The sequence below is a fragment of the Nocardia sp. NPDC052316 genome (genome assembly GCF_044547795.1).
GTDB lineage: Bacteria > Actinomycetota > Actinomycetes > Mycobacteriales > Mycobacteriaceae > Nocardia.
Genome location: NZ_JBIUBB010000005.1, coordinates 226517 through 341086, shown reverse-complemented (window position 1 = coordinate 341086; position 114570 = coordinate 226517). Strand labels below are relative to the sequence as shown.

The 114570-nt window shown below is 67.4% G+C and carries 104 protein-coding genes and 1 pseudogene (2 of these 105 only partly in view); 39 read left to right on the top strand and 66 right to left on the bottom strand.

Annotated elements, in window-relative coordinates; translation table 11 throughout:
• On the top strand, positions 1 to 337 hold the 3' portion of the coding sequence (locus ACIHA7_RS25185; RefSeq protein WP_397293415.1) for a DNA polymerase IV. Its footprint begins 734 nt before the window's first position; 337 of the gene's 1071 nt are visible here — the last part of the coding sequence; the start codon falls outside the window, past its left edge; its stop codon occupies positions 335 to 337.
• Positions 338 to 405: 68 nt separating this feature from the next.
• A complete protein-coding gene (locus ACIHA7_RS25180) occupies positions 406 to 1401 on the top strand; it encodes an oxidoreductase (RefSeq protein WP_397293414.1) in 996 nt (331 codons plus the stop codon).
• Between the two features lie 67 nt (positions 1402 to 1468).
• On the opposite strand, the gene ACIHA7_RS25175 is transcribed toward ACIHA7_RS25180, so the two are convergent.
• The gene (locus ACIHA7_RS25175) at positions 1469 to 2980 is read right to left on the bottom strand and encodes an MFS transporter (RefSeq protein WP_397293413.1); all 1512 of its coding nucleotides are present in this window, start codon (positions 2978 to 2980) and stop codon (positions 1469 to 1471) included.
• A gap of 125 nt (positions 2981 to 3105) precedes the next feature.
• Between ACIHA7_RS25175 and ACIHA7_RS25170 the strand changes: the two genes are divergently transcribed.
• Complete coding sequence (locus ACIHA7_RS25170; RefSeq protein ID WP_397293412.1) at positions 3106 to 3822, top strand: TetR/AcrR family transcriptional regulator; 717 nt, start codon at positions 3106 to 3108, stop codon at positions 3820 to 3822.
• Positions 3823 to 3839: 17 nt separating this feature from the next.
• Here the strand turns inward: ACIHA7_RS25170 and ACIHA7_RS25165 are convergent, their stop codons facing one another.
• The gene (locus ACIHA7_RS25165; protein WP_397293411.1) at positions 3840 to 4787 is read right to left on the bottom strand and encodes a DNA-3-methyladenine glycosylase family protein; all 948 of its coding nucleotides are present in this window, start codon (positions 4785 to 4787) and stop codon (positions 3840 to 3842) included.
• 362 nt (positions 4788 to 5149) lie between these two features.
• A complete protein-coding gene (locus ACIHA7_RS25160) occupies positions 5150 to 7993 on the bottom strand; it encodes an FAD-binding and (Fe-S)-binding domain-containing protein (protein ID WP_397293410.1) in 2844 nt (947 codons plus the stop codon).
• A 218-nt stretch (positions 7994 to 8211) separates the two neighbouring features.
• On the opposite strand from ACIHA7_RS25160, the gene ACIHA7_RS25155 reads away from it, so the two are divergent.
• Positions 8212 to 10092 carry an ABC transporter ATP-binding protein gene (locus tag ACIHA7_RS25155; RefSeq protein WP_397293409.1) on the top strand — a complete coding sequence of 627 codons (1881 nt, stop codon included), beginning with the start codon at positions 8212 to 8214 and terminating at the stop codon, positions 10090 to 10092.
• 140 nt (positions 10093 to 10232) lie between these two features.
• Here ACIHA7_RS25155 and ACIHA7_RS25150 read toward each other — a convergent pair whose 3' ends face one another.
• The 3 genes from ACIHA7_RS25150 to ACIHA7_RS25140 form a co-directional block, all read right to left on the bottom strand.
• Positions 10233 to 11753, bottom strand: a complete 1521-nt coding sequence (locus ACIHA7_RS25150; RefSeq protein WP_397293408.1) for an alpha/beta hydrolase — start codon at positions 11751 to 11753, stop codon at positions 10233 to 10235.
• 86 nt (positions 11754 to 11839) lie between these two features.
• A complete protein-coding gene (locus ACIHA7_RS25145; RefSeq protein WP_107653436.1) occupies positions 11840 to 12046 on the bottom strand; it encodes a hypothetical protein in 207 nt (68 codons plus the stop codon).
• The gene (locus ACIHA7_RS25140) at positions 12046 to 12366 is read right to left on the bottom strand and encodes a hypothetical protein (RefSeq protein ID WP_135234103.1); all 321 of its coding nucleotides are present in this window, start codon (positions 12364 to 12366) and stop codon (positions 12046 to 12048) included. The genes ACIHA7_RS25145 and ACIHA7_RS25140 overlap by 1 nt, the downstream gene beginning before the upstream one ends.
• A 412-nt stretch (positions 12367 to 12778) precedes the next feature.
• On the opposite strand from ACIHA7_RS25140, the gene ACIHA7_RS25135 reads away from it, so the two are divergent.
• The 4 genes from ACIHA7_RS25135 to ACIHA7_RS25120 all read left to right on the top strand — a co-directional run bounded on the left by ACIHA7_RS25135 (position 12779) and on the right by ACIHA7_RS25120 (position 14484).
• Positions 12779 to 13624 (top strand): helix-turn-helix domain-containing protein, encoded by an 846-nt coding sequence (locus ACIHA7_RS25135; RefSeq protein ID WP_397293846.1) that lies wholly within the window; start codon positions 12779 to 12781, stop codon positions 13622 to 13624.
• Positions 13621 to 13824 (top strand): DUF397 domain-containing protein, encoded by a 204-nt coding sequence (locus tag ACIHA7_RS25130; RefSeq protein WP_107653434.1) that lies wholly within the window; start codon positions 13621 to 13623, stop codon positions 13822 to 13824. Before ACIHA7_RS25135 ends, ACIHA7_RS25130 begins: the two co-directional genes overlap by 4 nt.
• 98 nt (positions 13825 to 13922) lie before the next feature.
• On the top strand, positions 13923 to 14150 hold the full coding sequence (locus tag ACIHA7_RS25125) for a DUF397 domain-containing protein (protein WP_107653433.1): 228 nt from the start codon (positions 13923 to 13925) through the stop codon (positions 14148 to 14150).
• Between the two features lie 196 nt (positions 14151 to 14346).
• Entirely contained in the window at positions 14347 to 14484 is a 138-nt protein-coding gene (locus ACIHA7_RS25120) for a hypothetical protein (RefSeq protein WP_397293407.1), read from the top strand.
• A gap of 50 nt (positions 14485 to 14534) precedes the next feature.
• Here the strand turns inward: ACIHA7_RS25120 and ACIHA7_RS25115 are convergent, their stop codons facing one another.
• The 3 genes from ACIHA7_RS25115 to ACIHA7_RS25105 are packed head-to-tail and all read right to left on the bottom strand — an operon-like array spanning position 14535 to position 18085.
• Positions 14535 to 15281, bottom strand: a complete 747-nt coding sequence (locus ACIHA7_RS25115) for a succinate dehydrogenase/fumarate reductase iron-sulfur subunit (protein WP_107653432.1) — start codon at positions 15279 to 15281, stop codon at positions 14535 to 14537.
• Between the two features lie 2 nt (positions 15282 to 15283).
• Positions 15284 to 17224 (bottom strand): fumarate reductase/succinate dehydrogenase flavoprotein subunit, encoded by a 1941-nt coding sequence (locus ACIHA7_RS25110; protein WP_397293406.1) that lies wholly within the window; start codon positions 17222 to 17224, stop codon positions 15284 to 15286.
• Positions 17225 to 17254: 30 nt separating this feature from the next.
• Positions 17255 to 18085: a hypothetical protein gene (locus tag ACIHA7_RS25105; protein ID WP_397293405.1), complete on the bottom strand. Its 831-nt coding sequence runs from the start codon at positions 18083 to 18085 to the stop codon at positions 17255 to 17257.
• A 534-nt stretch (positions 18086 to 18619) separates the two neighbouring features.
• Here ACIHA7_RS25105 and ACIHA7_RS25100 point away from each other — a divergent pair.
• Entirely contained in the window at positions 18620 to 19843 is a 1224-nt protein-coding gene (locus ACIHA7_RS25100) for an acetyl-CoA C-acyltransferase (RefSeq protein WP_397293404.1), read from the top strand.
• Between the two features lie 41 nt (positions 19844 to 19884).
• On the opposite strand, the gene ACIHA7_RS25095 is transcribed toward ACIHA7_RS25100, so the two are convergent.
• From ACIHA7_RS25095 to ACIHA7_RS25080, 4 genes are all read right to left on the bottom strand, one after another.
• Positions 19885 to 20172, bottom strand: a complete 288-nt coding sequence (locus tag ACIHA7_RS25095; protein ID WP_107653429.1) for a hypothetical protein — start codon at positions 20170 to 20172, stop codon at positions 19885 to 19887.
• Positions 20173 to 20429: 257 nt separating this feature from the next.
• Positions 20430 to 21395: an alpha/beta fold hydrolase gene (locus ACIHA7_RS25090; protein WP_397293403.1), complete on the bottom strand. Its 966-nt coding sequence runs from the start codon at positions 21393 to 21395 to the stop codon at positions 20430 to 20432.
• 423 nt (positions 21396 to 21818) lie between these two features.
• On the bottom strand, positions 21819 to 23774 hold the full coding sequence (locus ACIHA7_RS25085) for an acyl-CoA dehydrogenase family protein (RefSeq protein ID WP_397293845.1): 1956 nt from the start codon (positions 23772 to 23774) through the stop codon (positions 21819 to 21821).
• A gap of 154 nt (positions 23775 to 23928) precedes the next feature.
• Positions 23929 to 25110 carry an AAA family ATPase gene (locus ACIHA7_RS25080; protein ID WP_397293402.1) on the bottom strand — a complete coding sequence of 394 codons (1182 nt, stop codon included), beginning with the start codon at positions 25108 to 25110 and terminating at the stop codon, positions 23929 to 23931.
• A 159-nt stretch (positions 25111 to 25269) separates the two neighbouring features.
• Here ACIHA7_RS25080 and ACIHA7_RS25075 point away from each other — a divergent pair, with 159 nt between their 5' ends.
• From ACIHA7_RS25075 to ACIHA7_RS25065, 3 genes are all read left to right on the top strand, one after another.
• Positions 25270 to 25548, top strand: coding sequence for a hypothetical protein (locus ACIHA7_RS25075; RefSeq protein WP_397293401.1), 279 nt, complete (start codon positions 25270 to 25272; stop codon positions 25546 to 25548).
• A 408-nt stretch (positions 25549 to 25956) separates the two neighbouring features.
• The gene (locus ACIHA7_RS25070) at positions 25957 to 26589 is read left to right on the top strand and encodes an NlpC/P60 family protein (RefSeq protein WP_308633330.1); all 633 of its coding nucleotides are present in this window, start codon (positions 25957 to 25959) and stop codon (positions 26587 to 26589) included.
• A gap of 2 nt (positions 26590 to 26591) precedes the next feature.
• Positions 26592 to 27011, top strand: a complete 420-nt coding sequence (locus ACIHA7_RS25065) for an RNA-binding S4 domain-containing protein (RefSeq protein WP_397293400.1) — start codon at positions 26592 to 26594, stop codon at positions 27009 to 27011.
• A 72-nt stretch (positions 27012 to 27083) separates the two neighbouring features.
• Here the strand turns inward: ACIHA7_RS25065 and ACIHA7_RS25060 are convergent, their stop codons facing one another.
• The 4 genes from ACIHA7_RS25060 to ACIHA7_RS25045 all read right to left on the bottom strand — a co-directional run bounded on the left by ACIHA7_RS25060 (position 27084) and on the right by ACIHA7_RS25045 (position 34064).
• Complete coding sequence (locus ACIHA7_RS25060) at positions 27084 to 27461, bottom strand: hypothetical protein (RefSeq protein WP_397293844.1); 378 nt, start codon at positions 27459 to 27461, stop codon at positions 27084 to 27086.
• Positions 27462 to 27535: 74 nt separating this feature from the next.
• Positions 27536 to 29251 carry a fatty acyl-AMP ligase gene (locus ACIHA7_RS25055; protein WP_397293399.1) on the bottom strand — a complete coding sequence of 572 codons (1716 nt, stop codon included), beginning with the start codon at positions 29249 to 29251 and terminating at the stop codon, positions 27536 to 27538.
• Positions 29248 to 33828, bottom strand: coding sequence for an SDR family NAD(P)-dependent oxidoreductase (locus ACIHA7_RS25050; protein ID WP_397293398.1), 4581 nt, complete (start codon positions 33826 to 33828; stop codon positions 29248 to 29250). The genes ACIHA7_RS25055 and ACIHA7_RS25050 overlap by 4 nt, the downstream gene beginning before the upstream one ends.
• Positions 33825 to 34064 (bottom strand): acyl carrier protein, encoded by a 240-nt coding sequence (locus ACIHA7_RS25045; protein WP_397293397.1) that lies wholly within the window; start codon positions 34062 to 34064, stop codon positions 33825 to 33827. Before ACIHA7_RS25045 ends, ACIHA7_RS25050 begins: the two co-directional genes overlap by 4 nt.
• A gap of 155 nt (positions 34065 to 34219) precedes the next feature.
• Here ACIHA7_RS25045 and ACIHA7_RS25040 point away from each other — a divergent pair, with 155 nt between their 5' ends.
• The gene (locus tag ACIHA7_RS25040) at positions 34220 to 35179 is read left to right on the top strand and encodes an MBL fold metallo-hydrolase (RefSeq protein WP_397293396.1); all 960 of its coding nucleotides are present in this window, start codon (positions 34220 to 34222) and stop codon (positions 35177 to 35179) included.
• A 68-nt stretch (positions 35180 to 35247) separates the two neighbouring features.
• Here ACIHA7_RS25040 and ACIHA7_RS25035 read toward each other — a convergent pair whose 3' ends face one another.
• The 3 genes from ACIHA7_RS25035 to fadD5 all read right to left on the bottom strand — a co-directional run bounded on the left by ACIHA7_RS25035 (position 35248) and on the right by fadD5 (position 37971).
• Complete coding sequence (locus tag ACIHA7_RS25035; RefSeq protein ID WP_397293395.1) at positions 35248 to 35652, bottom strand: hypothetical protein; 405 nt, start codon at positions 35650 to 35652, stop codon at positions 35248 to 35250.
• A gap of 114 nt (positions 35653 to 35766) precedes the next feature.
• Positions 35767 to 36372, bottom strand: coding sequence for a cysteine hydrolase (locus ACIHA7_RS25030; protein WP_397293394.1), 606 nt, complete (start codon positions 36370 to 36372; stop codon positions 35767 to 35769).
• Positions 36373 to 36399: 27 nt separating this feature from the next.
• Positions 36400 to 37971: a fatty-acid--CoA ligase FadD5 gene (gene fadD5 / locus ACIHA7_RS25025; protein WP_397293393.1), complete on the bottom strand. Its 1572-nt coding sequence runs from the start codon at positions 37969 to 37971 to the stop codon at positions 36400 to 36402.
• Between the two features lie 341 nt (positions 37972 to 38312).
• Here fadD5 and ACIHA7_RS25020 point away from each other — a divergent pair, with 341 nt between their 5' ends.
• Positions 38313 to 39284, top strand: a complete 972-nt coding sequence (locus ACIHA7_RS25020) for an NAD(P)H-dependent flavin oxidoreductase (RefSeq protein ID WP_397293392.1) — start codon at positions 38313 to 38315, stop codon at positions 39282 to 39284.
• 8 nt (positions 39285 to 39292) lie between these two features.
• Here the strand turns inward: ACIHA7_RS25020 and ACIHA7_RS25015 are convergent, their stop codons facing one another.
• Positions 39293 to 39877 carry a TetR/AcrR family transcriptional regulator gene (locus tag ACIHA7_RS25015; RefSeq protein ID WP_397293391.1) on the bottom strand — a complete coding sequence of 195 codons (585 nt, stop codon included), beginning with the start codon at positions 39875 to 39877 and terminating at the stop codon, positions 39293 to 39295.
• Positions 39878 to 39986: 109 nt separating this feature from the next.
• On the opposite strand from ACIHA7_RS25015, the gene ACIHA7_RS25010 reads away from it, so the two are divergent.
• Positions 39987 to 40694 carry a class I SAM-dependent methyltransferase gene (locus ACIHA7_RS25010; RefSeq protein ID WP_397293390.1) on the top strand — a complete coding sequence of 236 codons (708 nt, stop codon included), beginning with the start codon at positions 39987 to 39989 and terminating at the stop codon, positions 40692 to 40694.
• On the opposite strand, the gene ACIHA7_RS25005 is transcribed toward ACIHA7_RS25010, so the two are convergent.
• Complete coding sequence (locus ACIHA7_RS25005) at positions 40691 to 43063, bottom strand: lysylphosphatidylglycerol synthase domain-containing protein (protein ID WP_397293389.1); 2373 nt, start codon at positions 43061 to 43063, stop codon at positions 40691 to 40693. The genes ACIHA7_RS25010 and ACIHA7_RS25005 overlap by 4 nt on opposite strands.
• A 271-nt stretch (positions 43064 to 43334) precedes the next feature.
• Between ACIHA7_RS25005 and ACIHA7_RS25000 the strand changes: the two genes are divergently transcribed.
• Both ACIHA7_RS25000 and ACIHA7_RS24995 read left to right on the top strand, forming a co-directional pair.
• Positions 43335 to 44234, top strand: coding sequence for a polysaccharide deacetylase family protein (locus ACIHA7_RS25000; protein WP_397293388.1), 900 nt, complete (start codon positions 43335 to 43337; stop codon positions 44232 to 44234).
• Positions 44235 to 44311: 77 nt separating this feature from the next.
• Positions 44312 to 45157 carry an SDR family NAD(P)-dependent oxidoreductase gene (locus tag ACIHA7_RS24995; RefSeq protein ID WP_397293387.1) on the top strand — a complete coding sequence of 282 codons (846 nt, stop codon included), beginning with the start codon at positions 44312 to 44314 and terminating at the stop codon, positions 45155 to 45157.
• A 3-nt stretch (positions 45158 to 45160) separates the two neighbouring features.
• On the opposite strand, the gene ACIHA7_RS24990 is transcribed toward ACIHA7_RS24995, so the two are convergent.
• The 4 genes from ACIHA7_RS24990 to ACIHA7_RS24975 form a co-directional block, all read right to left on the bottom strand.
• Complete coding sequence (locus ACIHA7_RS24990; RefSeq protein WP_397293386.1) at positions 45161 to 45931, bottom strand: SDR family NAD(P)-dependent oxidoreductase; 771 nt, start codon at positions 45929 to 45931, stop codon at positions 45161 to 45163.
• A complete protein-coding gene (locus ACIHA7_RS24985; protein WP_397293385.1) occupies positions 45918 to 46709 on the bottom strand; it encodes a 2OG-Fe(II) oxygenase family protein in 792 nt (263 codons plus the stop codon). Before ACIHA7_RS24985 ends, ACIHA7_RS24990 begins: the two co-directional genes overlap by 14 nt.
• A 166-nt stretch (positions 46710 to 46875) precedes the next feature.
• Complete coding sequence (locus tag ACIHA7_RS24980; protein WP_397293384.1) at positions 46876 to 47262, bottom strand: hypothetical protein; 387 nt, start codon at positions 47260 to 47262, stop codon at positions 46876 to 46878.
• A gap of 183 nt (positions 47263 to 47445) precedes the next feature.
• Complete coding sequence (locus ACIHA7_RS24975) at positions 47446 to 48936, bottom strand: ABC1 kinase family protein (RefSeq protein ID WP_397293383.1); 1491 nt, start codon at positions 48934 to 48936, stop codon at positions 47446 to 47448.
• A gap of 106 nt (positions 48937 to 49042) precedes the next feature.
• Between ACIHA7_RS24975 and ACIHA7_RS24970 the strand changes: the two genes are divergently transcribed.
• Positions 49043 to 49819: a GntR family transcriptional regulator gene (locus ACIHA7_RS24970; RefSeq protein ID WP_397293382.1), complete on the top strand. Its 777-nt coding sequence runs from the start codon at positions 49043 to 49045 to the stop codon at positions 49817 to 49819.
• Between the two features lie 138 nt (positions 49820 to 49957).
• A complete protein-coding gene (locus ACIHA7_RS24965) occupies positions 49958 to 51295 on the top strand; it encodes an ABC1 kinase family protein (protein WP_397293381.1) in 1338 nt (445 codons plus the stop codon).
• 4 nt (positions 51296 to 51299) lie between these two features.
• On the opposite strand, the gene ACIHA7_RS24960 is transcribed toward ACIHA7_RS24965, so the two are convergent.
• Positions 51300 to 51893: an SRPBCC family protein gene (locus ACIHA7_RS24960; RefSeq protein WP_397293380.1), complete on the bottom strand. Its 594-nt coding sequence runs from the start codon at positions 51891 to 51893 to the stop codon at positions 51300 to 51302.
• A 327-nt stretch (positions 51894 to 52220) separates the two neighbouring features.
• Here ACIHA7_RS24960 and ACIHA7_RS24955 point away from each other — a divergent pair, with 327 nt between their 5' ends.
• Complete coding sequence (locus tag ACIHA7_RS24955; RefSeq protein WP_397293379.1) at positions 52221 to 53183, top strand: DUF5996 family protein; 963 nt, start codon at positions 52221 to 52223, stop codon at positions 53181 to 53183.
• Here ACIHA7_RS24955 and ACIHA7_RS24950 read toward each other — a convergent pair whose 3' ends face one another.
• The 7 genes from ACIHA7_RS24950 to ACIHA7_RS24920 form a co-directional block, all read right to left on the bottom strand.
• On the bottom strand, positions 53184 to 54308 hold the full coding sequence (locus ACIHA7_RS24950; RefSeq protein ID WP_397293378.1) for an NAD(P)H-dependent flavin oxidoreductase: 1125 nt from the start codon (positions 54306 to 54308) through the stop codon (positions 53184 to 53186).
• A gap of 229 nt (positions 54309 to 54537) precedes the next feature.
• The gene (locus ACIHA7_RS24945) at positions 54538 to 55893 is read right to left on the bottom strand and encodes a wax ester/triacylglycerol synthase family O-acyltransferase (RefSeq protein WP_397293377.1); all 1356 of its coding nucleotides are present in this window, start codon (positions 55891 to 55893) and stop codon (positions 54538 to 54540) included.
• 133 nt (positions 55894 to 56026) lie between these two features.
• Positions 56027 to 56680, bottom strand: coding sequence for a class I SAM-dependent DNA methyltransferase (locus ACIHA7_RS24940; RefSeq protein ID WP_397293376.1), 654 nt, complete (start codon positions 56678 to 56680; stop codon positions 56027 to 56029).
• Positions 56681 to 56709: 29 nt separating this feature from the next.
• Positions 56710 to 57150: a nuclear transport factor 2 family protein gene (locus ACIHA7_RS24935; protein ID WP_397293375.1), complete on the bottom strand. Its 441-nt coding sequence runs from the start codon at positions 57148 to 57150 to the stop codon at positions 56710 to 56712.
• A gap of 49 nt (positions 57151 to 57199) precedes the next feature.
• Positions 57200 to 58147: a DMT family transporter gene (locus tag ACIHA7_RS24930; RefSeq protein WP_397293374.1), complete on the bottom strand. Its 948-nt coding sequence runs from the start codon at positions 58145 to 58147 to the stop codon at positions 57200 to 57202.
• 174 nt (positions 58148 to 58321) lie between these two features.
• Positions 58322 to 59053, bottom strand: a complete 732-nt coding sequence (locus tag ACIHA7_RS24925; protein WP_397293373.1) for an arginase family protein — start codon at positions 59051 to 59053, stop codon at positions 58322 to 58324.
• Positions 59054 to 59228: 175 nt separating this feature from the next.
• Positions 59229 to 60878: a cutinase family protein gene (locus ACIHA7_RS24920; protein ID WP_397293372.1), complete on the bottom strand. Its 1650-nt coding sequence runs from the start codon at positions 60876 to 60878 to the stop codon at positions 59229 to 59231.
• A gap of 423 nt (positions 60879 to 61301) precedes the next feature.
• On the opposite strand from ACIHA7_RS24920, the gene ACIHA7_RS24915 reads away from it, so the two are divergent.
• Positions 61302 to 62324, top strand: a complete 1023-nt coding sequence (locus tag ACIHA7_RS24915; protein ID WP_397293371.1) for an isopenicillin N synthase family dioxygenase — start codon at positions 61302 to 61304, stop codon at positions 62322 to 62324.
• 62 nt (positions 62325 to 62386) lie between these two features.
• Here ACIHA7_RS24915 and ACIHA7_RS24910 read toward each other — a convergent pair whose 3' ends face one another.
• The 3 genes from ACIHA7_RS24910 to ACIHA7_RS24900 form a co-directional block, all read right to left on the bottom strand.
• Complete coding sequence (locus ACIHA7_RS24910; RefSeq protein ID WP_397293370.1) at positions 62387 to 63631, bottom strand: NAD(P)/FAD-dependent oxidoreductase; 1245 nt, start codon at positions 63629 to 63631, stop codon at positions 62387 to 62389.
• Between the two features lie 149 nt (positions 63632 to 63780).
• Complete coding sequence (locus ACIHA7_RS24905) at positions 63781 to 65124, bottom strand: family 1 glycosylhydrolase (RefSeq protein ID WP_397293369.1); 1344 nt, start codon at positions 65122 to 65124, stop codon at positions 63781 to 63783.
• 112 nt (positions 65125 to 65236) lie between these two features.
• A complete protein-coding gene (locus tag ACIHA7_RS24900; protein WP_397293368.1) occupies positions 65237 to 65632 on the bottom strand; it encodes a winged helix-turn-helix transcriptional regulator in 396 nt (131 codons plus the stop codon).
• Between the two features lie 80 nt (positions 65633 to 65712).
• Here ACIHA7_RS24900 and ACIHA7_RS24895 point away from each other — a divergent pair, with 80 nt between their 5' ends.
• Positions 65713 to 66123, top strand: a complete 411-nt coding sequence (locus tag ACIHA7_RS24895; RefSeq protein ID WP_397293367.1) for a RidA family protein — start codon at positions 65713 to 65715, stop codon at positions 66121 to 66123.
• Between the two features lie 31 nt (positions 66124 to 66154).
• On the opposite strand, the gene ACIHA7_RS24890 is transcribed toward ACIHA7_RS24895, so the two are convergent.
• Positions 66155 to 66727 (bottom strand): NUDIX hydrolase, encoded by a 573-nt coding sequence (locus ACIHA7_RS24890; RefSeq protein WP_397293366.1) that lies wholly within the window; start codon positions 66725 to 66727, stop codon positions 66155 to 66157.
• Between the two features lie 147 nt (positions 66728 to 66874).
• Between ACIHA7_RS24890 and ACIHA7_RS24885 the strand changes: the two genes are divergently transcribed.
• From ACIHA7_RS24885 to ACIHA7_RS24875, 3 genes are read left to right on the top strand one after another with little or no spacing between them, the layout of a single operon-like run.
• A complete protein-coding gene (locus ACIHA7_RS24885) occupies positions 66875 to 67270 on the top strand; it encodes a RidA family protein (protein WP_397293365.1) in 396 nt (131 codons plus the stop codon).
• 28 nt (positions 67271 to 67298) lie between these two features.
• Positions 67299 to 68387 (top strand): alkene reductase, encoded by a 1089-nt coding sequence (locus tag ACIHA7_RS24880; RefSeq protein WP_397293364.1) that lies wholly within the window; start codon positions 67299 to 67301, stop codon positions 68385 to 68387.
• A 29-nt stretch (positions 68388 to 68416) separates the two neighbouring features.
• Positions 68417 to 68662: a TetR family transcriptional regulator C-terminal domain-containing protein gene (locus ACIHA7_RS24875; RefSeq protein ID WP_397293363.1), complete on the top strand. Its 246-nt coding sequence runs from the start codon at positions 68417 to 68419 to the stop codon at positions 68660 to 68662.
• Between the two features lie 166 nt (positions 68663 to 68828).
• Here the strand turns inward: ACIHA7_RS24875 and ACIHA7_RS24870 are convergent, their stop codons facing one another.
• From ACIHA7_RS24870 to rpsF, 9 genes are all read right to left on the bottom strand, one after another.
• Complete coding sequence (locus ACIHA7_RS24870) at positions 68829 to 69380, bottom strand: hypothetical protein (RefSeq protein WP_397293362.1); 552 nt, start codon at positions 69378 to 69380, stop codon at positions 68829 to 68831.
• Positions 69361 to 69834 carry a hypothetical protein gene (locus ACIHA7_RS24865; protein ID WP_397293361.1) on the bottom strand — a complete coding sequence of 158 codons (474 nt, stop codon included), beginning with the start codon at positions 69832 to 69834 and terminating at the stop codon, positions 69361 to 69363. The genes ACIHA7_RS24870 and ACIHA7_RS24865 overlap by 20 nt, the downstream gene beginning before the upstream one ends.
• A gap of 20 nt (positions 69835 to 69854) precedes the next feature.
• Positions 69855 to 71117, bottom strand: coding sequence for a hypothetical protein (locus ACIHA7_RS24860; RefSeq protein WP_397293360.1), 1263 nt, complete (start codon positions 71115 to 71117; stop codon positions 69855 to 69857).
• Between the two features lie 117 nt (positions 71118 to 71234).
• The gene (locus ACIHA7_RS24855; RefSeq protein ID WP_397293843.1) at positions 71235 to 71813 is read right to left on the bottom strand and encodes a DUF3558 domain-containing protein; all 579 of its coding nucleotides are present in this window, start codon (positions 71811 to 71813) and stop codon (positions 71235 to 71237) included.
• A 256-nt stretch (positions 71814 to 72069) separates the two neighbouring features.
• Positions 72070 to 73452 carry a replicative DNA helicase gene (gene dnaB / locus ACIHA7_RS24850; protein ID WP_397293359.1) on the bottom strand — a complete coding sequence of 461 codons (1383 nt, stop codon included), beginning with the start codon at positions 73450 to 73452 and terminating at the stop codon, positions 72070 to 72072.
• Positions 73453 to 74098: 646 nt separating this feature from the next.
• Positions 74099 to 74551, bottom strand: a complete 453-nt coding sequence (gene rplI / locus ACIHA7_RS24845; RefSeq protein ID WP_397293358.1) for a 50S ribosomal protein L9 — start codon at positions 74549 to 74551, stop codon at positions 74099 to 74101.
• Positions 74552 to 74568: 17 nt separating this feature from the next.
• Positions 74569 to 74820: a 30S ribosomal protein S18 gene (gene rpsR / locus ACIHA7_RS24840; protein WP_014989074.1), complete on the bottom strand. Its 252-nt coding sequence runs from the start codon at positions 74818 to 74820 to the stop codon at positions 74569 to 74571.
• 58 nt (positions 74821 to 74878) lie between these two features.
• On the bottom strand, positions 74879 to 75421 hold the full coding sequence (locus tag ACIHA7_RS24835; RefSeq protein ID WP_397293357.1) for a single-stranded DNA-binding protein: 543 nt from the start codon (positions 75419 to 75421) through the stop codon (positions 74879 to 74881).
• A gap of 89 nt (positions 75422 to 75510) precedes the next feature.
• Complete coding sequence (rpsF, locus tag ACIHA7_RS24830) at positions 75511 to 75798, bottom strand: 30S ribosomal protein S6 (protein ID WP_014989072.1); 288 nt, start codon at positions 75796 to 75798, stop codon at positions 75511 to 75513.
• Between the two features lie 170 nt (positions 75799 to 75968).
• Here rpsF and ACIHA7_RS24825 point away from each other — a divergent pair, with 170 nt between their 5' ends.
• On the top strand, positions 75969 to 77354 hold the full coding sequence (locus tag ACIHA7_RS24825; RefSeq protein ID WP_397293356.1) for a glycosyltransferase family 87 protein: 1386 nt from the start codon (positions 75969 to 75971) through the stop codon (positions 77352 to 77354).
• 18 nt (positions 77355 to 77372) lie between these two features.
• Here ACIHA7_RS24825 and wrbA read toward each other — a convergent pair whose 3' ends face one another.
• Entirely contained in the window at positions 77373 to 77993 is a 621-nt protein-coding gene (gene wrbA / locus ACIHA7_RS24820; RefSeq protein ID WP_397293355.1) for an NAD(P)H:quinone oxidoreductase, read from the bottom strand.
• Between the two features lie 248 nt (positions 77994 to 78241).
• Here wrbA and ACIHA7_RS24815 point away from each other — a divergent pair.
• From ACIHA7_RS24815 to ACIHA7_RS24805, 3 genes and pseudogenes are all read left to right on the top strand, one after another.
• Positions 78242 to 78952: pseudogene (locus tag ACIHA7_RS24815) on the top strand (BTAD domain-containing putative transcriptional regulator); the annotation flags it as partial.
• A gap of 338 nt (positions 78953 to 79290) precedes the next feature.
• A complete protein-coding gene (locus tag ACIHA7_RS24810) occupies positions 79291 to 79764 on the top strand; it encodes a hypothetical protein (protein WP_397293885.1) in 474 nt (157 codons plus the stop codon).
• A gap of 325 nt (positions 79765 to 80089) precedes the next feature.
• Positions 80090 to 82564: an AAA family ATPase gene (locus tag ACIHA7_RS24805; protein WP_397293842.1), complete on the top strand. Its 2475-nt coding sequence runs from the start codon at positions 80090 to 80092 to the stop codon at positions 82562 to 82564.
• Between the two features lie 35 nt (positions 82565 to 82599).
• On the opposite strand, the gene ACIHA7_RS24800 is transcribed toward ACIHA7_RS24805, so the two are convergent.
• The 4 genes from ACIHA7_RS24800 to ACIHA7_RS24785 all read right to left on the bottom strand — a co-directional run bounded on the left by ACIHA7_RS24800 (position 82600) and on the right by ACIHA7_RS24785 (position 86058).
• A complete protein-coding gene (locus ACIHA7_RS24800) occupies positions 82600 to 83316 on the bottom strand; it encodes an alpha/beta fold hydrolase (protein ID WP_397293354.1) in 717 nt (238 codons plus the stop codon).
• 137 nt (positions 83317 to 83453) lie between these two features.
• On the bottom strand, positions 83454 to 84077 hold the full coding sequence (locus ACIHA7_RS24795; RefSeq protein ID WP_397293353.1) for a Tellurium resistance: 624 nt from the start codon (positions 84075 to 84077) through the stop codon (positions 83454 to 83456).
• 91 nt (positions 84078 to 84168) lie between these two features.
• Positions 84169 to 85272, bottom strand: coding sequence for a DUF475 domain-containing protein (locus ACIHA7_RS24790; RefSeq protein ID WP_397293352.1), 1104 nt, complete (start codon positions 85270 to 85272; stop codon positions 84169 to 84171).
• 210 nt (positions 85273 to 85482) lie between these two features.
• The gene (locus ACIHA7_RS24785) at positions 85483 to 86058 is read right to left on the bottom strand and encodes a TerD family protein (RefSeq protein ID WP_135234051.1); all 576 of its coding nucleotides are present in this window, start codon (positions 86056 to 86058) and stop codon (positions 85483 to 85485) included.
• 145 nt (positions 86059 to 86203) lie between these two features.
• On the opposite strand from ACIHA7_RS24785, the gene ACIHA7_RS24780 reads away from it, so the two are divergent.
• The 5 genes from ACIHA7_RS24780 to ACIHA7_RS24760 are packed head-to-tail and all read left to right on the top strand — an operon-like array spanning position 86204 to position 92950.
• Positions 86204 to 87421 (top strand): hypothetical protein, encoded by a 1218-nt coding sequence (locus ACIHA7_RS24780; protein ID WP_397293351.1) that lies wholly within the window; start codon positions 86204 to 86206, stop codon positions 87419 to 87421.
• A gap of 13 nt (positions 87422 to 87434) precedes the next feature.
• Positions 87435 to 88649 (top strand): HpcH/HpaI aldolase/citrate lyase family protein, encoded by a 1215-nt coding sequence (locus ACIHA7_RS24775; RefSeq protein ID WP_397293350.1) that lies wholly within the window; start codon positions 87435 to 87437, stop codon positions 88647 to 88649.
• Positions 88646 to 91147 (top strand): phosphoribosyltransferase, encoded by a 2502-nt coding sequence (locus ACIHA7_RS24770; protein ID WP_397293349.1) that lies wholly within the window; start codon positions 88646 to 88648, stop codon positions 91145 to 91147. The genes ACIHA7_RS24775 and ACIHA7_RS24770 overlap by 4 nt, the downstream gene beginning before the upstream one ends.
• A complete protein-coding gene (locus tag ACIHA7_RS24765; RefSeq protein ID WP_397293348.1) occupies positions 91147 to 91989 on the top strand; it encodes an HAD family hydrolase in 843 nt (280 codons plus the stop codon). Before ACIHA7_RS24770 ends, ACIHA7_RS24765 begins: the two co-directional genes overlap by 1 nt.
• Before the next feature lie 52 nt (positions 91990 to 92041).
• Entirely contained in the window at positions 92042 to 92950 is a 909-nt protein-coding gene (locus ACIHA7_RS24760) for an NAD-dependent epimerase/dehydratase family protein (RefSeq protein WP_397293347.1), read from the top strand.
• 11 nt (positions 92951 to 92961) lie between these two features.
• Here the strand turns inward: ACIHA7_RS24760 and ACIHA7_RS24755 are convergent, their stop codons facing one another.
• The 5 genes from ACIHA7_RS24755 to ACIHA7_RS24735 all read right to left on the bottom strand — a co-directional run bounded on the left by ACIHA7_RS24755 (position 92962) and on the right by ACIHA7_RS24735 (position 96767).
• Positions 92962 to 93546 (bottom strand): hypothetical protein, encoded by a 585-nt coding sequence (locus tag ACIHA7_RS24755; protein ID WP_397293346.1) that lies wholly within the window; start codon positions 93544 to 93546, stop codon positions 92962 to 92964.
• A 121-nt stretch (positions 93547 to 93667) separates the two neighbouring features.
• Positions 93668 to 94582 (bottom strand): SGNH/GDSL hydrolase family protein, encoded by a 915-nt coding sequence (locus ACIHA7_RS24750; RefSeq protein WP_397293345.1) that lies wholly within the window; start codon positions 94580 to 94582, stop codon positions 93668 to 93670.
• A gap of 82 nt (positions 94583 to 94664) precedes the next feature.
• Complete coding sequence (locus ACIHA7_RS24745; protein WP_397293344.1) at positions 94665 to 95429, bottom strand: AIM24 family protein; 765 nt, start codon at positions 95427 to 95429, stop codon at positions 94665 to 94667.
• A gap of 2 nt (positions 95430 to 95431) precedes the next feature.
• Entirely contained in the window at positions 95432 to 96133 is a 702-nt protein-coding gene (locus ACIHA7_RS24740) for an AIM24 family protein (RefSeq protein WP_397293343.1), read from the bottom strand.
• Positions 96134 to 96143: 10 nt separating this feature from the next.
• Entirely contained in the window at positions 96144 to 96767 is a 624-nt protein-coding gene (locus ACIHA7_RS24735) for an AIM24 family protein (protein WP_107653378.1), read from the bottom strand.
• A 184-nt stretch (positions 96768 to 96951) separates the two neighbouring features.
• Here ACIHA7_RS24735 and ACIHA7_RS24730 point away from each other — a divergent pair, with 184 nt between their 5' ends.
• Together ACIHA7_RS24730 and ACIHA7_RS24725 are read left to right on the top strand one after the other, a co-directional pair.
• Positions 96952 to 98337 (top strand): TerD family protein, encoded by a 1386-nt coding sequence (locus ACIHA7_RS24730; RefSeq protein ID WP_397293342.1) that lies wholly within the window; start codon positions 96952 to 96954, stop codon positions 98335 to 98337.
• 31 nt (positions 98338 to 98368) lie between these two features.
• Positions 98369 to 99997, top strand: a complete 1629-nt coding sequence (locus tag ACIHA7_RS24725; RefSeq protein WP_397293341.1) for a TerD family protein — start codon at positions 98369 to 98371, stop codon at positions 99995 to 99997.
• On the opposite strand, the gene ACIHA7_RS24720 is transcribed toward ACIHA7_RS24725, so the two are convergent.
• The 3 genes from ACIHA7_RS24720 to ACIHA7_RS24710 all read right to left on the bottom strand — a co-directional run bounded on the left by ACIHA7_RS24720 (position 99979) and on the right by ACIHA7_RS24710 (position 105137).
• On the bottom strand, positions 99979 to 101712 hold the full coding sequence (locus tag ACIHA7_RS24720; RefSeq protein ID WP_397293841.1) for a glycosyltransferase family 87 protein: 1734 nt from the start codon (positions 101710 to 101712) through the stop codon (positions 99979 to 99981). The two genes, ACIHA7_RS24725 and ACIHA7_RS24720, sit on opposite strands and share 19 nt — an antisense overlap.
• Before the next feature lie 175 nt (positions 101713 to 101887).
• A complete protein-coding gene (locus ACIHA7_RS24715; protein ID WP_397293340.1) occupies positions 101888 to 104629 on the bottom strand; it encodes a transglycosylase domain-containing protein in 2742 nt (913 codons plus the stop codon).
• A 97-nt stretch (positions 104630 to 104726) separates the two neighbouring features.
• Positions 104727 to 105137, bottom strand: a complete 411-nt coding sequence (locus tag ACIHA7_RS24710; protein WP_159080092.1) for a DUF5318 domain-containing protein — start codon at positions 105135 to 105137, stop codon at positions 104727 to 104729.
• 170 nt (positions 105138 to 105307) lie between these two features.
• Between ACIHA7_RS24710 and ACIHA7_RS24705 the strand changes: the two genes are divergently transcribed.
• Positions 105308 to 105865: a PadR family transcriptional regulator gene (locus ACIHA7_RS24705; protein ID WP_107653374.1), complete on the top strand. Its 558-nt coding sequence runs from the start codon at positions 105308 to 105310 to the stop codon at positions 105863 to 105865.
• Positions 105858 to 106955, top strand: coding sequence for an inositol-3-phosphate synthase (locus tag ACIHA7_RS24700; protein WP_397293339.1), 1098 nt, complete (start codon positions 105858 to 105860; stop codon positions 106953 to 106955). Before ACIHA7_RS24705 ends, ACIHA7_RS24700 begins: the two co-directional genes overlap by 8 nt.
• A 210-nt stretch (positions 106956 to 107165) precedes the next feature.
• Here the strand turns inward: ACIHA7_RS24700 and ACIHA7_RS24695 are convergent, their stop codons facing one another.
• From ACIHA7_RS24695 to ACIHA7_RS24670, 6 genes are all read right to left on the bottom strand, one after another.
• Positions 107166 to 107591, bottom strand: coding sequence for a GyrI-like domain-containing protein (locus ACIHA7_RS24695; RefSeq protein ID WP_135234039.1), 426 nt, complete (start codon positions 107589 to 107591; stop codon positions 107166 to 107168).
• Positions 107592 to 107601: 10 nt separating this feature from the next.
• On the bottom strand, positions 107602 to 108060 hold the full coding sequence (locus ACIHA7_RS24690) for a GyrI-like domain-containing protein (RefSeq protein ID WP_107653371.1): 459 nt from the start codon (positions 108058 to 108060) through the stop codon (positions 107602 to 107604).
• A 188-nt stretch (positions 108061 to 108248) separates the two neighbouring features.
• Entirely contained in the window at positions 108249 to 110489 is a 2241-nt protein-coding gene (locus ACIHA7_RS24685; protein ID WP_397293338.1) for a transglycosylase domain-containing protein, read from the bottom strand.
• A 303-nt stretch (positions 110490 to 110792) separates the two neighbouring features.
• Complete coding sequence (locus ACIHA7_RS24680) at positions 110793 to 111671, bottom strand: carbohydrate ABC transporter permease (protein ID WP_397293337.1); 879 nt, start codon at positions 111669 to 111671, stop codon at positions 110793 to 110795.
• The gene (locus ACIHA7_RS24675; protein WP_397293336.1) at positions 111671 to 112693 is read right to left on the bottom strand and encodes a carbohydrate ABC transporter permease; all 1023 of its coding nucleotides are present in this window, start codon (positions 112691 to 112693) and stop codon (positions 111671 to 111673) included. The genes ACIHA7_RS24680 and ACIHA7_RS24675 overlap by 1 nt, the downstream gene beginning before the upstream one ends.
• A 47-nt stretch (positions 112694 to 112740) precedes the next feature.
• Positions 112741 to 114042, bottom strand: a complete 1302-nt coding sequence (locus ACIHA7_RS24670; protein WP_397293335.1) for an ABC transporter substrate-binding protein — start codon at positions 114040 to 114042, stop codon at positions 112741 to 112743.
• A 121-nt stretch (positions 114043 to 114163) separates the two neighbouring features.
• Between ACIHA7_RS24670 and ACIHA7_RS24665 the strand changes: the two genes are divergently transcribed.
• Positions 114164 to 114570 carry the start of a DUF2786 domain-containing protein gene (locus ACIHA7_RS24665; protein WP_397293334.1) on the top strand. 460 nt of this gene lie beyond the right edge of the window, so the window shows 407 of its 867 coding nt (coding positions 1-407); its start codon is at positions 114164 to 114166; its stop codon lies off the right edge, out of view.

The following is a 114570-nucleotide window of genomic DNA, read 5'->3' as shown; positions in this document are numbered from 1 at the left end:
CACCGATGTCACCACCGAGCCAAGAGTCCCGGTGGGTCGCAGCAAATCCGAGACCTTCCCCCGCGACCTCACCGACCCCGCCGAGATCCGCGCCCAGGTAGCCCGCCTCGCCACCGAGGTGGCCGAGGAGATGGCCGAAGCGGGCCGCGTCGGCACCCGGGTCTCGGTCACCGTCCGCACCAACACCTTCTACACCCGCAGCAAGCAGGCGAAACTCCCCACGCCCACCATCGACCCCGCCGAGATCACCGACACCGCCCTGCGCATCATCGACCGCTTCCCGCTCGACCGCCCGATCCGCCTGCTCGGCGTCCGCCTCGAACTCGTGCCGGAGTAGCTCGTCGGCTCCCGGCGCGGACGCACGGGAGCCGCGCGGACGCGGGCCGACGCTCGTATGCTCGTCGCATGGAGTTCTGGGCGATGGTGGCGCATGAAGCGGACAGCGGGATCGTGCTGACCAAGCAGGAGGTCGGGGAGGATTTCCTCGGCCCCGGTGAGGTGACGATCAAGGTGCATTTCTCCAGCGCGAACTATAAGGACGGGCTGGCGATCACGCCCGGTGGCGGGGTGGTGCGCAAGTATCCGATCATCCCCGGCATCGACATCACCGGCGAGGTGGTGTCCTCCGAGGACGACGATTTCGCGCCGGGCGACCTGGTGGTGGCGCACGGTTACGACATCGGCGTCTCCCACAACGGCGGGTTCGCCGAGTACGCCAGGGTCCCCGCCGATTGGGTGGTGAAGCTCGACGGCCTGAGTCCGCGCGACGCCGCCGCGCTCGGCACCGCGGGCTTCACCGCCGGTCTGAGCGTGCAGGCGCTGCTCGATCACGGCATCACCCCGGAGACGGGCGCGGTGCTGGTCACCGGCGCGACCGGCGGCGTCGGTAGCGTGAGCATCGACATCCTGTCCGGCCTCGGCTACGAGATCATCGCCTCCACCGGCAAGACCGACGCGGGTGAACTGCTCGCCGAGATCGGCGCCAACGAGGTGATCGGCCGGCTGCCCGAGGACCCCGACGCGAAGCCGCGACCGCTGAACAAGGCCCGCTGGGCGGCCGCGATCGACAGCGTCGGCGGCAAGTCGCTCGCCTACGTGCTCAGCGCCACCGGTTACGGCGGCGCGGTCGCGGTCAGCGGGCTGACCGGCGGATCGGGTCTGCCCACCACGGTGCTGCCGTTCATCCTGCGCGGTGTCAGCCTGCTCGGCATCGACTCCGTCTTCCTGCCGATCGAGCAGCGCCGCGAGCTGTGGGGCCGTCTCGCGAACGAGCTGCGTCCGCAACACCTTTCGTCGCTCACCCACTTCGCCGCCATCACCGACGCCACCGAGGTGCTGCACGCCATTCAGCACGGCGGGCACAGCGGGCGAACCGTGTTCAACGTCCTCGGCGAATTCTGAACGGATAGAACGCAATTCATGCGAAAAGACCGGTTCGACGAGTAGTCGAGCCGGTCTTTTCGTTGTCCTACTCGACGAGTGCGGCCTCGTCCAACGCCTCCACCGTGGCGTTCTTCTTGTTGCGCATGACGACCAGCGCAATGACCGCGCCGGCCAGGATGCCCGCACCACCCGCCAGGAAGCTGACCGACATGGCGTCGCTGAACGCCTCCCGCGCGGTGCCGAACAAGGCGGTGTCGCCGGTGCGCGCGGCCAGCGCCAGCGCGTCACCGATCGAATGCCTGGCGGCCTCGGGTACCGAGTCCGGCATGGCGCTGGTGTAGGTGCTGGACAGGATGCTGCCGAGCACCGCGATGCCGAGCGCGGCACCCGCCTGCTGAATTGTGTCGTTCAGCGCGGACCCGACCCCGGCCTGCTCCTGCGGCACCGCGCCCATCAGTGCGGCGATGGCGGCGGGCTGCGCCAATCCCGCACCGGCGCCGAGGATCACGAGGGCCAGTGCGAGCATCCCGAAACCGCTGTCCGCCGACAGGCCGGCCAGCAGGCCGAGGCCGACCGCGGAGACGAGCATGCCGGTGACGGCGAGTGTCCGGTTGCCGACCTTGCTGCCGAGACTCGCGCCGAGTCCGTTGAACGCGATGGAGGCCACCATCATCGGAATGAAGGCCAGCCCGGCCTTGGTCGGCGAGTAGCCGAGCACGAACTGCAGGTACTGGGTGAGCACAAGCAGCAGACCACCGTTGGCGACCTGGACCAGGGTCAGCGACAGGCTGCCGCCGGTGAAGTCACGGTTGCGGAAGAGGTCGAGCGGGACCATCGGGTGCTCGACGCGCTTCTCCCACACGATGAATGCGGCCAGGCTGACGATCGCGATGGCCAGCGTGCTCAGCGTGGAGGCGTGATCGAAACCGCCCTTGGGGAATTCGATGATGGTCCATACCAGCGCGGTCATGCCGACCATGGACAGCACCGCACCGGGCACGTCGGGCGCGGTCCACGGCCCCTTGGACTCCGGCATCAGCACCACCGCGGCGATGATGGCCACGATCGCTACCGGAATGTTGATCAAAAACGCGGCGCCCCACCAGAAGTGCGCGATCAGCACGCCGCCGAGCACCGGCCCGCCGACCAGTCCGAGTACCGAGGCGGCGCTCCAGAAGCTCATCGCCTTGCGGCGCTCCGCATCGTCGAACACGGTGATCAGGATCGACAACGTGCTCGGAAGTACCAGTGCGCCACCGACACCCATGACGGTGCGGGCCACGATCATCTCGATCGGACTCGACGCCAGCGTCGCGCCGAGTGAGGCAAGTCCGAACAAGACAAGGCCGATGATCATCACCCGGCGCCTGCCGAACCGGTCGGCCAGGCTGCCCGAGGTGAGCAGCAGGCCGGCGAAGACCAGGATGTAGGAGTCCAGGATCCACTGGATGTCCTGTGCGCTCGCATTCAGGTCCTCGGCCAGCGGCGGCACCGCGACGGCCAGCACGAAATTGTCGATGACCAGGACCAGCGTGCTGAGGCACAGCACGACCAGAATCCACCAGCGCTTCGGATTGCGGGTCTCGATCGGATTCATCGGAAGCTCTCTTCTCACGGCGTTGCGTACAACGTTCTGCTGTTGCGAACAATGTACGCACAACGTTCTTGCGTTCGCAAGAGCGAACATCGTGCGCTAGGCTGGGGGCAACGGAAGGAGTCGACGTGGCCGTCGAGAAACAGCAGGTCGGATCGGTGTGGACCCGTCCACGCAAGGGCAGGGAGCAGCCGGCCCTGACCAGGGAACAGATCGTGGCCGAGGCGGTCGCCCTGCTGGACGCCGAGGGTATGGAGGCACTCACCATGCGTCAGCTCGGGGCGCGGTTGAACGCCGGTGCCACCTCGCTGTACCGGCACGTCGCCAATCGTGACGAGCTCATCGAACTGGTCGTCGACGAGGTCTACGGCGAGATCAGGGTCCCCGAGATCACCGACCCGACGGCATGGCGCGCGGCCACCGAGGAGGTGGCGCAAAGCCTGCGCGGAATGATCCTGCGGCATCCGTGGATGGCGTCGACGCTCGGCCAGGTGGGGCTGTCTTACCTCGGCCCGAATGTCATGCGGCTCAACGACGGCCTGGTCGGACTGTTCGAGGTGGGCGGGTTTCCGTCGGCGGAGACCGACGAGGCGCTCAGCGCGGTGACGAGCTACGTCGTCGGGATGGGCATCAGCGAGGCGGCCTGGCTGGCGCTACTCGTCCGTTCCGGGCAGACGGAGCAGGAGTTCGTCGCCGCGCTGCGACCCGCGGCCGAGGCGGCGGCCAGGAACTATCCCCGGACGCAGCAGGAGAATTGGGACGCGGACCCACGCGAGCGCCGCGATCGCAAGTTCCGCTACGGCTTGGACCGCCTGCTGGACGGGCTCGACGCCCGCCGCGGCTGAAAACGAGCGCGACTCGCTCAGTGCCAGGTGTGATCGGTGAGCGGCGTGCGCGGTCCGAACTTCGGCTTGTGCGCCTGGCCGCTGATCTCCAGCAGCCGGACCGCCCGATACCGGTGTGGCCGAAGCGGTTCCAGGTACTCGACCATCGTGTCGTCGTCGATCGGGTGGCCGAGCAGCGTCCAGCCGATGATGGCCGCGAGGTGGAAGTCGCCGACCGACAGCGCGTCCGCGTCACCGAACGCGCGCTGTGCGGTCTCGGCGGCGGTCCACGCACCGATCCCGCCGATCGTCCGGAGTCTGCGGGCGGCCTCGGCCGGGTCGACACCCGCCGCGCGCTCCAGTGAGCTCGCCACCCGCGCGGCCCGCACGATCGTCTGCGCCCGCTGCGGACCGACATTGGCCCGATGGAAAGCCCAGGACGGCACCCGCCGCCAGGTATCGGCATCGGGCGGCAGTCGCAGGCCCTCCGGCGCCGGCCCCGGCGCCGGATCGCCGAACTGCCGCACCAGCTTTCGCCACGAACCGCGCGCCGAGATGGTGTGCACCTTCTGCTCCAGCACCGCGGGAACCAGCGCCTCGAACACCAGGCCGGTGCGCAGCATCCGTAACCCGGGGAACCGGCGATGCGCCTCGACCAGCTTCGGATGGTCCGGGACGAAGCCGTCCAGGTCCTCGTCCAGGCACAGCATGTGGTCGAGCCCGTCGAGGAACTCCTCGGCACCGGGCCCCCAGGCGTTGCCCTGCACCGCGCACGGCCCCGCCTGGGTCAACCGGTAGGTGACCGGGCCGGACGACATGCGGGAGGCGTGCCAGTGCGCGCCGTCGCGGGTGGTCTGGTGGCACGGATCGCCCGCGCCGCGGCGCAGCGGCGCGATCGTGCACGCCAGGTCGATCGGGCGGTCGGACGTCACGGTTCTGGTCAGACCGGTCGGATCACCTACCGGCTCGACCATCGCGTTACGCATCGGCTCATTCTGCCCGATGGCATCGGGTGGAATGCGGGCCAGTCCACGGTCGGTCGAGAAGTTCCTCGCGGACAACGGAATTCACCGCTATTCGATACCGAATGCGCATGACCGCAGGTCCCCGGTATTTTGTAACACGAAGAATGGACGTGGCGATATTGGTTCCGATCGGCAAACAGCTGGCAGTCGCCACATGGAGGTATCGAATGATCACCAACTTGCTCAACTGGTTGCTCGCCGCCTGGGGCGGTGTCTCCGCAGGTAGTTCGGGTTATCAAATTCCACCTGGCACGCTGCCTTTCGGTAGCTGACCCGGCAGGCGCACTCGCCGGGACCGCGCGCCCGGCGAGTGCGCCAAAGTCTCACTGCTCCAATAGGAATTGGGCCAGATGGCGGCTCCGGCGACCTGCCAATTGCGCCGCTTGAGTGCGGCAGGAGAAGCCGTCCGCCAGAAAAACGGTGGTCTCCTCGGCGGCCCGCAGCGCGGGCAGCAGACCGTGCTCGGCCACCGCAACCGAAATGTCGTAATGGTCGAGCTGCATTCCGAAGTTTCCCGCGAGACCGCAACATCCGGTGACTTCAGTCACATTCATTCCTATTGTGGCTAACAACTGGCGATCGGCTGCAAAGCCGAGCGTCGCATGATGGTGACAATGCGGCTGAACTACCACCGATCGTCCGGCCAATTGCGGTGGCCGCCAGTCCGGTTGTTCGCTCAGGAACTCCGCAAGCGTGCGCACGGCCTGCGCCGTCGCCGCCGCACGCGGATCCTCCGGAAGCAGTTCGGGCAGATCAGACCGCAGCACCGCGGTGCAGGACGGCTCCAGTCCGACCACGATGCCGCCGGCGCGCACGTGCTCGGCCAGCGCGTCCAGCGTGCCGCGCAGCCGCGCACGGGCACCGTCGAGCTGACCGGTGCTGATCCAGGTGAGTCCGCAGCACACGCGGCGTGCGGGAATGCGCACCCGATAGCCGAGCGACTGCACCAATTGCGCTGCCGCCAGGGCTATCTCGGGGTCGAAGGCGTCGGTGAAGGTGTCGATCCACAGCATCACCTCGGGCCGGTCGGCTCCCGGACGCTGGGTCTCGGTCGTCTCAACGGTGCCCCTCGGTTGATGCGGCCGCACCTGCGGTGGAACTACGCCGCCGAGGTCTCGCCACATCCGGCGAAAGCTGCGGTCCGCGAGTCGCGGCACCTCGCGGCGCGGATCAATACCCGCCGCACGCAATCCGATTCGGCGTAACACCGAGACATCCGCCAGCGCGTTGGCCGCGCGCGGCAGCCGGGTCGCCACCGCCAGCCAGCGCGGCAACCAGCCGAGCGAGTAGTGATCGAGCGGTCGCGGACGGTGCCGGTATCGGCGATACAACGCCTCGGCCTTGTAGGTGGCGACATCGACGCCGGCCGGGCAGTCGGAACGACATGCCTTGCAGGACAGGCACAGCTCGAGCGACTCCGCGACGGCGGCCGACGACCACGGCAGCGCGCCACGAGCCACCTCCTGCAACACCCTGGCCCGGCCGCGGGTGCTGTCCTTCTCGTCCCTGGTGGCCAGATAGGACGGGCACATGAAACCACCGGCGGCGCTGGTATCGGCACGACACTTGCCGACGCCGACACAGCGGTGCACCGCCGTACTCAGATCACCGTTGTCGTGCGGAAAGGCGAAGCCGCCCGCCGCTGGTAGCAGCGGCAATCCGGCCAGCCGCAGGTCGGCGTCGATCGGTCGCGGTGCGACGAGCACCCCGGCGTTCAGCACCTCCTTCGGATCGAAAAGCGCCTTGTACCCGGCGAATACGTCCAGCACTGGCCGGGAGTACATGAGCGCGAGCAACTCCGAGCGAGCCCGCCCGTCCCCGTGCTCACCGGAGAGCGAACCACCGTGCCGCACAACCAGTTCCGCCGCATCGAACAGGAAGCGCCGAAACCGTTGCGGCGCATCGGCGATCGGCAGATCGAGCCGTACATGGATACAGCCGTCACCGATGTGGCCGTACAGCAAGCCGTCCACGCCGTGTGCGCGCGTCAGGTCGGCGAAGTCGCGCAGATAAGCGCCGAGCCGTTCCGGCGGCACCGCCGCGTCCTCCCAGCCCGGCCAGGCAGGCTGCCCGTCCGGCGTGCGCCCGGCCAGGCCTGCGCCGTCCGCGCGGATATGCCAGAGTGCCGCCGCGGCAGCGGGATCGGTGACAATGCGGGAGTCGAGCGCGTCGACCGACCGGCGCAGCTGTGCGGCGCCTGCCAGCGCCTCGGCGGGTGTGTCGCCGGTGGTCTCCACGAACAGCCAGCCACCGCCGCGCGGCAGTTCGGGCACGGTGCCGCGATGGGCACGGACCGCATCGACCAGTCGCGCGTCGATACCCTCGACCGCAGTGGGCTTGCATGCCATTACCGCGGCCACATCGTCGGCGGCGGTGGCGATGTCGGGGTAGCCGAGCACCGTCAATACGGCGGCCTTCGGGAGCGGAACCAGGTCGACGGTCGCGTCGAGCAGCAGACCGCAGGTGCCCTCGGACCCGACGAACGCCTTCGCCACCGACGAACCACGTTCGGGCAGCAGATGTTCCAGCCCGTAACCGGAGGCCTGGCGTTCGAAACGACCCAGGTCGGTGCGCAGCACCGCGAGATGCGCCCGGGTGAACTCGGCGAGCCCCGGCAACACCGACAGGTCGTGCGCGAGGGTCCGCTCGACACCCGTGCCGTCGAGAATCCGCAGTTCCCGCACCGTGTCCGAGGTGCGACCCCAGGCGACCGCGCGCGGGCCGCAGGCATTGTTGCCGATCATGCCGCCCAGGGTGCACCGGTTCTGCGTCGACGGATCCGGCCCGAACCGCAGCCCATGGGGCCGGGCCGCCTTCTGCAGTTCCGACAGCACGACACCGGGTTGCACCCGGGCCACCCTGGCCTGCGCATCCAGTTCCAGGATGGCGTTCATGTGCCTGCTGAAGTCCAGGACCAGTCCCGGCCCGATCGCATTGCCCGCGACCGACGTCCCGCCCCCGCGCGCGGTCACCGACAGTCCGTTGTTCTCGGCGAACTCCAGCGCGACGGCCACGTCCTGGTCGGTGCGCGGAAAAACGACGGCTCGTGGCGGCACCCGGTAGTTGGACGCGTCCGAGGAGTACTCCGCCCGCCGGCGTTCGGACGCGTCGACCTCACCGCTGAGCCTGCTCCCCAGCGCCGCTACCACTCGGTCCTTGGTCACCACGCCAGCCTAGGCGCGGCTCGATCCCCGACTGCTCCGGAATGACCGGGTACGCGGGTTGCGGTCCCGAATGCCGGTCGATGAAAGCATTCGAGATCAGCCGGAATTTCGCTGTGCGCGGAATCGGCATTCCACGGCATCGACTTGCTCTGAACCTTTGTTGAGGTCTTAGTGTCGGTGCCGACGGCTTTGATGGGTGGGGAGCGAGAGGACAAGCAAACGTGAGTATCGAATCGGTGGCCTGGAGCCAGATGTACCGGCAGGCGAACGCGCCCAAGGAGCAGCGGCCGTTCAGCATGGCCACCGCGCGGCGCATTCTCCGCTTCGCCGCGCCACACCGGCGCCGGATCGGTGTGTTCTTGCTGTTCAGCGTGGTATCCGCGCTGTTGGCGGTGGCGACGCCGGTGCTGGCCGGTCGGGTGGTCAACAACATCGTCGGCGGCGCGGCGCCACGGATCGTGGTCACCCTCGCGCTGATCATCGGCCTGCTCGCGGTCTTCGATGCCGCGCTCGGCGTGGTCATCCGCTGGTTGTCCTCGCGCATCGGTGAGGGCTTGATCCTGGATCTGCGCACCGCGGTCTTCGATCACGTGCAGAAGATGCCGATCGCGTTCTTCACAAGGACCAGGACCGGTGCGCTGGTCAGCCGGTTGAACAACGACGTGATCGGCGCGCAGCGCGCGTTCAGCGACACCCTGTCCGGCGTGGTCGCCAACCTGGTCACCCTCGCGCTCACCCTCGCCGTGATGCTCAGCATCTCCTGGCAGATCACCCTGCTCGCCCTGCTCCTGCTGCCGGTGTTCGTGCTGCCGGCCCGGCGCATGGGCAACCGGCTCGCGGACATGCAGCGCGAGGCCGCCAAACTCAACGCCGCCATGAGCACTCAGATGACCGAGCGATTCTCCGCGCCCGGCGCGACGCTGGTGAAGCTCTTCGGCCGTCCGCACCAGGAATCCGTCGAGTTCGAGCTGCGTGCCCGCCGGGTGCGCGACATCGGTGTGCGGACCTCGATGCTGCAGACCGTCTTCGTCACCTCGCTCACCCTGGTGTCGGCGCTGGCGATCGCGTTGGTCTACGGACTCGGCGGCTGGTATGCCCTGCGCGGACAGCTGGACGCGGGCGCGGTTGTCGCCCTGTCGCTGCTGCTGACCAGGCTCTACACCCCGTTGACCGCGCTGGCCAGTGCCCGGATGGAGATCATGGCCGCGCTGGTGAGCTTCGAGCGGGTCTTCGAGGTGCTCGACCTGAAGCCGCTGATCGAGGATGCCCCCGGCGCGGTGCCGGTGCCGGACGGGCCGGTCGCGGTCGAGCTGGACAACGTGACGTTCGGCTACCCGTCCGCCGACAAGGTGTCGCTGGCCTCGCTCGAGGACGTCGCGACCCTGGACACCCGCGGCGGTGTCGACGTGCTACACGAGGTGTCGCTGCGGGCCGAGCCCGGCCAGCTCATCGCGTTGGTCGGTTCGTCGGGGGCAGGCAAATCCACGGTGGCGCAGCTGGTTTCCCGGCTGTACGACGTGGACAGCGGCGCGGTGCGACTCAACGGCACCGACGTGCGCGAGCTGACCACCGAGTCGATCCGGGCGGCGGTCGGCCTGGTCACCCAGGACGGGCACCTGTTCCACGACACCATCCGCGCGAACCTGCTGCTCGCCCGGCCGGAGGCGCAGGAGTCGGAGCTCTGGGACGCGTTGCAGCGGGCCAGGTTACGCGACCTGGTCGAGTCGCTGTCGGACGGTCTGGACACCGTGGTCGGCGAACGCGGCTACCGCCTGTCCGGCGGTGAGCGTCAGCGCCTCACCATCGCACGCCTGCTGCTCAAGCAGCCGCGCGTGGTGATCCTGGACGAGGCGACGGCCTCGCTGGACTCGACCTCCGAAGCCGCGGTGCAGGAGGCACTGTCCGAAGCACTGGCCGGCCGGACCGCCCTGGTGATCGCCCACCGACTGTCCACGATCCGCGCGGCGGACCAGATCCTGGTGATGGAGGACGGCCGGATCGTGGAGCGCGGCACGCACACCCAACTGCTGACCGCCGACGGACGCTACGCGGAGCTGTACCGCACCCAGTTCGCCGACGACCCGGCGACGGTCGCCGCCTGATCGTCACGTGCCCCGGATGACGAGATCGGCACCGGCCGTCCGGCCTCGACCCGGGCGGCCTCAGCCGATCTCGGTGCACCGCACGGACGATCGCAACTGGCCCGATGCCGGCGGTCCGACTGGTGTGCGCTGATCGGCTGCTACTGGGGTGCCGCGTCGGCGTAGCAGGTCGCGTCCTCGGCGGGCAGCGTGCCTTCGCCGAAGTAGGTGTTGATCGCGTCGTTCACACAGGTACTCAGCTTCGGCCGAAAGGTCAGGTGAATGCGCACATCCTGCAGGGTGACCAACCGCGACCCGGCCATGTCCTGATGCAACTGGACGGCGTGGGAGTACGGAGTGCGCGGATCGCCGGTGGAGTTCACGATCAGTGCGGGCACCGCGTTGCGCACGACGGTCGCGGGCTCCACCGGCCCCGGCCAGAACGCGCACGGTTGGATATTGCTCGCCATCGCCCCGAACACCGGTTGACTGGCCCTGGTCTGTTCGATATTGCGCCAGTACCAGCCCGGATCCCGGGGCGCCCCGGCGTCACCGCAGGCGATCTGCGCCAACGTCGAGTTCTCGCCGTCCCGCAGCGCGGTCACAATCGCCTTCAGGCGAGGCGATTTCGCCGTTGTCGGCGGCCCGCCCGCGGCATCGGCGAGTTCTCGGAGAGTGTCCGCCAGCGGCGCGTTCAGCCGGAAGTTCATCAGCATCCCGTGCAGGACGAACGGCAGCCAGTGGTCGTCGACCGCGAAGCCGTCGACGACGATCGGTTGCCGCGCCACGGTCCGAACGAGCCCCTCGACCGTGCCGCGCACCTGCTGCGGCGTCGCGCCGAAGTGATAGGTGTCGTCCTCGGTCGCGGCCCAGGTCGCCCAGTCGTCGAGCGCGAGCTCGTCGGCCGGTCCCCAATCCTGCACCAGCCCTTCCCAATACCGGTCCGGATCGATCGCGCTGTCCAGCACGATCCGGCCGCTGCGCTCCGGGAACATCTGGGTGAACACCGCGCCGAGATAGGTGCCGTACGACAGTCCGAAGTAGTCGATCGTCTGCTCGCCCAGCACGCCGCGCACGATGTCGATATCCCGGGCGGTATTGCGGGTGGTGAACTGCCGCATCTTCTCCGGGTCATGGATCAGGCAGCCCGCGGCCATGCCCGCCGACTGCACCGTGTCGTGCGCGAAGCCGAGCGGATCCAGACCCGCCGATCGGATCATCTCGCCGACCGGCCAGCCGCAGCGCGGACTACGCCCCGACTCGCCGACCCCGCGCGGGTCCATCCCGATCAGGTCGCGCGTCGCGAGGACCTCCGGCGTCAGCACGTCGCCGAGCAGATCAATACTGTCCAGTCCCTCGCCGCCGGGCCCGCCCGGGTTGGCCAGCAGGATCCCTTGGCGGCGAGCCGGATCCGTGGCCGGGACCCGGGAGATCGCCACGGTCATGGTCCGGCCGTCCAGCCGTCCGTAGTCGAGCGGCACCAGTACGTCGGCGCACTGCCCGCCCGCCTTGTCCAAATTCGCCAGCTCGCACGGGTGCCATTGCAGCTGCTGGCGATAGAACCGGTCCAGGCCGACCGGCTGCGCGCCACCGCCGGGCTCGGCATTGCTGTTGACCGGCACGGCGGCGAGTACCGACACCGCCACCACCGCCACCGAACGCCGGAACAACCGCACCAACACCAGACTCGCCTCTCACACGATCACAAACCTCGTCGCGCAGAGAACGGTAACGGATCGGGCCCGACGCCGGTGGATGTGGCGTTTCCTCAGGACGGGAGCGCGCGCTCGTCGAGCACGCATTTACCCGCCTCGACCAGCGTCGTGCGCGCGCGCCGCCGCACCCGGCACCGGTCGACCGTGCAATCGAGGTGCAATTGCATTGCGGCATGGGCTTGTTCGACGGTCATGATCCCCGGGTCGGCACCGCAGGCCAGCAGGGCGGCCACATGCATGTTCAGGTTGGTCAACTGCATCAGGAGACACCCGCCCCGTGTGCGCCGGCGGTCCATCGATGTCGGGTGGGCGCGGGACGGTCCTCCGGCCAGGAGGATTGCCGCACGGCCATGCCCACCGCCTCCAGCGCGGTCAACCCGACCTCGTCGGCGAGTTCACCGACGAGATCGAGCAGGGTCGGCACCACCTCGGCAACCCGCAGCGCGGCGACGGCTTGCGCACACGTCAGGGTGCGGCCGGGCAGATAGGAAACCACCCAGCTCCCGTGTCCGACGCTGCGCGCGCGATGCGCGGTGAGATCGCTGGTCATCAAGGACGACGCAATGACATGTACAGCCATGACTCCTCGTTCCTGCGGGCGACTCCTGCTGAGTGCTCGGAGGTTTCGTGGCGGAGCGCCGAGGATGGCGTTCGATCCCTCCGGGCATACTTCCAGCACACCATTGACGGGGGCGCGAAACAACGCCCGCGATGGATATCCAAAGATTTCGCGCGAATTCCCAGCACGAAAACCAGGCGGGAGGGGAGGATTCTCCATAGTGGACGAAAGCGCCCGCTGCCCAAGCGAAGTGACGGGGGACCGAGCTTGCTGGTTGCCCCCGAAAAATCCCGGGTGAGCAGCCGAACACAGAACGGAGCGTGCTGTGTCAGCGAGTTCGGCAAGACTGTCAGCGAGTTCGGAGCGAGCGTCCGGGGGGTCCGACAGACCGACCGGTACCGAGGGTGTCTCCTCCACCCTACCGCGCAGGCAGCTGGGCAGGTATCTACGCGACTGGCGCACCCAGGCCGGCCTGACCATCGCGGAGGCCTCGCGGCTGATGGAGTGGGGCGCAAGCACTTTGCAACGCCTGGAAAAAGGCCAGGCCGATCGCATCCGCACCATCGACATTCAGGAACTGTGCCGCATCTACGGCATCCCCGACGAGCTCGCCGACGGCCTCAAGGGCCTGGCCCAGCAGGCCGCGGTCAAGAGCTGGTGGCACGCCTACGGTGACCTGATCCCGGAGAACTTCGACGTATATGTCGGTCTGGAAGCTTCGGCCCAGCAACTCAGTTCCTATCAGTCCGAATTGGTACTCGGGCTGCTGCAGACCGCGGACTACGCCAGGGCTCTGCATCGTCTCGGCTATCCGGACGATTCCGAGGCCGAGCTCGAACGGCGGGTCCAGCTCCGGTTGCAGCGGCAGGCCCTGATCACCAGGAAGGCCTCGCCCGCGACCGTTGCTGTGGTGTTGCACGAGTCGGTGCTGCGCCGGGTGGTGGGTGGCGCGAAAGTGATGGCGGCGCAGCTAAGACATCTTGCGGATTTGAGTACCAATGACAATGTCGCGGTGCGTATTCTGCCGTTCGCGGCCGGTATTCCGCTCGGGGATTCAACGGGACCGTTCACTGTTCTGGAGTTCGGTACCGATAGCAAAGGGCAACCGGTAGAACCACCGGTTGTGTATGTGGAAGGTTTCACCGGAGATCTCTACTTGGAAAGACCGGTCGATGTGCAGCGGTACCATCGGGCACACGAGTGCCTCCAGCGCGCCGCGCTGGATATCCAAACGAGTAGACATCTGCTTCGGCAGATAGCGAAGGAGTTTGCGGCATGAGTATCGATCTTATTGGGGCGCAGTGGTTTACCAGCGCCCGCAGCGGCAGCAAGGATTGTGTCGAAGTAGCCTTCCTCGGCGGCGGACATGTCGGTGTGCGCGACAGCAAGAATCCCGGCGGCCCTGCCCTGGTTTTCACTCCCACGGAATGGGACACGTTCACGGCCGGTGTGGCGGACGGCGAATTCGCGCGGGCGTGAACGCGGGTTCGGTAGGTGCGAAAGTTCGGCCGTGCGGGCACGAATCCATAGACAGCGGGCTGCTTTTCGACGCAGCCGTAGGGCAGTGAGGCGGAGTCATGAGTGTCAATAACGGCGCGAATGTCGATCTGGACGGCGCGACCTGGCGTAAGGCCGGCGCGGGCGCGGGCAACGACAGCGTCGAGGTAGCCATGCTGGCGGACGGTCACGTAGGCCTACGTGACGGCAAGAACCCGGACGGCCCCGTCCTGGTCTTCACCCCGAGCGAGTGGGCCGCGTTCACCGCGGGCGTGCACGACGGCGAGTTCGACCGACCCGGCGCGTAGCCAGCGGAGCCCGGCCGCGTCCGAACGCGCGCCGGGCTTCATTGCGGTACCGAGCTGGTCAGCAAGATCACGAAATGGCGCAAATCGGGCAACAAAACGGGTTTCCCGCCAGGATTTTTCGGGTAGTTAATTATTTGTGGATCGTGGGCTGAAAGGTTCCCACTCCCGGTACAAGAAATTGCGACCTGGGGACTGGGTGGAATGGTTGATCGTCGCGTTGCTGTTCGCGGTGACGTCGATCGGTCTGTTCATCCTCACCGGCTCACTGATGTCATCGCTGTTCATCGGCCTACTCGTGGGAGTTGTCGCCGTCGGTGTCGTAGCCATGCTGTGAGATAGGTGTGCCCGCCGACCGAGGATGATTCCGGCCGACGGGCACCTTCGTCAACGACGAAACAGCTTGTTGCCCAGCCACACCAGCGGATCGTATTTCTGATCCGCCACGCGTTCCTTCATCGGGATCAACGCATTGTCGGTGATCTTGATGTGCTCCGGGCAGACCTCGGTGCAGCACTTGGTGATATTGCAGAGCCCGAGGCCCTGCTCGTCCTGCGCCAGACCACGCCGATCGCCGACATCCAGCGGGTGCATCTCCAATTCCGCGATCCGCATCAGGAATCGCGGCCCGGCGAACGAGGTCTTGTTCTCCTCGTGGTCACGCACCACATGGCAGGTGTCCTGGCACAGGAAGCACTCGATGCACTTGCGGAACTCCTGCGAGCGCTCGACGTCGACCTGCTTCATCCGGTAGTCACCCGGCTTGAGATCCGCGGGCGGCGTGAACGACGGTATCTCCCTGGCCTTCTGGTAATTGAAGGACACGTCGGTGACCAGATCCTTGATCACCGGGAAGGTACGCATCGGGGTGACCGTGATGACCTCGGCCTCGGTGAAGGTGGACATCCGGGTCATGCAGAGCAGGCGCGGTCGGCCGTTGATCTCGGCGGAGCACGAACCACACTTGCCCGCCTTGCAGTTCCAGCGCACCGCCAGATCGGGCGCCTGCGTGGCCTGCAGCCGGTGGATGATGTCCAGCACCACCTCACCCTCGTTCACCGCCACGGTGAAATCGTGCAACTCACCACCGTCGAGGTCGCCGCGCCATACGCGGAATTTGGCGTCGTAACCCATCGCTACGCCTCTCGCTCTGTCGATTTTCCGGCCGCCGCCGGATGCCCGGCGATTTCGTCGGGGGTGTAGTACTTTTCGAGCTCGCCGAGTTCGAAAAGGGCGAGCAGTTCCGGTCGCATCGGGGTCTGCTCCTTGGGCGTCACAGTGACGTCCGGGATGGTCTCCCCCGCCGTGCTCGGATCCACGGCACACACCAGCAGCTTGTGCCGCCAGTCGGGATCCATCGACGGATGATCGTCGCGCGTGTGCCCGCCGCGACTCTCGGTGCGCAACAACGCCGCCTTCGCGACGCACTCGCTGACCAGCAGCATGTTCTCCAGGTCGAGCGCGAGGTGCCAGCCCGGGTTGAACTGCCGGTGCCCCTCGACGGTGACCTGCTTGAACCGGGCCCGCAGCTCTTCGAGTTTGGTGAGCGCCTCGCGCACCTCGTGTTCCTTGCGGATGATGCCGACCAGGTCGTTCATCGTCTGCTGCAGATCGGTGTGCAGGGTATACGGGTTCTCGCCCTTGCCATCGGAGGGCGGATCGAACGGCGCCAGCGCGACTTTCGCGGCGGCGGTGATGTCGGCGTCGGTGATCGAGGGCCGCTGCGCGAGCTGTTCGACATACGCGGCGGCGCCGAGCCCGGCCCGGCGGCCGAAGACCAGCAGGTCCGACAGCGAGTTGCCGCCGAGTCGGTTGGAGCCGTGCATGCCGCCGGAGCATTCACCCGCGGCGAACAATCCGGGCACCGTCGCCGCCCCGGTGTCGGGGTCGACCTCGATGCCGCCCATCACGTAGTGACAGGTCGGGCCCACCTCCATCGGCTCCGCCGTGATATCCACGTCGGCAAGCTCTTTGAACTGGTGGTGCATGGACGGCAGACGGCGCTTGATCTCCTCGGCAGGCATGCGTGAGGCGATATCGAGGTAGACCCCGCCGTGCGGGGTGCCGCGACCGGCCTTGACCTCCTCGTTGATCGCGCGCGCGACCTCGTCGCGAGGCAGCAGGTCAGGGGTTCGGCGCGCGGAATCGTTGTCGCGCAACCACTGATCGGCCTCCTCCTCGGTCTCGGCGTACTGCCCCTTGAAGACCGGCGGAATGTAGTCGAACATGAACCGCTTGCCCTCGGTGTTCTTCAGCACGCCACCGTCACCGCGCACACCCTCGGTGACCAGGATGCCCTTGACACTGGGCGGCCAGACCATGCCGGTCGGGTGGAACTGCAAGAACTCCATGTTGATCAGCGTCGCGCCGGCCCGCAGTGCGAGTGCGTGACCGTCACCGGTGTACTCCCACGAATTCGAGGTCACCTTGTACGACTTGCCGATGCCACCGGTCGCGAGAACCACTGCGGGAGTTTCGAAGAGCACGAAGCGGCCGGATTCACGCCAATAGCCGAACGCACCGGAAATCCGGTCGCCGTCCTTGAGCAACTCGGTAATGGTGCATTCGGAGAAAACCTTGATGCGCGCCTCGTAGTCGCCGGTCGCCGCGTAATCCTCCTGCTGCAGCGAGACGATCTTCTGCTGCATGGTGCGGATGATTTCCAGGCCGGTGCGGTCACCGACGTGCGCCAGGCGCGGGTAGGTGTGGCCACCGAAGTTGCGCTGGCTGATCCGGCCGTCCGCCGTCCGATCGAACAGCGCCCCATAGGTTTCCAGCTCCCACACCCGGTCGGGTGCCTCCTGGGCATGCAGTTCGGCCATGCGCCAGTTGTTGAGGAACTTGCCACCACGCATGGTGTCCTTGAAATGCGTTTGCCAGTTGTCCTTTTCGTTGGCATTGCCCATCGACGCGGCGCAGCCGCCTTCGGCCATCACGGTGTGTGCCTTGCCGAACAAGGATTTGCACACCACCGCGACGGAGTGGCCGTGCTCTCTGGCCTCGATCACCGCGCGCAATCCTGCGCCACCGGCCCCGATGACGACGACGTCGTACTTGTGCCGTTCCACTTCTGGCATGGCCGCGAATACTCCTGGGGTTGGGGCGGGTCAGTTGATGAACCGCAAGTCCGAAATCTTCTCGCTGGCAACCAACATGACGTAGAAGTCGGTCAGCACCAGGGTGCCGAGGGTGGTCCAGGCCAGTGCCATGTGCCGGGTGTTCAACTTCGAGACCTGGGTCCAGAACCAGTAGCGCACCGGATGGGCGGAGAAGTGTTTGAGTCGGCCGCCCGCGATATGCCGGCAGGAATGGCAGGACAGCGTGTATGCCCACAGCAGGATCACGTTGACCCACAGGACGATATTGCCGAGACCGAAGCCGAAGCCGCCGTCCGCACCGTGGAACGCCACGGCCGCGTCGTAGGTATTGATCACCGAAACCACCACGGCCACATAGAAGAAGTAGCGGTGCGCGTTCTGGATGATCAGCGGCAGCTTGGTCTCGCCGGTGTATTTGGCGTGCGGCTCGGCGACCGCGCAGGCGGGCGGGGAGAACCACACCGCGCGGTAATAGGCCTTGCGATAGTAGTAGCAGGTCAGCCGGAAGCCGAGCAGGAACGGCAGCACCACGAAGCCGAGCGGCAGGATCGCGGGCAGGTCGCCGAACGGTGTGCCGAAGTGGCTGGAACCCTCGACGCAGGCGGTGCTGAGGCACGGTGAGTAGAACGGCGTCAGATAGTGGTAGTCGGCGACCCAATAGTGTTCGCGCGCATAGGATCTGATCGTCGCGTAGATGACGAACGCGGCGAGGCCGAGCACCGTGATCGCCGGCGGAATCCACCAACGATCGGTCCGTAGCGTGCGTTCGGAGATTCGGGCCCTGGTCCTACTGAATACGCCGGTCCCCGTCTCCGAGGTGGTGGTCGGTGCGGTACTCACGACCGCGCCTCGCGGACGCTCGGCACCGTCGTGAATGCCGAGGGCGCGGTGTTTTCGGTTCGATCGCTGCGCTCACTCACTGGTGGATGCCTCGCTGATCTGCTGTGCGGGTGGTCATCGTTACCTCCGCAATCGAATGTGATGCCCAGCACCATACGACACCTCGGCTATCGCTCGAGCGGGGTCCCGGCATTCCAGACCCGCCGGGATGCCCGTGATTTGCGCCACATTCGATGTCGCTTCAACAGAGCGTGTCCGGCGGTGAACGGACCGCAAACTCTTCGAACTCGACTAAAACAGAACACGATTCGAGACACGTCCGCGTAAAGGAAACCTGGGGTCGAAATGCCGACGCGCCCAGCGTCATACGGCGGCAACATATCTGTGGTCCTCTTTTTCCGAGATGTGCCCGCTGACGTGCGCTGATGTCCGCGCGGTTCGCGTGGCGACCGGTATCGGCAGGCTGCTCGACCACCAGGGCCCGCGAGCGCCGCAGATCGGACATGGCGCCAGGCCGGGGGAAGGAAGACCATGATGCGAAGAGCCGCGATCGTCGCGCCGGTCCGTACGCCCAGTGGCGTCGAAGGGGGCGCGCTGTCGGGAATGCCACCGGAATGGCTGGCCTCGACGGTGCTTTCCGCGGTGATCGAGCGCTCCGGGGTCGACCCGACGCGCATCGAGGATGTCGCGATGGCCTGTGCCGACGGGGGTCTGGCCAACGGGCCGGAGTTGAGCAGGCTGGCCGCGCGCGGCGCCGGACTACCGTTCGCCGTTCCCGGCTTTCGCACCGATCGGCGCTGCGGCAGTGGCCTGCAAGCGGTGATCACCGCGGCCATGATGGTGCAGACCGGCGCCGCCGATGTGGTGGTGGCGGGCGGCGTCGAGTGTGCGGCGGATGCCACTGCCCGCCAAGGTGACTCGGCGCGGGTCGCCGATCTGCGCAATGCCGAGGAACTGGCCCGCCGCTACGGCATCAGCCGGGCCGAAGCCGACGAGTTCGCGGCGGCCAGCCACCGCAAGGCCGCCCGCGCCTGGCGGCAGGGCACCTTCGCCGCCGAGGTGATTCCGGTCGGCGTGGTCGGCGAGCCGGGCTGGTCCGATGCGGACGTCGAAGGCACCGGAGGGCATCGGATCTTGCGTGACGAAGGTGTGCGCGACGACGTCTCCACCTACACCTTGGCCGCGTTGCGCCCTTTGTTCTCCAACGGCGTGGTGACCTCGGGCAATATGACCGCGCACCGGCACGGCGCGTCGGCATGTCTCGTGGTCGCCGAGGAGCGACTGGACGAACTCGGCCTGACACCGATGGCGTATCTGGCCGGCTGGGCCGCGGCCGGATGTGCCTCGGCGACGGCGACTCTCGGTGCCGCACCGGCCGTGGCCAAGGTGCTCGGCCGCACCGGCATCGGGCTGGACGAGCTCGATCTGGTCGAGGTCAACGAGGGTTTCGCGGTGGAAGTGCTTGCGCTGGCGCGGGAGTGGGATCTCGATCCGCGGGATCGGCTGAACGTGAACGGCTCGGCCATCGCGCTCGGTCACCCGGTGGGCGCCACCGGCCTGCGGATCATGACCACGATGCTGCACGAACTCGCCCGCACCGGCGGCACCTACGGTCTGGAGGCGATCGCCCTCGGCCACGACCACGGCATCGCCGCGCTATTCGAATCGGCCACGGCCGCCCCGGTCAGCGAGACGCCGCGCGGTGCCCGATTCCACGGTGCCCGGCCGGCCCGGCGGTTCGGCCGCCATCGGGCCTGACCGCACCGGGGGTGGACGCGCGAAGTTGTTCGCCTCGTGCGCTACTCGGTCCGCGGGCGGGAGTGGAAACCGAGCCCTTCGTCCTGCGCGCCCATCCAGGCCGCCTCGTCGGACTTGCTGTCCGGGACGTAGATGGTGTCCTGCGGGCGGCGGCGGACCTCCGGCGGCGGCGACTGCTCGAGCTCGTCGGCGTCGATGACGAGCCGCTCGAGATCGTTCTCCAGCCGTCGCACCATGTTGGCGTCACCGTAGTGGGCCCGCAGTGCGCCGATGGATTGCCGGAGCTGGCCGACCGTGTAGCGGAGTTCCGCGATTTCGCTGCGTGTCATCGATACCTCCTGTGTTCCGGGCAGACATGCGAACTCGGTGGGTAACGGGTACTTCCGTGTCCTGCCTGGAAGCGCGCTGCACCAAGCCGTGTGACTCACCACACAACGTGATCTTTAACACAGTACAGAAAGATTCTGGATCTGGCTCGTCAGCTGCGAATCTTCGGCAGTTCGCCCAATTGTTGCTCAGCCGTCGGCATCGCGCTTTGTGTGAACCGACGGTGGGTCATTTTCGGCGATCCCGGCCCGCTCGGCACTCACCCGGCGACGGCGTACTCCGGCCCCTGCCCACGCATGCTCGCGACCACCCGATCGACCAGTCCGACGATCGACAGCGCGACCTCCTCGGCTCGCTCGAAGATCACGCTGTGCCCCGCCCCCTCCAGCGGAACCAGCTGCGAGCCCGCCAGCTGCGAGGCGAGCGCCACCGAATGCGCGAACGGCACCACGATGTCCGCCGTGCCTGCCAGCACCAGCGCCGGGATGGTGCCGAGGCGGTGCAGGGTCGCGGTTTCGTCGAAGGTGATCAGCGAGGCGAGGAAGCTGGACATGGTCAGCAGTGGCGTGTCGTTCAGCATGGCGGTGGCGACCGCGACCATCCGCGGGTTCACCTTCCTGGTGCCGGAGTTCGCCACCCGGATGATCGGCTCGAAGATCCGGCGGGACAGCCGCTTCGAGCCCTGCATGACGCGCGGCGCGCGAACCACGGCCACCTGCAGCGAGTTCACCGCGCGCCGCTTGAGGAACCGCCCGAGGCCGACCTCGGTGATGCCGTTGGCGGCGCCCGCGATCAGGCCGACGCCGACGACGCGGGTGCCGATCATCTCCGGGAACAGCCTGGCGTAGGCGAGCACGACCATCGCGCCCATCGAATGCCCGATCAGGATCACCGGCCCGGTCGGCGCGACCGTGCGCAGCACGGCGTCGAGATCGTGGCCGAGCTGGTCGATGGTGTAGGTCGACGGGTGCGCCTGCCCGGATTCGCCGTGACCGCGGTGGTCGTAGAACACCATCCTGGTCTCGGCCCCCCACTGCCGCAGCAGTTGGTCGCGCAGGAAGCGCCACGACTCGGTGCGTAAGCAGTGGCCGTGGGCGAACACCACGGTGACAGGTGCGGTGTCGGTGCCGAACACGCGGACCGACAGTGGAACGCCGTCTTCGGCCGACACCGTGACACGGTGACCGTCATAGTCGGCGGCGCAGCGGGCGATGATCATGGACATGACGTCCTCCTGGGGAGGGTGCATCCTCGCGGAGCGTTCTTGCCCGGTTGTCGATATACATTTCCGCCGCGTTAGCAGGTCATACCTGGCGTTATGGACAAGTTGTCCAACTGAGGCCGGGAATGTAGTTACCGCCCAATCCCCGCTGCCCTATCGGGCAATCTAGGAATCGCTAGGTCAAACGGTAGATTCCGGTAGAGAGTCATGATCATCCGTTGCTTGCCCGATATCGGCCTCTCGATCGAATTCCCTAGACTTCTCTAGATTTGGTTACGGAGCGGCCACCTCGCCATCGTCATGAAAATCTATGTCCGTCTAGCGATTTGCCCATATGGGCGGATATTCGCTGGATGAGGCACCCGCCGGACGTCACGTTCGTGGCACAGCGTTATCGAACGTGACGCCCGGTGAGCGGCCGACCGCTTACGGGGTGGCGGTGCTGCGGGTGGACGGGAGGAAGGGGCGCAGCAGGTTTTCCTCGGTCGATGGACCCACCTGCCAGTCGGCGATCCACGGACCGGTGCCTTCGCTGGGGTCGAACACACCCTCTTCGAGCCAGGTGTAGCGACCGGTGAGCACGCCGCGGGTCAGCGCGCGATCGTCGTCGTCGGTGTTGTCCCAGAGTTGGTCGAACAGGCTGCGCACCCGGACCCTGGCCTGCTTGCAGAAGGCATCGGCGAGCTCGGCGGCGGCGGTCGCCTCCGGTGCGACCGCGGCATGCAGCGCCTGCGCCCGCACGCAGGCCGCCGACATGGCGAACAACTCGGCGCCGATATCGACGATCCGGCCGAGGAAGTTCTGCTTATACTCCAGCTTCGCCTGCCAGCGCCCCATCGCGTACATCAGCGACCTGGCCTGTTTGCGCGAGCTGCGCTCGACGAAGCGCAGATGCTTTGCCAGGGAGCCGAATTCGGTATAGGTCGCGGGCACGGTGCCCGAACCGACCGCGAGTTGCGGGAACCACTTGGCATAGAAGCCGGTGGCGCCGACCGCCGCCTTGGCCTTGTCCTTCAACTCGGCGTTGCGGTCCACCAGCGCGCCGGCGGCCGCCATGTGCGCGTCGGCCATCTCCCTGGCGATCAGCAGTCGCATGATCTCGCTGGAGCCCTCGAAGATCCGGTTGATGCGCAGATCGCGGACCAGCTGTTCGGTGCCGACGGCGCGTTCACCGCGGGCCGCGAGCGAGGCCGCCGTCTCGTAGCCGCGGCCGCCGCGGATCTGCACGAGTTCGTCGGCGATGGTGCAGCTCATCTCGCTGGCCCACAGTTTGGCCAGCGCCGCCTCGATCCGGATGTCGTTGCGCGCCTCGTCGCACATGGCGGCCGACAGATCGAGCGCGGCCTCCAGCGCGTAGGTGGTCGCGGCGATGAAGGAGATCTTCTGGCCGACCGCCTCGTGCTCGCCGACCGGCCTGCCCCACTGGACCCGCTCGGTGCTCCACTCCCTGGCGATCTTCAGCGACCACTTCGCCGACGCGGTACACAGCGCCGGGATGGCAAGTCTGCCCGCGTTGAGGGTGGTGAGCGCGATCTTCAGCCCGTCGCCTTCGCGGCCGATGAGGTTGGCCCTCGGCACCCGCACGTTGTGCATCCTGGTGACGCCGTTCTCGATGCCGCGCAGGCCCATGAACGCGTTGCGCCGCTCGACCGTGATGCCCGGCGAATCGGCCTCGACCACGAACGCGGAGATGCCGCCGCGATGGCCCTCGCTCTTGGGCACCCTGGCCATCACCACCAGCAGCTCGGCCACCACACCGTTGGTGGTCCACAGCTTGACGCCGTTGAGCTCATAGGCCGTCCCGTCGTCGACCGGGGTGGCGGTGCTCGCCATCCTGGCCGGGTCGGAGCCGACGTCGGGCTCGGTGAGCAGGAAGGCACTCACCGCGCCCGCGGCGCACCGGGGCAGGAACTCCGCCTTCTGCTCCGCGGTGCCCGCCAGTTTCAACGGCTCGGGCACGCCGATGGACTGGTGCGCCGAGAGCAGCACGCCGAGGCTGGGGTGGGCGGAGCCGACCAGCATCAACGCCCGGTTGTAGCCGAACTGGGAGAGCCCCTGTCCGCCATAGGATTCCGGAATCTTCAGGCCGAAGCAGCCGAGCTCGGCGAGCCCCTTGACGTACTCGTCCGGGATCCGGCCCTCCGCCTCGATCACCCCGCCGTCGATGGACTCGCAGAACGGCCGCAGCCTGGCGAGGTATGCCTCGGTGCGGGCGGCGTCCTCCTGGCTCGGCTGTGGGTAGGGGTGGATCAGATCGAGCCGGAACCGCCCGAGGAACATCTCCTTCGCGAACGATGGTTTGGCCCAGCTGGTTTCGCGGGACTCCTCGACCAGTGCGCGGGCCTGTTCTTCGGTGGCGTCGACTTTCGCGGCTGTCGCCATGATGTCCTCCTCGGACGTGATCAGGATCACATTCGAGTGTAAGAACTTTAGTTACCGGCCGGTAGGGCTGCGGGTCGATTGATTTCTACCGATCTCTAATGATCTTGGTAGACGGGCTAATTCGAGGCTATCCGATCGTTCGCTCGGCGGAACGTCAGACGCTGCGCAGGTAGCGGCCGAAGTGCGGAACGGTGAATCCGATGGTGCCGCGCTCGGCCGAGTAGATCAGGCCCTTCTTGATGAGGCCGTCGCGCGCGGGCGAGAGCGAGGCGGGTTTGCGGCCGAGTTCGCTGGCCACCGCGGCGGTCGCCACCGGACCGTCGTCGCCGGCCAGATCCGCCATGGCGCGCATGTATTCGCGCTCGGCCGGTGTTGCCCGTTCGTAGCGGGAGCCGAAGAAGCCGACCGCCAGCTCCTCTTCCGCGGTCGGTGAGGCCACCTCGACGTCCTCGGCCGTGATCGGGCTCTCCGGCGCCTGGTCCCAGGCTGCCTTGCCGTAGGCCTGCACAAAGTACGGATAACCATCGGCCTTGTGGTACAGCGCATCCAGCGCCTCGTCGGTGAACTTCACCTCCTCGCGCTCGGCGGGCGCGATCAACGCGAGGTCCGCGGATTCCCGGTCGAGCCGATCGATCCGGTGATAACTGAACAGTCGCTCGGAGTAGCTCTTCGAGGCGGACAGCACGGCGGGCAGATGTGGCAGGCCTGCCCCGACCACGATGAGCGGCGCGGCGTCCTGGCTCAATTCGTGGCAGGCCCCGCAGATCGCGGAGACGTCGGCCGGGCCGAGGTCCTGCATCTCGTCGATGAAAATCGCGATGCCGACGCCGATCTCGCTGGCCAGCGCGGCTGCCTCGACCAGCAACTCGACCAGGTCGATCTCGATGTCGCCGGAGTCCGCGCGCCCGGTCACGGCGGGCACGTCGATGCCGGGCTGCCAGCGTTCCCGCATGCCCTTGTCCGCGGTGGCGCGCAGCGCGAAGGCCTTGAGGATGCCGAGGAAGTCGTCGACCCGCTCCGGATTGCGGTGTGCCATGGCGATCGCGCGGACGGCCATGTGCAGCGCCGAGGACAGCGGGCGGCGTAGCTCCTGGTCCGGCCTGGCCTCGATCTTGCCGGTGCCCCAGCCGCGGGAGATGGCGGCGGAGCGAAGTTGATTGAGCAGCACCGTCTTTCCGACGCCGCGCAGTCCGGTGAGCATGACGCTGCGTTCCGGGCGGCCGCGGGCGACGCGCTCCAGCACGATGTCGAAGGCGGTGAGTTGCTTGTCGCGCCCGGCTAATTCGGGTGGGCGCTGTCCGGCTCCGGGAGCATACGGATTCCGCACGGGGTCCATGCCCTAACACCGTAGCCCGTTCGGTCCGCAGAATCTGCCCGTATCTACGGCGTGTCCTAGATACGCTTAGCGGAAGGTATTGCACGATGGCACTCGCACTATTGCTATAGGCCCGGAACTCACTACGCTGGTGGCGTTTCCGGCGAGTATCGGAGGGCCATGTCCGACGAACCCACCCCCACCACGGCCGAGGTGGTCGAATCCTGGAACGTTCCAGCGGGTGCCACCGTGGCGCGGCGCATCCGCTCCAACATCCTGGTGGCGATAGAGCGCGGCTATGACGATCCGCAGCTGGTGGCGGACCTGGCGGTCGGGCCGTTGGTGATGGCGTTGGGTCAGCTGGAAGTCGGGCTCGCCGACGCGAAGCGCCGGATCGTCGAACTCGAACGAGCCATCGCCGAACGCGACGACGAGTCCGCCAACGGCCGCGAATCCTGAATTCCCAGCGGACGATTCGGACATTTGCCGCCGATCGGTAACGGGCACCGCGGCGCCGATATCGTGTCGTGACCTTGTGGGCGTGTCGTGATTCCGGGCGTTCGTCCAGCGGGTTTGGCGAGAGTGAAAAACTCGCAGGTCTGTGCGCTGGACAACACCGCGTCGGCATCGTAATCTCTTCGTGACTTAGTGGAGTCCTGTCGCTTCGAAAGAGAAGCGGCGCCACACAGTTACCGCCTTAGCGGCCGTCGGGGCCATCTTCCCGGCTGTCGTGCCGGGATCACCCACAGGGTTCATTCGGGTGATGCCTTGCGGCCATTTTCTGGTCAGCTAGCCCGGTCGGCGGGAAAGCACGAAGATCGGAGACGTAGCTCGGTGGGTAAACACAGCATGCAGCGGGATTCTCGCTTGCCGAATTCCGTCAAGGGTGCCCTCGTGATGGGCGCGGTGGCCGCGACAACCGGTGCCATGCCGGCGATTCCCGCGATGGCGGCGACCGTCAGCATTCCCGGCCTCGGCAACTTCGATGTTCCTGTTCCGCAGGAATACGAGGCGCCGGTCCAGCAACTGAACCAGCAGATCCAGCAGGCGGTCTCGGCCATGCCGAACGCGCAGCTGCCCGGCGCACCGCAGCAAGCGGCGCCCGGTGTCCCCAACTTCGCCCCGAACATGCCGGGCATGTTCAACCCCGCCCCCAGTGCCAGCGATATCGCGCTCGACGCCGCCAAGACCAAGGTCGGCGCGATGTACTCCTGGGGTGCCGCAGGCCCCTCCAACTTCGACTGCTCGGGTCTGGTCCAGTGGGCCTACCGGCAGGCCGGAGTCGAGCTCCCCCGCACCAGCTTCGAGCAGTCGCACGTCGGCGCTCCGGTGGCCTTCCAGAACCTGCAGCCCGGCGACATCGTCATCACCAACGGTGGTAACCACGTCGGCATCTACGCGGGCGACGGCAAGCTGCTCAACGCCGTCCAGTCCGGCTCGCCTGTCTCCTACACCCCGCTCCGCCCCGGCGACGTCGTCACCGCACGCCGTATCGTTTAAGAGTGACCCCCGCCGATAACGGCATCCGTGCGAACGGAAACAAGAGCACTGCGACGCAGGCCCGAGTCGATTCATGGACTTGGGCCGTGCGCCTGTTCAAAACAAGATCTGCGGCCGCTGCCGCTTGCCGGGGCGGTCACGTCCGCGTCAACGGCATCGCGGCCAAACCCGCCCAGCCGGTCAAACCCGGCGACGAGGTGCGTATCCGCGTCAGCGGCGTCGAGCGCATCGTGATCGTGGAACAGATCGTCACCAAGCGCGTCGGTGCCCCCATCGCCGCCCAATGCCTGATCGACCGCAGCCCGCCGCCCCCGCCGCGTGAACTCCTCGCCGCTTTACCGCGCCGCGACCGTGGCTCCGGTCGGCCCACCAAACGCGAGCGGCGCGAGACGGACCGGCTCCTCGGCCGCAGGGAAGACTGATCGTTGATCGAAGCCCGCGCGGCTGGGTGACTCCCCGAGACAGCAACGATGAACGCGCCGGCGCGGGCACTCTCACGGCATGGCGGCGAGTTTCGCCGGAATGGCGATGTTCTCGTCGGCCCAGTGGATCGCGCAGACCCGGTGATAACCGTCGGCGATCACCATCGGCGTGCCGGTGCGAAAGTCGCCGCGCACCAACAGGATCGGCGACAGTGCTTTGCCGTTGTGGATCTTGATCAGATCGCGGCGGACGTGCAGGTTCTCCGGCGGCAGCAGCTCGAGCCGCGCGGCACGAAGAATGTCCTTGGCCTTCTTGTGCACGATCGGCGCCGCCCGCAGATCGTCCACCACCGCGCTGACGACCTTCGGTCCGGCCAGCAACTCCAGATAGTCGGCGGCCGCGGGATAGTCGTGCTCCTCGGGGACGTCTTTCCACCGCACGGAGATGATCTCGGTCGCCATAGGCCACATCCTCGCGGTCGACCGGCCGGATCGCCGGGATCTCTCCGGCGTTTCGGCCGCGCTCAGATCATCGCCACCGGCTCGAGCTGACCGGCGATATAGCGGGCCCTGCACTCACCGCGGCGCAGCTTCCCACTGGTCGTCTTGGGTATGCTTCCCGGCTCGACCAGCATCACGGCTCCGGGGATCACCTCGTGCGCGGCCGAGACCTCCGCGCGGATCCGGCGGGCCAGCGCCGAGAGTTCGGCGGGATCGATGGCCTCGACGGAGGCGAGTTCGGCGACGATCACCAGATCCTCGCGGCGCCCGTCGTCGTGCCCGAACGCCGTCACATGGCCGGGCCGGATCGCGGCGGCGCAGTTCTCGACCGTCGCCTCGATATCGACCGGAAAGTGATTGCGGCCGTCGACCACGATGACATCCTTGCGACGACCCGCGATATAGAGCTGACCGTCGAACCAGAAGCCGAGGTCCCCGGTGCGCAGCCAGCGGGCGTCGCTGCCGCGCAGGGTGGCATGGAAGGTCTCGGCGGTGGCGTCGGGTCTGCCGTGGTAGCCATCGCACACATTGGCCCCCGCGACCCAGATCTCGCCGACCCGGCCCGCGGGCAGCTCGACGCAGGACACCGGGTGCACGATGCGCACGTCCTGACCGATCGGGGCGCCGCAGCCGACCAGCGGCGCACCGCCGCGCGGTGGCGGCTCGGCGGCATGCGGCACCGCCCGGCCCTCGGCGAGCGCACCGCGGTCGAAATGCTGGGCCACCGGCGGCTCTCGCCAGTCGCCGACGGTCACGGTCAGTGTCGCCTCGGCCAGGCCGAAGCCGGGCGTGTGGGCCTGCGGCCGGAAGCCGTACTCGGCGAACGTCGCGGTGAACTCGGCGAGGGCCTCGGCCCGGATGGGTTCGGAGCCGTTGAGCAGCATGTCGAGGCAGGACAGGTCCAGCCCGGCCCGCTCCTGTGGGGTCGTCGCCGAAACCGCGAGGGCCAAGCCGAAATTCGGCACACCCGTGATCCCAGCACGGTAGTCGCTGACGGCGCGCAGCCACCGGATCGGGCGCTTCACGAACTCCGAGGGGGACATCGTCACACCGAGCACGCCACAATAGAGCGGCAGCGCCATGCCGAGGATGAGACCCATGTCATGGAAGAACGGCAGCCAGGTGAGGATGGGTTTGTCCGGCGAGGGTTCCAGCGCCTGACAGAGTTGTTCCAGTGCCGTCGTCATGTTCGCGTGGGTGACCCGCACGCCGGCGGGCGACTGGGTGGAGCCCGAGGTGTATTGCAGGTAGGCCAGTTCGGTGCGGATCGGATCGATGACGGGTTCGGCCGAATCCGCCGATGCCGCATTGACGTCCGACGGGAGTTCGAGCACCTGGCCGAGCATGGGCCCGAGCACGGCGGAACTGGTCGAGTCGCCATGGGAGAGCAGCGCGAGCGTGGGCCGCGCATCGGCGAGTACCGCGAGCAGCCGCTCCTTGTTGCGGGTACCGGCCGCTGGAAACAGTGGCACCGCAATGCGATTGCTGTACAGGCAGGCGAGAAACGCGACGGCATAGTCGAGTCCGTGGGCGCAGAGAATGGCAACCCGGTCGCCGGGCGCGCTACCGTCTCGGATGCGTTCGGCGAGTTCGCCCGCGGCGGCGTGCAAGCGGGCGTAGGTCACGCTGACGGGCAGCCGCTCGTGTATCCGATAGCGCAGCTCGGTGCAGGCCACCGTGTCCGGTCGGCATGCGGCCCACTCGGACATCCGTGCGGCGAGGCTGTTGCAGGCGGTCATAGGGCCTCGCCGAGTTGTGGCTCGACCAGCCGGCCGAGGGCGTCGGGTGGGTGGAGTTCGGCTGTGTTCTCGGACGAAGCCGCCAGGGGAGCAAGCAGATTCGACAACCGCAGCGCCGCAGGCGAGGTGTCGGCGGACGGGGTGTAGTCGACGGCCAACAGGTATCCCCCGGCGAACCGTAGTGCCTCGGACAGCAGCGCGGTCGCGCCGCGGGGATCGAGGGCACCCACGCCCGCCTGCCGCGGCGGTACCGCCGAATCGGTCGCCCACGCACCCCAGCCGATGCTGAGCACGCCCCGCCCGGGATGCGCCCGCGCGAGGGAATCCATCGCGGCGTTGGCAGCGGCTTCGGCCGCCCGGCCCGGTGCGCCGAGTGCGCCGGTGGCCGTGGAGAACAGCACGATGAAATCGGTCGGGTCGGCCGCGGTGAGTTCGATCAGATTGCCTGCCGCGGTCAGCTTGGGCGAAAATACCGCGGCCAGCTGTCCCGGGGTGGTCGCATCGAAGGGCGCCTCGGCCGCTGTGCCTGCCGCATGCACGACACCACGGATGATCGAGCCGCACTCGCGAATATCGTTGAGCGCGTTGGCCAGGTCGCGGCGATCTGCGGCATCACAGCGGACGATGACGATCCGGTCCTCCAGTCCGTCCAGCAGTGCGGGTACCGGACGAGGCGCGCGGGTGAGCACCACCACGTCGCGTGCCCCGGCGTCGAGCAGCCAGCGCACCGCGACCGCGCCGACCGCACCAAGACCGCCGGTGACCACGTAGGTGCCGGTGGCGTCGACGGTGGCGATCGGGGTAGGGCGGAGCCGCGCGGGGGTGAAGCGCCGGACAGCGAAAGTGCCTGCCCGGAGCAGCAATTCGTCGGGGAACTCGGTCGAGTGGATCGGTCCCTTGGTTACGAATCGAGCCAGCGGCGCGACGTTGCGGGGGTCCGCATCGGTCCAGATCAGGCGCGCCGGAAGGTCGGATTCGAGTTGCAAAGAGCGAACCAGGCCGGCGATAGCCTGCGGCGCAGCCAAGGCATCGGGATCAGAGGTCCGAAGCCCGGACGATGCGGTTTGTTCGGCGGGTGCGGGCAGCACGACCGTCAGGGAGGCGGTGCCCTCGTCGGTATGCACACGCTGCAGCAGATCGAGGACCCGGCAGGTGGTCGCGGCGGCATTCCGGCCGGGGCCGATGGGGTCGGACAGCGTTTCCGTCGAGGCTGTTTCGGCAGGCCAGACGAGAATGACCGCGGTATGTGCGCTACCGGTGCGCGGCATCGGCAAGGCGGTGATCAGAGGCCCTGAGGCATCGGGTTCGCGTGCCACCCGCTCGGTCGGCAGGGTGGCAGCGAGCGCGTCGGACAATCGGATGGCGAGAACCGAATCGCCGATTACCAAGGCACGCAGGGCAATCGGCTCATCGGAGCCGGAGCTCGCCAGGACGAAGAGCTCGGGTTCGCGCGACTCCCACGTCTCCTCGCGCAAGGGTGACCGCCGCTCGGTACCTCGCAAGAGCGTGGAAGTGATTGCCGGAGTGCCGGATTCCGCGAACCGGATACGCACGCCGGACATTGCCAGACACGGCACACCGTGCTGGTCGGTGCCGATCACGTCACCGCTGAACGCGGTGTCGGTGCGCTCGCGGAGCAACGCGTGCGCCTCGAGCACCGCTCGATTCGATTCGGCCGACAGCCACACGGAGTCGATCTCGATCGTCGGCGGACCAGCCGCCGTGGGCATCTCGTCGAGGACGATCGCGCCGAGCACCTGCAGGCAGCCACTCAGCGTTGCGGCACTGCGCGTTTCGGCGGCGTCGAACACGCCGATCGCCCGGTCGGAGCCCGTCACAATGCCGCGCAGCACGTGCAAGCGCGGCCCGTACGCCACGCGCAGTGCGTCGTAGCCGGCGGCAGGTGCGATGGCCCGCATGCGGTGCCGCCCAGCCCGGTTGGCATCCACCACTCGCATCCATGCGACGATATCCGCGGGTGTGGGGTCGCCGCCGGGCCGCGCCGATGCCAGCGCTGCGGCCGCCGTGACCTCCGCCCGTACACTTCCGTCGCCCTGCCTGCGATAACGGACCGTGGGCAGTGCCGCGGGATCGAGCCGCTCGTGCACCACGAAGTCGGTGAGCATGGTCGCCGCGGCGGAGCCGGTGCGGGACAGCCGCAGCAGCCCGAGCAGCCAGCAGGTCGCGGGCACGGTCGGCACGCCGTCGATCACGTGGTCGGCGAAGTCATCAGGGGCGCAGGCGGTTTCGGCAGCCGCCGGTGTGTTCGCAGGCAGGGGGAGCCTGCGTTTGCGCCACACCCGTCGCGGGGTGGTACGGAACGTGCCCTGCGCGGACCAGTCGACCGGTCGTCCCTCGAGATGGAGTCGAGCCAAGCAGGCCAGGAAGGCACCGGCCTCGTCGTCGCGACTCGCTACCGGGTGGGCGGCGTCGCGGAATTCGGGGTACTCCCGGATGGTGGTGAGCAGCCAGGGGTCCGGGGTGATCTCCAGCACCGTCGAGAGCCCTGCTGCGGCTGCCCGTTCCAGGGCGGCGGCGAAATGTACTGTCCCCGCGGCATTCTCGGACCAATACTTACCGTCGGTCGCTGCTGTCGTGATCAATTCGCCGCGGCGGGTGGTGGAGTACAGGGGAGTGTGCGGTGCCGTCGGTGCCAAGTCGGCCAGCGATTCGATGAACGCCGCGGGCACGGTGGCGAGGCGCGGGTACGCGGCGGACTCGTCGGTGATCCGCAGCGCGGGCATGTCGCGGCGCTTGGCCCGCCGCACCAGCGTATCGATGTAGCGCGGCGTGCCGGAGACGACCACCGACCGCGGGCCGTTGATCGCCGCGACGGCGACCTGCGCGCGCATCGGCTCCACCAGTTTCACCACCTCGTGCGACGGCGCCAGCAGCAGGGCTGTCGCGTCACCGCCCACGGATGCGGACAGGATCGCGCCGCGCCGCAGCACGACCCGAGCCGCGTCGGACAGCGACAGTGCGCCGCCGACCACGGCCGCGGCGACCTCGCCGAGACCGTGCCCCACCACCGCGTCCGGCCGGATACCCCACGACGCCAGCAATTCCGCCATCGCCAGCTGGAACGCGAAAATCGCGGGATGGGCGAATGTCGCGGCGCGGGAGCCGTTTCCATTGCTCGCTGAACCGATGGCGAAGCCGTGCCGTGGCGTCCAGACCCGCGGCCCACCCGCCCGCACAATCGCGTCGACGACCCTGGTCACCGCGGCCGCGAACACGTTGTGCCGGGCGGCGAGGGCCCGACCCATGGCGAGATGCTGTACGCCTGGGCCGGTGAACAAGAACAACAGGCCACCCGGCCGTCGGGTCGCCGACGCGCCGATCACCGCTGCGCTCGGATCGTCGCCCGCCAGCGCGCGCAGGCGCTGCACCGCGTCGCCACGGTCCCGCGCCAGTACGCACGCCCGCATCTGCTCCGGCAGCAATCTCGAGGCAGCGGACGCGAATTCGCGCAACGGCTCGGCGTTCGATTCGAGTCGGTCGGCGAACCGCAGCGCCTGGGCGCGCAGTTCGTCGGCGTCGCGTCCGGTGACGGGGATCAATACCGGAGGTTCGTCGCCGCGGACCGCCTGCGGTGTCTCGATGCGGCGCAGTACCTGGCGCCTTGTGCCGACGGCGAATGCGCCTACGGTCCACAAGCGTTCATCGGTCCGGTCGGCAGACGTGGACACCTGTGGACTTCGCACACCGACCGTAGCCGCGCCTGCTCCGTCGTGAATGGACAGTGCCGCCTCGATCAGCCCGATCAGGCCCACGCCGGGCGTCAGGTACACGCCATCGCCGGGCGTCAGATACACGCCATCGGCGGCTGTCGCGCCGTTGCGGGTCGGTACGGCAGGCAAAAGACTCTGTACGACAACGGTGTCGTCTGACGCGCCGGTCGCCGCGACGAGCTCCGCGTATGCCCGATTACCTTCGCGCACCGCATCGTCGGTGCGCTGCATGATCACCACGGCACAGGCGGCAAGGCGTGCCTGGCCGTCCACGGGCTCGGCAACGCGGTCCGGCGCCCGGAATCCGCTCTCCGCCAGCTCGTTCGATGCGGCCAGCGGCAGCTCGACTCCGCCCACGATGGCGAACGGCACCGCCTCGTCGACGAGCAACCGAACCGCCAAGTCGACGGCCACCAACGACGAACCCGCGCTGTCCACCACCAGGCTCGGTCCGTGCAGATCCAGCACAGCGGACAGCCGAGTGGCGACGCCGCTGAGCGCGGGGCCGGTGCCTGCGTGCGGTGCGTCGAATCCGTCCCGGCCGAGCACCGCGGTGTGGTCGTAGCCGAAGAGCACCGCCGCCCCCGAGGCCCTGGTGCGATATCCGATGCCGGCGTCATCGATGGCCTCGACCGCGACCTCCATGGCCGTGCGCTGCCGCGGATCCATCATCGCCGCCGCCTGGTCGGGGATGGTGAACCATTCGCTGTCGAACCATTCGGCGTCGTCCGGATAGCCCCCGTCCGGACCGGTGGCGTCGGGCCCCAGCAGTCGCCGGAGTTCGCCGCCCTCGGCTCCCGGCGCGCGGCACCCGATCCCGATGATGGATACGCCGGACCCCGTCATCGCATCGCGAGATACTCGACCAGCCGGTCTATGTCGGGGTAGTCGTACATCGCGGCGAGCGAAACCTCCACCCCCATCGCGTCCTCGAGGCGTGCCGTCAATCGCGCCAATTGGGTGGAGTTCAAGCCGAGATCGGAGAACGGCGCGTCGGTGCAGACGGCGGTCGCGTCGACGCCGAGCAGCTCCGCCACGGCCGTGACCGCCGTGGTGGTGAGCGCCGCACGACTGCGTACCATCGAGCTCCGATCCATCCCGAGACGTACTTACCCCCGCAACGGCGGCTCGTCTCGACCGCCCAGGTACCCCCCGCGATTATGCCGAGATATCGGACCGTGGAGAAGAGTCTCTTGTGCGGCATGCGCCGCGCGGACCCATCACCTACCGTGGCGAGGTGAGCGAAAACTCCGCACGCCTGGCCGATGGCCGCCCCGGAACCCTCCGCACGCTGGCCCGCTGCTGCGCCGCGCTGGCCGCGACACCCGGTCGGCTGCTCCGCCCTCGGCAGCCCGACGCGGCGTTTCTGGCAAGCCTGGCGGACACGCCAGCCCCCAAGGCCACCGCGACGGTCCGGCTGACCGCGCTGCCGCAGGCGAAGATGGCCGCGCCCACCATCATCGTCGCCGAGGGGGTGCGCAGCCTGCGCGAGTTGCCGATGTCGATGGGCGCCTTCCTGATCGAGCATCCGCAGGCCAGGTTCCTGGTCGACCCTGCCATCTGCTCCGACGTGCACGAGCGCGTCCTGCCCGGTCACCCTTTCCCGGTGGGCAAGCTGGTGTCGCCCGACAAGCCGGTCCTCGGACTGAGCAACGCGCTCGCCGCCCGCGATCTCGCACCCACCGACATCGACTTCACCCTCGCCACCCATCTGCACTGGGACCATGTCGCGGGCCTGCTCGAACTGCCGGACTCGCTCGAACTCCGGGTCCCCGCGGTGGAATACGACTGGGCGATGCACGGCGCCGAGGCCCCGATCGGCGTCATCCGCGAACCCCTGCGCGGCCAAGCCATCGCCCCGGTGGAGTTGGACGGCCCACCGGTCCTCACCTTCCCCCGCAGCCAGGACGTATTCGGCGACGGCGCCGTCATTCTCGTCGACCTGGCCGGGCACACCCCCGGCAGCATCGGCGTGCTGCTGGCGGTCGAGGACGGCACCCGTGTCCTGCTCGCCGGCGACGCCGTCTGGAACACCCTGCAGATCAAACTGATCCGCGAGAAAGCCCCCATGCCGGGCAACCTCTTCGACGCGGACCGCGACGCCGCCTTCCGCACCATCCAACGCCTGCACGCGCTTCCGCCCGACATCCAGGTCATCGCCAGCCACGACTACGACGCCGTCCTGGCCCGGGCCTGACGCGCGCCGGTGCGGACTCGTCGGCGGTGCCGCCGGAACCTGACTCGGGTCCGGCGGTGGTGCCGGCATCAGTTGGCGCGCAGGGCGATGACGAGACCGTCCTTCGCGCAGCTGGACGGGGTGGTGGGGTCGGGCTGAGCGCCGCATACCCAACCGTCGACGGTTTGCGTGTCGGTGTTGCTGATCGTTGTCACGTATTTCGTTGCCACGGTGATCGCTTCGGTGCAGCCGACGCGGCCCGCCGTGCCGCCGACCGCGATGACGGTGCGGGTGCCGCCGCCCGCATCGGTGACGGGGCCGCAGTCGACGTCCTCGACGATGTCGGCGGTAGGCGTGGTCGCGGCCGCCGACGGGGTGGCGATAGTCGAGGTCGCGTGGGCGGAATGGTCTTGTTCGTCGGTGCCGCAGCCGGTCGAGCAGGCTGCTACCGCGAGGGCGGTCGCGGCGAAGACCGCGAGGTGAGTGGGTTTCACCGAGCTGGCTCCTGATCTGGTGGGCGGAGCGGCCGAAGCGGCGATGGTCCAGCAGCATTCGACCGTAGCTGTCATGTTGCCGGAACATTCAAGCACGGTGCTGCGCCATACCGATCAGTGGCGGCTGGTCAGATCCAGTGCCTGTGCCGCGAGCAGTGAACCCGCGGTGACGAGTTCCAGGTTGGCCAGCGAGGCCTCGTGTGCTGCCACGTCGACAGCGGCCGTGCAGTCGGCCAGCACGTGCACGGTGAAGCCCAGATCGGTGGCGTGCCTTGCGGTTTGCTCCACCGTCAAGTTGGTCGCGACACCGGTGATGAACAGGGTATCGATGCCCCGATCGGCGAGCCACTCCGGCAGGGTGCTGCCCGCCAGACCGGACAACTTCTGGTTGTCGAAGACCTCGGTCGCCTGCGCCGCCATCTCCGGAATGAGCCTGCTGCCCGGCGAATCCGGCCGGAACTCGGTTTGCGCCGCGCCTACCGAGCGCATGAATCCGGTATTGCGCACCAGTTCTCCCTCGCCCACCGGAATGGTGAACCGGGTGAAGACCAGCGGAATCTTGCGCGCGGCGGCGGCGTCGTGAAACTCCACCGCACGCGCGACGACCCCGCTGGCCGCCACCGGCGCCGCGAGCATCGGCCCGAAAAAGCCATCGGGCTCGATGACATTCACCTGCCAGTGCAGGGCGAGTACGGCCGCGCGGATACGAGGGTTCGCCATCCCACGACCATACTCAGTCGCCCAGTGTCAGGATGAATAATCTTTGCGCAGTTGAACTTTCACGACCTTGCCGCTGGCATTGCGCGGCAGTTCCTGCACCAGTACCAGGTCCTTGGGGTGCTTGTAGCGGGCCAGGTTCTCATTGAGGAACGCGGTCAGCTCGTCGAGGGTGAGTTCGTCCTCCGCGTTGTTGAGCGCGACGACGGCGACCGGCACCTCGCCCCACTTCTCGTGCGCCCGGCCGATCACCGCGGCCTCGCGGATCTTGGGGTGGGCGAAGAGCACGTTCTCCACCTCGGCGCAGTAGATGTTCTCGCCGCCGGAGATGATCATGTCCTTCTTGCGGTCCACCACCCAGATGAACCCCTCCTCGTCCTGGCTGACCAGGTCGCCGGAGTGGAACCAGCCGCCCGCGAACGCCTCCGCCGTCGCCTCGGGCTTGTTCCAGTAGCCCTGCATGAGCGTCGGTCCGCGATAGACGATTTCACCGACCTCGCCGGGCGCGACGTCGTTCATCTCGTCGTCGACGATCCTGGCCTGGATGGTCGGGATGGGCTTGCCGACCGAGCCGAGCTTGCGCAGCGCGTCCTTGCCCTCCAGCACGCAGGTGATCGGTGACATCTCGGTCTGGCCGAAGACCGCCACGTTGAACGCGTTCGGAAAGCACTCGGCCATCGCTTTCAGCACCGTGTCCGAGGCGGGTGCGGCACCCCAGCTGAGCGCGGTGAGCGCCAGTTTCCGCTCCTTCACCGTCGGCTCGGCGCAGATGGCCTGCCACTGCGCGGGCACGCAGAACGCGCTCGTCGCCTGCTCCTGCTCGATCGCGTCGAGAAATTCGGTGGGGTCGAACGCGCCGAGCGGATGCAGCACGGTCTTCGCGCCGAGCAGGAAACATGGTGCGAGGCTGCCGAGTCCGGCGATGTGGAACAGCGGCGAGGTGCAGAAGTTGATGGAGCTCTGCTCGGTCGCGAGGGCCCGAATGACCGTCAGCGCTTGGGCATTCATGTTCGCGTAGGACAGGATCGCGCCCTTGGGGCTGCCGGTGGTCCCCGAGGTGTACATGATCAGCGACGGGGTGTCTTCGGGAATGTCGAGCGGGGTGTGCGGCGTACCGCCCTCGGCGAGCACATCATCGAAGCCGAACACGCCGTCCGCGGTCGACCCGCCGATCACGAAACACGTCTCCAGCGTGGCGGATTGCGCCTGCACGGCGGTGGCCAGCGGTTGCAGCACGGTGTCGGTGACGATCGCCTTCGCGCCGCTGTCGCTGACGATGTAGGCGACCTCGGGCGGGGTGAGCCGAAAGTTGACCGGAACCGCGATGGCGCCGATTGCGTTGATGCCGAACACGGCCTCGATGTACTCGGGGTAGTTCAGCGCGAGGATCAGCACCCGATCGCCGAAGCCGACACCGCGGCGGGCGAGCGCGTCGGCGAACTTCTGCGAACGCTCGTGCAACTGCCGCCAGGTGGTGTCCGCGCCTCGGAAGCGCAGCGCGACCGCGTCGGGCCGCATCTGCGCGTGCCCGGCGACCTGGTTGTTCCAGTGGTTGCGCCGCGACCTGAGCGGCTCGTCGAGCGCCTGCGCACCGGTGGTCATGCCACGAACTCCTCTCGGACCGTCACCTGCGTCCGCCGGGGTGGCCGACAACTGTGACGGGCTGAACTGCGAGCAGAATAACAAGTAACTTAGCGCAGCGGCAAGAGATCAAGTAATGAATCGCCGTTAATTCGGCCGATGTGAGGTTCGATCCAGAAAACGGCGGTTCAACTGGCAGTTTCCCTGAACTTCCGCCCGTCTGAGCCGATCGTCAAAGGCTCAAGTCTGGCGTACAGATGCGAACGCTGGCTCACTTATGGGTTGAACCCGAGCGGATCCTCGTGTCACCATTCAGGTCTTCGGGCGAACTGGCACGCCCGCGCGAGGCAGAGGAGAGCGCAATGCTGCGGACCAGGTTCACCGAGACCTTCGGCGTCGAACACCCGATCGTGCAGGGCGGCATGATGTGGGTCGGCCGCGCCGAGCTCGTCGCGGCCGTCGCGAACGCGGGCGGGCTCGGCTTCATCACCGCACTCACCCAGCCGACACCGGCGGATCTGCGCCGCGAGATCGCCCGCACCAGGGAGCTGACCGACAAGCCGTTCGGCGTGAACGTCACCATCCTGCCGTCGATCAACCCGCCGCCCTACGCCGAGTACGTGCAGGCGATCATCGACAGCGGCGTCAAGATCGTCGAGACCGCGGGCAGCAACCCGGAACCGTTCCTGCCGTACTACAAGGACGCGGGCATCAAGGTGCTGCACAAGTGCACCAGCGTGCGGCACGCGCTGAAGGCGCAGCGGATCGGCGTCGACGGTGTCAGTATCGACGGTTTCGAATGCGCGGGCCACCCCGGCGAGGACGACGTGCCCGGCCTGATCCTGATCCCGGCCGCCGCTCGGGTGCTCGACATTCCGATGATCGCGTCCGGCGGTTTCGCCGACGCCAGCGGCCTGGTCGCCGCGCTCGCCCTCGGTGCGGACGGCGTCAACATGGGCACCCGCTTCCTGTGCACGCAGGAGTCCGCGGTGCACCAGAAGGTCAAGGAGCAGATCGTCGCGCACACCGAACGCGACACCCAGCTGATCTTCCGCACCATGCACAACACCGCCCGGGTCGCCGACAACGAGATCAGCCGCAAGGTCGTCGAGATCGAGAAGGCGGGCGGCACTTTCGACGACGTGCGCGACCTGGTCGCCGGCGCGCGGGGCCGCCGCGTCTTCGAGGAGGGCGACCTCGACGCGGGCATCTGGAGCGCCGGTCAGGTGCAGGGCCTCATCCACGACATCCCGACCTGCGCGGAGCTCATCAGCCGCATGGTCAGCGAGGCCGAGGCGCTGATCACCGCCCGGCTCGCCGACGTGGTCGTCTGAACCTCTGCTCAGCCTGATCGGACCCGGCCGGACAGGCCGGGTCCGATCAGTTGTACGAGGCGCCGGTACGCCTCGGTGGGCGAGAGTGGCGGGTCGGCGTCGGCGATCGCGCCGAGCACCCCGACCACGCCCCAGGACAGGAACGTCACGGTCGCGGCGAACTCGTCCTCGTCCATGTCGAGCTGCTCGGCGAGGCGTTCGGCGAGGATCTCGGCGACCATCTCCCGCGTCGTCCGCAGCAGCAGCGCGCCACTCTTGCGGCCGAGCAGTGCTTGGTACACCTCAGGATTCGCCGCGGCCAGCTGAAACAGCGTGTGCACCGGTGCCAGCGGCGTCGCGGCCTCCGCAGCCGCGTCGGCGCCGGGCGCGGTCACCGCGGCCCGCAGGTAGTCGGTGCTGCTCAGCAGCAGCAGGTCGTCCTTGTCGCGGAAGTGCGCGTAGAACGTGGACCGTCCGACATCGGCCCGGTGCAAGATGTCGCGCACCGAGATTCGGTCGTAACCGCGCTCCAGCATGAGTTCGATCAACGCCCGATGCAGCAGGCTTTTGGTCCGCCGTACGCGGCGATCCGTGCTGCCCGTCAGTCTTTTCACTTCCGACGACAATGTGCCTCCCGTACAAATGTCGCGAATCCGTCCCGAATGGGACGTTTCCGTGGTTTTGCCTCTGGTCGAAGTGGCGGCCCCTCCCGACCATGAACACATGACCAAAAACGCACCCCAGTCTTCCATTCGACAGGGCCACCATGACACCGAAACCGGTGTTCTGCTTACCGAGCCGCGGCGTTACCGCATATTCAAGGCTCTATTTCTACTCGGTCGCGGTAACCGCCTCAACGCCAGGCTGGTCGTACTCAGCGGTGCGGCTCCCGGCGATGCGGTCGCCGATATCGGTTGCGGGCCAGGTGATCTCGTCCGCGCGCTGGCCGCGCGAATCGGCCGCGACGGCAGTGTCGTCGGCATCGATCCGGCTGTGGAAATGATCGAGTTCGCGAACCGGCATTCCCGTGCGGTGCCGAATTGCCGATTCGAACTCGGTGCCGCACAGACGTTGCCGCTGCCGGACGCTTCCTGCGACGTGGTCACCTCGACCTTCGCCATGCACCATATCCCGGAGGCGCACCGCGCGGCGGCCGTCGCGCACATGTTCCGGATACTGCGGCCCGGCGGCACGCTGCTGCTGGCCGATACCCATCCGACCGGGCGGGTATTGCCTGCGGTGGTCCGGGTTATGGCGCGCGCCGCCGCGCGCCGCACGCATGACGAGATCGGATCCGATCACCACTCGGATCCGTTGGCGGCGGTGGATATTCGCCGCTATCGAGACCTGCTGACTACGGCCGGATTCGCCACCGTGACCTTCCACGCGGTCCGGCCCGCGACGGGAGTTCTGCTGGCCACCAAGGCCTAGATCATGTCCTTCGACGCCAGCCAGCGCATGGTGAACCAGCCGCACAGCACCGGCAGCCAGCAGGTGAGCACGCGGTAGAGCAGCACCGAGGGCACCGCGATGTCCAGCGGCACGTTGAAGGCGCCGAGACCACCGATCAGGGCCGCCTCGACGGCGCCGACGCCGCCGGGTGTCGGCGCCGCCGAGGCCAGCGTGCCGCCGATCATGGTGACGATGGTGACGGTGATGAAGGTGGTGCCGCCGCCGAAGGCTTCCACGCTGGCCCACAGCGCACCGGCCATGCCGAGGGTGATCGCGGCGCAGCCGAGAATGATCACCGAGAAACGCTTGGGATCGCGCGCCAGTTCGGCGAGCTCGCCGAGCACCTCCTGCAATTGCGGGCGCACCGAATTATTCAGCCAGCGGCGCAATTTCGGCACGAACATGAAGGTACCGATGATGCCGACGCCGACACCGGCGATCAGATACAGCACCGTGGCATCGGGGACGAAGTGCGAAAGATCCGCGGAGGTGCCCGCCGCGACGCTGAACACGGCGAGCAGGCACAGGTGCGTGATCACCTGGACCGCCTGCTGCAGCGCCACCGCCGCGGTGGCGCGCACGGTGCCGACGCCGCCCTTCTGCAGGAACCGGACGCTGAGGGCGAGGCCACCGACCCTGGCCGGGGTGGTCGTCGCGGCGAAGGTGTTGGCGATCTGCATGATCACCAGGTTCTTCAGGCTCACCGCGCCGGACGCGCAGGCCCACAGTGCCGCCGCCGCACCGACATAGGTGAGACTGGAGACGGCGAGCCCGAGCAGCGCCCACCACCAGTTGGCCGTCTTGAGCTGGGTGAAGAACGTCGGCACCGCGCTGATGAACGGGTAGGCGACATAGACGAGCCCGATAAGCAGCACCAGCTGGATGATCTGGTTGCGGGTGAACCGGGTGATCTGTTCGGCCTCGATCTTGTCCTGGCCGGTCTGCTTGCGCACCTCCTCGCGCGCGGCGGCCAGCGCGTCCTTCCAGCCGGGCACCGACTTGCGCAGCCCGGCGGGCATGGCGGACTTGGCGAGTCGGCTCGCCGCGGCGATGACCGGCTCCTTGCCCAGCGACTCGATGGCCGCGCCGACCGCAGGTTCCTTGCCGAAGATCGCGGTGGTGGACACCAGCAGCTGGGCGATGTCGGACTGTTGCTGCTTGTCCGAGGCGCCGTACTCGGCGTTGGCGAAACCGCCGAACAGCGTGGTGCCGTTGTCGATTCGGATCTCGGTCGGGCGCAGGTCGCCGTGCGAGATCTGGCCCTGGTGCAGGGCGCCGAGCGATTTCCAGACCCCGGCCAGCTGTTCGACGGACGCTTCGCTGATCCGGGTGCCCTTGGGCATGGTGTGCGCGTGCAGCATCCAGCCGCGGTCCAGCGCCGCGACGGCGACCGGTGTGCTGCTCGCCAGGCCGAGGTCGCCGACGGCGATGGTCATCAGCGCGCGATGCTCGACGGCGCGGTGCATGGAGCCGTGCATCGCCGCGGTTTCGCTGTTGCGGAAGGTGAGCCAGCGCCAGAGCTGGCGCAGCGCGCCGAAGCTGCGCTGGTTCTTGCCGTACATCTCGACGACGAGTCCGCGTTCGGGCCCGTCGATGGCGGCGGCCAGCACCAGCGGGCCGCGGCCTGCCGGATGCACCACGGTGAATCTGGTGACCGTGTGCCCGCGTTTGGCCAGCACCCGCACCGCGGCGTCGAGCGGCACCTCGAGCGCGGGTGTGCCGACGACGAGCACGATGACCGCGCCGACCAGCCAGCCGACGGCCAGGCCGAACATCGCCCGCGCGGGCACCACGGTGCTGACCACCAGGTGGATCGGTGCGAACGCCAGCAGCAGGAACCACAGATACCGCCGTGGGCGGTTGGGCAGCCACGGGCTGGACACCGTGAGCACGGCCGCAAGCATCGCGATCCAGCGCGGATCGTCCAGGAACTGCGACAGGAAGGTGTCGAGTCGATCCGGCACCTGCAGATGCCATTTCGGCGCCGAGAGGCCCGTTCCGGTGATCGAGAGCAGCAGCCCGGCGGTGAGCCCCGCCGCCGCGTAGCCCGCGAGCAGTTTCCACTGCCTGCCGATGATCAATTCGATCAGGATGGCGAACGGCAGCGCCAGAATCGCCATGCCGTAGACGAGATACACCAGATTGGATTGGTCCGGGTTCAAGAATCCGACGATATTGGAGACGGAACGTTCCAGCGCAAGCCATTCCGGCCGGGTGATCACCGAGGCCGCGATGACGATCGCCACCCACGTCGCCGCGAGGACCACGCGAATGATGTCGCTCGTTCGCCGCATCAGCGGTTGTAGGAGGTTGCCCGTTACCGGGATTTCCCGCCCGTCGACTCGCATGAGCTCCTCCGCCTCTCCGCGTCTCTTGCCGGTCGTTCGGTGCGCTCAACGTACCGTCGCGGCCCGGCTGTGCACGGCATGCTGAGTTCTGGGCTTACCCGGCGAGTTACCCGTGTAGCGACGAAATCAGTTCTTAGGTCCGCCGGGGAGAATACACACCGCCGCGGCGCGACTGCCCGGCCCGAATCGCCGCCGATCCGTCGGCCTGTGCCGTATCTCACGCCGCGGGAGGATTGAACCTGACATCAGTGTCAGATTCAAGAATCGACGCATGGACAACGAGCTCTACGACTACAGCCCGATCACCGACCGCGCCCCGATCCACTGGCCCGACGGCGCTCGCGTCGCCTTCTACGTCGGCCTCAACGTCGAGCACTATCAGGTGGATCGGCCCTCCACGAGCATCTTCCCCGGTACCGCCGCCCTGGCCCCCGACCCGCTGAACTACGGCTGGCGCGACTACGGCCCGCGAGTGGGCATCTGGCGGTTGACCGAGATCCTGGACCGGCACCGCATCCGCGCCAGCGTGCTGCTCAATTCCGATGTGGTCGAGCACAACCCGCAGATCATCACGGCGGGCTTGGCCAGGGACTGGGCCTGGCTGGCGCATGGGAAGAACAACTCGATCTTCCAGGCCGATATGACGCTCGAGGAGGAGCGCGACTATCTCACCGAGGTGGTCGAGACGATCGAGCGGGCGACCGGGCGCAGGCCGCGCGGCTGGATGGGCCCGGCGCTCACCGAGACCTTTCACACCCCGGCGCTGCTGTCCGAGCTCGGCCTGAGTTACGTGCTCGACTGGACCAACGACGATCAGCCCTATCGGCTGAATGTGCCGGGGATGCTCAGCGTTCCGTACACGGTCGAGCTGAACGACAACACCCTGTTCCTCGGCAAGGGGACCAGCGGCCCCGACTTCGTGCAGATCGTGCGGGACCAACTCGATCAGCTCTACGCGGAGTCGGCCGACAGCGGCCGGGTCATGGCGCTCGCGCTGCACCCCTTCGTCATCGGGCAGGCGTTCCGGGCCAAGTATCTGGATCAGGCACTGGAGTATGTGGTGAACCATCCCGGCGTGTGGTCGACCACCACCGACGACATCGCCGCGCACTTCGCGGGCGCGTCACCCCTTGCCGAATCCGCGCAGGCCGAAGACGATCAGGTCAGTTAGGCGTACCCGCGGCCGGACCGGGCCGGGGATCGACTACGTCCGGCTGCTCGCGTTTGGCCGATGTTCAGGAGGCAGGAATGGCTGTGCAGGACCAGGATCTGACGGGTAAGACGGTGGTGGTGACCGGTGCGAGCTCCGGCATCGGCGCGGAGGCTGCGGCGACACTGGCCGCGCGCGGCGCCACCGTCGCGGTGGTCGGCCGGTCACCGGAGCGGACGGCCGAGGTGGCGGCGAAGGCGGGGGCCGAACCCTTCCTCGCCGACTTCGCCCGGTTCGACGAGGTGCGCAAACTCGCCGACCAGTTGCTCGACCGCTATCCACGCATCGACGTGCTGGCCAACAACGCGGGCGGTTCCTGGCCGAAGCGCACCGCCACCGACGACGGCAACGAACTGACCTTCCAGGTCAATCACCTGTCCCCGTTCCTGCTGACCAGCCTGCTACTGGACCGGCTCGTGCAGTCGCAGGCGCGGGTGATCAACACCGCGAGCATGACCTACCGGATGGCCAAGCTGAACCTCGACACCGTCAACGCGACCACCGGGTCGTTCAACCAGATGGGCGCCTACGCCGCGTCGAAGCTGGCGAACATCGTGTTCACCCGCGAGTTGGCGCGCCGGACCGCGGGCACCGGCCTGGTCACCGCGGCGTTCCATCCCGGCGCGGTGGCCACCCACGTGTACGACAACGCCCCGCTCGGCCTCGGCCTGCTCATCCGGTCCCCGCTGGCCAAGCCGTTCTTCATTCAGCCGAAGAAGGGGTCGGAACCGTTGGTGCACTTGGCAACCACCGCCGACGACATCAACGGGCACTACTTCCACCGATTCAAGCTGGAGCCGCCGAGCAACAAGCAGGCGGTCGATCACGCGCTGGCACAGCAGCTGTGGGAGATGTCCGAGCGGGTCACCGGCGCGTCCCGGTAGTGGCTACTGTTCGGCCGCGGCGAGCTGGGCGGGCGCACCGTCCGGCCCGCTCGGCTCCGCGCCGACGCCGAACACCCCGCCGGTGAAGCTGCCGCCGTCGAGTTCGACGATCGCCTGCGCGACCTGTTCGGTGGGTACCAGCGCGGGAAAAGTGGTCGGCGCGATGGCATTGGCGCGCACCCCGAACTCCGCGAACTCGTCGGCGATATTCCGGGTCAGCTGATTGAGCGCCGCTTTCGACGCGGAGTACAGCGTCTGCCCCGGATACACCTCCGAGCCGGAGATGCTGGAGACGTTGACGATGTTGCGGTTCGCCGCGCGATTCTCGGCGCCGGCGTGCAGCCAGCTGCGCTGGGCCAGCCGCGCCGCGAACCGCAGCGGCACAGCGACATTCAAGGTGAAATGCGGATCGAACTGCTCGAGTGAGGCGTCACCGTCGACGATGCCGCGCGGCTGCAGCTGGACGTGCGCGGCATTGTTGACCAGCAGGTCCACCTTGCCGTACCGGGCTAGTGCGAGATCGACCACCCGCTCCACCTCGCCGGGCACGGTGAGATCGGCGCGGACCACGAAGACTCGCGAGTTGTTCTCCGGCACCGGCTTTTCCGGCTCGAGCGGGTCGACGAACGACTCCAGCTGCGAGGGCACCGCGGGTGTGCGGCTGCGGCAGACCGCGACGATGTCGTACTCGGTGTAATAGGAGCGGCAGAACACGTTGCCGAGCGTGCCGCCGGCACCCGTGATCAGGCAGACCCGGCGTTCACCAGTAGACAATCTTGTCCCCTCCCCAGCGGGCCACCGCGTCGTCCTTGGTCCGGTGCACCCACATCACCACGCTGTTGCGATCCTTGATGTTGCCACCGGCGAAGGTATGCCAGGTGCGCGGTGTGACTTCGAACAGGATCAGCGAATTGTCCAGTGGCGGAACCAGTGTCAGCTCCGGCAGCTTCTCGCCTTCGGAAAGGTTGTTGTAGAGCGCGGTTTCGCCGCCGTCGCCCGGCTGCCAGCCAGGGTTGCCGAAGTAGAACAGCACGGCCACCGCGCGGATCGACTCGCGGGCCGGCACGCCGGCTTCGCGCTTGCCGGACTTGGTGTCCACCGACTCGGACGGCAGCCGCACCTCGTCGGGGGCGGGTGCTTCGCCGGGGAACCACGCGGGATTGAGATCATTGTGCGGCCACCCGTACGGAGCGCCCGGCGCGTGATGATGCACCGACCCCTCGACGTCGCCGGTCGCGGTGACGCCGACGATCCCCGCGACCAGGTCGTGCCAGTCGCGGGAGGCGAACACATCGAACGCGGTGCCGCGCAGATTGGCCAGGCTGATGCCGTCGGCGCTGTAATTCGCCGCCACCTGCCGGAACAGGTCCGGGCTTTCCCGGCGCACCTCGGCAATGTCCTCGCTCATCCGCGCGAAATACTCCGGCACGAACACGTCGCGGGCGTACACATGCGGGAACGGCTCGCTGCGCCGGATCCAGCGCCGATGGGCGAACAGATCCGCGAACCGCTTCGGGCGCGCCTGCGCCTCCACCACCGACTCGGTTGTCACATCACTCACTCCCTCCCGGTCGAACCACTCGCGATCATATTGCGCGGTGCACGCCGCCGCCGCTGGTGTTCGTTTTGTGCGCGGGTGGGCGGTGCGCTCGTTGGGAGTGGTCGAGCCGGGAAGGCCCGCGTGCGGTCCCGCGACCGCGCGGCTCAGGTTTTGCCGGTTACCACGTGGCCGTGCCGGACTGTTCGACCGGTCGGGCGCCCGAAAAACGCGCGGCGAGGAAGGCGAGGTAGGCGATGAAGCCCACGGACCCGAGCGGCCTGCTCCGCCGGAAGGTGATCGCCAGTCCCAGCACTACTTCGGTGAGCCCGTTGCGATAGGTCCAGCGGCGGGTGGCGCGGGGGAAGGCGCGTGCGGTCAGCGGATCGAAGGCCTGCGGAGCCGTGAAATGCGCCGCGCCGGTGCCTGCGAGTCCGAGTCCGAATGCCCGCGCGCGCAGGCTGTCCGGTGGCCGTGCCGGGAGCACGACGGGATGTTGCGGCGGACTGCCCGCCGCCCGCGTTCGGCTTGCCTTGCGGCGCTTACGACGGCCGATGATTCTGCCCATGCTTCTCCTCGGTAGGCGCTAGGTGCGGACGCTCGGCCGACGGCTGCGGCAGAACTCGGCCGACTGACTGTCGGCCTCCCGCATGGCTGGCGGGGCGGTTATCCAAACCCTAGCACTGTCTGAGACAGATCGTCTGGCTACCTGACCTCGCCCCTTGATGCGGCGGCGGGAGTTTGTGCCTGCTCAGCCGACCGACATCTGGCGATTCGCGGCCTCGGCGCGCTGCTCGCGCACCGCGGCCAAGTCCACCGGCCGGTCCGGGGCGGGATCCTCGACCGTGCCGAGCGCCTCGGCCAGTATCGGCATCCAGCGCAGGATCTCCTCGCGGTACGGGCCCTCGGTCTCCAGCTGGCTCAGCACGCCGACCAGCGTGAGCGCGGCCCGGGCGAACGGCGTGAAGTAGGCGGGCATCGTCATCTCCCGCACCACATTCGACAGCCGCGGATTGGTGGTGCGCAGCACCTGCTTGCGCAGCCACGGCGTCGTCATCCGATAGGTCGCGTGCTTGAAGGGCTCGCTGCACGGTTCGACAACGGCGAAGAGCGCGTCACTGTCGAACGCGCGGCCGAGGGTGACGAAGCCGTGCCGCCGGGTCGCCGCCGCCAGCTGCTCCGGCCCGCCGCCGGTGAAGAAGGCCTTGCAGTAGTCGATCGCCAGTTCCTCGAAACCCTCGGGCGGCCAAGCACAGCAGGCACCGAAGTCGACCACGCCGAGCCGCCCGTCGGGCAGCACCCGGAAGTTACCGGGATGCGGGTCGGCGTAGAGCAACCCGTGCCGTCCCCAGCCCGAGGTGACGAAACGAAGCATCAGCATGCCGACCCGATCGCGCTCGGCCTGCGCACCGGTGGCCACGATCCTGGTGAGCGGAGTGCCCTCGACCCACTCGGTGATCAGCACGTCACCGCACTGCGCGACCACCTCGGGCACGTAGAAGTCCGGGTCGTCCGCGTAGGCCGCGGCGAAGGCGCGCTGATACTCGGCCTCGGCCGCGTAGTCCAGTTCCTCCCGGACGCAGTCACAGATCGCCTCGGTGACCGCCTTGACGTCGGCGCCGGGCAGGAAGACGGTGGCCAGATGCGAGATCCGGCGCAGCTGCTCCAGATCACCCTCCACCGCCTGGCGACCACCGGGGTACATCACCTTGACCGCCACGGCCCTGCCGTCGTGCCACACCGCGCGATGCACCTGGCCGAGCGAGGCCGCGGCCGCCCGTCGATCGTCGAATTCCCGGAAGCTGTCGCGCCAGTCCGCACCCATGCTGGCCGCGATGGCCTCGTGCACGGTCCGCGGCAGCATGGCGGGGGCCGCGTCCTGCAGCTGGCTCAGCGCGATCCGATACGGTTCGGCCAGCTCCGGCGGCAGGGCCAATTCGTAAATCGCAAGCAGCTGACCGAGTTTCGCCGCGCAGCCCTTCAACTCGCCGAGTACCTCGAACATGTGCTGGGCGGTGCGCAATTGGATGTCTCGATTGACTTCTTCGGACGATCTGCCGAGGGCGCGTTTACCAACGCCCGCGGCCTGCCGACCGGCGAAGGCCAACGGCAGTGCGGCGAGCTTCGCATTGCGAACAGCGGTGCGAACTGGGGGTTTGCCGTCGGACCTCGACGCGAAAAGGCGCGAGCGCCTGCTCGTTGAACTCTCGTCTGAACTGTCGCCGCTGCGCCGGATCGCCATGACTCACCTCACACTGTGCGCCGACCAGTGTTACACACGTGCAGTCTGGCACAGTAGGCCTTAGACTGTCTGGGACGTATTCGAACGTAGTCGAAAGGTGACTTCGATGGGATCCCAGACGGTAGTCGCCGACGTTGCCGATGAGTTGGCACGCCGGGTTGCCGCGGGGGAGTATCAGCCGGGGGATCTCATGCCGTCCGTGCGGCAGGTGGCCGAAGAGTTCGACATGAACCGGGCGACCGCGCAGCTGACGCTGGGACGGCTGGAGACGAACGGATTCGTCGAGGCGCGCCGCGGCAAGGGTTTCACCATCCGCGATGTCCGCGAGGCAGGCGGCGTCGATGTGTATCGGCAGCTGTTCCGGTTCTCGATTCCGATGCCCGATGTCGCAACCGAGATGTTCCGCGACATCGTCGATGTCGAGCGCGGCATCGTGATGGAGACGCTGCTCGCCTACACCGGCAGCGAGCAGGCGATCGATCAGGCCGTCCTCAAGGCGGAGATCGACAAGCTGGAAGCCATTGCCCGACAGGACGATCCGGATCTGCGCCAGATCCTGGCCATCGAGGTCGGACTGGTCCGCAGGCTGCTCACCGCGCTCGGGCTCACCATGCAGCGGGCCATCATGAACTCGATCGGCGAGATGGTGCTCGAGGTGCCGGAGGCGGTCGAGGCGTTCTTCGCGGGCGCGCCGGACCTGCACGTGCTGGTCTGGCGGGCGCTCGCGGCGGTGTGGGACTCCGGTTCCGGGCCGTCGGACGCACAGGTCGCGCTGTTCGAGGATCTGTTCGGGATGTACCACGAGCGGGTGATCCTGCGCTTCGACGAGCTGGTCGGCGCGACGCACGAGCAAGCCGACAACGGGCACGCGGCGACCGCCTGACGGCGTCGTCCGCGTCCGCGTCCCCGATATTCCTCGCTGTTTCGCGCGGTCGCTGCGACTCATCCGACCGTATTGCCCCATTGTCTCACTGTCCCAGACAGAATAGGCTGAAGGGCAACGCGACGAAGCGAGGGAACCATGGCAGGCAGCAGGCGTAACGGGTTGGCGCGGTCGGCGAAGTTGGCAGGCCTGCCGATGAGCATCATGGCCCGCCGGGTCACCGCGACCGGGCGCGCGATCATGACCGGCGCGTCGCGCGACGACCTCGATGACGAGCTCATCGACAAGGCCGCCGACCAGATGTTCGCTGTGCTCGGCGAACTCAAGGGCGGCGCCATGAAACTCGGCCAGGCGTTGAGCGTGGCAGAGGCCAGCATTCCGCCCCGCTTCGCCGACCGCTACCGCGACGCGCTCACCAAGCTGCAGTCGCAGGCGCCGCCGATGCCGACCGGCTCCGTGCACCGCATGCTCGCCGAACAACTCGGCTCGCGCTGGCGCGAGCGCTGCACCGAGTTCGACGACAAGCCCGTCGCCGCGGCCAGCATCGGGCAGGTGCATCGCGCCGTCTGGCGCGACGGGCGCACGGTCGCGGTGAAGGTGCAGTACCCGGGCGCCGACGCGGCACTGATGTCGGACCTGAAGATGCTCCAGATGTTCTCCGGCGCTTTCGGTCTCATGATGCCGGGCGCGGACACCAAGGCGCTGATCGCGGAGTTCATCGACCGCACCGCCGACGAACTCGACTATCGGATCGAGGCCGACCATCAGCGCCGCTTCGCCAAGGTTTTCGCCGGTGACCCGGCCTTTCAGGTGCCGAGGGTGATCGCCAGCGCACCGAAAGTGCTTGTCACGGAGTGGCTGCAGGCCACCCCGCTGGCCGCGATCATCGCCGACGGCACCAAAGAGCAGCGCGACCGAGCGGGGCGGCTGCTCATAGAATTCTCGCTGTCCTCGCCGGTGCGAGCCGGGTATCTGCATTGCGATCCGCATCCGGGCAACTTCCAGCTGCTCGACGACGGGCGCCTCGGGATCATCGATTTCGGCGCGTCGATCGCGCTGCCCGCGGGCATTCCGGCGGTGATCGGTGAGCTGGCTCGCTGTGCGGTGCGCGAAGACTATGCACAGTTGGCGATCGTGCTGCGCGACAACGGCTTCGTGCGGCCCGGTCACACGCTGGAGCTCGGCCCGATCGAGCGGCTGGTCGCGCCGATCGTGGCGCAGATCAGTGGCGAGAGCGTACACATCAGCCGAGAACTGTTGCAGGGGCACACCGCTCGCGCGCTGGACATGAAGAATGTGTCGCTGGCCAACACCAGAGCGGTCAAGGCGCCCGCCGAGATTCCCGAGCTGGCTATGCTCGGACGCGTCTTCGCCGGCGTCGTCGGGGTGTGCGCCCAGCTCGACGCGGAAGGACCGTTCGTCGAGCTGGTCGCGCGCTGGCTGCCCGGTTTCGGCGCGGACGGCGCCGCGGCCTGAGCGCTCAGAGGCGACTGGCGAGCCCGCGCAGGCTCCACCGCGCGAACGGCCGGGCCAGTGGGGCGAAGAGCTGATACGGCAGCAGCCACCCGAGGCGTGGCTGTGCGGCCAGCGTCCAGGTGAGCGTGGTCGCGCCGGAATCCGTTGGGCTGAGCACATATTCCTCGGCGATCGACTTGACGGCGAACGGCACCGAGGAGGTGGTCGCGGTCAGCGCGAGCCGATGCCCCTCCTCCCTGGCGACGACCTGTTCCGCGCCTGCGACCAGAAAGCCGTCGAAGACGCGGGTGGCGCCGACGCCGCGGTCCTGGTCGGGGTAGCGCATGCCGTTGATCAGCGGCAGCCAGGAGAAGAACCCGTTGGTGTCGAGCGCGGCCCAGACGCGCTCCGGTGACGCGTCGAAGGTGTGTGCGGTGGTGACCACGAAGCCCGCTGTGTTCTCGACGAAACGCTGGAGTTTGTCGGCGCGCACCGGCGTGAGCGAGCTGCCGCCACCGGCGATCGCGGTCTTGGCCGAGCGCCGCAACCCGATCAGCACGGCCACTGCGACGAGACCGAGTGCGAACAAGCCAGCGGCGGCGATGATCCAGGGCGTCATGGGGATTCTCCTCGTGCTGCTACTGCGGTGATCGACGGTGCGGCCGTCGATGCCGGGGTCATGCCGAAGTTCGGCGTACTCGTCTGCGGCCGTTGGTGCCCGATCTCTTCCACCGCTGTGTCGGCCGCACCCGCCTACCTTATGCTGTCTGAGACAGTGCGACCGAGGGATTGGCTGATCCAAGCCGTCGATCCGATTCCCGAGTCGTCCGCTCGGACGTGCTCGGCATCGAAGAACCAGCCGGTGACCGGCTGGACGCCGGCCCGCCGCCGGCCTTGCCGGGTGACGGTGGCGGGCCCGGTGGTCGCGGCGGCGTACCGTTTTCTCATGACCGTGCCATTCGAGCCGTTGCCCGCGATTCCGCTGGACTCCTGGCGGCCGACCAAAGAGACACTGCACCGCTTCGCCCAGATCGTCGGCAAGGTGGCGCTGGCCAAGGGCGTCCGGCGCAACCACTGGTGGCACATGACCTACCGGCTCACCGCCCGCGGCTGGACCACGGTCCCGCTCGGGTCCGCCCGCAACGGGCCGGTCTTCACCTGCGCGTTCGACTTCTTCGATCACGTGCTGCGGATCGCCACCGATCAGGGCACCCAGGTCGAGATCGATCTCGTCGACCAGTCGGTGGCCACCTTCTACGGCGCCGTGCGCAACGGCCTGCGCGACCTGGACGTGGATGTCGTGCTGGCGCACCCGTACCCGTTCGACCTGCCGGACGCGCACCGGCCGTTCGAGGACGACGACGAACATCGTGACTACGATCCGGACAAGGCGCGTCACGCTTTTCAGGTACAGAGCCAGGTCGGCCGGGTGCTCGAGGAGTTCAGCGCGACCTTCTCCGGCAAGATCAGCCCGGTCCAATTGTTCTGGCACACCTTCGATATCGCGGTGCAGCGGTTCTCGCCGCGACACATCGAGATGCCCGACACGGTGGATCCGGTGACCCGCGAGGCGTACTCGCGCGAGGTGATCAGCTCCGGTTTCTGGTTCGGCGACGACAAGGTGCCGGAGCCGACGTTCTACTCCTACACCGCACCCGAGCCCGCCGGCCTGGCTGACCGTGCGCTGACCCCCGAGGGTGCCCACTGGATCACCGCGGGCGCGGGCCACTCGGCGTACTACCCGTACGACGCCGCCCGCGCGACCGCCGACCCGGTCGGCGCCGCGCTCGAGTTCTTCCAGTCCGTCTACTCGAACGGTGCCGAGCTGGCCGGGTGGGATACCGACCAGCTGGCCTGCGCGGGCGGCATCACCGACCCGGTGCTGCGCGACAAGGGTTGGCTGGAGTGACTACAGCCCGCCGTTGAGTTTATTGAGGCGGTCGCAGGATTCGACGTACTCCTGGATCAGCCGATTCACCACATCGGCGGAGCGCTCGACCTTGGTCATCATGCCGACCACCTGACCGACCGGATTGAAGTTCACGTCCTTGGCCGCCTCCGGGTAGCGGTGCCCGCGCTTGACGCCGTCCAGCGCCACCATCATCTGCAGCGGCATGGGCAGCGGGTCGGGGGTGTCGGCCTGCTCCCAGGCGTCGGTCCAGTCGTTGCGCAGCATCCGGCACGGCTTGCCGGTCCACGACCGCGAGCGCACGGTGTCGTGGCTGGACGCGTCGATGTAGGTCTGCATCTGGGCGGGCGGCACATTGGCCTCCTCGACGGTCAGCCACAGCGAACCGGTCCACGCGCCCGCCGCGCCCATCGCCATGGCGGCGGCGACCTGGCGGCCGTTGCCGATGCCGCCCGCCGCGAGTACCGGCAGGTCGCCGACGGCGTCGATCACCTGCGGCCACAGCACCAGCGAGGAGATCTCGCCGCAGTGCCCGCCGCCCTCGGTGCCCTGGCAGACGACGAAGTCCAGGCCCGCGTTCTTGTGATTGAGCGCGTGTTTCACCGAGCCGCACAGCGCGCCGATGAGCCGGCCGGAGTCCTGCACCTGCTTGATCACGTCGTCCGGCGGGGTGCCGAGTGCGTTGGCGACCAGCTTGGCCTTCGGGTGCCGCAGGATCACCTCCACCTGCGGGGCCGCGGTGGTCGCGGTCCAGCCGAGCAGCTGGTTGTGCCGCTCGCCGTCGGGCAGCGCGGGCACACCGTGGTCGGCCAGGATCTTCTCGGCGAAATCCCGGTGGCCGTGCGGAACCAGTTCGGCCAGTTTGGCTTCCAGCTCTTCGGGGGTCAGGCCGTCGATGCCCTGGCCCTCGTACTTGCTCGGAATCACCAGGTCGACGCCGTACACGCCGTGCACATGTTCGTCGAGCCAGGCCAGCTCGACCTCGAGCTCCTCGGCGGTGAAGCCGACCGCACCGAGCACGCCGAGCCCGCCGGCATTGCTGACCGCGGCCGCCACGTCGCGGCAGTGGGTGAACGCGAAGATGGGGAATTCGATCCCGAGCCGTTCGCAGATTTCGGTACGCATGGCGTGCTGGTCTCCCTCACTGCTCCGCCGCCGCGAACGACGAGCAGCAGCTTGTCCTAGAACGAGTTACATAGTTGTCCGCGGTGCTCGTCAGCTCACGCTCGAACCCAGACGCGTCGAATCGGCCGCGAGCCGCGGGTATCGCCGTGTCGCGGCCGCGGCTTCCTCGACTGGTCTGTGCACCATCATCTGACAGTAACACGTTCTAGTTTTGCTCGGCAGGCCTCTTTCAGACGGCGGCTTCCTCCAGCGCGGTCAACGCGTCTTCGAGGTGGTCGAGCAGGCGGGGGAGTTCCGGGACGCTGCGCCGGCAGCCCACCAGACCGAAGTCGAGATTGTCCGCGTTGGTGGTCAGCGTGATGTTCACAGCCTGGCCGTCGAACGGGATGGACATCGGGTAGGTGGCGTCGAGACGAGCACCATTCCAATACATGGGTTCGCGGGGGCCAGGCACGTTCGAGATGACGATATTGAACGGCGGATTGGTCAGCGGCACCAGGCCGGGCAGCAGGCTGAGCGCGATCGGGCTGACCATCAGGGCCGACAGCGCCATCGTCTGCAGGTTCGACAGCGAGCCGTACACCTCCTTGCTCTTGCGCATCGACTCGCTCACCACCCGCAGCCGTTCCAGCGGGTCGGCGATGTCGGTGCCGAGATTGCACAGCGCCGCACCGACCTTCACGCCGTTGGTCTCCACGTCGTCCGGGCTGCGCAACGACATCGGCACCATGGCGATCAACGGCTTGTCCGGCAACTCGTCTCGTTCCGCGAGGTAGGCGCGCAGCGCACCGGCGGACATGCTCAGCACCACGTCGTTGATGGTCGACCCGGTGGCCTTCTTGACCTGCTTGATCCGCTCCAGCGGCCAGGACCGGACCACGGTGCGGCGGGCGCCGCCGATCGGCACGTTGAACATGGTGCGCGGCGCCTCGAACGGCATGGTCAGTTGCTGCTCGACCAGAATCGAGCGCGCGGTCCGCAGCAGGGCGGGCCCGGATGCGGCCGCCGACAACACGTTTCGGGCCGCGCCACGCAGCCCACCGGTCGACTCCGCGGCGGGTTCGCGCGGCGTCCTCGGTAGGTTCCACGGGACCTTGGCCTCGGTCGCGCTCGGATCGTTGGTCAAGGTCCGCTGGATGACCCGTTGCGCGGAGACGCCGTCGATCAACGCGTGATGCATCTTCGAGTAGACGGCGAAGCGGCCGTCGGCGAGGCCCTCGATGAGGTAGATCTCCCACAGCGGGCGGTGCCGGTCGAGCAGGGTGCTGTGCAAGCCGGACGCGAGCTCCACCAGCTGATCCATCCGGCCGGGGCGCGGTACCGCGAGGCGGCGGACGTGGTACTCGAGTTCGACGTCGTCGGCCTTGGTCCAGGCCAGCTGCGGCGCGCCGAACAGGGTGGCCGGATGTTTACGGAAAGTCGAGTCAATGTCCTTGCACGCCAGCAACTTCTCGTGCGTCAGCCTGGCGAAGTCGGGCCCGGCGTCTTCGGGCGCCTCGAACAGTTGCAGCGAGCCGACGTGCATCGGGTGTTCGCGGGATTCGGCGAGCAGGAAGACGGCATCAATCGGTGCGATGAGGTCCATGGTGTGGTCGCCCCCTGACGACAGTGGTGTGGTTGCAAACGAATCGACCACGTTGTCGGGCGGGCCCGCGCGCAGCCATGAATCCTGCGCGACACCACCAACTTACCTGGCCCGGGCGGTGACCGCCCGGTCTTCACCGAACCTTCACTGCCAGTAAATAGCCCTGTGGGAACCGCTCGCCCGGATCCGGTTCCCGGACCATCCTGGTGTGCACCGTGAACCCGGCGTCCCGCAACAGTGCGGCAAGCCGCTCCGGTGCCCACCGGTAGGCGCGAGTCACCTTGTGGTCGAACGCTTCTACCGTGTCGGGGGTGTCGGTCGCGAAAAATGCCAGCAACGCGTGCCCTTGCACCGTTAATACCCGATTGAACTCAGCCAACACATCCGGGACTCGTTCCGGCGGAAGATGGATGATCGAGTACCACGCGACGAGCCCGCGCAACGAGCCGTCGGCCAGGGCCAGCTGTTCCATCGTGCCCTCGTGGAAGGACAGCTCCGGGTACCGGCGCCGCGCGATGCCGATCATCTCCGGCGACAGATCGATGCCGAAGGCGGGCACACCGAGGGTGTGCAGGTGTGCGGTGAGCCGCCCCGGTCCGCAACCGACGTCGGCGACGGCACCGGAACCGTTGGCCTGCAACAGTTCCGCGAACACTCCCAACATGGCGCGGTCGTGTGGCTGGCCGGCCAGGTGGTTCTCGACGAACTCCGTATAGATCTCCGCGATGCCGTCGTATGCGTCACGGGTGCTGTCCACGTCTGCCGGGGTGCTCCTATTTCCTGCCACCCCAACATCATCCAGATCGCGCCGGGGGATCAGTCGTCGGCCTCGAAGGCTTGCGCGACGGCGAGGCTGTCCTCGTACACGTGATGCCTGGTGATCAGTCCCGCCTCGACGGTCAGGTGCAGCGCGAAGCGGGCGCGGTAGGCGCGGCCGGTGCTGCGCGCGGTCTGCCGGATCTCGCCGAGCATCACCGCGTGGTCGCCGTCGACGAGGACGCGTTCGATCTCGGTCGCCGCCTGTTCGGGCACGTGATGCTCGGCGATCGCGCGGAAGTGCGCGGCGGATTCGGCGCCGGTCGAGCGGTGCCGGATCCAGGGTGTCGCGGCGCGACCGTGCTCGGCCGCCGGCCAATCCAGTTTCCAGTCCACCTCGTCGGCGTACAGCTCGGCGATCGCGTCGGCGTCGCCGGAACCGATGCGGCGCAACAGTTCCGCTACTACGGCGTGGGTGGTTGTTGTGGTCGTCGACGACACGGCCGATCCCTCCGATCTCGCTGCCGCCGCCGATCGCGGCGGCGAGCCATCATTCTGGCCGCGCTCGGTGGACGCCGTCGATTACCTCTCGGGTAATTGGACCGCCGCTTCCGGCGCCGCGGGTGTTTTGCACAGCGCCTCCTCCGGTGTTTCGCGACTGCGCGGTGCCAAGGATGGAGCCGAGGATCACCAGCGGGAAGCCGATCGCCATGCCCGCCGTGAGCGGTTCGCCGAGCGCCGCGACGCCGAGCACGATGGCCACCGCGGGGTTGATGTAGGTGATCACCGTAGCGCGGGCCGGGCCCACCTCGGAGATGAGGGCGAAGAACAACAGGAACGCCGCCGCCGTGCAGATCAGCGCGAGGCCGAGTACCGACAAGGTGGCGTCGGCGGGATAGCTGGTCGGCCTGCGCAATGCGGCGAACGGTGCGTAGACCACGGCGGCGATGATCAGCGACGCCGTCACCACGCCGAGCGGTGGCAGGTCGGCCAGCGACCGATTGATGACGATCGGGCCGACCGCGTAACCGATGGTGGTCAACGCGAGCGCGCCTAGGGCGGCGGGGCTGGACAGGTCGATATCGAGGCCGATCAGCGTGGCCACCCCGGCGAACCCGACCAGCAGACCGGTCAACCGGCGCCGGTCGAAGCGGTCGTGGCCGAGTGTGGTCACGGTGACCACCGCGATCAACGGCGTCGCCGCCAGCAACAACCCGACGGTCGAACTGTGCAGCGTGGTCTCCGCGTACCCGATGAAAAACCACGGCCCGACGATCTCAGCCACCGTGTACAGCAGCAGCGGCCGCCAGCGCCGGAACACCGGAGCCAACGCCTTGGTGTACAACGCGATAGGCAACAGCACCAGCGCACCGAGCGATGTCCTGGCGAACGCGACGACCACCGGATCGAAGTCCTCGACGGCAATCCGGATCATCGCGTAGGGCACGCCCCAGATCACACCCATCGCGAGGAACAGTGCCCACCCGCGCCGTGTCACGCGGCCATCCCTCGGCACAGAACAGATATACGGGTTATTGGCATGCTCCACTCGCTTTCGATCGAACGGGAGCTTATACAGAAGGTCCGATGATCGGACAGATCCACTTTTCGGGGCTGGACCAGGCCAGTCGGCTACAGCACGTCGGGGCGTCGGCGTACTCGACCGAAGGTTTCAGACGGTATCGACCAACGGGCGCATGCGATCGGCGGCACCCTGGTCGTCGCGCCAGGTGCAGGCCAGACCGAAGGCGGCCACCCGGCCCGTGTCCACGATCGCGCGCACCGCGCCGGAGACCGCCGGCAAACTCGGTCCGCCCGGCGCGGGGAAGAGCAGGCCGGGCAGGTCGCCGGGGTCGACCACATCGCAGTCGAGATGCAGATAGATCGGGCCGTCCGGCAGCTCACCCAGGTCGGCCACGGTGCGGTGCCTGATCCGTGCCGTGCGCAAAAACTCCGCCTCCGGCGGATCGAGATCACGACCATCGACCAGCACAGCGCGTTCTTCGGGTATGTCGCGCAAGCCGATTCGATCCGCGATCAGCTGCCGCCCGTACCCGGTCAGCATCCGCAGCGGCATCCCACCGAGATACCCGGAGGCGGAGGTCTCCAGGGTCTGCACATCGCCGTGCGCGTCGAACCACACGATCGCGGGATCCAACCCCGCCCGCTGCAGTCCGGCCACTATCCCCAACGAGGTCGTGCAGTCACCCGACGCCACCACCGGCCGCTCGCCCTTCCGGACAGACCCCGCAACCCTTTCCGCGACAACCTCGTACACCACCGCCATTCGCGCCCATGGATCGTCCACCTCCGGCAGATCCACCGTGATCACCTCGTCCGGCGTCACCGGCGCATCCAGTTCCGGACGGTGTTCATCGAGGTGGTACGGCACGAGAAAACGCATGCGCCCGAGCCTAATTCGATACCGGGTGGTCGGCACTCGATTATTGATCTCGGCCCGAGCCGAGCGTTCATTCGTCGGCCTTGCCCTCGCTGCCGATGCAGACGGAAAACCCTGCCCGGCGCGTGGGTGCGCCGGGCAGGGTGCTCGGTTCAGTGGACCGACGGTCCGCTGGCTATTACTTCGTGCTGGTGGTGCTCGGTGCCGCGGACTCCGTGGTGGTGGGCGGCACGGTGGTGGTCGGCTTGGCGGTCTCGGTCGGGGTGACCGAGGTCGGAGCCGGTGTGGTGGTCGACTGCGGGACGACTGTAGAGGTGGTGGTCGGTGACGCCGACGTGGTCGGCGTCGTGGTGGGTGCGGTGCTGCTGGTGGTGGGCGCGGCAGTGGTGGTCGGCGTCGCGCTCTTGGTCGGCGTGGCGGTCGGCAGCGTCGAGGTGGCCGCGGCCGCCTTGTACGCGGCGGCGAGGTCCGCTTCTTCCGGCTTGGCGGTGGTGTCGACCTTCTTGCCCGCCTGCGCCTGCTTGGCCAGGTGGGTGATCCAGGCGGCCGCGTATTCGGCGGAGGTGAGCGGCTTTCCGTTGGCCGGGTCGGCGTCGCGCCAGTAGTCGAAGTGGTGACCGGTGTGGTTCGGCCCGAGGGTGAGCTTGTACGGATCGTTCATCACCACCGGGATGGTGTTCTGGTTCGTCACGATGAGGCCGACGATCTCGTTCAGGATTTTCTGCGGCAGGTAGGCCAGCGGCGACATGTCGTCGGCGGCGATCGCATCGGCCTTCACCGGAGTCTTCGGCGCCTGGCCCGGCTTGTAGGCCGGATCCGACACCTTCAGCAGCACCTGCAGGAAGGTCTCGTCGCTCTTCAGCCAGTTCGGCTGCGACTGGATGTCGGCGAACGCGGCCAGCGCGATGCGGCTGAGCACGACAGCGACGTCCTGCCCGGTCGCCGGTGTGAGGCCGTCCTTTTCGAGGGCGTCGACATTGATCTGCCTGCCGACATTGACCACGAGTTGCAGCAGCGAGATGTTCTCCGGTGCGGCACAGGTGAGATCGCCGTCGGAACAGAACGACGCGATCCTGCCGTTCAGGGCGCCGAAATCACCGCTGGTCCCCGGCAGGGCACCCTGGCCCGGCGTCGGGTTCTTCCCGTTCTGATACTTCTGGTCGAAGCCGTCCGGATTGCCGAAGGGATCCTTCGAGCCGGGGAACGGTCCGTCACCGGCTCCGCGACCGGAGTCGGCGAGAATGACGACACCGACGACATTGGCCGGATCGACGATCCCGTAGGCCCCGTCCTTGTCGGCTTCCTGATGCCCGACCTTCATCGCGACCCGACGCACGACGTCGGCGCCCTCGCTGTAGCCGACGATGGAGAACTTGGTGTCCGGACAGGCCTTCGCGATCTCCCGCATCACCTGCTCGGTATTGGCGGCGCCTGCGTTGACGGCGTCCTCGTAGGTCGCCATGTTCGCCGGGTACGCGATGTAGATCGCGGCGTAGGAGCCGGGTTCGACGGCACCGTTGGGCGCGTTGACGACCGGGTCGACCCATTCGCTCTTGTGGTCACCGGACAGCGCGGCGGGCAACTCCTTGCCGTCGGCGTCGACCAGCAGTTTCGTCGTCCCCGCGACGGGTGTGTCCCCGCGGCCCGCCACCGAGATGCTCACCATGTCGTGGCACTCGGTGACCGACGACGTGAGCTGCGTATCCCGCGTCTGTGGCGTCGACGTCAGTGCGAACGTGGTGGCCACGACCGCCGCCAGCCCGAGCACCGCGGGCGCCGCGACGGCGGTCGCGATTCGATGTCGCGCGAAGAACTCGCGAAATTCCATGTCCTGATCCCCATTCCAATTACCGGCACGTGGACGGGCAGGGCCCCCCGAGGCCATGCGTCACCAGGAACGTCGTGGATGGGGCGGCGATCGTTACGCAGCCGAGCTCCTGAGGCGACGAGCAACACAAACGAGTAACACTGCGGGGAGTGGCATTTGCCCCCATCAGTAGGGGCATCGATGTTTCCTCGTCTCGACTGTGTTCAGTTCGGCTACACAGTGCTGCGTACGAGTGCACGATCTGCGCATCGAAGAGGTTCGAGGTGGAACTTCCTCGCACGCGTCCGCCCTGCGCGCGGCGGAAATTCGCGCCTGTATTCGCTCCTGGGTACAGCGCACGCTCGATCTGCGGATACTCGACGCGCCATGGTCTGAAATGTCGATGGCACAACACAACTCGCCCGTATTCGAGAAAGGTGTCCGATGGTGGAACAGCAGGCCGTCACCATGGTCGACGGGTTTGTCCCGGTGATCGACTTGTCATCCAGAGGCAATGCGGCAGGCCGCAAAAAGATTGCCGAAGCGATCAATCGAGCCTGCGCGAGCTCCGGCTTCTTCACCATCCTGGGTCACGGGGTGCCTGCCGAGCTCATCGAGCGGATGTGTGCGACGAATCGAGAATTCTTCACCATGCCCGATGCCGTGAAAGAACTTGTCGCGCACCGGCCCGGGGTATCCGGCTTCCGGCGTCTCGGCGGGTCGACTGCGCACAGCCTGGACCTGAAGACCCCGCCCGACCTGTGCGAAGTCTTCTCAGCGCATGTCACCGGCGATTTGCCCGATGCGGAACGTCACCGCCTCGGCGACTACTGGGCGTCCTGGAAATTGGCCAATGTATGGCCGACTGTTCCCGCGAATTTCGAGAGCACCTGGCACGAGTACATCGCCGCCATGACGGAGCTGGCCGGCGATCTCATGCGATTGTTCGCGCTGGCACTCGACCTCGAGGAACACTTCTTCGACCGAATATTCGACAACCACGTGTCCTCGGTGGCCGTGAACTACTACTTCCCGCAACACCATTCGCCATTACCCGGGCAATTGCGCCGCGGCGCGCACACCGACTGGGGCAGCCTGACCATCCTTTACCAGGACACCGACATCGGCGGACTTCAGGTGCGGCACGGTACCGGCGAATGGCAGGACGTCCCGACTGTTCCCGGCGGTTTCATTGTCAATATCGGCGATCTGATGGCGCTGTGGACAGCGGGCCGCTGGGTATCGACCATGCATCGGGTGATCAACCCCGAAATCGGTAATACGTCGTCACGACTGTCGATTCCATTCTTCTATCTGCCTGATCATGATGCGGCGATCGACCCGATCGGCTCGTTCGCGGGTGAGGCCCACGAAACATTCGGGGTAACCACCGCCGGACAATGGATCTCGCGAAAGATGCAGAAAACATTCGCCGAAGATCCGGCCGACTACAGATCAGCAGACTGAAGCTCGGCCACCGGTCCGCTGCACGCGGACCGGTGGCTTCGGCTTCCCCACAACGGGTCCGGTCACCGAGCGACGAGGTCGGTCTCCACCACGCGGGCCGCGAGGTGACGGCGGCGGCTCGGCATCCCCAGTGTCGGGTGGGCGGCGCTCCACGCCGCACCCGAGCAGATCAGCTCCTTGACGCGGGCAGCGATCCGGCCGGTGAGGACGGTGGACGTCGGCTGATCGTCGGGCGTCACCTTCTGCACGATGGCGTCGCGGCGACCGAGGCTGACGCACTGGCTGGCATAGCCGATCGGGGCCTCGGGAACCTTGCGCCCGGTCAAGCGGGCAGCCAGGGCATCGGCGGCTTGCCAGGCCATCGGAGATGCGGTGGCGCAACCCATCCGCAGTGGCCGGCCGCCCACGCCCACCGCGAACGCTGCATCGCCGACCGCATAGACGTCGGGGTGCGACACCGAGCGCAGGGTGCCGTCGACGACGATCTGGCCACTCTTGGACACCTCGAGGGTGGTGGCGGCGGCGATCGGGTGGACCGCGAAACCCGCTGTCCAGACGGTCAGCTGGGCTGGGATCCGGTTCGTGGTGTCTCGTACCGGCGCCGCATTCCGCGTGTTCGCGCCGCCCGACTCCGCCGGAGCTGCCGCGAGGACCACTCCGTCCGCCACCACGCGCACGACATCGGCGTGCTCGTAGACCGCGATGCCGAACCGTTCGAAGGTTCGACTCAGGTGGCGCTGGGCCTTGTCGCTGAGCCAGTCGCCGACGCCACCACGGGCCGCGATCGCGACCCGGAGGTCCGGGCGGGCCTCGGCGATCTCGGTGGCCGCTTCGATACCGGTCAGGCCGCCGCCGACGACCAGCACGGTCTCACCCGATGTCAACTCGGTCAGGCGCTTGCGCAGCCGCAGCGCGGCCTGCTTACCCGCGACGTGGTGGGCGTGCTCGGCGACACCGGGGATGCCGTAGTCGGCGACGGTGCTACCCAAGGCGTACACGAGACTGTCGTAGCCGAGGGTGGCGGCGCCGTGCTCATCGGTGAGATCGACGGTCTTGCCGTCGACGTCGACCGCGTCGACCCTGCCCACCCGGACCTGCACCCCACTGCCCGCGAACATGTCGCGCAGCGGCCGGGACGCCAGCTCTTGGCCACTCGCGAGCTGGTGCAAACGTACCCGCTCCACGAACTCGGGATCGGCGTTGACCAGCGTGATCTCGACGTCGTCGCGGTGCAGCCGCTTGGCGAGGCGACCGGCGGTGATGGCTCCGGCGTACCCGGCTCCGAGGACGACAATGCGATGCTTCATGGCGAGCTCCTATCTGGTTGCGTACACCTCCTGAACCGGACGGCGTCGCGATCCCTGACAGATAGCTCTTGTGATGTGGGTCACTACTTCTCGACGGTAGGCGGCTACGGCCCGGCGGCGATATCGAGCCGCCGAAAACTGAAGCCTTGTTACGGGACCCCGACGGGGCTCAGGCAGCTGGCCGGCGGGTCGACCAGGAAGCAGGGTGCCGGGCCGCGGGTGGGACGGTAGCCGTCGGGCACACCGCCCTCGGCGACGAGCTGCGTGTAGGCGCCGACCGCGTCGGTGGGCCTGCGCACGAGAGCGGGGTCGGTACGCACATCCACGGTGTAGAGCCCGAATCGTGGTGTGTAGCTGCCCCATTCGTAATTGTCGGTGATACTCCAGTAGTTGTAGCCGATGACATTCATGCCGTCGGCCTTGGCGCGCTGGAGCCAATAGACGGTGTCGCGCAGGTGATCGCTGCGGGAATAGCCGTCGGCCCTTGGCCGGCCGTTCTCTGTCGGCATGCCGTTCTCGACGATGTAGAGCGGTTTACCCGGGTAGCGGCGCGAATAGTGTTGCAGCGCGTAATAAATGCCCTCGGTCCGCAAGGGCAGATCCCAGATATTCGTGCCCGGCAGGCTCGGAATGGCGGATCCGGTGGCTCTGGTGACGGCGCCGAGCAGTGACTGCACCGGGTCGTAGCCGAAGTAATAGTCGATGCCGACGTAGTCGAGCCGGTGGCCGATGCGATCGAGGAACGACCCGTTGACCTCGCCCTCCGCGCCTGCGACATAACCGACGTTGCTGGTCACCTGGGCACCGGGCTGCACGTGATGGATGTGGTCGTAGATCGCGTTGTGCGCCTGCGCAAGCCGATCCAGCATCTCACCGGCCTCCGCGGCGCCCCGGCGCACCTCGTGCGAGACATAGGCGGCCGGCTCGTTCACCGCGACCCACAGCGGATTACGGAAGGCGTAGCGATCGACCACCGTACGCATATTGGCCAGCCAATCATCGACCATGCCCGGGTTGCGCCAGCCACCGCGATCGACCGCCCAGCCCGGGTAAACCCAGTGGTCGAGGGTGATCATCGGTCGCATTCCCGCTCGCGCGATGGCCGCGAGGACGGCGTCGTAGAAGCGCAACGCTTCTTCGTCCCAGACTCCTGGCGCGGGTTGCACCCGGGCCCACTCGATCCCGACCCGGAACACTTGCACACCGAGCGCGGCGGCCGCATCAATGTCCGATTCGTACCGGTTGTAGAAGTCGACCGAATCGTGCAATGCGTCGTAATCGGGGTGTTTGGGGATGTAGCGCGTCCAATTGCTGTCCGGCGCGTGACCCTCGGACTGGAATCCGGAGGCTGCGACACCCCAGAGGAAATTTCCGTCCAGCGGCGCGGCGACCGGGCGAATCGGCGGGGCCGCAGCAGAGTTCGTGCATAGCAGCATCGTCGACGCGGCAGCGGCGAGTACGGTCAGTGCATAGTGACGAAACCGGAATCGCATCACCTCAGGGTAACTGGATGTGCACCGTCGAAGTGCGGATCACGCGATAGTCGGCGTTTCTAGAGCTTGTCAGCAAATGTCGCAGGGACGCAGCCGCTTTCGCCGACCTGTCTCACCGCGTTCGCTCTTGCTCGGCTTCCGCCTGGTCGTCGAAGCGCGCCCGTGCGCGCTCCACATCGGGCAACGTGACGGTGGACCAGCGCAGCAGGGCGTCGATCAGATCTTGTAACGACTTACCCAGCGGTGAGATCCGATACTGCACGGCGATCGGGCGCGTATTCGTCACGACCCGTTCGACCATCCCATTGCGCTCCAGTCGCCGAAGCGTGGTCGTGAGTGACTTCTGTGTCACCGGGATCGCCCGACGAAGTTCGTTGAAACGCAACGGGCTTCCACACAGCGCGTCGAGGACATGCAGCGACCACTTGTCGAGCATCTGGTCCAGCAACTCACGGTGCTGGTCGGTGAGTTGCTGGCTGTCCGAATGGGGAAGGGTGGTTTCCTGCACGACACCTAGTCTCGTTGAAGTGTCCTCGGGCCACCAGGTAGACATCGGATACCTACCCCGACCGTGAAAGGAACACCCCCATGGCAGTGCAACTGCTGACCCCCGACGGCATGTTCACACCCGTTCCGTACCACCACGTCTCCATCAGCACCGGCACCCGTCACGTGCACATAGCCGGCCAAATAGCCCGCGACGCCGATGGCAACCCGGTCGCGACCGGCGACCTCACAGGCCAAGTCGCCCAAGCAATGCGCAACACCGCCCGCGGCCTCGCCGGCGCCGGCGCAACCTTCGCCGACGTAGTCCGCCTCCGCTTCTTCGTCACGAACTGGACCCCCGACAAATACCCCGACTTCGTAGCCGGCATCGACCGCGTCACCCAAGAACTCGCCCTCCCTCAACCCCTACCCCCCATCTCGGCAATCGGCGTCGACTACCTCTTCGAACCCGACGTACTCGTCGAGGTAGAGGCCTACGCCATCCTCGACTGACCCGGCAAGCCGCCGGAGTGCGGGCAGCAGGTCAGTGCTGAATCAACCCGCCCACCGGCACGGAAGCGACATGACCGGTTGCCGGAAGCGTTCGGGCAAGGGCGAGACCGATGTCGACCAATGACGATCGGCGCAGGCGTTCGACGTCGAGGCTGGGAATCCATGTCGGCTCGGTGGTTTCACCGTTCGACTCGGGCCGAAGCCGACCGCCGGTGATGCGGACTCGGTAGAAGACGCCAACGTTCTGGTGCTCGGTTCCGGCGCGGGCGGCGGACGCGGGGATAACCCGGGAATCCACGCCGAGCAGGCGTTCGGCGCTGCCTCGGTAGCCGGTTTCTTCGGTGAGTTCCCGGGTTACCGCATCGAGCGGATCCTCCCCGTGCTCGACTTTGCCACCCGGGAGAGTCCAGTTGCTCTCGCCTTCCGGCGACACGTGGCGGACAAGCAATACCTGCCCATCCTCGATACACAAGGCGTAGGCCGCCAGCCGGAAACTCATTGTCTCAGTTTCCATTGCCTGTGCCTCGGACGGTGCGACTGGAACAACCTCGGTCGACGGGTTCACCGGCGGGCGGTGCCGGCATCGCAGATCCTCCTCGATCACGCCGGCAGCCTGCCGACTGTAACGGGACCTCGGAACGCCGACCCAGCCCCTGGCATCTTCCGGTGTTGACAGCGAAGCCCCGGTAGTGACAACATCTGCATGCACCTACATTTATTGCATGCACATACAATCACTGAGGAGATGGTCATGACCACGCCGCGCATCGAGAAGATCGCCACCACCCCCGATTGGTATGAGCCGTACAAGATTTCGCAGGCGATCAAGGCGAACGGCGTCATCTACGTGTCCGGGCAGACCGGGATCGACGAGCGGGGACGCACCGTCTCCGACGACTTCCTGACGCAAGGGCGGCAGGCGTTCGCCAACATCCAACGAGTTCTGGCGCAGGCCGACGCCGACCTGAACGACGTGGTGAAGGTCGGCATCTTCGTCACCGACATGGCCGCCAATCTCGACAAGCTCATCGAGCTCCGCGAGGAGTTCCTCAGCGAGCCCTACCCGGCCGACACCCTGCTCGAAGTGTCGTCCCTCGCCCAGCCCGACTGGCAGATCGAAGTGGAAGTCATCGCTCTCGCTCGCTGATTCCCGCACCGCCGTGAAAGGAAATCCCATGTCCGACAGCTCTTTGCTACGCCCTTACCGACGCGGCGCACTCGACCTGCCGAACCGCATCGCCATGGCCCCGATGACCAGGGGGCGTGCGGACGACGCCACCGGCGTCCCGAATCCGCTTACCGCCGACTACTACGCGCAGCGCGCCAGCTCAGGACTGATCGTCACCGAGGGTATCTACGCCAATATCCTCGGAAAGGCCGGCCCCGGCGTACCCGGCCTCGTCGATGACGCGCAGGTGACCGGCTGGCGCAAGGTGACCGACGCGGTGCACGCGGCGGGCGGGCGCATCTTCGCCCAGCTGTGGCACGTCGGCCGGATGACCCACCCGCTGATTCTGCCGGGCGGCGCGACTCCGCTGGCACCCTCGCCCGTACGCATCACCGGCGCGCAGATCTTCACCGGTCAGGGGCTGCGAGACCATGTCACGCCGCGCGCGATGACGACCGCCGAAGTCGACGCCACGGTCGAGGATTTCGCCGCCGAAGCGCGCAACGCCATCGCGGCCGGCTTCGACGGCGTCGAGATCCACGGCGCGAACGGCTACCTGATCCAGCAATTCCTGGCCGAGAACACCAACCGGCGGACCGACCGTTACGGCGGCTCGCGCAACAACCGGCTCCGCCTCGCCGTCGACATCGTGACGGCCGTCGCCGCCGAAGTGGGCGCCGAACGCGTCGGCCTGCGCATCTCCCCCGACAACCCGGAAAACGAGATCGCGGAACAAGACCCACAGACCACCTACCGCACCCTGCTGGACACCCTCAACCCGCTCGGCCTCGCCTATCTCCACGTGATCGAGCGCGGCGCATACGCCGCCCTAGCCGATCTACGCCCCCGCTGGTCCAGCACCCTCATCGCGAACTTCAACGGCCCCACTCCGACCACGCGCGCCGCAGGCGAAAAAATCCTGGAAACCGGCCTGGCCGACCTCTTCTCGTTCGGACGCCTCTTCATCGCCAACCCCGACCTCCCCACCCGCTTCGCCACCGCAGCCCCCCTCAACGACTACACCCGCGAACTGGTCTACGGCGGCGGCGCCGAGGGCTACACCGACTATCCCGCGCTGCAAGCGCAACGAGTTTGAGCCGTTAGGCCCCAGCCTTCCCCGCGTTCGTGGATCCAGGCACCGGGTGTCGAGCCCGTACTGGCCGAGTGTGGTCGCGCTGGCGGGAACAGTTGCGGCCGGACCTGACCGTGGTGGTGGAGAACGGCGAGCTACCCGCCGGGTTCGACATCGAACAGACACTGTTCGGGATCATCGCCATCGAGCTTGCACTGAATGTCACAACGCAAATCCGACACGACAGGGAGGCTGCTGTTCGGCCCCGCCGCGAGCGAACAAGATTGGACCAACCCTGACCCGCGGCAGTGCGGTGTTAACCGAGCGTCACATCCACGGCCCCACTCAATGCAGCTGGCGTGCAACGGTGATGGTGGCGGTCGGGCCGTTATGGTGCTTGCCGACAACGAGGTCGGCTTCGCCACCACGCGGCTCGTCTCGTTTGATGGCGTGGGGCGGGTGTGCTCACCAGATATCGGCCCAGACGGGCCGTTTGGGAATGTCGAACAATGCGTAATTCTTGCGGACCACAATAGGAACCGAGGAACCGACGCTCAGGCGCTCAGCCAGCGCACGTGCTTTGACCTCGCGGCATTGCGGATAGAAGAACTGCTTTTGCACGCGGGCATCCCCACCCGAGTCGGGGTGCGGAAACTCGGCCTCAACTTTCACCTGCCACAAATCGAAGTTGAGTACACCCAGTCCTTGCTTGCATCGCAGATCCGACTCGACGACTACCGCAGACATGGCGATCCCGTTGTGTCGCAGATAATTACGGCGCAGCCGCCATGCTGCCGCCAGCACGAGCATCCATGCACCTGCGCCCAGCACTACGCTCACCGGAAGAAACAATGCCATAGCGAGCTGTGAACCGGTCCACCGAACTATCGCGGCACCCAGATTCAGCGCGCCCCCCATAAAGGCCACCGCGGCTACCGCGACGCCCAACGTCCACACCAGTGACATCGGGCCGATCATCTTCCGGGACCGACCCATTTCAGCGCCAGCGCCGCTCATCGGGGTGGTCCTCGAAATCGTCCGGCCAGTCGCTGGGACCGACTACGGTTTCGCCTGGTCGTGGACGACGGGTGGAACTGTGGGTGGGCGGCCACATCGGGGCCGGGGGTGGGGTGGGCTGCGGCGGCGGCTCCGGCGTCCACGGCCAGATGAACAGCGGCGAGTTCTTCATCTCGGCAACCTCCCGTGGTACCGGGCGAGCGAGCGTTTCGATGTCGCACCAACGGCATTCACCGTTACTGACACGTTCGGCGTATGTCTTCAGCGCCGGGGATGCGGTGTCCATTCCCGCGACCATCGCGATAAATTCCTCGGACACTTCGGTGGGACTGTCGAAGAGTTCGTCAACATCGATGTTGGATAGTCGGATAGTGGCAGTACGTAGATTGTCTACCGCGTCCATAACCTTCCGGGCGACCGCCTCCACCTGAGGGTCTAGGTTGGGCTCCCGCATGCTGCCCCATTGTGGTCTCGTCATAACGCGTTCTCCCATGGTGCGGACCCGGTTCCGGCGTCGTAGGACTCTGTGGGTCGGTTCACGGTGTCACCGTACTGGGAGATTTGCTGAATGTCTTTGGCGAGAGCGGCCTTACGAGTGGCATCATCAATCCTCCGTGTGACCGGCGCGATGGCCTCGTCCAGCTTCTGGTTCGCCTTCTCCTTCAACTGGCCAACTGGATCTTTGATGATATCGAGCAGCTTTTTGAACGCATCGGCAAGCTCTTTTATCTTGAATACGACGTCGATGGCGGCTTTGATGAGATAGCCGATGTCGACGACCAGCTTGGCGATGCGGGCAGCTCCGAGGCCCGGGACGGCTGCCGAAAGGATGTTGGCGACCGACTTGAGAGCGCCTTTGATATCGTCGAAATCGACATACTTGTTGAGCATCCCCCACAGCTTTTGGAGGATGAATTTGATGCCGTTCCTGATCTCATCGGAGACCGCTCCTGCACAATCACTGACGATCCGGCCGACCGGCCCCTCCCATTGCATTGCCGCGACCTGTTTGGTCGCCCAGTCGCTGAAGGCTATCGAGGCTTTACCGTCCCAGTTGGGTTTGCTATTCGTGCTACCGTCGATCCGCTTCACTCCGGATTCGAGATTCTTGCCGCATGCCTCGAGTCCGTTGCCTGCTGCCTTGTAAACCTCACCGAGCCTCCGGATCTCGGACCAATTTCCGGGAATCGGTTCCAAGCATGAGACCAGCGGATCGTATTCGGTTCCCGCCGCGCGAGTGATGCTTTTGATGGACTCGTTCACATTGCCGAGCACCGGGAAAACTTCGGCGATGAGCCCGGCGAGCTCCTCTTTGTTCGCAGCCGGCGCTTCGAGTTTGAAAGACTCAGGCTTCGAGTACGTGGCGGCACCGGTGTATTGCGCAGTCACGCCGATCTCTTCAGTGCCGTCACCCACTGCGAGCATCGATTCGGTATGTGCGTTCAGTTCGGCGTAGGTCTTCTGATCTTGGCTGTGATACATCCAGGCAGCTTTGTTGAGCTCGATACTGGTGCCCAGGGTGGTATTCGCGAGTACCGCGTGACGTCGAGACATCCAGTCTGCTGCATCGTTGATAGGGGTCACCAACGTGTCGATGATCGGCCCATGCAGCCACTCCGCAGCCCGCCCCTCCTTTGCCACGAAGCTGGAGACCAGCAGGGCGTCCCCAGCTATCGAGGAGACAAGGTTACTCAGACCAGCAATTTCGCTGGGGTTCGCTGCGAATGTTTCTGCCATTCGTATAGTGCCCTAACTCTGTACTGTCACTGAAGTGAAGCCGAAAAACGTTGTCTCACAGCCGGGCTTGCGTCGGCGGCCGTTCTGCGTACGGGGATGGTTCGTCGAACAGCGGCACTAGTTGGTGCCGAGGGATTCGCTGAATATCTCAGCGAGATGGCGGATCTGTTCGCATGGCGGCGGCACCATTACCGGACCAGGGGGTACGATCAAGCCGACCGTAAAAATCCCGTCCGATGCCTTGATCGACGCCCAACAACCGCCGTCGACCTGCGGGGTTCGGTACAGCACAGCCTCTCGCCCGCCGATCGTGTCGGAGTTGAATATGCTGTGGCTCGGGTTCTTTCGGATATCATCCAATGTCAGGTCGCTCGAAGTCACAGACGTCCCGCCAGTAGGGTACTTTTCGCCATCGACCAATGTCTCGCGCCAAAATTGACAGCCGATTTCTGTGAAAATACCGGAAACGCTTTCGGCTGTGTATCTTTCGCGAGTCGCCGGGTCGAATCCTGCCCTGGTCACCAGGTCGTCGCCCACACGCACACATGGATCGAACCGAACAGGATTGGTGCCGGTCTGTACCGGTGCGGGAGGCACGCTCACTTGCACGGAGACGGTCGTCGAAGGCGATGTCGTCGCGGGACCTACGGTGTTGGAACCTTGATCGGTCGAGCCCTCGGTACAGGCGACCAGCATTGTCGCACTCGATGCCAGACAACCAGCGGCGAAGCTTCTTCTCAGACTTGACGAAACGCTCATTGATCCCCCTCCCCACCGGTCAAACCCTGGCGATCAACGACAATACGATGACCTCCGTTTGTGGTCAAGCGAAGCTGTCACTCTTGGACTGCCTGGCCCAACGCCCTGCGGATCCGACAGCTCTGACTGATATCGCTGCCTCGTTTCACCCGAACCGACCGTGGCTGAGAAACATATCCAGCCCCGACGCACCTTAACCGCGCGCCATATCCACGAACCGACTCAAATGCAGTTGGTGGGCGACGGTGATGGTGGCGGTCGGGCCGTTACGGTGTTTGCCCACGATGAGGTCGGCTTCGCCACCGCGGGGGTCGTCGCGTTCGATGGCGTCGGGGCGGTGCAGCAGGATGACCATGTCGGCGTCCTGCTCCAGGGAGCCCGACTCGCGAAGGTCGGACACCATGGGCCGCTTGTCGGTTCGCTGTTCCGGACCACGGTTCAGCTGGCTGATCGCGATCACCGGAACCTCGAGTTCCTTGGCGAGCAGCTTCAGATTTCGTGAGAAGTCCGAGACTTCCTGCTGCCGGGATTCGACCTTTTTACCGGAGGTCATCAGCTGAAGGTAGTCCACCACAACGAGTTTCAGATCGTGGCGTTGTTTGAGGCGTCGCGCCTTCGCCCGGATCTCCATCATGGTGAGGTTCGGTGAATCGTCGACGAACAGCGGCGCTTCGCTGATCTCACTCATGCGACGAGCAAGTTTGGTCCAGTCGTCGTCGCTCATCCGTCCGGAACGCATATCACCGAGCTTGATCTTCGCCTCGGCCGACAAAAGGCGCATCACAATTTCCGTGCGACTCATCTCCAGCGAAAAGATAACGCTGGGCAACCCATGCTTGATCGAGCAACTGCGCATGAAATCCATTCCCAGTGTCGATTTGCCGACGCCGGGTCGGGCCGCGACGATGACCATCTGACCGGGGTGTAGACCGTTGGTGAGTTCGTCGAGTTCGGTGAAGCCGGTGGGGACGCCGAGGGAGATGCCGCCTCGGCTGGCGATGGAGTCGATCTCGTCCATCGTGGGCTGCAGGAGTTCCTCGAGGGGGAGGAAGTCTTCGGTGGTGCGGCGTTCGGTGACCTCGTAGACCTCGGCCTGAGCGCGGTCGACGACCTCGGCGATGTCTTGACCGTCGGCGCCGGCGTAGCCGTACTGGACGATGCGGGTGCCTGCCTCGACGAGGCGACGCAGGATCGCTTTCTCGGCGACGATCTCGGCGTAGTAGCTGGCGTTGGCCGCGGTGGGGACGGTCTGGGTGAGCGTGACGAGGTAGGGCGGTCCGCCGATGCGCTTGAGTTCGCCGCGGCGGTCCAGGCCTGCCGAGACGGTGACCGGGTCGGCGGGTTCGCCGCGACCGTAGAGGTCGAGGATGGTGTCGTAGATGAGCTGGTGTGCGGGGCGGTAGAAGTCGCCGGGCCGCATGACCTCGATGACGTCGGCGATCGCGTCCTTGCTCAGCAGCATGCCGCCGAGCACGGACTGCTCGGCCGCCATGTCGTGCGGTGGCTGGCGCCCGAAGTCCTCGCCGGGGGGTTCGGGCGGGAAGTTCGCGTGCCCGCGGTCATCGACGACTGCCATGAGACTCGACCGTCCTCTCTCTACCCACCGGGGCCCACGCTATTGATGTTCGTTCCACTCTCGGTGCTCCGACACGCTGGCGCAGCGGCAGCGGCTGATGACCAGGGCCACCTGCGGGTTCCAGCTACCGTTGCGGTATCCGCGATTTCCGGACGTGCGGGCCGTTCGTTCACGACATAGCGACGAACTTAGGCGACCCGAAGGGTGGTCGCCAAACGCTGCTGTGCACACAGCTGTGGATAAGTTGGGGACTGTTCACCTAACTGTGTGCACCCCCTGTGTACTACTTGGGGAAAACCCAGGTCGCCCAGGGGAAACCCGCAGATAGATATCGATTTACCGATCTATCCACGTGTGGATGAATAAAGTCGCGGCGTGTCGGCCAAGTTGAACAGCCGGGCGTGTTGGGTTAACAGCACGGGTGACGGCTATGAGCTGAATCACATTGCCACCGGTCGGTTTCCTGAGTAATCCACAGGCCTACCCAGGCGAACCCTGTGACCAGCGAAGATTTGCCGGGAATGTTCCGTATGGCAGGGCCCGGTAGTGGGCAAACAGCTAGTTATTCAACAAGAGTGGCCGACGTCGCACAACCGAAGACCACCCCCGTGCCGAACACGGGAGTGGTCTTCGATGTGGTGCTATATCAGCTGGCAGCGACCGTCAGGTCGAACTTGGCCACCACGTCCGGGTGCAGGTGCACCACGACGCTGTGCTTGCCGGTCGACTTGATGTGCGACTTCGGCAGCTCGATGCTGCGCTTGTCGACCACGGGCCCACCGGCGGCTTTGATGGCCGAGGCCACATCGGCCTGGGTCACCGAGCCGAAGAGCTTGCCCGTGCCCGCCGTCTTCACCGACAGCGAGACCGACTCGAGGTTCTCGATGGCCTGCTTCAATTCGTTGGCGTGATCGAGGTCGCGCACCTTACGGGCGTCCTGCGCCCGGCGGATGCCCGCGACCTGCTTTTCGGCGCCACGGCTGGCCACGATCGCCAGTCCGCGCGGCAGCAGGAAATTGCGGCCGTAGCCGTCCTTGACCTCGACGGTGTCGCCGGGCGCACCGAGGTTGTCCACGTCAGCAGTCAGAATCAACTTCATTTGCGTGCCTCCCTTACTCAGCGAGCCGTCGACACGTAAGGAAGCAGGGCCACCTCACGCGAGTTCTTGACGGCAACCGCGATGTCACGCTGGTGCTGCACGCAGTTGCCGGTGACGCGGCGGGCGCGGATCTTGCCGCGATCGCTGACGTACTTACGCAGCAGCGCCGTGTCCTTGTAGTCGATGTTGACGATTCCGGACTTGGCTTCTTTGCAGAACGCGCAAGCCTTCTTCTTGAGCACCTTTTCGCGCGCTGGCGCTTTAGGCATGGTCGTTTACTCCGTAATCATTGATGGTCCACGCGAAGTGGGCCTATGAGAGCCGTTGTCAGAACGGCGGTTCGTCATCCATGCGGCTGCCCCCGAAGGAGCCTGCCGCGGGCGCACTGCCCCAAGGGTCGTCCTCGGCACCGCCGGAACGCCCACCGCCACCACCGGAGCCGGCCGGCGCGTTGCCGCCGGAGCCACCGCTGCCACCGGACCCGAAGCCGCCGCCACCGCCGCCGCGACTGGTCTTGTTGACCTTCGCGGTGGCGTAGCGCAGCGAGGGGCCGACCTCATCGACCTCGAGCTCGACGACCGTGCGCTTCTCACCCTCGCGGGTCTCGTAGGAGCGCTGCTTGAGTCGTCCGCTGACGATGACTCGGGAACCCCGGGTCAGGCTTTCGGCGACATTTTCCGCAGCTTCGCGCCAGATATTGCAGCGCAGGAACAGCGCTTCGCCGTCTTTCCATTCGTTCGAATTACGATCGAACACACGGGGTGTCGACGCGACGGTGAAATTAGCCACCGCCGCTCCCGCGGGCGTGAATCGAAGCTCGGGGTCGGCCGTCAAGTTTCCGATGACGGTGATGACCGTGTCGCCTGCCATGTGGTTCCTCCTGCTCAGTGTGCAGTCCGCGTCTCGCTAGTTGCGCTAGAGCCTAGATACCGGCACCGACGCAATCGAGGGTTGCGGGACTACTTGTCGTGGCGCAGAACCTTGGTGCGCAGCACCGACTCGTTCAGGCCGAGCTGGCGATCGAGTTCGCTCACGGTCGCGGGCTCCGCGGTCAGATCGACCACCGCGTAGATGCCCTCGGCCTGCTTGGCGATCTCGTAGGCAAGCCTGCGGCGGCCCCAGATATCGACCTTGTCGACCTTGCCGCCCTCGGTACGAACCACGTTGAGCATCGTCTCGAGAGACGGACCAACGGTGCGCTCGTCCAGACTGGGATCGAGAATAACCATCACTTCGTAATGACGCACGGACCAATCACCTCCTGTGGACTAGGAAACGGCCACGGGCTCTCCGTGGCAGGAGGGTCGTTGCGTCAGCAACCCGACAAGGCTACATGAAAGGCCGTTGACCTCCGAAATCGATCCCGTCGGCGAGGGAACGCGGACGTTGGTATACCGCGCCGCTTAGGGTGGTGCTCATGCCGACCGGACTCGCCATCAGCGACCTGATCGCGCGCCGGGTGACCCGGCGCACGGCGCTGGCGGCGGTGCTGCTCGTGCTGTGCGGGCTCACCCTGGCGCTCGGGTATGCGAACAAGGCGCGGTGTGCGGGAGCGCCGTTCACGGCGGACGGTCGCAGCACGGTATTCGATGTCACCAAGGATTCGGATGTCTGCTACTCCGATATCCAGTTCCTCTGGCTCGGCCGCGACATCAACGAGCACGTCTTTCCCTATGTGCACGGCGGCATCACCGACGACGGCACCCTGGTCGGCGGTGCGGTCGAATACCCGGTGCTCAGCGGCGTATTGATGTGGCTGGGTGCGCTCGGCGCGGACAACGATGCCGAGTTCCTGCGGCACTCCGCGCTGTTGCTGGCGCCGTTCGCGTTGCTGACCGCCTGGATGCTGGCCCGGCTCGCGGGCCGCGCCGCGCTGCTGTGGGCGGCGGGGCCACCGCTGGTGCTCTACGCCTTCCACAATTGGGAACTCCCGGTGGTGTGCACGGCGGTCGCCGCGGTGTACGTGGTCGCGACATGGACCCGATACTCGTTGCGCACCAGAGGCATGGTGGCTGCGGTGCTGCTGGGTCTCGGGTTCTGTTTGAAGCTGTATCCAGGCATTTTCGTGTTGCCGCTGCTGGCATATGTGCTGACCGGTGGTGTCGAACGCGACCGCGACGACACCGGCCTCGACGTGCGTGGCGCGCTGTTGACGGCGGGCGCGGCCATCGGCACGGTGATCGCGGTGAACCTGCCGTTCGCGCTGGCCGGATACGAGGGGTGGCGGGCCTCGATCACCTTCCAGCAGCTGCGGCAGGCCGACATCACCACGAATTCCATCTGGTATTGGGGACTTCGGCCGCTGTTCGGGCCGGACGCGCAGAGCGAGGCGCTGTTCCAGCAGGTGGTCTCGATCGCCTCGCCGACCCTGGTGCTCGCCGCGTTCGCACTCGCCATGTGGTTCGGCTGGAAGCGATACCTCGCCACGCGGGTGTTCGGCTGGGTCGGCGTGAGCGGCGCGATGCTGTGCGGATTCCTGCTGTTCCACAAGGTGCATTCGCCGCAGTACACGTTGTGGCTGGTGCCGTTCCTGGTGTTGCTCGAGGTGCCGTGGGCGGCGATCGTGGCGTACTTCGTCGCCGACGCCGCCCTCGGGATCGGCGTTTTCCGGTACTTCTACGCGCTGGGCACCGGCCAGCCCTGGGAAACGATGGAGAAGGTCGTGCAGTTCGGGGTGTGGGGCAGGGCGGTGTTGCTGGTCGCGCTGTTCTTTCTGTTTCTGCGGGCGCGGCCGCGCGGCTTTCGGTCGGTGCCGCCGCCGGTGCCGCGGTTCGCGCCCGGCGCGTTGATCCCGGTCGGATAGCCGCGCGGCCGATTCGCGTTACGCCTGCGCGAATCCGCGTTGCAGCGCGGCGGCGATCGCTATCGCGCGGACGGTCTGGAATTCGATGGCGGCCAGCTCCGTTTCGCCGGGCGGTATTTGTCCGTTGTCCGAAACATGGCTCGTCCCATAGGGATTGCCGGAACGGAACTGCACCGGATCGGCGTAGCCGGGCGGCACAATGATCGAACCCCAGTGGTAGAAGGTGTTGTTCATGGCCAGGATGGTCGATTCCTGACCGCCGTGCGCGGTGCCGGTGGAGGTGAACGCGGAGGTGACCTTGTTCACCAGGCCGCCCTGCTTCCACAGGCCGCCCGCGGTGTCGACGAACTGCTTCCACTGGGCGGCGGGCAAGCCGAAGCGGGTGGGGCTGCCGAACAGGATCACCTCGGCCCAGTCCAGGTCGGCGATCTCGGCCTCCTGGACCTGCTCGGTGGCCGCGTGATTGGCCGACCACAGCGGATTCGCGGCGATCGCCTGCGCCGGTGCCAGCTCGCGCACCTTGCGTAGCCGGACCTCGGCGCCGGACTTTTCGGCGGCCGCCGCGGCAGCGGCCGCGAGGCGGTACACGCTGCCGGTTGCCGAGTAATAGATGATCGCGACCTTGACCACGGTGTGCACGGTTGTCTCGTCTCCCTGTTTCGCGCTGCGAGGTGCGTCACTGCCTGCCTCGGCGAACAGCGTGCCGGGCGCTGCTGAACGGTTGCTCGAGACTTGCCGAACGCCCAGCTCAGCGGTCGGTCCCGACGGTGTCGACAGCTGGCGAACACAGCGGTCACCGCTCCCCTCGGCCCCCGCTTTCCGTGTTCACTGGACGCCGGTCCGCTTACCCTGGTCGGGCCAGGTCGGAGTGAGGCGGTGGAGAACGGATGGATCAGGCGGTCGCGGGCTCGCCGCCCGCGGTGCGGTTGACCCTGCTCAACGGGGTGGAGGCGCACCGCGGCGCGCAGATCCTGCCGCTCGGCCCGCCGCAGCGGCGGACCGTGCTATGCGTGCTGGCCTTCCGCCGGCGCCAATGGGTGTCGGCGTCGAGCCTGCTCGCCGCGCTGTACGACGGGGTGCCGCCGGCCAGCGGGGTCGGGGTTATCCAGACGTACGTATCCGCGCTGCGCCGAGTGCTCGAGCCGGACCGCAAGCCCCGCACGCCGCCAACACTGCTGCTGTCGGGTCACGGCGGATATCAGCTGCGGATCGAGGACGAGCAGACCGATCTCGGCGTGTTCGACCGGTTGATCGGGGAAGCGGGCCGCGCCCGCGAAGCCGGCGATCTGGCCCGCGCCGAAGACCGCTACGCGCAGGCCCTCGCCCTGTACTCCGGTGAACCGCTGGCCGGACTGCCCGGCCCGTTCGCCGAACGCCAACGCACGGCATTGGCCGAACGGCGGCTCGCCGTGGTGGAGGACAGCCTCGATGTCGCTGTGACACTGGGCCGTTCCGATGAGGTGATCGATCGGCTGCGTGTCTTCACGGCCGAACATCCACTGCGGGAACGCCCCCGCGTGGTGCTGATGCGTGCGCTGTACTCCCGGGGCCGTCAGTCCGAGGCGCTGGAGGTCTACCGGGAGACGCGCACCTTGCTGGTGGATCAGCTGGGCGTCGAACCGGGGGAGCAACTTCGCGCCCTGCATAAGGAGATCCTGTCCGGCGAGGTCGTGGTGCACCGGGCACCGCAGCGCACGGATAGTGCGGGGCAACCGGAACCGGTCGCCGAACCGCGTGCGAGCGAGGCGGCTGTCGACTCGGTTACCGTTGTCGCACAGCACCTTACGCGGTCGACTGAGTCTGCCGATGTGCCTGCGAGGCCCGATGCGGAAGCAGAAGTATCTGCCGCACAGCTACTTTCGGACACCGCCTGGGTAAGGGAGTCGGCACCGCTCCCGCCGGGTGCTGAACATCGCCTCGCCATGGTGTCCGCGCTGTGGCCGGCACCAGTACCGACACCGACACTGACACCAGTTCCGGCTCCGACACCAGCACCAGCACCAGCACTGACATCAGCACCAGCACCAGCACCAGCACCGGCGCCAATTCCGGCTCCGGCACCAGCGCCGGCACTGACATCGACACCGGCTCCGGCACCAGCGCCAGCGCCAGCGCCAGCGCCAGCGCTGACACCGGCTCCGGCACCGGCACCGGCACCGGCACCAGCGCCAGCACTGACACAGGCTCCGGCACCAGCGCCAGCACTGACATCGACACCGGCACCAGCGCCAGCACCGACATCGGCACCAGCACCAGCACCAGCACCGGCATCGACATCGTCGCCAGTGCCGCCATCGGCATCGGCGACGGTGGCGGCATCGCCACTGTCACCTGCGCTCGCACCGGAATCCCTGGTCGCGCCCACGCCAACCTCTCCGGTCTCCATGTCGCAATGGCCGACACCGTCTGAAGCCCCCACCCGGGCGATCGCACCAGTACCGGCGTCAACACCACCGGCCCTACCAGCGCCGACCGCACCACCGGTACCGGCACCGGCGCCAGCATTAGCGCCAACACCGACATCGGCGACGGTGGCCGTATCACCATTGCCACCTGCGCTCGCGCCGGAATCCTTTGTCGCGCCCACGCCAACCTCTCCGGTCTCCATGTCGCAATGGCCGACACCGCCCGCAGCTCCCACCTGGACGATCGCATCAGCACCCACCGCACCAGCAACACCACCATCGGCACCCGTCCTGACACCGGTATCGCATCCCGATTCCGCAGCACCGCTTGTGTTCGAACGCGAGCAGGAGTTGACGCGGATCGCGGCGTGGACCGCGCGGGCCACTGCGGGGAGCGGTGGGTTGGTGGTGATTTCGGGGCGGCCGGGCTTCGGGAAGACGCAGTTGCTGGACGAGTTGGCGCGTCGTGTTCCCGATGCGCGGCGAGTGGATCTGCCACCGCCGTGGGACGGCGCGCCACCGCTCGGGGCGATCGCGGAGCTGGTCGGTGCCGAGGTGTCGGCGCGGCACTCCGATGTTCAGCTGGTAGAAGCGTTGCATGCCAAGCTCATTCAGGACTCGTTGGCCGGACTGCAGGTGGTGTTGGTGGATGGTGCGGAGCATCTGGACGAGCGTTCCGCGCGCGTGTTGACGGCGGTGGCACCGCGATTGCGCCGGATGCGGGTGCTGCTCGTCTTGGCGTTGGATGAACGCCCTTGGGAGCCCGCGATTCTCGATCTGCATGCGCGGTTGGAGCCGCTCGCCGTCGCGATCCTGCGGCCGAGTGGGCTCAGCGTTGCCGCGATCGAGGGGCTGTACGAACGGCGGACCGGGGCGGTGTGCCCGCCGGGACTGGCCGCGGATATTCAGCAGGTGACGGCGGATATCCCGCTGCTGGCCGGTGCGTTGATCACCGATCTGGTCGCCCTGCGCGACCACGACCGTATCCCGGAATATCTACCGGAGGGCTGCTATTCGCGCTCGATCAGCCGACTGCTCGGCCGGTACTCCCCGCGCGGGGTCGCGATGCTGCGCGCCCTCGCCGTGCTGTCGGATGTGGCGCCGACCATCGAGGTGCTCGCCGCCGCCTGTGACGAGCCGGTCGGCGTGGTCCAGCATCGCTGCGAATTGCTCGCCGCCTCCGGGATTTTGACCTCGGCGACGCCACCGGTGTTCCGTCATCGGTTGATCGGCAACACGATTCGCTGGCTCGGCCGCCGCGAGGACTCCGACCGGATCCGAATCGCCGCCGCCGAGCAGGCGCGCAGCGCAGGCTACTCGGCCAGACAGGTCGCGGCCTATCTCCGTGATCTGGTCGGCGTGCGGTACGCGCGGTGGACGGTGGTGCTGCTGGACGCGGCGGAGGAGTGCTTGCGCCACGACTTGATCGTCGACGCGGTGCGCCAGTTGGCGGCGGCGTTGCGCATCACCGCGCCCGCGGGCCGCGACGACATCCTGGTTCGCCTCGGCCAGCTGGAGTTGTGGACCAACCCGGCCGCTGCCCGCGCGCATCTCGAGGAGGCGCTGCACAGTCAGCGTGCGCGCCATGCCGCGCCGACCGCGCTCATTCCGTTGGCCTGGACGATGTCGACGCGCTGGCAGTCCGGCGCGGCGATGGCGCTGCTCGACGAGGTACTCGCTGAGACCGAGAGTCGAGACCCGCTGGCGGCCAAGAGCATTCGGGCCGCCTCCTGGGCGGTCGCCGGCCTGACCTCGGCCACCTGGCGCGACTACGTCGCCGCGCTGCGCCATACCGGGTCGGCCGACCAGATCACCACGGCGATACTCACCTGGGACGACGCCTTTCGCGTCCGGCACACCGCGCGCGAGACCCTCGCCCGTTTTCCGGCCGAGCCCGATCCGGCTCGCGGCTGGGAGGTGTTGCCGCAGCAGCTGGTCGGCCTGCTCGCGCACCTGGCCATGTGGTCGGGCGACCTCGCGCTGGCCAGGCAGTTCAGCGAGCAACGCAAGGACCACCACTTCGGCACCATCGACGTCTACCGCCTCATCCTGCACTCGGAGGTGTTGTTGCGCTGCGGTGATTACCGCAGGGTGCTGCGCGAGGTCGCGCCGACCGTCGGCACGCTCGGCGAGGAGTCCATCCGGCCGCCGCTCGCGCTGGTCGCCCAGTACGCGCACGCGCTGCTCGGGCTGGGCCGCTTGGCCGAGGCAGAGCAGTGGCTCGACAGCGTGACCGAGCACGCCAACCCCGAAACCTGGGAGTGGACCGTGGTCATCCACGTCAAGGGTCTGCTAAATGCCGCTCGCGGCGACTCCCGCCAGGCGATCGCGCATTTCCTGGACTGCGGCCGCCGCGTCGGCGCGGTGGGCATTCGCAACCCGGCCCACATCCCGTGGCGCAGCTCCGCGGCCATGGAACTGGTGCGCCTCGGCGAGCGCGCGCAGGCCCGCGAACTCGCCGCCGCGGAACTCGAACTGGCCGAACAGTGGGACACCCCCGGCACCATCGGAAGGGCGTTGCGCGCCATGGCTTCCGCCGCGCCGGGCGGCGTGGACGCGGAGCTGCTCGACCGGGCGGTCGGCCTGCTGCGCCGCTATGACTCACCGGTCGAGCTGATCCCGGCGCTGCTGGAACTCGCCGCGGTCCGGCACGACGGCGGCGACAAGGAGCGGGCCGTCGAACTGCGCTGGGAGGCCCGCTCGCACGCCGAAACCATCGGCGCGACAAGGTATCTCGAGCTCATCGGAGACTTGCTCGGCGCGACGGCGGGCATCCCGTCAGCCGGCAGCCTGCCCACCGGCTGACGTGGGCTGAACGCGAACGATCGTGTCGTCCGCGCTTATCGACCGGCGGCCCGCGCGATGAGCTCGGCGATGGCGTCCGGCTGGGTGATCATCGAGGCGTGCCCGGTGGCCAGCGAAACGATGTGGTCCTCGGTGGCCACCTGGTAGGCCATCTTGGTCTCCAGGTCCGGGTGGATCATCGCGTCCAGCTCCGAGATCTGGTACCAGGTGTTGTCCCGCAGCGTCTGCCACGCGGGCGTCGCGGTGCCCGAACCGGCAAGCGACAGTACCGATGTGGGCTTCTGAGTGGCGGCGAGCAGCGCGGCCTCGCGCGGGTCGGCGTCGGCGGCGAAGTCGGCGTGGTAGCGGTCGCGGGCGATGATCAGGTCCGGGGTGTCCTCGGCGCCGATGTTCACCAGGTCCGCGCCGCTGGGCAGGTCCTGGCCGAACTCCTGGTTGATCTGGAAGGCGGACTGGCCCGCGGTGGGGGCGTACGCGGCGACGAACACCAGCCCGGTGACGTCGGCGCGACCCGCGCCGGCCTGGCTGATCACGGCACCGCCGTAGGAGTGGCCGACCAGGATCGTCGGACCGGTCAACGCGTCCAGGTCGCGGGTGACGGCGGCGACGTCGTCGGCGAAGCCGCGCAGCGGCAGCTGGCTGGCGACCACGGTGCCGAAGCCCCGGTCGAGCAGGCGCTCGATCACCTTGTTCCAGCTGGACCCGTCGGCCCAGGCGCCGTGCACGAGCAGCACATTCGGAGTGGTGGTCATTGGTTTCCTCCAGTTCACGTCGGAGCGCCGCAGTACCGGCGATCGATCTCCTACAGCATCTGGAGTCGACTGAACGTGGCCTGAATGTCTACCGAACGCACTGGTCAAGCGGTATATCCCACGCGAATGGGGGTGTGCTACTTACGCGCGCTGTGCCAGTTCATGCCCCAGCGGTAAGCCTCGTCGATCTCTTTCTGCGCACCGTTGATGTAATGCACTTCACGGTGAACCGTGATGCCGCTGCCTTGGTTCTGCAGCAGCGCGATGGCGCAGGAACGGGCACCGTCGACGGGCGAGTCGAGCCGCACCTCGATCTGCGGCCCGGAGGTCGGGAAGAGGGTGACCACACCGTCCGCGGCGGCCCAGTTCGGCACGCCCTCGTAGATGAAGGCGAAGATCAGAATGCGCCGGAACAGTTCGGGTCGTGCGAGATTGATGTGCATGTTCTCGCCGCCCGCCGCGCTACCGCTGCGGTCGTCACCGTCGAGCGCGATGAACGGCTCGCCGTCGAGCGCGCCGAAATTGTTGCCGACCGCCTGCACGACACCCTTGTTGCCGTTGGCCAGTTCGTAGAGGCAGCCGAGGTCGAGATCGACCGGCTTGGACCTGCGGAAGAAACCCTTCGAACCGGCGGACCAGTTCAGGTTGACCCGCATGTTGCCTTGCTGCTCACCCGGTTTGGTGAGGTTGATGCTCGGTGTCGCCTTCGACAGGGTCACCTTGGACAGGTTGACCCCACCGGCGTTGGTGTCGTTCGCCATCGGCGTGATCCCCCTAGAGAAATGGGAGCGGCAGCGGTCCTCCCGAGGGAGGGGCCCGCTGCCGCACGAGTCTTCGGCTGCCTGCCGAAAATCAGCCTACCGGGGTCGGCTCTCGTTCGCTGTCGACTTTCTCGTCGTCGTTCTCGCGGCGATTGCGCATGATGCTGGAGACGAACGCGGCACCGATGAACGCGACACCGACCAGGCCGGTGACGAGCTCGTTGACGTGCACGCCGATCGAGACGAACAGGATGATCGCCAGCGCGCCGATCGCCCAGTGCGCGCCGTGCTCGAGGTACACGTACTCCGCCAGCGTGCCCTTGCGCACCAGGTACACGGTGATCGACCGGACGAACATGGCGCCGATCAGACCGAGGCCGAGCGCGATGATGATCGGGTCGGCGGTGATGGCGAACGCGCCGATCACGCCGTCGAAGGAGAACGACGCGTCGAGCACCTCGAGGTAGAGGAACAGGAAGAACCCGGCCTTACCCGTGGCCTTGGCCAGTTCCGACGGCCCGTCACCCACGTGCTCCTCGGTGTGGAACATCGAGCCGAGCCCGTCCACCACGATGTAGACCACCATGCCGAGCAGGCCGGCGAGCAGGACGGTCGAGCGCTTGTCGTCGGGGGTGAGCAGCTCCGCGGTGAGCACCAGGCCGATGGACGCGACGACCACGGAGAGCATGTCGAGCTTGCCGAACCGGGCGAGCGGGCGCTCCAGCCAGGACAGCCAGGTGATCTCGCGCTCCTCGAAGATGAAGTTGAGGAACAGCAGCAGCAGGAACATGCCGCCGAACGCGGCGATCTGCGGATGCGCGTCGGTGAGCAGCGTTTCGTAGCTCGGCTCGCCGTTCGGGAAGTACGCCGCGTCGCCCTCGGGCGGATTGAGCGCCAGGTCGAACGCCTTCACCGGGTTCAGCCCCGCGGTGATCCAGACGATCGCCAGCGGGAAGACCAGGCGCATACCGAACACGGCGATCAGGATGCCGACGGTGAGGAAGATCCGTTGCCAGAACTCGCTCATCCGCTGCAACACCGTCGCGTTGATGACGGCGTTGTCGAACGACAGCGAGACTTCGAGGATGCCGAGGATCAAGACCAGCGCCAACGCCGTTGGTCCGCCGTACAGGAAGGCGACGACCAGCGACAGCAGTGTCACGAGGATCGACATGCCGAAAATGCGCACGACCACGCGGGGGACCTTTCGTTTGCGTCGACCGGACGAGTATCCGTCCGAGCGCTTGTCTGATGAAACCGAGTTGGCGCCGCTGATACCAGCGTGGCCGGAGAACCCTTGCTTGTCCAACGATCCTGCATGCACCAGGGTTCCCGCGCATCCGGAGGACCGGGCGCACGAGCAGGGGGCCCGTCACCAGGCCCCCTGCTTGTTATGAAGTGTGCGTTAGACGTTCACGCCGTAGTCACGGGCGATACCGGCCAGGCCGGCCGCGTAGCCCTGACCGATGGCACGGAACTTCCACTCCGCACCGTTGCGGTACAGCTCGCCGAAGACCATCGCGGTCTCGGTCGAGGCGTCCTCGGTGAGGTCGTAGCGGGCCAGCTCTTCGTTGCTGCTGCGGTCGACAACGCGAATGTAGGCGTTGCGCACCTGACCGAACGACTGCTGCCGCGTCTCAGCGTCGTAGATCGACACCGGGAAGAAGATGCTCTCGATGGTGGGCGGGGTGTTGGCCAGGTCGACGTTGATGACCTCGTCGTCGCCTTCGCCCTCGCCGGTCTTGTTGTCGCCGGCGTGCTCGATGGCGCCTTCCGGCGACTTCAGGTTGTTGAAGAACACGAAGTGCTGGTCCGAGAGGACCTTCTTGTCCGCGCCGGTCGCGATCGCGCTGGCGTCGAGGTCGAAGTCAACCCCGGTGGTGGTCCGTACGTCCCACCCTAGGCCGACTGCGACGGCGGTCAGGTTAGGCGCCGCCTTGGTCAGCGAGACATTGCCGCCCTTGGACAAACTGACACCCATGCGGGATTCCCTTTCAATAGTCCGTCATTGGTTCCCAGCATGTCCGAATCGCCGGGTACGCCTTACGACAGTAGTAGGTTTCCGCGAACTTGCGTAGGAACCCGCAGAACCCCCGGTGAACACGAGAGATCTCTAAGATCGGGGCGTGGCGGGTCGTAGGCGTGGTTGGTTCCGTTCGTCCGGGAACAACGAATGGATCGAGCAGGCGCGAGCGTCGCTCGCGTCCGCCTTCCTCGACATGGACCAGCGCCAGAGCGCGGCCGAGGCGGCGGTGCACGCCGCCGAGGAGGTGTTCCCGGACCGCAGAATGGCCGCGGCCTGGGAACCGGTGCGTGGCCGTTGCTACGAGGCCGCCGGGGCGTATGTGGCGCTGACCGAGCAGCTCGAGCAGGCCGAACGCGACGGAACGCCGCAGGCGCAGGGGCCGCGGCAGACCGAGACGGTGACCAGGCAGCTGGCCGACGCGGCGCGCGCCGTCGACGAGTTCTACCGCCGCCATCAGGCCCAGCTCGAGCAGGCCGTCGCGATCCTCGGCACGGTGCCGCAGCTGGCTCACCAGGTCAAGGTCGCCGCGGCCGGAGTGCGCGGGCAGGCGGCCCAGTCCGAGTACGCGAACTACCCCTCGGTGCGCGAACACGCCGCGGCCGTCGATGAGGCTCTCATCACATTGGAAGCCCTCGGCTCGGGCGCGTCCGCCGCCGCGGTGCGCGAGGCCGCGAACCGGCTGGAGGCGGCGAGCAAGAGATTGGCGGAGGCGTTGGCGCAGGCGCCGACTCGGGCCGCGGCCGCGAAGACCGCGATCTCCTCGGTCAGCACCAGGCTCGCCGCCGCCAGGACCAAGGCCGAGGGCCTCGCACCGGCGTACTCGAGCCTGCTTCGCGAATTCAACGCTGCGAGTTCGGCCGATTTAGCTGACAATGAGCGGGAAAGCCAGCGAGCCATCGACGCCGCGGAGGCCGCCCTTGGCCGGGCGCGCGCGGCAGCGGCGGAGCACAACCCGGAGTTTGCACTTGATCTGACCACATCCGCCCGCGGGTATCTGACAGAGGCCGAGCAACGAGTCGACGCCGTCACCAAACGGCTCGCCACGTTGCGTGAAGTACGGTCCGACCCGCAAGAGAAAGCCAAGGCCGTACGATTTCGGCTGCGGGACGCCCAAATGCTCGCGGTGAGTCGCGGGCTCGTCACCGAATGGGGTTCTGTGCTCGACGCACAGGCCGCACGGATCGACCGGATCAGCGAAACACTGACAGGTAGGCACCCGAACTACTGGGCCTATGTGGTGGAGCTGGATACCATCACCGACTTCATAGCCGGGGTAGTGGATCGAATGAGAAAACAAGCAGGACCACGACGAGAATGAGGGTGGGAAAACGATGACCGCAGGCATCGCCGTCCAGCGGGAGGTTTCCCTGCGGAAGCGCATGCCGCTGCGCCATTTCCGGCAGCTGCACGGGCCGGAGGCGCGCGATCTGTTCCACCGGGAGCCGGAGCCGTTCGGGGACGACTACACCGATCGGGAACTACTGGCCGTCGGCCTCGGCGCGACGCTGTACGCACCGGCCACCAGGCCGGACCTGGCACTGACCATCAGCAAACGCGCCGAACGCGGCGTGTGCTCGATGGTGATCGATCTGGAAGACGCGGTCGCCGATCACGAGGTCGAGCTGGCCAAACGTCAGACGGTAGCCGCGCTGAACCTGCTGGCGGCCAACGGCGATTCGAACCCGCTGCTGTTCGTCCGGGTGCGCGACGCGGACACGATCAGCGAGATCGTTGAGCAGCTCGGTGCGGGCGCCTCGGTGCTGACCGGCTTCGTGTTTCCCAAGTTCGACAGCGTGACGGGGCCGAAGTATCTCGCCGCGCTGGAGGCGGCGACGCAGCGGCTCGGCAGGCCCATCTACGGGATGCCGGTGCTCGAATCGCCGGGGTTGGTGCACCGGCAGACGCGCGATCACGAGCTGACGCTGATCGCGGAGCTGCTGGCCGAGCATCGGGAGCGGGTGCTCGCGGTGCGGGTCGGCGCGACCGACATGTGCTCGACGTTCGGCATTCGGCGGGACCGGGATCTGACGATCTACGACGTGCGGGTGGTCGCCGACGTGATCGCCGACATCGTGAACTACCTCGGCCGCGCGGACGGTACCGGTTTCGTGATCACCGGCCCGGTCTGGGAGTACTTCGCCGATCACGAGCGGATGTTCCGGCCGTTACTGCGTACCGCGCCGTTCGAGGAGTCCGATGCGGTGCCGTTCCGGCAGTACCTGGTGAGCCGGGACCTCGACGGTCTGCTGCGCGAGATCACGCTGGACCGGGCCAATGGGATCCAGGGCAAAACGGTGATCCACCCGTCGCATGTGGCGGCGGTGCACGCGCTGTCGGTGGTGACGCACGAGGAGTACTCGGACGCGCTCGACATTCTGCAGGTCGATGTCGGCGGCGTCGCGGCGTCGGGTTATCGGAACAAGATGAATGAAATGCGCCCGCACCGTAGTTGGGCGCGGCAGACGCTGTTGCGGGCGCGGGTTTTCGGTGTGGCGAATAAGGGAGTTTCGTTCGTGGATTTGTTGACGGCGTTGGTAACGGTATGACCGGCGCTGCGCTGGATGCTGTCGGAATTCCCTGGGCGACAAAAACTCTCGGTCTCAGACTGCACCACGAAGAGTCTTACAGCGCGATCGATGCCGGGCAGGCCAGTGCGTTGCCTGCCGAGTTGGCGATCGCGGAGCTGATCCAGCCCGGTCTGCGCCGCAATCCGCGCCGGGCGCATCTGCTGGTGTCCACCGTGCTCGGCAAGCATCTGCCGACCGACCCGCGCGTGGTGCTCGACGGCGGCGATCGGCTCGGCGATCTGGTGCGTGAGCTGCTCGGTGACCGCGAGGCGCTGGTGCTCGGCTTCGCCGAAACCGCGACGGGGCTAGGGCATTGCGTGGCGGCGCGGATCGGCGCGGTCGGTTATCTGCACTCGACGCGGCGCGATGTCGCCGAGGCGCAGACCCTCACCGGATTCGAGGAGGGGCACTCGCACGCCACCTCGCATCTGCTGCAGCCGGTGCCCGCCGACATCTTCGTGAACGATCTGCCGCTGGTGCTGGTCGACGACGAAATCTCTACCGGTGCGACAGCACTCGACGCGATCCGGGCGCTGCACACCTTCTCGCCGCGCTCGCACTACCTGCTCGCCTCGCTGGTGGATATGCGCCTGGAGGCCGACCGCATCGCCTTCGACAAGGCGGCCGCCGAGCTGGGGGTCCGCATCGACACCGTCTGCCTGGCATCGGGGCACACCGTGCTGCCCGACGGTCTGGTCGACGCGGTCGCGGAGCTGCCCGAGCCGGAGCTGAATCCCGTTGCCGCACAGCGTGGCTCGTTCGAACGGATCGATCTGCCCTGGCCCGGCACGGTGCCCGAAGGTGGCAGGCACGGGATTCTGCGCGCGGACCTCACCGCGTTCGACGCGGCGGTCGGGGCCGCGCACGAGGTGCTGCGGTCACGACTCGAACTGGCCTACCCCGGGCGGCCGGTGATCGTGCTCGCGCACGAGGAGCTGATGTATCTGCCGCTGCGGCTCGCGGCGGAGCTGGCCGATTCCGGCACGCCGACTCGATACCAGACCACCACGCGGTCACCGGCCTACGTGCTGGACGAGCCCGGGTACCCGCTGCGTCGCGGATTCCGTTTCACCGCACCGGAGTCGGATCAGGAAGCGCCGCGCTACCTGTACAACGCGTATTGGACCGCGGAGTTCTCCGGTCAGCCCGACGGTGCCGCGCCGGTGGCCGCGGTCGTCGATCCGGTGCTGGTCGTGGTCGTCGATCCGCCCGCCGATACCGCGGCACTGGTCGCCGACGGTGGGCTCGTCGATGTACTGACCGCCTCCGGCGCCGATGTGCTCGTCGCGGTGCTGCCGGGTGCCGACCCTCGCGCGTTGCAAGCCGCCCGCGGTGGCGCCGCGGTGGCGCGCGCACTGCCCGATCCGCTGCATGGCCCCGAGTTCGGTTCGTATGCGGCCGAGGATGTTTCCTGGCTGCTGAAGGACCTGTCCGACGTCGACCTCGAGGCCGACGTGGCCGAGCGGGAACGGCGCATCCAATCCGGTGTCGCGCACTACGCGGAGTCGCTGCCGATCGAGTACCAGCCCGACGCCGCCTACCGTTCGTTGTTCGACGAGGTACTCGCCGGCAGCGCCGAACGGCTGGCGCTGGCCGTGGCGACCGTCGCCGAACTCGTGGTGGCCGAACGCGGCGACGACATCGTGCTGGTGTCGCTGGCTCGGGCGGGCACGCCGATCGGCATTCTCATGCGGCGCTGGCTGCGCTCCGGGCGGGCCGCCGGGAGCCTGGACGTGCCGCACTACGCGGTCTCCATCGTGCGGGATCGTGGTATTGACGCTGTCGCACTGGATTACCTTGCGCGCCATCATGATCCGGCCTCGATCGTGTTCGTGGACGGCTGGACCGGCAAGGGCGCCATCACGCGCGAGCTCACCGAGGCGCTCGACGCCTATCACGCGGCGGGTGGCGCGCGGTTCAACGATGAGCTCGCCGTGCTCGCCGACCCGGGCCATTGCGTCCGGACCTACGGCACCCGTGACGACTTCCTCATCGCGTCCGCCTGCCTGAACTCCACTGTGTCCGGCCTGGTTTCCCGCACGGTGCTGAACGACACCTTGATCGGGCCCGGCGAGTTCCACGGTGCCAAGTACTACCGCGAACTCGCGGCCGACGACGTCTCGCTGCGTCTGCTCGACACGGTCGGCGCCGCGTTCGATGCCGTTCGGGCTCGGGTCCCCGCGGCGGTCGATGCCGTTCGGGACAGCGATCGCACGCCGACCTGGGCGGGCTGGGCCTCGGTCGAGCAGGTCCGCGCCGAATACGGGGTTGCCAGTGTGAACTTCGTGAAGCCCGGCGTCGGCGAGACCACCCGGGTGCTGCTGCGGCGGATGCCGTGGCTGGTGCTGGTGCGCGACGCCGAGGCGCCCGAACACGCGCACATCCGCTTGCTCGCCGCGGCCCGCGGCGTGCCGGTCGAGGTCGTACCCGACCTGGCCTACTCGTGTATGGGACTGATCAAGGACGTGCAGACGTGATGGAGCTACGAAGACCCCGAAGACGCACGCTGGTCGCCACCGACCTGGACCGGACAATGATCTACTCGCGCAACGCCTTCAGCGCGACCGCCGACGTGCCGACCGTCTGCGTGGAGCATCTCGAGGGCGCGCCGCTGTCGTTCATGACGACCGCCGCCGCGCTGCGCATGCAGACCCTCACCGAGCCCGCCGCCGTCATCCCGACCACCACCCGCACCATCAAGCAGTTCACCCGCATCCAATTGCCCGGCGCCCCATGGCGTTACGCCATCACCAGCAACGGCGGCAACATCCTCGTCGACGGCGTACCCGACCTGCGCTGGCGCATCGACATCGACGCCAAGGTTCGTGCGGGCGGCGCGACGTTGTCCGAGGTCACCGCCGAACTGCGGGCCCGCGTGGACGATTCGTGGGTCACCAAGTTCCGCGAGGCCGACGACCTCTTCTGCTATTTGGTCGTGCGCCCCAAGGAAGTCCCCGCCGGGTTCCTGGCCGAGTGGGACGCCTGGTGCCGGGCTCGTGGCTGGTCCGCCTCCCAGCAGGGCCGCAAGATCTACTCGATGCCCGACGTCGTCTGCAAGAGCCACGCCGTCGCCGAGGTCCGCCGCCGCCTGCTCGAGTCCGGCGAACTCGCCACCGAGGCAGAAACTTTCGCCGCGGGCGACGGCGCGCTCGACGCGGAGATGTTGCGCGCCGCCGACTACGCCATCCGCCCGCGGCACGGCGAGCTCGAACACCTCAACTGGACCCACCCGAACCTCACCATCACTCGGGCGACCGGCATCCTCGCAGGCGAGGAGATCATCAACTGGTTCATCAAGGGCGCACCGTCGGCTGAGTAGCTCCGGTCGGCCCGGTGGCCGTCCGCGCGCCGCGGCACCCGACAATGTGCGGGTGCGGGTATTGGTGACGGGTGCGAACGGCTACCTCGGCGGTGCCGTCGTCAAGCAACTGCGGGCCGGCGGGCACGAGGTGATCGGGCTGGTGCGTGGCGCGGGGACGCCGGGCGCGGGTCCGGTTCGGACTGCCGACCTGCTCGACCCGGAAGCCTTGGCCGCAGCTGTCCGCGACATCGACGTGGTGTGTCATCTGGCCGGGCTCACTCGCGTCCGCGAGTCCCTCGCCGATCCGCTGCGCTACTTCGAGGTGAATGTCGGTGGCACGGTCGCGCTGCTGCGCGCGATGGCCGCGGCGCAGGTGGGCGGGCTGGTGTTCGCGTCTACCGCGTCGATCTACGGCACGCCGGACCGGCAGCCGATGTCGGAGGAACTGCCGGACCGTCCGCCACATCCGTACGCGGCAAGCAAGGCGGCCGCCGAATCGGTGATCGCCGCGCAGGCGGCGACCGGTCAGCTCGCGGCGGTGGTCTTGCGGCTGTTCAATATCGCGGGCGGCGCCGACCCGGACCCGACCAGGATCGTGCCGCGCATCCTCGCCGTAGCGGCGGGCGACGAGCCTCGCCTGACGATCAACGGTGATGGCACCGCGGTGCGCGACTACGTGCATATCGAAGACGCCGCAACAGCTTTCGCGGCGGCGGTCACACACCTGCCCCAGCGCGGTGCGTGCCGCCGATACAACATCGGCAGCGGCGGTGGCACCAGTGTCGCTGAACTCGTGGCCGAGGTCACCCGGCTGACCGGCCGGACCATCGCTGTCGAACATCGGCCCGCGGCGCAGGAGCCACCTGTGCTGGTCAGCGACAGCGGCCGAGCTCATCGAGAATTATGTTGGCAAGCAACAAGTTCCGACCTGAATACGATCTTGCGGGACGGATGGGCCGCCCAGCACGAGACGTCATGATCGGCGCGTGATCATCGCCTACGGTCGCGGAACTGCTCGAGCAAGTCGAGGCCGTCGCGCAGTGCTGTCGAGCGGTCGGTGCTCAGCCGCTGCCGCAGGGTCTCCGTCTCGGACCTGGTTGCCGCGGTCTTCTTGTCCGGCGCGAACGGAATACCGGTCGACAGCGCACGCAGTCCCAGCGTGCACATCTCACCGAGCATGCCGATACCGATCGACAGGGTGATGGGCTTGGCGTCGTGGTGCATCCCCATGGTGCTGCCGAGCGCGTTGATGCCGAATCCCACCGCCGCGGAAGCCGCCCAGACACCGAGGGTTTTCGCGGTGTAGCGCTGCCAGAGGTGCCCGTCTCGCTCGAAGAGCACCGTCGTGGTGCCGCGCACGGCACCGAACGCGATGCCGACAACGCCGCCGATCACCAGCCAGGTGATGTCGACGCCACTGAGGTCTTCGACTTTGGTGACGCTGTAAACGCCGACCCCCACCAGGATCAACGGCGTCAAGAACGTGTCACGCGCGTCCACCGGTTCGCCCTGGAACCGCTTCACGATCAGCACGATCGCCCCGACGATGATGACGAGCAGCAACCCCACACTCACGGCGCCTCCCAGCACGAAGTCCTACCGGGAAACCTAGCCTCGGCCGGGGCGCCGCCGAGTCCTCCGAACGGACGATCCGAAGGATGACCGCGAGTCGTTCGGCCACCGCCACGTGCGGCGGCTACTCGCCGATCAGGGCTGCGATCTGCTGAGCGATCGCGGTCATGCCGTCGAGGTTCGGGTGGTACGAGCTCATGACGGCGCCGAGATCCGGTGTGCCGGTGAAGGGGTCGGCGAAACCGGTGACCCAGGGGGTAGGTGCGCACGGGGTGTGGGTTTGGTCGACCTCGATGACGTCCGCGCCCGCCGACCTGGCCGCGCGGGCGGTCGCGGCGAGCAGCCCGTCATAGCCCGCCCGCGCGGCGCTCGCCTGGTGCGGTTGGAGGGGCACGGCGGCGCATGCGGTGGCTGCGCGGTCGACGACGGGCAGGTAGTCGACGAACAGCACGCGAGCCTCGGGTGCCTTGGCGTGCACCGCGTCGGCGATCCGCACCAACTCCCGCTCCACGCGAGCGTAATCGGTATCGATCGAAGGCCCCGCGACATCGCCCCCGCCGAGCGCGCACCCGCGGGTCACCGCATCGGCCGCCGTCGCGGGCAGCGAAAACGCTCGAACGGCGGCGTTACCGCAGCTCTGGGTGATCATGGTGCCGACGAGGCGCAGGTCGTTGCCGCCGATGGTAACGGTGACCAGGCTGGTATCGGCGGTCACGGCGTCGAGTTGCACCGGTACCGACCGCCCGTCCCGGAGTCGCTGCGGCGTGTCCAGGAGATGGGCCGTGGTCGCGCCCGAGCAGGTGACGTCGGTGAGCGCGAGCCCGAGCGCGTCGGCGAGCAGTCGCGGATAGTTCTGCGCGGATCGGGCGCACCCGGCGTCGACGACCGGCGCGATCCCCGGCCCGGCCGCGTACGAGCTGCCGAGCGCGACATACTCCGCGTCGGGCTGCGCGACGGCCACCGCGGGTCCCAGGCCTGCGCTGGTGACAGCGGCGGCCGCGATCGCCAAGGTACGCAACAGCGTCGAACCTCGCGCCACGGTATCGACCACCTTGTCCAGACGTCTGGCCAGCTTTGTCCGAAGGTAGCGCAGGTCCGGGCGCGCCGCCGCGCCCGGGTACTCAGTACCCCTGCTGCCCGCCCAGCTGCTGGGCGATGACGCCCTGCAGACGTTGCAGTCCGGTGGGCGTGATGCCGCTCTGGAGCTGGCCCTCGATGGTGCGGACCAGCATGGCGTCGCTGATCACCTTTTCGCTGGACTGGATCAGCACGGTGCCCGCACCGGTGAAATCGAATTGGCGTTCCTCGCCGGAGCTGACGCCGAAGCGCGCGGCGCCCGCGGCCAGGAAGCTGGAGATCCAGCGCTGGTCGTAGTGGTGGCTGGGGGAGGGGCAATCGGCCCAGCCGACCAGGGATTCCGGGTCGACCCGCAGCGGCGGCTCGGCGAACATGACCGGGCCGTTGGAGGAGGCCAGGAACTTGCCGGTGCCGATCAGGGTGAGGAAGCCGGGCACGATGGACTGGTTCAGCGACAGGCCCGGCTCGAACGCCAGCAGGTTGGCGGCGCGGATGGTGAGGTTGCCGTTGTCCTCGAGGTCATAGGAATTGATGTCGTAGCCGCGGTCGCCGATGATCAGCTTTCCGTGCCCCTCGGCCACCACGTAGTCGCCGGTGAACAGCGGCGCCGAGAATTGTTGCGACACCATGTGCATCAGCCCGCCCTGCAGGCCATGGGTGAGCATCTGGAATCGCATGTCGCCGTAGTAGGCGATCATCGCGCCCTTGCGCATGAACCACGGCTTGTTCAGGTCGATGCAGTAGGCGTAGCTGTTTCCCGGAATATTGTCGCTCGCACCGAGATTCATCGGATTCAGGATTTCGGTCATGGTCACAACTTCTCTTCCGAGGCCTGCACGTACACGACACCCTGTCCGACACAATGCAATTGCATCGCCTCGCCCGCACCGCGGCCTACCGCATCGCGCCAGCTGAGCGCGGTCTTCAACTCGGTCTGCACGTTGCCGTACGCGGCGACGAACGCCTGCGGGTCAACCACGATCGGATTCGGGCCGCCCACTTGCAGTTCCAGGAATCCGCCGTGTGCCAGCAAGACCGCTGAGCCCTGCCCGGACAGTTGCGTGGTGAACATGCCCTGGCCGGTCAGCGCCCCGGTCGCGGCGCCGCGCAGCGCACCCATCAGCCCGCCGCCACCACCCCCGCCGCCACCCGAACTCACCACCGAGACAATGGAACTCTGCAAACCGGCGGTATTGGCCAGCAGCCGCGAAGCCTCGACCCGCAGCATCGCGCCCGACTGCAGGTGGACCACGTGGACTTCCAGTCCCGCGAATCCGTAATGCACCTCACCGGTGCCCTGCGCCAGCATGGTGCGCTCGTGCTCGCCCGCCATCATGCGGCCTGCCATGCGCATCAGCCCGCCGCCGCCACCCATCGCCTGGCCGCCCGGAATCTGGTGCGGCGCAAAGGAAACGTCGCCGGTATAGAACAGCATCGCGCCGGTGCGGGCGGCCACGCCACCCGCCATCCCGACGTTGACCTTGACGACCTTGCCGTTGACTTTCTCGAACATCCGCTCGCCCTTACCGTTCCGCCGGCTGGATCAACACCACGCCCTGGCCGTCCCAGCGCAGCGAGAACGCCTCGCCCGCGTCCTGACCGACCACCGTGCGCCAGGAGACGTCGGTGACGAAGGATTGATTGAGGTTGCCGCGCGCGGCGACGAACGCGTCCGGGTCGACCACCAGCGGGTACTGCGGCGACACCTCGAGATGGATCAGCGGCCCGCCCGCCGACAGCAGCGCGACCTGCCCCTGCCCGGACACCGTCGTGGTGAACAGGCCCGCTCCGGTCGACGCGCCGCGTAGGCCGGCGAACCGCACGTCGGTGCGCAGATTCCCGGCGAAGGCGAGCAGCTGCTGCGACTCCACCTGCAGCGTCTCGTTGTTCAGGTTGACCACGGTGACGTGCTGGCCGTTCACGGCGAAGAAGACGCGGCCGTTGCCGGAGCATTCCATCAGCGCGAGTTTCTCGCCGGTGGCGCGGCGCTTGAGCCCGGCGAGTACGCCGTCGCCGCCGCCGAAACCGGCCGCCTTGAACTGCACATTGCCTTCGTAGGCGATCATCGACCCGGATATCGCCCGCAGGCTCGTCCCGGCGAGGTGCGCCTCGATCACCTTCTTGGATTGTTCGAACAGTTGCGCCATGAGGGTGTTTTTGCTCGCTGTCTCGTTACGGGAACATGGAAAAACCCCACATTCCAACTGCGTGTCGACACATTAGCCGATGCCCCGGCAACTGTCGGGGTCAACGAGGGTGTTTACCGGAACCGTTGCCCGCGCCTTTCTCGTAGAGTGGCATTCGAACGCACCGACAAGCGAAGGGTCTAACTTGTCCGCAACACTCGCCAAGGGCCAAAACGGTCCGCTGGCCACGAACGACGTGGTGATCTCCATCCAGCTCACGGCGCCGGCGGATCTTTCCGCACTATTGGTCACCGAGCAGGGCAAGGTCCGCTCCGACGCGGACTTCGTCTTCTTCAACCAGCCGAGCGGACCCGGGGTCAACCTGCAGCCCGCACCCGCTGGGCAGCCCGCCTCGCTTGCCGTGTCGCTGAACTCGGTCCCCGCCGATATCGCGCAGATCCGCGCGGTGATCACCCTCGACGACGCGAACAGTAACTTCGGCCGCTTCCCCGCGCCGACCGCGATCGTGTCGGACGCGGCGGGTAATCGGTTGTTCGAGTACCAGATCGAGGGTTTGAGCACCGAGTCGATCGTCATCGCGCTCGAGCTCTACCGCCGCCAGGGCAGCTGGAAGGTGCGCGCCGTCGGGCAGGGCTACGCGGGCGGTTTCGCCGCGCTGGTCACCGATCACGGCGTGACGGTCGACGATTCGTCGTCCCAGCAGCAGGCCGCGCCCGCACCGCAGGCCGCGCCGCCGCCCGCCTACCCGACCCAGCCGCCGCCGACCACACCGGCGTACCCGGCCCAGGATCCGCAGTACGCGCCGACCGGCGGTTACCCGCCGCCCGGCCCCGGCTATCCGCCGCCGGGCCCCGGTTACCCGCCGCCGGGTCAGGGTTACCCACCGCCGCCCGGACCGGGCGCCGCGCCCGGCCAGGGCGCGTATCCACCGCCAGGACAACCGGTTCCGCCGCAGCAGCCGCCCGCCGAGGTGAGCCTGAGCAAGGACCGCCCGGTCAGCCTGGTGAAGGGCCAGCGCGTCACCCTCCGCAAGGAGGGCGGCGCCGCGCTGACCTTCGTCAAGATGGGTCTCGGCTGGGATCCGGTGAAGAGCCGCGGCATGTTCGGCAACCGCACCGTCGATGTGGATCTCGACGCGTCGGTGGTCATGTTCGCCGACACGAACCCGGTGGATGTCGCCTACTACGGCCAGCTGACCTCCAAGGACGGCTCGATCCGGCACCAGGGCGACAACCTCACCGGTGAGGGTGAGGGCGACGACGAGGTGATCCTGGTCGATCTCACCCGCATCCCGGCGCACGTGTCCACGCTGGTGTTCATCGTGACCTCCTACAAGGGCCACACCTTCGAGCAGGTGCAGAACGCGTTCTGCCGCTTGGTCGACGGCACCACCAATGCCGAGCTGGCCAGGTACACCCTGGCCGGCGGCATGCCCTTCACCGCGATGGCGATGTCGAAGGTCTTCCGGGTCGGCAACGACTGGAAGATGCAGGCGCTCGGCGAAGGCTTCGCGGCCAAGCACCCCGGCGAGGCAATACCCCATCTCGGCCGGTTCCTGCAGCACGGTTGATCGGGGCGGCGCGAACAGCAAGGCAGACAAGGTGATTCAACTGAAGGCCGGTCAGAACACGCCACTGACCGGCAATGTCGTCCGATTTCGGGCGAAAGCCGAGGCGGCACTGGACGTTTCGGCGCTGGTGGTGGCGGAGAACCTCAAGGTCTTCGCCCCCGAGGATTTCGTGTTCTACAACCAGCCGACCGCCGCGGGGGTGCGGCTGGACGCGGACGAGGTGACCGTCACGCTGTCCGAGGTGCGCGGTGACGCCAAGGCGGTGCTGCTGGTGGTCAGCGCCGACCCGGCCGTGCCCGCCAGCCCGGGCGGGCTCGGCACGGTGACCGCGACGCTCTCCGAGAACGACCGAACGGCAGCGGAGTTCGTGATCACGCCGTCCGCAGGCGAGGCGGCGCTGATCTGTCTGGAGGTGTACCGCCGCGGCACCGACTGGCGGCTGCGCGCCGTCGGGCAGGGCTACTCCGGCGGCCTCGGCGTGCTACTGACCGCGCACGGCGTCGAGGTCGAGGACGATCCGGCCGATCCCGCGGCGCAGACCGGCTCGGCGGCGCAGATCGGCGAGGTGCCCCATCCGACCGCGGCCAACCGGGCCGGACCGGGCGTACACACCATGGCCGGTCCGATGGCCAGTGAGGCCCGCTCCGCGGCGGCGGCGCCACTGGAGGTCGGGCACGGCCTGGAACGCCTGTGGATGATCTTCGAGGATGCCGCTCGGTCGGCCGCCGCGCTGCTGTCCGCCCGTGACTACGCGGCCAAACGGCTGGACCAGGAACTGTCGGTCGCGGTCGCGGATCCCGAGACCAGGAACACCCCGGCCGCCGACGCGGCGCGCCGGGCGGCCCAGCAACGCAACGACGAACTGATCGCCACCGCAGAGAGCAACCATCAGCGCGACAGCGCGCAGCTCGTGCGCGAGCTCGCCGACGCCGATCTGATGCTGCCGCCCGCGCTGGCGTCCTGGGACTCGCCGGTCTGGGAGAAGCCGGTCACGCCGAGCGACGGCATCCGGCTCGGTGAGCTCTACGCGCTCGAGCGCGGGACGCTACGGGTGCCGTACTGCGTTCCGGTGCCGTTGAATCGGCCGCTGTGGATCGACACCGAGTCCACCCGCGCGGTCGCGCCGGTGGTGAGCGCGCTGCTCGCGCGGCTGCTCACCGCGGCGCCCGGTCGGCGCACGCTGGTCGACATCATCGACCTGACCGGTGCCTTCAGCGGTTTCACCGGCCTGCTCACCCCGGTGCTCAACGGGCCGCCGATCACCGACCACACCGAGATCTCGGCGCGGTTGCAGGAGCTGGCCCAGGCCGCCGAGCTGGCAGAGCTGGCCTTCACCAGTGGCATGGGCAGCCCGCCCGAGGAGCACCGCATCCTGATCGCGGCCGACTTCCCGCACGGCTATCAGAGTTCGGACGCGCAACGCATCGGCTCGCTGATGGTGCGGGGCGAGCTGATCGGACTGTCGATCGTGATCATCGGCAGCGACGAATCCGAGTCGAGCGACACCACCGTGGCGATGCTGTCCCAGTCGTGCAGGCACCTGCCGACGATCGCGGGCGCACCGCTGTTCGATCCGTGGACCGGTAGTCCGTGGCAGCTCGACCTGGACACGCTGCCCGAGGATCCGGTGCTGCTGGCGCGTTACCTGCGCACCCACTGAGCCGAGTCGCCGACCTGCGAGCGCCACTCGCGGGTCGGCACCACCCGGGGCCGCAGCAGCTCGGGCAGCCAGGGCAGCAACGGATCCGGCGCGCGATCGACGATGCCGCCGATCGGGTCGTCGACGTAGTCGCGGCGCACCAGGTCTTCTTCGGGCCGATAGATCTGCCGAACGATCAAGGCGCACAGGGCGAGTACCGCGAGATCGCGCACGACGACCGTGCCGGTGAACCACTGCTCCGGCAGGCCCTTCTTGTCCAGGCCGAGGTAGTAGAACATGCGCGGCGCCCAGACCAGCGCATCGATCGTCATCCAGGCCAACAGGATGCGCCGATGCGGCAGCGCCAGCACGGCCAGCGGCACCAGCCACAGCGAATACTGTGGGCTCCACACCTTGTTCGTCACCAGGAAGGCGGCCACCACCAGGAAACACAGCTGCGCGAGCCGGGGGCGTTGCGGCGCGGTGAGCGCGATATAGCCGATCGCCAGGCACGCGGCGAGGAACGCCAGCAGTGACACCGCGTTCAGGATCACCGGCGGTTCCCCGTGGCTGAGCGTGCCGTCGAAGCCGCGCCAGCCGGTGAACGAGGTGATCACGTTGTAGATCGAGTCCGGGTCGGCGTGCCGAGTGGTGTTGAGCCGGAAGAACTCCCGCCAACCGTTCGGGTACAGCGCGGCGATGGGCAGGTTCACCACCACCCAGGTGCCGAGCGCGGCGGCGACCGCGACGGCCGCGGCGCCGAGCGGGCGCAGGCTGAACAGGTGGATGCGGTACGGGGTTTCGCGCACCCAGTCCTGCGCCGCCGACCAGCTGTCGATATCGCGCAGCCGCAGCCCGAGCTGGGTGCTCGGCAGCCGCTGCATCGGGTCGGCGCGCAGGCACAGCACCACGATCGGGCCGAGCAGCAGCAGCGGATACAGCTTGGCCGCGCCGCCGAGACCGAGCAGCAGGCCCGCGAGGGCGGGGCGCCTGCGCGCCCAGGCCAGCAGTCCGGTCGCGGCGAAAGCCGTTGCCAGGGCGTCGAAATTGGTGAAGATGTGCACGATCACCAGCGGCGAGCAGGCGATCAGCGCCGCGTCCCACACCCGGCGCCCGGCCAGCTGCGCGCTCGCCCACACAGTGATCAGCCAGGCCAGCGCGAGGCCGAAGGCGACGACGTTGAAGTAGATCACCACCTGCAGCGCGCCGGGCAGCGGCGCGGCGTCCCAGGCCTTGGCGATCCGCATCGAAAGGTATTGGTACAGACCGGACAACACCGGATACTCCATGTACCGGGTTTCCTGGCCGCCGTCCGGGGTCTTCTCGGTCCAGTCCTTCTTGTACGGGAAGGCGCCCTCGTTCAACCGCTCCGCGCCGTACAGCGGGACCGTGTCCGAGTAGCACATCGCCACGTACTGGCGTCCGTTGTTCCAGTCGAGGGTCAGCGATCCCGCGCCGGCGCCGGTCTGCTGGATGCAGCCCGCCTTGCTGAACCAGCCGAAGGCCAGGAACACCACCGTGAACGCCAGCAGTACCCGCATCGGCGTCCAGAACCGGGCCCGCCCGATCAGCGCGTGCTCACCGACCGGACCGCCGACGACCGTCGACAGCTGTGCGGTGAGCGAATCATTGCGGCTGGGCCGATCCCGCGCGTCCGCGGACCGCAGATCCGGTGCGAGCGGGCCGGGCGCGACGTAATACCCACCACCGGAAGGTGCCCCATCGGCCTGCGGCACGCTCCCGTTCGTCCGCTGGTCCACCAGTTCCTGATCGGTCACGGCCCCCGACGCTACCTTGAGTTCGACTATTGCTTCGGATCGAGTCGTCCCCACTCAGCGGGCTGGTGGGGCTGCTCGCAGTGTGGAACCTGCGGCACCACGGCGTATTCCGCCGGGCGCCGCAGGTTCGCCACTACCGGCTGCGGGTGGTGGGTGGTGCCCCGGTGCTCTCGTTCTGTCCGTTGCCCGCCCGCGGCGAGCCGGTCGCGGTCGGCGACGAGCCGTCGGTGGGCGCCACCGGCTGCCCGGGCAGCGGGCCCGGACCCTCCTCGCGTGGCGGCTGTTGCTGCTGCGGGCGCTGCTGCGGCTGTTGCTGCTGCTGCGCGCCGGGCAGGCCGGGGATGACGATGCCGGGCAGGATCTCGATCGGGCCCGAGGGGATCTGGATCGGCGGCAGGAACGGGACCTCGGTGGTCGGCGGCGGCGTGTACGGCGCCGACCATTCCGGCACGCCCGCTTGGCCCTTGATGGGCGCAGGCTTGGGGAAGGTCTCGTTCTTGGTGCCTTCCAGCGCACCGTCCATGGTGGCCTTCCAGATGTCGGACGGCAGGCCGGAACCGTAGATCATGCCGCCCTGGTAGTTGCGCAGCGCCGTGCTGTCCACCGCACCCACCCACACCGCGGTCGACAGCGACGGCGTGTAGCCGACCATCCACGCGTCCTTGTTCTCACCGGTGTCACCGAGCTGGGCGGTGCCGGTCTTGCTGGCCGACTCGCGCCCACCGGCCAGGTTGTGGTTGCGCGACCACGCCGCGATCGGCTTCATCGCCGCCGTCACGTTGTCGGCCACCGCCGCCTCGACCCGCTTCTCGCCGGGCACCTCGCCGCGATCGAGCAGCACGGTGCCGTCGGCGGTGACGACCTTCTGCACGAAGTGCGGCTTGTGGTAGACCCCCGAGGCCGCCAAAGTCGCGTAGGCCGAGGCCATGTCGAGTGCGCGGGCGTCGTACTGGCCGAGCACGATGCCGTTGTTCGGGCCGCTGCCGTCCGCCTCGGTGAGCGAGGGGCCGACGCCGGGGATGGTCTCCGGGATGCCGAGCTTGTGCGCCATGTCGGCGATCTTCCTCGGCCCGTTGCCCATGTCGATCTGCATCCGGTAGAAGCTGGTGTTCAGCGAGCGCTTCAACGCCTCGGCGATGGTGCACATGCCGCAGCCTTCACCCTCGACGTTGGTGATCTTGATGCCGTTGACGGTGATCGGCGAGCTGTCGTACATCTGCGAGAGCGGGATGCCCTGTTCGAGATTGGCCGCGAGGCCGAACACCTTGAACGACGAGCCTGGCTGCAGGCCCGCGTTGGCGTAGTCCCAGCCCTTGCCGTCGTCGCCGCCGTAGTAGGCACGCACCCCACCGGTCTTCGGATCCACCGAGACGACCGCGGCGCGCAGCTTCTCCGGCTCGCCCTGCAGCTTCTTCTGCGCCGCGTCCACGGCCGCCTGCTGCGCCTTCGGATCGATCGTGGTGGTGATCGACAGACCCGCGGTGTTGAGCTGCTGCTCGCTGATGCCCTCGGCGGACAACTCCTTGAGCACCTGCTGCTTGATCAGGCCCTCCGGACCCGAGTCCAGGGTCTTGTCCTCGGTGTTCGACACCGGGGCCACGCGGGGGTACTGCATGCTCTGCCGTTCGGCCGCGGGCAGGTTGCCGCCGGAGACCATCCCGTCGAGCACATAGTTCCAGCGGGTCTTCGCGCCCTCGGGGTTCTTCTCCGGGTCGAGGCCGGACGGCTGCTGGATGGTGGCGGCGAGTACCGCGCCCTCGGCGGCGGTCAGCTCCGTCACCGGCTTCTCGAAGTACGCCTTGGCGGCGGCGTCGATACCGTAGGCGCCGCGACCGAAGTAGATGGTGTTGAGGTAGGCCGCGAGGATCTCATCCTTGCTCCACTGCCGCGCCATCTTGGCCGAGATGACCAGCTCCCGCATCTTTCGGGTGAGCGAGCGTTCGTCACCGACCAGCGCGTTCTTCACGTACTGCTGGGTGATCGTGGAACCACCGCCCGCGCTTTCCTTGCCGAGGATGTTGTCCCGGGCGGCGCGCGCGAAGCCGGAGATCGAGAAGCCCGGGTTGGAGTAGAAGTCCCGGTCCTCGGCGGCGATCACCGCGTTGCGGACGTGCGCCGGGATCTGCTCGATCGTCACATCCGTCCGGTTGCCTTCCGGCGGAACACGTCTGCTGATCACCGTCTCGCCGTCGGAGGCGAAAATGGTCGCCACCTGATTGGTTTTGAGGTCGCCCGGCTGGGGTACCGAAACGGTGGTGTAGGCGACGAGGAACACGCCACTGGGTATCAGGATGGCCATGGCCATCATCACGTAGATGACCCGGCGCACGATCCGCCACGGCGATTTCTTCTTCTGACCGGGCCTGCGCTTGCCCGATCCGCCGGAGCCGTCGCCGCCGCTGCCGCCGTTGCGGCGCGGGGGCGGGCCGGACGGCGGTCCGCCCGCGGTCTGCCTGCGCTCACCGGTGCCGGTGTCGCCGACGCGGCGGGTCCGCTCGGCCGTCGGCCGCGGGCCGGTGGCCGGGCCACCGCGCCTGGCCCGGTCGGCCGCGCCGGGCAGCGAGTCGCGCTCGATCTTCTGGGTCGCCTGGGCGCCGGGCGGCGGGGCCGGGTTCGGCCGACCCTGCGGCGGCCGCTGCTGCGGTGGGGGCGGGCCGGGACGACGCTGCGGCTGCGGTCCGCGCAGTTCCCCGGGGTAGGGGGCGGGACGCTGGCCGGGCGGCGGGCCGGGCCGGGCACCGGGCGGCGGCGGGCCGGGGCGTGGGTTCTGATACGGATTGGGACCTGGGTGTGAACTCCGTGGAGGACGGCCGCCGTGCGGTTCATCGCCGTAGGGGGAAGTCTCGTAGGGCGAATTCACTGACAAGATCTCCATAACTCGTAACGGTGCGGGTGGCTCGGGGCGGTCGCGTCGACCGCTGCGGACACGTGGTGGCTCCGCGAGTCACCCGACGGGCAGATGACCAGGCATTTCATTCGGCTGCGGTGCGCCGGGTCCCGGTGCGACGCCGCGTTGGCGCCGGCGTGGTCCCGAGGACGTAGGACTGCACCAGATGATTCCAGCTGCAGCTGCGGCATACCTCGACGACATGGACCGAGAACTCCTCACGAGTCTCGGCCAAGCGGGTCAGCTCCTCCGGGGTCCGAGCCGATCCCGCCACCGGTCCGAGACCGTCGCCGTAGACCCAAGATACAAGCGTGAGCTGTTCTTTCCGGCAGATCGGGCATGTGACCTCGCTCCCCCGGCCGTGGAACTTCGCCGCACGCAGCAGGTAGGGATTCGCATCACATACCTCGGCGACATCGACGCGGCCCGCATACACGTCAGCCAGCAACGACCGGCGCCGGAGGGCGTAGTCGACCACTTGCCGCTGGATTCGCACGAGAACCAGAGTAGCGGTGTTGCCGAGGGGCTGCCCCGGCTCAGGGGTATGAGAAAGCCGGTAGATCCCCGTTTATATCGCCCACGACTGTGCAGCGTTATATCGCTCCGATATAGTTTGGAGTCGCATCCATCGGTTAGGTCTGTACATAGTCAGGGAGGTGAAGCCCGGTGCTCGAGCTGGCAATCCTCGGGCTGCTCCTCGAATCGCCCATGCACGGTTACGAGCTGCGCAAGCGGCTCACCGGCCTGCTCGGCGCGTTTCGGGCCTTCTCCTACGGGTCGCTCTATCCCACGCTGCGTCGTATGCAGTCGGACGGACTGATCGCCGAGGAGATCCCAGCGGGTGTGGTCACGCGCCGCGCCCGCCGCGTCTACCAACTGACTCCGGCGGGCCGCGAACGGTTCAGCGAACTGCTCGCCGACACCGGACCGCAGAACTACACCGACGACGGCTTCGGCGTCCACCTCGCCTTCTTCAGCCGCACCCCCGCGACAGCGCGGATGCGGATTCTGGAGGGCAGGCGGCGTCAGGTCGAGGAGCGCCGAGAAGGACTCCGGGAGGCGATCAAGAAGGCCAGCGGGTCGCTCGATCGCTACACCCGGCAGCTCCACCAGCTCGGACTCGAATCAAGCGAGCGCGAAGTGCGCTGGCTCAACGAGTTGATTGCGGCGGAGCAATCGACGAAGGCGGCACCACAGAAAGAGGGAAATATCGGCCATGAGTGATGACAAGAAGGCTGACAACGCCACAGAAGTTCGCGTCGCCATCGTAGGTGTGGGCAACTGCGCTTCCTCGCTGGTCCAGGGTGTGCAGTACTACAAGGACGCGGACGAGACCGCGACCGTGCCCGGCCTCATGCACGTCAAATTCGGCAAGTACCACGTCCGCGACGTGAAGTTCGTCGCCGCGTTCGACGTCGACGCGAAGAAGGTCGGTTTCGACCTCGCCGAAGCGATCTTCGCCAGCGAGAACAACACCATCAAGATCTCCGACGTGCCGCCGAGCGACGTTGTCGTGCAACGCGGCCCGACCCTCGACGGCATCGGCAAGTACTACGCCGAGACGATCGACCTCTCCGAGGCCGAGCCCGTCGACGTGGTGAAGGTGCTCAAGGACAACAAGGTCGACGTCCTCGTCTCCTACCTGCCGGTGGGTTCGGAAGAGGCCGACAAGTTCTACGCCCAGTGCGCCATCGACGCGAACGTCGCCTTCGTCAACGCGCTGCCGGTGTTCATCGCCTCCGACCCGGTGTGGGCCGAGAAGTTCACCAAGGCGGGCGTGCCCATCGTCGGTGACGACATCAAGAGCCAGGTCGGCGCGACCATCACCCACCGCGTCATGGCCAAGCTGTTCGAGGACCGCGGCGTGCAGCTGGACCGCACCATGCAGCTCAACGTCGGCGGCAACATGGACTTCAAGAACATGCTGGAGCGCGAGCGGCTCGAGTCGAAGAAGATCTCCAAGACCCAGGCCGTCACCAGCAACCTGAAGAAGGAGATGGGCGCCAAAGACGTGCACATCGGCCCGTCCGACCACGTCGGCTGGCTCGACGACCGCAAGTGGGCCTACGTCCGGCTCGAAGGCCGCGCCTTCGGTGACGTGCCGCTGAGCCTGGAGTACAAGCTCGAGGTGTGGGACTCGCCGAACTCGGCGGGCATCATCATCGACGCGGTGCGCGCGGCGAAGATCGCCAAGGACCGCGGCATCGGCGGACCGGTCATCCCGGCCTCCGCCTACCTGATGAAGTCCCCGCCGCAGCAGCTGGCCGACGATGTGGCCCGCGAGCAGCTGGAAGCCTTCATCATCGAAGGCTGAGTTATTGGCCGCGTGGCCGCGGCGTGTTCGTGGCCCCAGGGTGTCTCGCGTCCGAGCTGTCGAGACTGGCGCCTTCGGCGCATGCGCTTCGACAGCTCGGACGCGAGACGGGCCACGAACGGCGCTCGTAAGAATCGCGCTGTGGTGGCTTCGTAGATCGACAAAAGCCGACCGGAGGTTTACCTCCGGTCGGCTTTTTGTTTGGTGTATTCAGTCGAGGGAGACGTAGACCTCTACCGAGGTTGGGCCGGTATAGCGCTCGATTTCGGCGGTGTGGGAGCGGGTGATGGTTCCCGCGCTTTCGGCCTTGCGGACCTGGGCCCAGGCGGTGCGCAGGAGGTCGTAGGGCTTGTCGGAGACGACGAACTTGGCGTAGCGGCCGTGCGGGACGCGGGTGAGTACGTCGCCCGCGTCCATCTCGTCCATCGAGGCCACCTCGTAGCCGAGCACGGCGACGGCGTGGTCGTTCTGGCCGATGTACGCGGCCACCCTCGGCACGCTCTTCTCGCGCGCCAGGTAGCGGTCCCAGGTGAAGTTCACCAGGTCGAGGTCGCGTGCGGTGACCTCGCGCCCGGCCAGCGGGACGGTCAGTCCGGCGACCAGGCTCTCGTCCAACGTGACAATCTCGAAGTCCACAGTTCTGTTCCTACCCGTCGACTTGATCGTCTGCCAGCGCTACGAAGACTTCGGCCGTTCGCGCGTCGGGATAGTGCTCCCAATCGCCGGTGTAGGCCCGCACGAAACGGCCAGCGGCCTCGGCGTCCCACACCGAACGCCAGATGTGCACGATGGTGTCGCCGAGGTTGTCACCGCTGGCGATGAATCGGGCGAACCGGCCTGCGGGCACCCTGGCCAGCACGTCACCGGGCAATAAGTCGTCGAGGCTGCGGCAGCGGTAGCCGACGATGTGCGTCAGATACGAATTGATTTCCGGCGCGTGGTCCACGTACGCGGTCGTCGGCGGCCCGGGCAGCTGGCGAGCCAGGTTGCGTTTCCACGCCTCTTCGACTTTCGCGCGACGCGGTCCCTCGACCGCGAGCGCCGGGCTGCGAAGTACTGTTCCCGCCACCAGCGTCTCGGGTTGGTCAACGACATTGAAATCCACCGGCGTAGCCCCTATGTCTCGTCTGTCTCCAATTGGCGGCGTCGTCGCTCGAGCGCATATCCTTCCGCATCGATCCCGCGGCATCGGCGTCGGCCTTGTCCGACACACTCGCTGTTCGCTCTCACTCTGGCAAACGATGCTGCCATGTCATGCGTTCCCCTGGGTGCAAGAAGGTCACAGCATCATCGCTATCGCGGCACCGGAATGGTCAGGCCGGGAAATATCTCCACTTCCTTGGGTCCCTCCGGCGCGGGCGGGATGATCACGATCGGTTCCCGCGACGGCCCCTGCGGCGGATTCAGGATGTCGTAGTCGCCGCCCGACGGCTTGTTCGCGCCCGGCGGCGCGGCCGTCGCCGCGCCGTTGGTGGCCGGGAACTGTTCGATCGGGGTGCCGGCCAGCGCGCCGTCCATCACCTGCTTCCAGATGTCGGCGGGCAGGCCGGAGCCGTAGATGTCGGTGCCGCGGGCGGTGTGGATCGGCTGCGACTGTTCGGTGCCGATCCAGACCGCCGTGGACAGCGACGGGGTGAAGCCGATCATCCAGGCGTCCTTGTTCAGCTTGGACTCGCCGAGCTGGGTGGTGCCGGTCTTCGCCGCGGACGGGCGGCCACCGGCGAGGCCGTGGCCGTTGGAGTACGCGGCGATCGGCGTCATCGCCTGGGTGGTGTTGTCGGCGATGGTGCGGGGGATGCGTTGCTGGCCTGCGGGCAACTGCTTGCCGACCTGTTGTTCGGGTGCGCCGCGGTCGAGCAGTACGCGCCCGTCCCCGGTCACCACCCGCTGCACGAAATACGGCTGGTGGTACACCCCGGACGCGCCGATCGTCCCGTACGCGGAGGCCATGTCTATCGGGCGAACGAGGTACTGCCCCAGCACGATTCCGTTCAGCGGCCGCCCGCCGTCCTCGGTGAGGGTCTTGCCTGCCACGCCGGGGATGTGTTCCGGAATGCCCGCCGCGTGTGCCGCGTCGGCGATGGCCTTGGGTCCGTCGAACATCGACATGGTCATCCGGTAGAAGCTGGTGTTGAGCGAGCGCTTCAGCGCCTCCGCCATGGTGCAGCGACCGCACGTTTCACCGTCCACGTTGGTGATCTTGGTGCCGCGATCGGTGACCGGTGAACTGTCCAGCATGCGGTTGAGCGGAATGCTCTGCTGCTGTGCGGCGATCACCGCGAACGGCTTGAACGCCGACCCGGTCTGCAACGGCGCCTGGGCATAGTCGTAGCCGATGCCGTCGTCGCCGCCGAAGTAGGCGCGCACCGCACCCGAGCGCGGATCGATCGAGACGACCGCGGCGCGCAGTTCCGGCGGCTGGCCGCTGAGCCGGTTGTGCACCGCGTCCAGCACGGCCTGCTGGGCTTTCATGTCGATGGTCGTGGTGATCTGCAGCGCGCCGGTGTTCAGCTCGTGTTCGCTGATGCCGGAGGAACGCAGTTCGCGCACCACCTGGGTGCGGATCAGGCCTTCGGGACCGCGGGCCACGTTGTCGTCGGGGATCTCGCTGAGCGGGATGATCGAGGGGAACGTGGTCGCGTCCCGGTCGCCCTGACTGAGCACACCCATCTCGACCATGCCGTCGAGCACGTAGTTCCACCGCGCCGTCAGATCCGGCAGGTGCGTCTCCGGGTCGAGGATGGACGGCGTGCGGACCAGCGCGGCGAGCACCGCGCCTTCGGCCAGGGTCAGCTGGTTCACCGGTTTGTTGAAGTAGGCCTTGGTCGCCGCCGCGATGCCGTAGGAGCCGCGCCCGTAGTAGATGGTGTTGAGGTAGGCGGCGAGGATGTCGTCCTTGCTCCACTGCCGCGCCATCTTGGCCGCGATCACCAGCTCGCGCATCTTCCTGGTGAGCGTGCGCTCGGAGCCGAGGAAGGCGTTCTTCACGTACTGCTGGGTGATGGTGGAGCCGCCGCCGGCGTTGTCCCGGCCGAGCATATTGTCGCGGGCCGCGCGCAGGAAGCCGGAGGTGGAGTAGCCGGGGTTGCTGTAGAAGTTGCGGTCCTCGGCGGAGAGCATCGCGTTGCGGACCGGCTCGGGCACCTCGGCCAGGGGGATCGGCGTGCGATTGCCGTTGGGCGGCACCACCTTGGCGATCACCGTGCTGCCGTCGGCGGCGAGCACGGTGGCGATCTGATTGGTCTGCACGGAGCCGGGTTCGGGGATCTCGGCGCTCCAGTAGACGAGCACGAACAGCAGCGTCGGTACCGCGCCGAAGATGATGAACAGGGCGAGCACCAGGCGACGGAAGCGTTCGGCTCTGGTGCGCGGCGGATGGTCCGGGTCGGGCGTGGGGGTCGGTCGGGGTGGCCTGGGTTTCGCAGCGGGTCGTTTGCCGCGCTCGGTGGTGCCGCCCAGCTCGTTGAAGCCCGCGATCGACGCGTAGGGCGCGGGCTCCGGTGCATCCTTTCGCCGCTTGCGAAACGAATTCACGACGCTGCCTCGCCCGCGGGCGCACTGCGTCCCCGGTGCTGGTTCACGACACCGCCTCGCCGATGCTCGGCCTCGACGTGCCCGCGGACGCGCGGTGTCCCTGACTCACTCGCTCGCGCTCGTTCACGATCATCTCCTCCCGGAGCGTCGGCCGAAACTCACCTGCACGAACAACGATCGGAAATGGGCCCCCACGGGCCCGACTTTACTCGCGCCGTGGGTGACCCGCGATGCTATCACCGGCCCACCGGGGTACGGCCGGATTCCGGTGACAGCTCGAAAAATGCGCCCTGAGCGGGTGTTCTAGCTCTTGACACCACCCGCGGTGAGGCCGGAGATGATGCGACGCTGGAACAGCAGCACCATGATGACCAGCGGGATCGACACCATGACGCCAGCGGCCATGATGGCGGCGTACGGCTCGACCAGCGGGTTGTTGCCGGAGAAGCGAGCGACCGCGACGGTGACCGGCTCGGTGCTGCCGCTGGAAAGCAGTCGGGCCAGCAGGTATTCGTTCACCGCGGCGATGAACGCCAGGATCGCGGTGGTGAAGACCGCAGGCGCCGCCAGCGGCAGCATGACCAGCCGGAACGCCTGCAGCTTGGTGGCGCCGTCGATCCGCGCGGCCTCTTCGAGTTCCCACGGCAGCTCGGCGAAGAACGAGGCCAGAATGTAGACGGTCATCGGCAGCACGAACGAGATGTTCGGGATGATCATCGCCTGGTACTTGCCGATCCAGCCGAGATTGGTGAACAGCTGGAACAGCGGGGTGACCAGCACGACCACCGGGAACATCGAGGCGCTCAGGATCAGCCCGGACACCACGTACTTGCCGCGGAAGGTCAGGCGCGCCAGCGCGTATGCGGCGAGCACGCCGAGGACCAGCGCGATCACCGTGGTGATCGAGCCGATGATCACGCTGTTGCCCAGCGCCCTGCCGAAGTTGTTGCCGCGGCTGGTGTCGAACGCGTTGCGGAAGTTCTCCAGCGTGAGGTGCGTCGGCCACGGCGTGTTGTCGAAGGTGTAGGCGGGGTCGCGGAACGCGGTGACGGTCATCCAGTAGAACGGCCCGAGTCCCCAGATCAGCACGATCGCCACGCCCGCGTAGAGCCGCACCGACCGCAGCCGGTGGGTCCACGGAACCGATTGCGCGGCGGGCTTTTCCGCAGTCCGAATCGCCATCAGTGCGCCTCCCGCTGTTCTTCCTGGGTCCGAACGGCGTTGGCGCCCAGGATCTTCACCAGCACGAAGGCCACCGCGAAGATCATCAGGAAGGTGATCGTCGACAACGCGGCCGCGCTGTTGGGGCCCTGCCGGACCTGATCGACCACCAGGATCGACACCACCTGGGTGGACGGGTTGCCGAGGGTCATGATCGCGGGCAGGTCGTACATGCGCAGCGCGTCCATGGTCCGGAACAGCACCGCGACCAGCAGCGCGGGCTTGAGCAGCGGCAGCGTGATCTGGGTGAACCGCTGCCAGGCGCTGGCGCCGTCGACCTTGGCGGCCTCGTACACGTCGGCGGGGATCACCTGCAGACCGGCCAGCAGCAGCAACGCCATGAACGGCGTCGTCTTCCACACGTCGGCGGCGATCACCGCGAACCGCGCGGGCCACGCATCGGAGGTCCACAGGATGTGCGTGCCGAGTACCCGGTTGACCACCCCGTCGTACTGGAACATGAACTCCCACAGCCGCGCGGTGACGGCCGTGGGGATCGCCCACGGAATCAGCACCGCGGCGCGCAGCAGCGCCCGTCCCTTGAACGTCTTGCCCATCACCATGGCGAAGCCGAGCCCGAGCGTGGCCTCCAGCGTCACCGTGACCACGGTGAAGAACAGCGTGACCAGAATGGCGGCCCAGAACTGCGAACCGAGGTTGCCGGTCGGGCAGCTGACCATCTCGCCGCCCGCCTGGCATTGCTGCAGCAGCCAGTGCGTGTAGTTCGCGAAGCCCGCGCTGCCGCCCTCGACGAACATGCCCGTCGCCGGGTCGAGACCCGAATCCTTCTGGAACGACATCCACAACGCCCGGATGACCGGGTAGCCGATGACCACGGCCAGCGCCAACATCACCGGCGCGACGAACATCCAGGCTTTGCCGGAGCGCCGCATTTCCAATGCCAGGGTCTCGCCGAGGCCACGCTTGCGTGGCAGGAATTCCTCACTCGGCACAGTGCTGGCCGCTCCCGAAGGATCCGACACCGTTTCTCTCTCCTACGGGTCTCGTCGGGTCCGCTGCGCTATCCGCTCTACGATCCCGCGGTCTCGATGCCCTTCTGCATCCCGATGATCGCGTCATCGACGGACTTGGTCTGCTTCAGCGCAGCATAAGCGTTGTCCTGGATGGCTTTCGACACCGCAGGGTAGAACGGGGTGACCGGCCGCGGCACCGCGCTGGCGATGGAGTCCTTGAGCGCGGGCAGGTACGGCATCTTCGCGATCAGCGCCGGGTCGTCGTACATCGAGGCGCGCACCGAGGGCAGCGCACCCGAGGCGACGATGTGCTGGGCGTCCTCGCTGATCAGGAAGCGCAGGAAGTCGAGCGCGGTGGCCTTGTTCTTGGAGTACGCGCTGATCGCCGCGTTGTAGCCGCCGAGGGTGGACGCGCCGACCCCGTTCTCGCCGGGCAGCGGGGCGACGCCGAACTTGTCCTTTACCGAGGACGCGTCGCCGCCGACGTCACCGTAGGTGGACGGCCACGAACGCAGGAACATGAGCTTGCCCTGCGCGAACGCGTTGCTGCTCTCCGGCTCCTTGAAGGTGATCGCCTCCGGCGGGATGTCGCCGTTCTTGTAGGCGTCGACCAGGACCTGCAGCCCGGCCCTGGACTGCGCGCTGTTCACCGTCGGGGTCTTGCCGTCGGCACCGACGAAGCTACCGCCGTAGGCGTTGATCACCTCGGCGGTGTTCACCGTCAAGCCCTCGTACGGCGCGAACTGACCGGCGTAGCAGCCGATGTTCTGCGCCTTGGCGATCGGGCACTGGTCGAGCAGCTCTTTCCAGGTCTTGGGCGGGTTGGGCACCAGGTCCTTGCGGTAGAACAGCAGGCCGCCGTTGGTGTTTCGGGGCGCCGCGTAGAGCGTGTTGTTGTAGGTGGCGCTGGCGACCGGCGGGGAGAGCAGCGCGGAGGTGTCGATGGCGAAGGAATCCTTCAGCGGCTGGATCCAGCCCTTCGCGGCGAACTGGGCGGTCCACGGCACGTCGAGGGCGACCACGTCGTAGCCGGACTGCTTGGAGCGCATGTGCTCGACCAGATCGTCGAACTGCTGCGAGGCGTCGTTCGACTGTTCCTTGAACGTCACCTGCTCGTCCGGGTGCGCGGCGTTCCAGCGCTCGATGAGCTGCTTGACCGCACCGGTCTCGGTGGTGTCCTTGCCCTCGACGTAGGTGATCGGCCCGCGCCCGGTGAGGTTCTGGCTGGTCGGGCTGCCCCCGCTGTCACTGGAGCAGGCGCTGGTGAACGTCGCCGTCAGCAGCGCGACCGAGACAGCCGCGACCGCGGCCTTCGGTACGAGCGACGTACGTAGGGACGACACCTTTTTCACAGCCATCGTGGACACTCCAGATCGATCGTGAGCATTAGCACACCCTGCCGGTTGCACAACGCAAGATACATGGTGTGGCAGTGACTCGCGGGATTGTGGCGGGAAGTGCTCGCTACTCTGGCGTGTGATGACATCGCCGAACCCGGTTCCCGAGCGGATGCTGACCCGCATCGGCGGGCTGCTGCGCCAGGCCGAATCCACCGACAACGAGCACGAGGCCGAGGCGTTCCTGGCCGCCGCGCAACGACTGGCGACCCGGTCGTCGATCGATCTGACGGTGGCTCGTGCGCACGTCGCGGGGCGTGAGCGCCGGGCGACGCCCATTCAGCGCATCATCCCGATCGGTGCACCCGGCAAGCGCGGGCTGCGCACCTACGTCCAATTGTTCGTCGCCATCGCGCACGCCAACGATGTGCGCTGCGATGTCGCTCGCACCTCGACTCAGGTGTACGCCTACGGTTTCGACTCCGATATCGATACCTGCGAGGCGTTGTACGCGAGCCTGCTCGTGCAGATGGTGCGCGCCTCGGATCA

What these genes read in the sequence shown, in the direction of transcription:
- ACIHA7_RS25180 (WP_397293414.1), top strand. Translation starts at nt 406, where the DNA reads ATGGAGTTCTGGGCGATGGTGGCGCATGAAGCGGACAGCGGGATCGTG.
- ACIHA7_RS25175 (WP_397293413.1), bottom strand. Translation starts at nt 2,980, where the DNA reads ATGAATCCGATCGAGACCCGCAATCCGAAGCGCTGGTGGATTCTGGTC.
- ACIHA7_RS25165 (WP_397293411.1), bottom strand. Translation starts at nt 4,787, where the DNA reads ATGCGTAACGCGATGGTCGAGCCGGTAGGTGATCCGACCGGTCTGACC.
- ACIHA7_RS25145 (WP_107653436.1), bottom strand. Translation starts at nt 12,046, where the DNA reads ATGCAGTTGACCAACCTGAACATGCATGTGGCCGCCCTGCTGGCCTGC.
- ACIHA7_RS25140 (WP_135234103.1), bottom strand. Translation starts at nt 12,366, where the DNA reads ATGGCTGTACATGTCATTGCGTCGTCCTTGATGACCAGCGATCTCACC.
- ACIHA7_RS25130 (WP_107653434.1), top strand. Translation starts at nt 13,621, where the DNA reads ATGAGTATCGATCTTATTGGGGCGCAGTGGTTTACCAGCGCCCGCAGC.
- ACIHA7_RS25125 (WP_107653433.1), top strand. Translation starts at nt 13,923, where the DNA reads ATGAGTGTCAATAACGGCGCGAATGTCGATCTGGACGGCGCGACCTGG.
- ACIHA7_RS25115 (WP_107653432.1), bottom strand. Translation starts at nt 15,281, where the DNA reads ATGGGTTACGACGCCAAATTCCGCGTATGGCGCGGCGACCTCGACGGT.
- ACIHA7_RS25110 (WP_397293406.1), bottom strand. Translation starts at nt 17,224, where the DNA reads ATGCCAGAAGTGGAACGGCACAAGTACGACGTCGTCGTCATCGGGGCC.
- ACIHA7_RS25100 (WP_397293404.1), top strand. Translation starts at nt 18,620, where the DNA reads ATGCGAAGAGCCGCGATCGTCGCGCCGGTCCGTACGCCCAGTGGCGTC.
- ACIHA7_RS25095 (WP_107653429.1), bottom strand. Translation starts at nt 20,172, where the DNA reads ATGACACGCAGCGAAATCGCGGAACTCCGCTACACGGTCGGCCAGCTC.
- ACIHA7_RS25090 (WP_397293403.1), bottom strand. Translation starts at nt 21,395, where the DNA reads ATGTCCATGATCATCGCCCGCTGCGCCGCCGACTATGACGGTCACCGT.
- ACIHA7_RS25085 (WP_397293845.1), bottom strand. Translation starts at nt 23,774, where the DNA reads ATGGCGACAGCCGCGAAAGTCGACGCCACCGAAGAACAGGCCCGCGCA.
- ACIHA7_RS25080 (WP_397293402.1), bottom strand. Translation starts at nt 25,110, where the DNA reads ATGGACCCCGTGCGGAATCCGTATGCTCCCGGAGCCGGACAGCGCCCA.
- ACIHA7_RS25075 (WP_397293401.1), top strand. Translation starts at nt 25,270, where the DNA reads ATGTCCGACGAACCCACCCCCACCACGGCCGAGGTGGTCGAATCCTGG.
- ACIHA7_RS25055 (WP_397293399.1), bottom strand. Translation starts at nt 29,251, where the DNA reads ATGACCGCCTGCAACAGCCTCGCCGCACGGATGTCCGAGTGGGCCGCA.
- ACIHA7_RS25050 (WP_397293398.1), bottom strand. Translation starts at nt 33,828, where the DNA reads ATGACGGGGTCCGGCGTATCCATCATCGGGATCGGGTGCCGCGCGCCG.
- ACIHA7_RS25045 (WP_397293397.1), bottom strand. Translation starts at nt 34,064, where the DNA reads ATGGTACGCAGTCGTGCGGCGCTCACCACCACGGCGGTCACGGCCGTG.
- ACIHA7_RS25030 (WP_397293394.1), bottom strand. Translation starts at nt 36,372, where the DNA reads ATGGCGAACCCTCGTATCCGCGCGGCCGTACTCGCCCTGCACTGGCAG.
- fadD5 (WP_397293393.1), bottom strand. Translation starts at nt 37,971, where the DNA reads ATGACCACCGGTGCGCAGGCGCTCGACGAGCCGCTCAGGTCGCGGCGC.
- ACIHA7_RS25020 (WP_397293392.1), top strand. Translation starts at nt 38,313, where the DNA reads ATGCTGCGGACCAGGTTCACCGAGACCTTCGGCGTCGAACACCCGATC.
- ACIHA7_RS25010 (WP_397293390.1), top strand. Translation starts at nt 39,987, where the DNA reads ATGACCAAAAACGCACCCCAGTCTTCCATTCGACAGGGCCACCATGAC.
- ACIHA7_RS25005 (WP_397293389.1), bottom strand. Translation starts at nt 43,063, where the DNA reads ATGCGAGTCGACGGGCGGGAAATCCCGGTAACGGGCAACCTCCTACAA.
- ACIHA7_RS25000 (WP_397293388.1), top strand. Translation starts at nt 43,335, where the DNA reads ATGGACAACGAGCTCTACGACTACAGCCCGATCACCGACCGCGCCCCG.
- ACIHA7_RS24995 (WP_397293387.1), top strand. Translation starts at nt 44,312, where the DNA reads ATGGCTGTGCAGGACCAGGATCTGACGGGTAAGACGGTGGTGGTGACC.
- ACIHA7_RS24980 (WP_397293384.1), bottom strand. Translation starts at nt 47,262, where the DNA reads ATGGGCAGAATCATCGGCCGTCGTAAGCGCCGCAAGGCAAGCCGAACG.
- ACIHA7_RS24975 (WP_397293383.1), bottom strand. Translation starts at nt 48,936, where the DNA reads ATGGCGATCCGGCGCAGCGGCGACAGTTCAGACGAGAGTTCAACGAGC.
- ACIHA7_RS24970 (WP_397293382.1), top strand. Translation starts at nt 49,043, where the DNA reads ATGGGATCCCAGACGGTAGTCGCCGACGTTGCCGATGAGTTGGCACGC.
- ACIHA7_RS24965 (WP_397293381.1), top strand. Translation starts at nt 49,958, where the DNA reads ATGGCAGGCAGCAGGCGTAACGGGTTGGCGCGGTCGGCGAAGTTGGCA.
- ACIHA7_RS24960 (WP_397293380.1), bottom strand. Translation starts at nt 51,893, where the DNA reads ATGACGCCCTGGATCATCGCCGCCGCTGGCTTGTTCGCACTCGGTCTC.
- ACIHA7_RS24955 (WP_397293379.1), top strand. Translation starts at nt 52,221, where the DNA reads ATGACCGTGCCATTCGAGCCGTTGCCCGCGATTCCGCTGGACTCCTGG.
- ACIHA7_RS24950 (WP_397293378.1), bottom strand. Translation starts at nt 54,308, where the DNA reads ATGCGTACCGAAATCTGCGAACGGCTCGGGATCGAATTCCCCATCTTC.
- ACIHA7_RS24945 (WP_397293377.1), bottom strand. Translation starts at nt 55,893, where the DNA reads ATGGACCTCATCGCACCGATTGATGCCGTCTTCCTGCTCGCCGAATCC.
- ACIHA7_RS24925 (WP_397293373.1), bottom strand. Translation starts at nt 59,053, where the DNA reads ATGCGTTTTCTCGTGCCGTACCACCTCGATGAACACCGTCCGGAACTG.
- ACIHA7_RS24920 (WP_397293372.1), bottom strand. Translation starts at nt 60,878, where the DNA reads ATGGAATTTCGCGAGTTCTTCGCGCGACATCGAATCGCGACCGCCGTC.
- ACIHA7_RS24915 (WP_397293371.1), top strand. Translation starts at nt 61,302, where the DNA reads ATGGTGGAACAGCAGGCCGTCACCATGGTCGACGGGTTTGTCCCGGTG.
- ACIHA7_RS24910 (WP_397293370.1), bottom strand. Translation starts at nt 63,631, where the DNA reads ATGAAGCATCGCATTGTCGTCCTCGGAGCCGGGTACGCCGGAGCCATC.
- ACIHA7_RS24905 (WP_397293369.1), bottom strand. Translation starts at nt 65,124, where the DNA reads ATGCGATTCCGGTTTCGTCACTATGCACTGACCGTACTCGCCGCTGCC.
- ACIHA7_RS24895 (WP_397293367.1), top strand. Translation starts at nt 65,713, where the DNA reads ATGGCAGTGCAACTGCTGACCCCCGACGGCATGTTCACACCCGTTCCG.
- ACIHA7_RS24885 (WP_397293365.1), top strand. Translation starts at nt 66,875, where the DNA reads ATGACCACGCCGCGCATCGAGAAGATCGCCACCACCCCCGATTGGTAT.
- ACIHA7_RS24880 (WP_397293364.1), top strand. Translation starts at nt 67,299, where the DNA reads ATGTCCGACAGCTCTTTGCTACGCCCTTACCGACGCGGCGCACTCGAC.
- ACIHA7_RS24870 (WP_397293362.1), bottom strand. Translation starts at nt 69,380, where the DNA reads ATGAGCGGCGCTGGCGCTGAAATGGGTCGGTCCCGGAAGATGATCGGC.
- ACIHA7_RS24865 (WP_397293361.1), bottom strand. Translation starts at nt 69,834, where the DNA reads ATGCGGGAGCCCAACCTAGACCCTCAGGTGGAGGCGGTCGCCCGGAAG.
- ACIHA7_RS24860 (WP_397293360.1), bottom strand. Translation starts at nt 71,117, where the DNA reads ATGGCAGAAACATTCGCAGCGAACCCCAGCGAAATTGCTGGTCTGAGT.
- ACIHA7_RS24855 (WP_397293843.1), bottom strand. Translation starts at nt 71,813, where the DNA reads ATGCTGGTCGCCTGTACCGAGGGCTCGACCGATCAAGGTTCCAACACC.
- dnaB (WP_397293359.1), bottom strand. Translation starts at nt 73,452, where the DNA reads ATGGCAGTCGTCGATGACCGCGGGCACGCGAACTTCCCGCCCGAACCC.
- rplI (WP_397293358.1), bottom strand. Translation starts at nt 74,551, where the DNA reads ATGAAGTTGATTCTGACTGCTGACGTGGACAACCTCGGTGCGCCCGGC.
- rpsR (WP_014989074.1), bottom strand. Translation starts at nt 74,820, where the DNA reads ATGCCTAAAGCGCCAGCGCGCGAAAAGGTGCTCAAGAAGAAGGCTTGC.
- ACIHA7_RS24835 (WP_397293357.1), bottom strand. Translation starts at nt 75,421, where the DNA reads ATGGCAGGCGACACGGTCATCACCGTCATCGGAAACTTGACGGCCGAC.
- ACIHA7_RS24825 (WP_397293356.1), top strand. Translation starts at nt 75,969, where the DNA reads ATGCCGACCGGACTCGCCATCAGCGACCTGATCGCGCGCCGGGTGACC.
- ACIHA7_RS24800 (WP_397293354.1), bottom strand. Translation starts at nt 83,316, where the DNA reads ATGACCACCACTCCGAATGTGCTGCTCGTGCACGGCGCCTGGGCCGAC.
- ACIHA7_RS24795 (WP_397293353.1), bottom strand. Translation starts at nt 84,077, where the DNA reads ATGGCGAACGACACCAACGCCGGTGGGGTCAACCTGTCCAAGGTGACC.
- ACIHA7_RS24785 (WP_135234051.1), bottom strand. Translation starts at nt 86,058, where the DNA reads ATGGGTGTCAGTTTGTCCAAGGGCGGCAATGTCTCGCTGACCAAGGCG.
- ACIHA7_RS24775 (WP_397293350.1), top strand. Translation starts at nt 87,435, where the DNA reads ATGACCGCAGGCATCGCCGTCCAGCGGGAGGTTTCCCTGCGGAAGCGC.
- ACIHA7_RS24770 (WP_397293349.1), top strand. Translation starts at nt 88,646, where the DNA reads ATGACCGGCGCTGCGCTGGATGCTGTCGGAATTCCCTGGGCGACAAAA.
- ACIHA7_RS24765 (WP_397293348.1), top strand. Translation starts at nt 91,147, where the DNA reads ATGGAGCTACGAAGACCCCGAAGACGCACGCTGGTCGCCACCGACCTG.
- ACIHA7_RS24745 (WP_397293344.1), bottom strand. Translation starts at nt 95,429, where the DNA reads ATGACCGAAATCCTGAATCCGATGAATCTCGGTGCGAGCGACAATATT.
- ACIHA7_RS24740 (WP_397293343.1), bottom strand. Translation starts at nt 96,133, where the DNA reads ATGTTCGAGAAAGTCAACGGCAAGGTCGTCAAGGTCAACGTCGGGATG.
- ACIHA7_RS24735 (WP_107653378.1), bottom strand. Translation starts at nt 96,767, where the DNA reads ATGGCGCAACTGTTCGAACAATCCAAGAAGGTGATCGAGGCGCACCTC.
- ACIHA7_RS24715 (WP_397293340.1), bottom strand. Translation starts at nt 104,629, where the DNA reads ATGGAGATCTTGTCAGTGAATTCGCCCTACGAGACTTCCCCCTACGGC.
- ACIHA7_RS24700 (WP_397293339.1), top strand. Translation starts at nt 105,858, where the DNA reads ATGAGTGATGACAAGAAGGCTGACAACGCCACAGAAGTTCGCGTCGCC.
- ACIHA7_RS24680 (WP_397293337.1), bottom strand. Translation starts at nt 111,671, where the DNA reads ATGGCGATTCGGACTGCGGAAAAGCCCGCCGCGCAATCGGTTCCGTGG.
- ACIHA7_RS24670 (WP_397293335.1), bottom strand. Translation starts at nt 114,042, where the DNA reads ATGGCTGTGAAAAAGGTGTCGTCCCTACGTACGTCGCTCGTACCGAAG.